The 110,765-nt window shown below is 67.0% G+C and carries 110 protein-coding genes, 1 tRNA gene, 1 other RNA gene, 3 pseudogenes and 1 riboswitch (2 of these 116 cut by a window edge); of the genes and pseudogenes, 55 read left to right on the top strand and 60 right to left on the bottom strand.

Annotated elements, in window-relative coordinates; translation table 11 throughout:
• Both ppc and FB478_RS18090 read right to left on the bottom strand, forming a co-directional pair.
• A protein-coding gene (gene ppc / locus FB478_RS18095) for a phosphoenolpyruvate carboxylase (protein WP_144601233.1) crosses the window boundary here: on the bottom strand, window positions 1-2,702 show its 5' portion. Its footprint begins 106 nt before the window's first position; only the first 2,702 of its 2,808 coding nucleotides appear in the window; the start codon lies at window positions 2,700-2,702; its stop codon lies beyond the left edge, outside the window.
• A gap of 79 nt (window positions 2,703-2,781) precedes the next feature.
• Entirely contained in the window at window positions 2,782-3,354 is a 573-nt protein-coding gene (locus tag FB478_RS18090) for a hypothetical protein (protein ID WP_056392157.1), read from the bottom strand.
• Window positions 3,355-3,486: 132 nt separating this feature from the next.
• Here FB478_RS18090 and FB478_RS18085 point away from each other — a divergent pair, with 132 nt between their 5' ends.
• Window positions 3,487-4,359, top strand: a complete 873-nt coding sequence (locus FB478_RS18085) for a DUF1684 domain-containing protein (RefSeq protein ID WP_144601232.1) — start codon at window positions 3,487-3,489, stop codon at window positions 4,357-4,359.
• Here FB478_RS18085 and FB478_RS18080 read toward each other — a convergent pair.
• Together FB478_RS18080 and FB478_RS18075 are read right to left on the bottom strand one after the other, a co-directional pair.
• Window positions 4,356-5,561 (bottom strand): acyl-CoA dehydrogenase family protein, encoded by a 1,206-nt coding sequence (locus FB478_RS18080; protein ID WP_056392159.1) that lies wholly within the window; start codon window positions 5,559-5,561, stop codon window positions 4,356-4,358. The genes FB478_RS18085 and FB478_RS18080 overlap by 4 nt on opposite strands.
• Entirely contained in the window at window positions 5,558-6,352 is a 795-nt protein-coding gene (locus FB478_RS18075; protein ID WP_018770832.1) for an SDR family NAD(P)-dependent oxidoreductase, read from the bottom strand. Before FB478_RS18075 ends, FB478_RS18080 begins: the two co-directional genes overlap by 4 nt.
• Window positions 6,353-6,476: 124 nt before the next feature.
• Between FB478_RS18075 and FB478_RS18070 the strand changes: the two genes are divergently transcribed.
• Window positions 6,477-7,796 (top strand): glycoside hydrolase family 76 protein, encoded by a 1,320-nt coding sequence (locus tag FB478_RS18070; RefSeq protein ID WP_144601231.1) that lies wholly within the window; start codon window positions 6,477-6,479, stop codon window positions 7,794-7,796.
• Here FB478_RS18070 and FB478_RS18065 read toward each other — a convergent pair.
• Window positions 7,793-9,433 carry a glycoside hydrolase family 32 protein gene (locus tag FB478_RS18065; RefSeq protein WP_144601230.1) on the bottom strand — a complete coding sequence of 547 codons (1,641 nt, stop codon included), beginning with the start codon at window positions 9,431-9,433 and terminating at the stop codon, window positions 7,793-7,795. The genes FB478_RS18070 and FB478_RS18065 overlap by 4 nt on opposite strands.
• A gap of 125 nt (window positions 9,434-9,558) precedes the next feature.
• Window positions 9,559-10,167 (bottom strand): YdeI family protein, encoded by a 609-nt coding sequence (locus tag FB478_RS18060; protein ID WP_056392165.1) that lies wholly within the window; start codon window positions 10,165-10,167, stop codon window positions 9,559-9,561.
• A gap of 125 nt (window positions 10,168-10,292) precedes the next feature.
• Between FB478_RS18060 and FB478_RS18055 the strand changes: the two genes are divergently transcribed.
• From FB478_RS18055 to FB478_RS18025, 7 genes are all read left to right on the top strand, one after another.
• The gene (locus FB478_RS18055) at window positions 10,293-11,051 is read left to right on the top strand and encodes a hypothetical protein (RefSeq protein ID WP_056392167.1); all 759 of its coding nucleotides are present in this window, start codon (window positions 10,293-10,295) and stop codon (window positions 11,049-11,051) included.
• Between the two features lie 9 nt (window positions 11,052-11,060).
• A complete protein-coding gene (locus FB478_RS18050) occupies window positions 11,061-11,600 on the top strand; it encodes an NUDIX hydrolase family protein (protein ID WP_018770827.1) in 540 nt (179 codons plus the stop codon).
• A gap of 88 nt (window positions 11,601-11,688) precedes the next feature.
• Entirely contained in the window at window positions 11,689-12,684 is a 996-nt protein-coding gene (locus FB478_RS18045; protein ID WP_018770826.1) for a DUF6707 family protein, read from the top strand.
• Window positions 12,685-12,756: 72 nt separating this feature from the next.
• On the top strand, window positions 12,757-13,485 hold the full coding sequence (locus FB478_RS18040; RefSeq protein ID WP_056392168.1) for an SRPBCC domain-containing protein: 729 nt from the start codon (window positions 12,757-12,759) through the stop codon (window positions 13,483-13,485).
• A 51-nt stretch (window positions 13,486-13,536) separates the two neighbouring features.
• Window positions 13,537-14,832 carry a tRNA guanosine(34) transglycosylase Tgt gene (tgt, locus tag FB478_RS18035; protein WP_056392170.1) on the top strand — a complete coding sequence of 432 codons (1,296 nt, stop codon included), beginning with the start codon at window positions 13,537-13,539 and terminating at the stop codon, window positions 14,830-14,832.
• A gap of 22 nt (window positions 14,833-14,854) precedes the next feature.
• Window positions 14,855-15,604 (top strand): dienelactone hydrolase family protein, encoded by a 750-nt coding sequence (locus tag FB478_RS18030; RefSeq protein ID WP_056392172.1) that lies wholly within the window; start codon window positions 14,855-14,857, stop codon window positions 15,602-15,604.
• 167 nt (window positions 15,605-15,771) lie between these two features.
• A complete protein-coding gene (locus tag FB478_RS18025) occupies window positions 15,772-16,710 on the top strand; it encodes a type IV toxin-antitoxin system AbiEi family antitoxin domain-containing protein (RefSeq protein ID WP_056392174.1) in 939 nt (312 codons plus the stop codon).
• Window positions 16,711-16,833: 123 nt separating this feature from the next.
• Here the strand turns inward: FB478_RS18025 and FB478_RS18020 are convergent, their stop codons facing one another.
• The gene (locus FB478_RS18020; RefSeq protein WP_018770821.1) at window positions 16,834-17,595 is read right to left on the bottom strand and encodes a queuosine precursor transporter; all 762 of its coding nucleotides are present in this window, start codon (window positions 17,593-17,595) and stop codon (window positions 16,834-16,836) included.
• Window positions 17,596-17,791: 196 nt separating this feature from the next.
• Between FB478_RS18020 and FB478_RS18015 the strand changes: the two genes are divergently transcribed.
• From FB478_RS18015 to FB478_RS18000, 4 genes are all read left to right on the top strand, one after another.
• A complete protein-coding gene (locus tag FB478_RS18015) occupies window positions 17,792-18,448 on the top strand; it encodes a TetR/AcrR family transcriptional regulator (protein WP_018770820.1) in 657 nt (218 codons plus the stop codon).
• Between the two features lie 22 nt (window positions 18,449-18,470).
• Window positions 18,471-19,382, top strand: coding sequence for a TIGR01777 family oxidoreductase (locus tag FB478_RS18010; RefSeq protein WP_144601229.1), 912 nt, complete (start codon window positions 18,471-18,473; stop codon window positions 19,380-19,382).
• Window positions 19,379-19,789, top strand: coding sequence for a hypothetical protein (locus FB478_RS18005; protein ID WP_144601228.1), 411 nt, complete (start codon window positions 19,379-19,381; stop codon window positions 19,787-19,789). The genes FB478_RS18010 and FB478_RS18005 overlap by 4 nt, the downstream gene beginning before the upstream one ends.
• A gap of 71 nt (window positions 19,790-19,860) precedes the next feature.
• The gene (locus FB478_RS18000; RefSeq protein WP_144601227.1) at window positions 19,861-20,718 is read left to right on the top strand and encodes a hydroxymethylpyrimidine/phosphomethylpyrimidine kinase; all 858 of its coding nucleotides are present in this window, start codon (window positions 19,861-19,863) and stop codon (window positions 20,716-20,718) included.
• Window positions 20,719-20,811: 93 nt separating this feature from the next.
• Here FB478_RS18000 and FB478_RS17995 read toward each other — a convergent pair whose 3' ends face one another.
• Together FB478_RS17995 and FB478_RS17990 are read right to left on the bottom strand one after the other, a co-directional pair.
• Window positions 20,812-22,560 carry a pyruvate dehydrogenase gene (locus tag FB478_RS17995; RefSeq protein WP_144601226.1) on the bottom strand — a complete coding sequence of 583 codons (1,749 nt, stop codon included), beginning with the start codon at window positions 22,558-22,560 and terminating at the stop codon, window positions 20,812-20,814.
• A gap of 189 nt (window positions 22,561-22,749) precedes the next feature.
• A complete protein-coding gene (locus tag FB478_RS17990) occupies window positions 22,750-24,141 on the bottom strand; it encodes an MFS transporter (protein ID WP_144601225.1) in 1,392 nt (463 codons plus the stop codon).
• Between the two features lie 231 nt (window positions 24,142-24,372).
• Between FB478_RS17990 and FB478_RS17985 the strand changes: the two genes are divergently transcribed.
• From FB478_RS17985 to FB478_RS17975, 3 genes are read left to right on the top strand one after another with little or no spacing between them, the layout of a single operon-like run.
• The gene (locus FB478_RS17985) at window positions 24,373-25,044 is read left to right on the top strand and encodes a response regulator transcription factor (RefSeq protein ID WP_026266003.1); all 672 of its coding nucleotides are present in this window, start codon (window positions 24,373-24,375) and stop codon (window positions 25,042-25,044) included.
• Window positions 25,041-26,492 (top strand): HAMP domain-containing sensor histidine kinase, encoded by a 1,452-nt coding sequence (locus FB478_RS17980; protein WP_144601224.1) that lies wholly within the window; start codon window positions 25,041-25,043, stop codon window positions 26,490-26,492. The genes FB478_RS17985 and FB478_RS17980 overlap by 4 nt, the downstream gene beginning before the upstream one ends.
• Window positions 26,476-27,498 (top strand): TAXI family TRAP transporter solute-binding subunit, encoded by a 1,023-nt coding sequence (locus tag FB478_RS17975; protein WP_144601223.1) that lies wholly within the window; start codon window positions 26,476-26,478, stop codon window positions 27,496-27,498. The genes FB478_RS17980 and FB478_RS17975 overlap by 17 nt, the downstream gene beginning before the upstream one ends.
• Window positions 27,499-27,639: 141 nt before the next feature.
• Here FB478_RS17975 and FB478_RS17970 read toward each other — a convergent pair whose 3' ends face one another.
• Window positions 27,640-29,151, bottom strand: a complete 1,512-nt coding sequence (locus FB478_RS17970; RefSeq protein WP_056392189.1) for a helix-turn-helix transcriptional regulator — start codon at window positions 29,149-29,151, stop codon at window positions 27,640-27,642.
• 37 nt (window positions 29,152-29,188) lie between these two features.
• Between FB478_RS17970 and FB478_RS21430 the strand changes: the two genes are divergently transcribed.
• From FB478_RS21430 to aceB, 3 genes are all read left to right on the top strand, one after another.
• Window positions 29,189-29,317 (top strand): hypothetical protein, encoded by a 129-nt coding sequence (locus FB478_RS21430; RefSeq protein ID WP_261377443.1) that lies wholly within the window; start codon window positions 29,189-29,191, stop codon window positions 29,315-29,317.
• The gene (aceA, locus tag FB478_RS17965) at window positions 29,301-30,617 is read left to right on the top strand and encodes an isocitrate lyase (RefSeq protein ID WP_018770809.1); all 1,317 of its coding nucleotides are present in this window, start codon (window positions 29,301-29,303) and stop codon (window positions 30,615-30,617) included. Before FB478_RS21430 ends, aceA begins: the two co-directional genes overlap by 17 nt.
• 217 nt (window positions 30,618-30,834) lie before the next feature.
• Window positions 30,835-32,487 (top strand): malate synthase A, encoded by a 1,653-nt coding sequence (gene aceB, locus FB478_RS17960; RefSeq protein ID WP_144601222.1) that lies wholly within the window; start codon window positions 30,835-30,837, stop codon window positions 32,485-32,487.
• Window positions 32,488-32,693: 206 nt separating this feature from the next.
• Here aceB and FB478_RS17955 read toward each other — a convergent pair whose 3' ends face one another.
• Window positions 32,694-33,887: a CynX/NimT family MFS transporter gene (locus FB478_RS17955; protein ID WP_018771875.1), complete on the bottom strand. Its 1,194-nt coding sequence runs from the start codon at window positions 33,885-33,887 to the stop codon at window positions 32,694-32,696.
• 130 nt (window positions 33,888-34,017) lie between these two features.
• On the opposite strand from FB478_RS17955, the gene FB478_RS17950 reads away from it, so the two are divergent.
• Window positions 34,018-34,977: a D-2-hydroxyacid dehydrogenase family protein gene (locus FB478_RS17950; protein WP_134165161.1), complete on the top strand. Its 960-nt coding sequence runs from the start codon at window positions 34,018-34,020 to the stop codon at window positions 34,975-34,977.
• A 14-nt stretch (window positions 34,978-34,991) separates the two neighbouring features.
• A complete protein-coding gene (locus tag FB478_RS17945) occupies window positions 34,992-35,525 on the top strand; it encodes a GNAT family N-acetyltransferase (RefSeq protein ID WP_144601221.1) in 534 nt (177 codons plus the stop codon).
• 31 nt (window positions 35,526-35,556) lie between these two features.
• Here FB478_RS17945 and FB478_RS17940 read toward each other — a convergent pair whose 3' ends face one another.
• Window positions 35,557-37,725, bottom strand: coding sequence for a glycogen debranching N-terminal domain-containing protein (locus FB478_RS17940; RefSeq protein WP_056392194.1), 2,169 nt, complete (start codon window positions 37,723-37,725; stop codon window positions 35,557-35,559).
• Window positions 37,726-37,782: 57 nt separating this feature from the next.
• On the bottom strand, window positions 37,783-38,844 hold the full coding sequence (locus tag FB478_RS17935; protein ID WP_144601220.1) for a glycosyltransferase family 4 protein: 1,062 nt from the start codon (window positions 38,842-38,844) through the stop codon (window positions 37,783-37,785).
• A gap of 213 nt (window positions 38,845-39,057) precedes the next feature.
• Here FB478_RS17935 and FB478_RS17930 point away from each other — a divergent pair, with 213 nt between their 5' ends.
• Both FB478_RS17930 and FB478_RS17925 read left to right on the top strand, forming a co-directional pair.
• Complete coding sequence (locus tag FB478_RS17930; protein WP_144601219.1) at window positions 39,058-39,756, top strand: DsbA family oxidoreductase; 699 nt, start codon at window positions 39,058-39,060, stop codon at window positions 39,754-39,756.
• Between the two features lie 35 nt (window positions 39,757-39,791).
• The gene (locus tag FB478_RS17925; protein WP_134165163.1) at window positions 39,792-40,478 is read left to right on the top strand and encodes a TetR/AcrR family transcriptional regulator; all 687 of its coding nucleotides are present in this window, start codon (window positions 39,792-39,794) and stop codon (window positions 40,476-40,478) included.
• An 18-nt stretch (window positions 40,479-40,496) separates the two neighbouring features.
• Here the strand turns inward: FB478_RS17925 and FB478_RS17920 are convergent, their stop codons facing one another.
• On the bottom strand, window positions 40,497-41,159 hold the full coding sequence (locus FB478_RS17920) for a LytR C-terminal domain-containing protein (protein ID WP_056392200.1): 663 nt from the start codon (window positions 41,157-41,159) through the stop codon (window positions 40,497-40,499).
• Window positions 41,152-41,451, bottom strand: coding sequence for a type II toxin-antitoxin system VapB family antitoxin (locus FB478_RS17915; RefSeq protein ID WP_026266165.1), 300 nt, complete (start codon window positions 41,449-41,451; stop codon window positions 41,152-41,154). Before FB478_RS17915 ends, FB478_RS17920 begins: the two co-directional genes overlap by 8 nt.
• A 148-nt stretch (window positions 41,452-41,599) precedes the next feature.
• On the opposite strand from FB478_RS17915, the gene FB478_RS17910 reads away from it, so the two are divergent.
• Window positions 41,600-42,529, top strand: coding sequence for a hypothetical protein (locus tag FB478_RS17910; RefSeq protein ID WP_018771866.1), 930 nt, complete (start codon window positions 41,600-41,602; stop codon window positions 42,527-42,529).
• A gap of 94 nt (window positions 42,530-42,623) precedes the next feature.
• Window positions 42,624-44,249: a stealth conserved region 3 domain-containing protein gene (locus tag FB478_RS17905; RefSeq protein ID WP_018771865.1), complete on the top strand. Its 1,626-nt coding sequence runs from the start codon at window positions 42,624-42,626 to the stop codon at window positions 44,247-44,249.
• Window positions 44,250-44,266: 17 nt separating this feature from the next.
• Here the strand turns inward: FB478_RS17905 and FB478_RS17900 are convergent, their stop codons facing one another.
• Both FB478_RS17900 and FB478_RS17895 read right to left on the bottom strand, forming a co-directional pair.
• Complete coding sequence (locus tag FB478_RS17900) at window positions 44,267-45,196, bottom strand: phosphodiesterase (protein WP_018771864.1); 930 nt, start codon at window positions 45,194-45,196, stop codon at window positions 44,267-44,269.
• 159 nt (window positions 45,197-45,355) lie between these two features.
• Window positions 45,356-45,868, bottom strand: coding sequence for a glutathione peroxidase (locus FB478_RS17895; RefSeq protein WP_018771863.1), 513 nt, complete (start codon window positions 45,866-45,868; stop codon window positions 45,356-45,358).
• A gap of 320 nt (window positions 45,869-46,188) precedes the next feature.
• Between FB478_RS17895 and FB478_RS21425 the strand changes: the two genes are divergently transcribed.
• Complete coding sequence (locus FB478_RS21425) at window positions 46,189-46,653, top strand: hypothetical protein (RefSeq protein WP_261377447.1); 465 nt, start codon at window positions 46,189-46,191, stop codon at window positions 46,651-46,653.
• A gap of 74 nt (window positions 46,654-46,727) precedes the next feature.
• Here the strand turns inward: FB478_RS21425 and FB478_RS21420 are convergent.
• Window positions 46,728-47,081: pseudogene (locus FB478_RS21420) on the bottom strand (M23 family metallopeptidase); the annotation flags it as partial.
• Window positions 47,082-47,684: 603 nt separating this feature from the next.
• Between FB478_RS21420 and FB478_RS17885 the strand changes: the two are divergent.
• A pseudogene (locus FB478_RS17885) lies at window positions 47,685-48,619 on the top strand (oxygenase MpaB family protein).
• Window positions 48,620-48,700: 81 nt separating this feature from the next.
• Here FB478_RS17885 and FB478_RS17880 read toward each other — a convergent pair.
• A tRNA-Ser gene (locus tag FB478_RS17880) sits at window positions 48,701-48,785 on the bottom strand.
• A 391-nt stretch (window positions 48,786-49,176) separates the two neighbouring features.
• Between FB478_RS17880 and ffs the strand changes: the two genes are divergently transcribed.
• The 3 genes from ffs to recR all read left to right on the top strand — a co-directional run bounded on the left by ffs (window position 49,177) and on the right by recR (window position 53,430).
• An RNA gene (gene ffs / locus FB478_RS17875) (signal recognition particle sRNA small type) lies at window positions 49,177-49,273 on the top strand.
• A 21-nt stretch (window positions 49,274-49,294) separates the two neighbouring features.
• The gene (locus tag FB478_RS17870; RefSeq protein ID WP_144601254.1) at window positions 49,295-52,738 is read left to right on the top strand and encodes a DNA polymerase III subunit gamma and tau; all 3,444 of its coding nucleotides are present in this window, start codon (window positions 49,295-49,297) and stop codon (window positions 52,736-52,738) included.
• A 92-nt stretch (window positions 52,739-52,830) separates the two neighbouring features.
• On the top strand, window positions 52,831-53,430 hold the full coding sequence (recR, locus tag FB478_RS17865; RefSeq protein ID WP_144601218.1) for a recombination mediator RecR: 600 nt from the start codon (window positions 52,831-52,833) through the stop codon (window positions 53,428-53,430).
• Window positions 53,431-53,463: 33 nt separating this feature from the next.
• Here recR and FB478_RS17860 read toward each other — a convergent pair whose 3' ends face one another.
• Window positions 53,464-54,582, bottom strand: coding sequence for a hypothetical protein (locus FB478_RS17860; RefSeq protein WP_261377441.1), 1,119 nt, complete (start codon window positions 54,580-54,582; stop codon window positions 53,464-53,466).
• A gap of 258 nt (window positions 54,583-54,840) precedes the next feature.
• On the opposite strand from FB478_RS17860, the gene FB478_RS17855 reads away from it, so the two are divergent.
• On the top strand, window positions 54,841-56,199 hold the full coding sequence (locus FB478_RS17855) for an aspartate kinase (protein ID WP_018771857.1): 1,359 nt from the start codon (window positions 54,841-54,843) through the stop codon (window positions 56,197-56,199).
• Window positions 56,200-56,283: 84 nt separating this feature from the next.
• On the opposite strand, the gene FB478_RS17850 is transcribed toward FB478_RS17855, so the two are convergent.
• Both FB478_RS17850 and FB478_RS17845 read right to left on the bottom strand, forming a co-directional pair.
• Window positions 56,284-56,499, bottom strand: coding sequence for a hypothetical protein (locus tag FB478_RS17850; RefSeq protein WP_018771856.1), 216 nt, complete (start codon window positions 56,497-56,499; stop codon window positions 56,284-56,286).
• A 118-nt stretch (window positions 56,500-56,617) separates the two neighbouring features.
• Window positions 56,618-56,860, bottom strand: a complete 243-nt coding sequence (locus FB478_RS17845) for a hypothetical protein (RefSeq protein ID WP_018771855.1) — start codon at window positions 56,858-56,860, stop codon at window positions 56,618-56,620.
• A 77-nt stretch (window positions 56,861-56,937) separates the two neighbouring features.
• On the opposite strand from FB478_RS17845, the gene FB478_RS17840 reads away from it, so the two are divergent.
• The 4 genes from FB478_RS17840 (at window position 56,938) to FB478_RS17825 (ending at window position 59,307) form a co-directional block, all read left to right on the top strand.
• Window positions 56,938-57,426: a MarR family winged helix-turn-helix transcriptional regulator gene (locus tag FB478_RS17840; RefSeq protein ID WP_018771854.1), complete on the top strand. Its 489-nt coding sequence runs from the start codon at window positions 56,938-56,940 to the stop codon at window positions 57,424-57,426.
• A 78-nt stretch (window positions 57,427-57,504) separates the two neighbouring features.
• Window positions 57,505-58,068 (top strand): SSI family serine proteinase inhibitor, encoded by a 564-nt coding sequence (locus FB478_RS17835; RefSeq protein ID WP_144601217.1) that lies wholly within the window; start codon window positions 57,505-57,507, stop codon window positions 58,066-58,068.
• Complete coding sequence (locus tag FB478_RS17830; protein ID WP_144601216.1) at window positions 58,046-58,978, top strand: 3-methyladenine DNA glycosylase; 933 nt, start codon at window positions 58,046-58,048, stop codon at window positions 58,976-58,978. The genes FB478_RS17835 and FB478_RS17830 overlap by 23 nt, the downstream gene beginning before the upstream one ends.
• Window positions 58,975-59,307, top strand: coding sequence for a serine protease inhibitor (locus tag FB478_RS17825; protein WP_144601215.1), 333 nt, complete (start codon window positions 58,975-58,977; stop codon window positions 59,305-59,307). The genes FB478_RS17830 and FB478_RS17825 overlap by 4 nt, the downstream gene beginning before the upstream one ends.
• A gap of 92 nt (window positions 59,308-59,399) precedes the next feature.
• On the opposite strand, the gene FB478_RS17820 is transcribed toward FB478_RS17825, so the two are convergent.
• A complete protein-coding gene (locus FB478_RS17820) occupies window positions 59,400-62,441 on the bottom strand; it encodes a S8 family serine peptidase (protein ID WP_261377446.1) in 3,042 nt (1,013 codons plus the stop codon).
• A 351-nt stretch (window positions 62,442-62,792) separates the two neighbouring features.
• Window positions 62,793-62,978: a hypothetical protein gene (locus FB478_RS17815; protein WP_018771849.1), complete on the bottom strand. Its 186-nt coding sequence runs from the start codon at window positions 62,976-62,978 to the stop codon at window positions 62,793-62,795.
• 269 nt (window positions 62,979-63,247) lie between these two features.
• On the opposite strand from FB478_RS17815, the gene purS reads away from it, so the two are divergent.
• The 3 genes from purS to purL are packed head-to-tail and all read left to right on the top strand — an operon-like array spanning window position 63,248 to window position 66,580.
• Complete coding sequence (purS, locus tag FB478_RS17810; RefSeq protein WP_015935902.1) at window positions 63,248-63,499, top strand: phosphoribosylformylglycinamidine synthase subunit PurS; 252 nt, start codon at window positions 63,248-63,250, stop codon at window positions 63,497-63,499.
• Window position 63,500: 1 nt separating this feature from the next.
• On the top strand, window positions 63,501-64,274 hold the full coding sequence (purQ, locus tag FB478_RS17805) for a phosphoribosylformylglycinamidine synthase subunit PurQ (protein ID WP_018771848.1): 774 nt from the start codon (window positions 63,501-63,503) through the stop codon (window positions 64,272-64,274).
• The gene (gene purL, locus FB478_RS17800; protein ID WP_144601213.1) at window positions 64,271-66,580 is read left to right on the top strand and encodes a phosphoribosylformylglycinamidine synthase subunit PurL; all 2,310 of its coding nucleotides are present in this window, start codon (window positions 64,271-64,273) and stop codon (window positions 66,578-66,580) included. Before purQ ends, purL begins: the two co-directional genes overlap by 4 nt.
• A 74-nt stretch (window positions 66,581-66,654) precedes the next feature.
• On the opposite strand, the gene FB478_RS17795 is transcribed toward purL, so the two are convergent.
• The 4 genes from FB478_RS17795 to FB478_RS17780 are packed head-to-tail and all read right to left on the bottom strand — an operon-like array spanning window position 66,655 to window position 68,228.
• A complete protein-coding gene (locus FB478_RS17795; RefSeq protein ID WP_056392212.1) occupies window positions 66,655-66,948 on the bottom strand; it encodes a DUF503 domain-containing protein in 294 nt (97 codons plus the stop codon).
• 14 nt (window positions 66,949-66,962) lie between these two features.
• The gene (locus tag FB478_RS17790) at window positions 66,963-67,283 is read right to left on the bottom strand and encodes a putative quinol monooxygenase (RefSeq protein ID WP_018771845.1); all 321 of its coding nucleotides are present in this window, start codon (window positions 67,281-67,283) and stop codon (window positions 66,963-66,965) included.
• The gene (locus FB478_RS17785) at window positions 67,280-67,822 is read right to left on the bottom strand and encodes a DUF1990 family protein (RefSeq protein WP_144601212.1); all 543 of its coding nucleotides are present in this window, start codon (window positions 67,820-67,822) and stop codon (window positions 67,280-67,282) included. Before FB478_RS17785 ends, FB478_RS17790 begins: the two co-directional genes overlap by 4 nt.
• Entirely contained in the window at window positions 67,815-68,228 is a 414-nt protein-coding gene (locus tag FB478_RS17780; RefSeq protein WP_144601211.1) for an MmcQ/YjbR family DNA-binding protein, read from the bottom strand. Before FB478_RS17780 ends, FB478_RS17785 begins: the two co-directional genes overlap by 8 nt.
• A gap of 45 nt (window positions 68,229-68,273) precedes the next feature.
• On the opposite strand from FB478_RS17780, the gene FB478_RS17775 reads away from it, so the two are divergent.
• Complete coding sequence (locus FB478_RS17775; RefSeq protein ID WP_144601210.1) at window positions 68,274-69,302, top strand: isopenicillin N synthase family oxygenase; 1,029 nt, start codon at window positions 68,274-68,276, stop codon at window positions 69,300-69,302.
• Here FB478_RS17775 and FB478_RS17770 read toward each other — a convergent pair.
• The 6 genes from FB478_RS17770 to FB478_RS17745 form a co-directional block, all read right to left on the bottom strand.
• The gene (locus FB478_RS17770) at window positions 69,299-69,724 is read right to left on the bottom strand and encodes a CoA-binding protein (RefSeq protein ID WP_018771841.1); all 426 of its coding nucleotides are present in this window, start codon (window positions 69,722-69,724) and stop codon (window positions 69,299-69,301) included. The genes FB478_RS17775 and FB478_RS17770 overlap by 4 nt on opposite strands.
• Before the next feature lie 37 nt (window positions 69,725-69,761).
• Complete coding sequence (locus tag FB478_RS17765) at window positions 69,762-70,733, bottom strand: hypothetical protein (RefSeq protein WP_144601209.1); 972 nt, start codon at window positions 70,731-70,733, stop codon at window positions 69,762-69,764.
• Entirely contained in the window at window positions 70,730-71,281 is a 552-nt protein-coding gene (locus FB478_RS17760; protein ID WP_056392220.1) for an RNA polymerase sigma factor, read from the bottom strand. Before FB478_RS17760 ends, FB478_RS17765 begins: the two co-directional genes overlap by 4 nt.
• Window positions 71,282-71,575: 294 nt before the next feature.
• The gene (locus FB478_RS17755) at window positions 71,576-71,947 is read right to left on the bottom strand and encodes a YegP family protein (RefSeq protein WP_018771838.1); all 372 of its coding nucleotides are present in this window, start codon (window positions 71,945-71,947) and stop codon (window positions 71,576-71,578) included.
• A 188-nt stretch (window positions 71,948-72,135) separates the two neighbouring features.
• Window positions 72,136-73,425, bottom strand: coding sequence for an adenylosuccinate synthase (locus FB478_RS17750; protein ID WP_026266160.1), 1,290 nt, complete (start codon window positions 73,423-73,425; stop codon window positions 72,136-72,138).
• 240 nt (window positions 73,426-73,665) lie between these two features.
• Window positions 73,666-74,751, bottom strand: coding sequence for a M14 family zinc carboxypeptidase (locus FB478_RS17745; protein ID WP_144601208.1), 1,086 nt, complete (start codon window positions 74,749-74,751; stop codon window positions 73,666-73,668).
• 184 nt (window positions 74,752-74,935) lie between these two features.
• A riboswitch (SAM riboswitch) is annotated at window positions 74,936-75,039 on the top strand.
• 13 nt (window positions 75,040-75,052) lie between these two features.
• Here FB478_RS17745 and FB478_RS17740 point away from each other — a divergent pair.
• Together FB478_RS17740 and FB478_RS17735 are read left to right on the top strand one after the other, a co-directional pair.
• Window positions 75,053-76,261, top strand: coding sequence for a cobalamin-independent methionine synthase II family protein (locus FB478_RS17740; protein WP_144601207.1), 1,209 nt, complete (start codon window positions 75,053-75,055; stop codon window positions 76,259-76,261).
• A gap of 201 nt (window positions 76,262-76,462) precedes the next feature.
• Window positions 76,463-77,092, top strand: a complete 630-nt coding sequence (locus FB478_RS17735; RefSeq protein WP_056392231.1) for a uracil-DNA glycosylase — start codon at window positions 76,463-76,465, stop codon at window positions 77,090-77,092.
• 12 nt (window positions 77,093-77,104) lie between these two features.
• Here FB478_RS17735 and FB478_RS21180 read toward each other — a convergent pair whose 3' ends face one another.
• From FB478_RS21180 to FB478_RS17720, 4 genes are all read right to left on the bottom strand, one after another.
• Window positions 77,105-77,245: a hypothetical protein gene (locus FB478_RS21180; protein WP_166673119.1), complete on the bottom strand. Its 141-nt coding sequence runs from the start codon at window positions 77,243-77,245 to the stop codon at window positions 77,105-77,107.
• A gap of 195 nt (window positions 77,246-77,440) precedes the next feature.
• Window positions 77,441-77,863: a DUF3151 domain-containing protein gene (locus FB478_RS17730; RefSeq protein ID WP_018772228.1), complete on the bottom strand. Its 423-nt coding sequence runs from the start codon at window positions 77,861-77,863 to the stop codon at window positions 77,441-77,443.
• A complete protein-coding gene (gene fbaA, locus FB478_RS17725) occupies window positions 77,864-78,883 on the bottom strand; it encodes a class II fructose-bisphosphate aldolase (RefSeq protein ID WP_018772229.1) in 1,020 nt (339 codons plus the stop codon).
• Between the two features lie 122 nt (window positions 78,884-79,005).
• Complete coding sequence (locus tag FB478_RS17720) at window positions 79,006-79,680, bottom strand: TrmH family RNA methyltransferase (RefSeq protein ID WP_018772230.1); 675 nt, start codon at window positions 79,678-79,680, stop codon at window positions 79,006-79,008.
• Between the two features lie 40 nt (window positions 79,681-79,720).
• Here FB478_RS17720 and FB478_RS17715 point away from each other — a divergent pair, with 40 nt between their 5' ends.
• Window positions 79,721-80,563: an HAD-IIA family hydrolase gene (locus FB478_RS17715; RefSeq protein WP_018772231.1), complete on the top strand. Its 843-nt coding sequence runs from the start codon at window positions 79,721-79,723 to the stop codon at window positions 80,561-80,563.
• 2 nt (window positions 80,564-80,565) lie between these two features.
• Here FB478_RS17715 and FB478_RS17710 read toward each other — a convergent pair whose 3' ends face one another.
• The 5 genes and pseudogenes from FB478_RS17710 to FB478_RS17695 all read right to left on the bottom strand — a co-directional run.
• Window positions 80,566-81,606, bottom strand: a complete 1,041-nt coding sequence (locus tag FB478_RS17710) for a thioesterase domain-containing protein (protein ID WP_056392232.1) — start codon at window positions 81,604-81,606, stop codon at window positions 80,566-80,568.
• 69 nt (window positions 81,607-81,675) lie between these two features.
• Window positions 81,676-82,296, bottom strand: a complete 621-nt coding sequence (locus tag FB478_RS17705; protein ID WP_026266219.1) for a hypothetical protein — start codon at window positions 82,294-82,296, stop codon at window positions 81,676-81,678.
• 82 nt (window positions 82,297-82,378) lie between these two features.
• Window positions 82,379-83,152: a GAF and ANTAR domain-containing protein gene (locus FB478_RS17700; RefSeq protein ID WP_056392235.1), complete on the bottom strand. Its 774-nt coding sequence runs from the start codon at window positions 83,150-83,152 to the stop codon at window positions 82,379-82,381.
• A 110-nt stretch (window positions 83,153-83,262) separates the two neighbouring features.
• Window positions 83,263-83,847, bottom strand: coding sequence for an orotate phosphoribosyltransferase (pyrE, locus tag FB478_RS21250; protein ID WP_196804802.1), 585 nt, complete (start codon window positions 83,845-83,847; stop codon window positions 83,263-83,265).
• A gap of 48 nt (window positions 83,848-83,895) precedes the next feature.
• A pseudogene (locus FB478_RS17695) lies at window positions 83,896-85,155 on the bottom strand (FAD-dependent oxidoreductase); the annotation flags it as partial.
• A 75-nt stretch (window positions 85,156-85,230) separates the two neighbouring features.
• Between FB478_RS17695 and nadE the strand changes: the two are divergent.
• Window positions 85,231-86,085 (top strand): ammonia-dependent NAD(+) synthetase, encoded by an 855-nt coding sequence (gene nadE / locus FB478_RS17690; protein ID WP_018772237.1) that lies wholly within the window; start codon window positions 85,231-85,233, stop codon window positions 86,083-86,085.
• Window positions 86,086-86,199: 114 nt separating this feature from the next.
• On the opposite strand, the gene FB478_RS17685 is transcribed toward nadE, so the two are convergent.
• On the bottom strand, window positions 86,200-86,994 hold the full coding sequence (locus tag FB478_RS17685) for an IclR family transcriptional regulator (RefSeq protein ID WP_018771679.1): 795 nt from the start codon (window positions 86,992-86,994) through the stop codon (window positions 86,200-86,202).
• Between the two features lie 165 nt (window positions 86,995-87,159).
• On the opposite strand from FB478_RS17685, the gene FB478_RS17680 reads away from it, so the two are divergent.
• From FB478_RS17680 to FB478_RS17665, 4 genes are read left to right on the top strand one after another with little or no spacing between them, the layout of a single operon-like run.
• On the top strand, window positions 87,160-87,876 hold the full coding sequence (locus tag FB478_RS17680) for a CoA transferase subunit A (RefSeq protein ID WP_018771680.1): 717 nt from the start codon (window positions 87,160-87,162) through the stop codon (window positions 87,874-87,876).
• Between the two features lie 46 nt (window positions 87,877-87,922).
• Complete coding sequence (locus FB478_RS17675; protein ID WP_235509820.1) at window positions 87,923-89,380, top strand: short-chain fatty acid transporter; 1,458 nt, start codon at window positions 87,923-87,925, stop codon at window positions 89,378-89,380.
• 32 nt (window positions 89,381-89,412) lie between these two features.
• Entirely contained in the window at window positions 89,413-90,102 is a 690-nt protein-coding gene (locus FB478_RS17670) for a CoA transferase subunit B (protein WP_018771682.1), read from the top strand.
• Window positions 90,099-91,292, top strand: a complete 1,194-nt coding sequence (locus tag FB478_RS17665; RefSeq protein ID WP_144601206.1) for an acetyl-CoA acetyltransferase — start codon at window positions 90,099-90,101, stop codon at window positions 91,290-91,292. The genes FB478_RS17670 and FB478_RS17665 overlap by 4 nt, the downstream gene beginning before the upstream one ends.
• 54 nt (window positions 91,293-91,346) lie before the next feature.
• Here the strand turns inward: FB478_RS17665 and FB478_RS17660 are convergent, their stop codons facing one another.
• Entirely contained in the window at window positions 91,347-91,925 is a 579-nt protein-coding gene (locus tag FB478_RS17660) for a heme-binding protein (RefSeq protein ID WP_056392243.1), read from the bottom strand.
• Window positions 91,926-92,122: 197 nt separating this feature from the next.
• Here FB478_RS17660 and FB478_RS17655 point away from each other — a divergent pair, with 197 nt between their 5' ends.
• From FB478_RS17655 to FB478_RS17635, 5 genes are all read left to right on the top strand, one after another.
• Window positions 92,123-93,352: a sensor histidine kinase gene (locus tag FB478_RS17655; RefSeq protein WP_186447832.1), complete on the top strand. Its 1,230-nt coding sequence runs from the start codon at window positions 92,123-92,125 to the stop codon at window positions 93,350-93,352.
• Window positions 93,349-93,975, top strand: a complete 627-nt coding sequence (locus FB478_RS17650; protein ID WP_056392244.1) for a response regulator transcription factor — start codon at window positions 93,349-93,351, stop codon at window positions 93,973-93,975. The genes FB478_RS17655 and FB478_RS17650 overlap by 4 nt, the downstream gene beginning before the upstream one ends.
• A gap of 132 nt (window positions 93,976-94,107) precedes the next feature.
• Window positions 94,108-94,311: a cold-shock protein gene (locus tag FB478_RS17645; RefSeq protein ID WP_009357211.1), complete on the top strand. Its 204-nt coding sequence runs from the start codon at window positions 94,108-94,110 to the stop codon at window positions 94,309-94,311.
• Between the two features lie 149 nt (window positions 94,312-94,460).
• The gene (locus FB478_RS17640; protein ID WP_018771687.1) at window positions 94,461-94,790 is read left to right on the top strand and encodes a hypothetical protein; all 330 of its coding nucleotides are present in this window, start codon (window positions 94,461-94,463) and stop codon (window positions 94,788-94,790) included.
• 55 nt (window positions 94,791-94,845) lie between these two features.
• A complete protein-coding gene (locus FB478_RS17635) occupies window positions 94,846-95,628 on the top strand; it encodes a MerR family transcriptional regulator (protein ID WP_056392246.1) in 783 nt (260 codons plus the stop codon).
• Between the two features lie 19 nt (window positions 95,629-95,647).
• Here FB478_RS17635 and FB478_RS17630 read toward each other — a convergent pair whose 3' ends face one another.
• Genes FB478_RS17630 through FB478_RS17615 form a run of 4 tightly spaced genes read right to left on the bottom strand, consistent with a single transcriptional unit; the run spans window position 95,648 to window position 99,301 of the window.
• The gene (locus FB478_RS17630) at window positions 95,648-96,331 is read right to left on the bottom strand and encodes a DedA family protein (RefSeq protein ID WP_056392248.1); all 684 of its coding nucleotides are present in this window, start codon (window positions 96,329-96,331) and stop codon (window positions 95,648-95,650) included.
• Between the two features lie 27 nt (window positions 96,332-96,358).
• Window positions 96,359-97,135, bottom strand: coding sequence for an enoyl-CoA hydratase (locus tag FB478_RS17625; RefSeq protein WP_056392250.1), 777 nt, complete (start codon window positions 97,133-97,135; stop codon window positions 96,359-96,361).
• Window positions 97,132-98,148, bottom strand: a complete 1,017-nt coding sequence (gene mmsB / locus FB478_RS17620) for a 3-hydroxyisobutyrate dehydrogenase (RefSeq protein ID WP_056392252.1) — start codon at window positions 98,146-98,148, stop codon at window positions 97,132-97,134. The genes FB478_RS17625 and mmsB overlap by 4 nt, the downstream gene beginning before the upstream one ends.
• Entirely contained in the window at window positions 98,141-99,301 is a 1,161-nt protein-coding gene (locus tag FB478_RS17615; RefSeq protein WP_056392254.1) for an enoyl-CoA hydratase/isomerase family protein, read from the bottom strand. Before FB478_RS17615 ends, mmsB begins: the two co-directional genes overlap by 8 nt.
• Window positions 99,302-99,462: 161 nt before the next feature.
• Between FB478_RS17615 and FB478_RS17610 the strand changes: the two genes are divergently transcribed.
• Both FB478_RS17610 and FB478_RS17605 read left to right on the top strand, forming a co-directional pair.
• Window positions 99,463-100,269, top strand: coding sequence for an exodeoxyribonuclease III (locus tag FB478_RS17610; RefSeq protein ID WP_026266132.1), 807 nt, complete (start codon window positions 99,463-99,465; stop codon window positions 100,267-100,269).
• A 34-nt stretch (window positions 100,270-100,303) separates the two neighbouring features.
• On the top strand, window positions 100,304-101,194 hold the full coding sequence (locus FB478_RS17605; RefSeq protein WP_018771694.1) for a hypothetical protein: 891 nt from the start codon (window positions 100,304-100,306) through the stop codon (window positions 101,192-101,194).
• A 4-nt stretch (window positions 101,195-101,198) separates the two neighbouring features.
• On the opposite strand, the gene FB478_RS17600 is transcribed toward FB478_RS17605, so the two are convergent.
• The 5 genes from FB478_RS17600 to FB478_RS17580 form a co-directional block, all read right to left on the bottom strand.
• The gene (locus FB478_RS17600) at window positions 101,199-102,251 is read right to left on the bottom strand and encodes a LacI family DNA-binding transcriptional regulator (RefSeq protein WP_018771695.1); all 1,053 of its coding nucleotides are present in this window, start codon (window positions 102,249-102,251) and stop codon (window positions 101,199-101,201) included.
• A gap of 125 nt (window positions 102,252-102,376) precedes the next feature.
• Window positions 102,377-102,625 carry a hypothetical protein gene (locus FB478_RS17595; RefSeq protein ID WP_026266133.1) on the bottom strand — a complete coding sequence of 83 codons (249 nt, stop codon included), beginning with the start codon at window positions 102,623-102,625 and terminating at the stop codon, window positions 102,377-102,379.
• Window positions 102,622-103,521, bottom strand: coding sequence for a carbohydrate ABC transporter permease (locus tag FB478_RS17590; protein WP_018771697.1), 900 nt, complete (start codon window positions 103,519-103,521; stop codon window positions 102,622-102,624). Before FB478_RS17590 ends, FB478_RS17595 begins: the two co-directional genes overlap by 4 nt.
• The gene (locus FB478_RS17585) at window positions 103,518-104,555 is read right to left on the bottom strand and encodes a carbohydrate ABC transporter permease (RefSeq protein WP_026266134.1); all 1,038 of its coding nucleotides are present in this window, start codon (window positions 104,553-104,555) and stop codon (window positions 103,518-103,520) included. Before FB478_RS17585 ends, FB478_RS17590 begins: the two co-directional genes overlap by 4 nt.
• A 7-nt stretch (window positions 104,556-104,562) precedes the next feature.
• Window positions 104,563-105,855, bottom strand: a complete 1,293-nt coding sequence (locus FB478_RS17580; RefSeq protein WP_018771699.1) for an ABC transporter substrate-binding protein — start codon at window positions 105,853-105,855, stop codon at window positions 104,563-104,565.
• Window positions 105,856-105,995: 140 nt separating this feature from the next.
• Between FB478_RS17580 and FB478_RS17575 the strand changes: the two genes are divergently transcribed.
• On the top strand, window positions 105,996-107,798 hold the full coding sequence (locus FB478_RS17575) for a glycoside hydrolase family 13 protein (protein ID WP_261377439.1): 1,803 nt from the start codon (window positions 105,996-105,998) through the stop codon (window positions 107,796-107,798).
• A gap of 85 nt (window positions 107,799-107,883) precedes the next feature.
• On the opposite strand, the gene FB478_RS17570 is transcribed toward FB478_RS17575, so the two are convergent.
• The 6 genes from FB478_RS17570 to FB478_RS17545 all read right to left on the bottom strand — a co-directional run.
• On the bottom strand, window positions 107,884-108,495 hold the full coding sequence (locus FB478_RS17570; RefSeq protein WP_144601205.1) for a hypothetical protein: 612 nt from the start codon (window positions 108,493-108,495) through the stop codon (window positions 107,884-107,886).
• A complete protein-coding gene (locus tag FB478_RS17565; RefSeq protein ID WP_018771702.1) occupies window positions 108,492-109,130 on the bottom strand; it encodes a hypothetical protein in 639 nt (212 codons plus the stop codon). The genes FB478_RS17570 and FB478_RS17565 overlap by 4 nt, the downstream gene beginning before the upstream one ends.
• A complete protein-coding gene (locus FB478_RS17560) occupies window positions 109,127-109,507 on the bottom strand; it encodes a hypothetical protein (protein ID WP_018771703.1) in 381 nt (126 codons plus the stop codon). Before FB478_RS17560 ends, FB478_RS17565 begins: the two co-directional genes overlap by 4 nt.
• Window positions 109,504-109,695 (bottom strand): membrane protein, encoded by a 192-nt coding sequence (locus FB478_RS17555; RefSeq protein ID WP_018771704.1) that lies wholly within the window; start codon window positions 109,693-109,695, stop codon window positions 109,504-109,506. Before FB478_RS17555 ends, FB478_RS17560 begins: the two co-directional genes overlap by 4 nt.
• Window positions 109,692-110,141: an Asp23/Gls24 family envelope stress response protein gene (locus tag FB478_RS17550; RefSeq protein WP_026266136.1), complete on the bottom strand. Its 450-nt coding sequence runs from the start codon at window positions 110,139-110,141 to the stop codon at window positions 109,692-109,694. Before FB478_RS17550 ends, FB478_RS17555 begins: the two co-directional genes overlap by 4 nt.
• 198 nt (window positions 110,142-110,339) lie before the next feature.
• Window positions 110,340-110,765, bottom strand: the 3' portion of a protein-coding gene (locus tag FB478_RS17545; RefSeq protein WP_018771706.1) for a glycoside hydrolase family 68 protein. The gene runs 1,170 nt beyond the window's last position; only the last 426 of its 1,596 coding nucleotides appear in the window; its start codon lies beyond the right edge, outside the window — the gene reads right to left on this strand; the stop codon is at window positions 110,340-110,342.

The following is a 110,765-nucleotide window of genomic DNA, read 5'->3' as shown; positions in this document are numbered from 1 at the left end:
ATGCGGCGCAGGAGTTCCACCTGCAGGTAGCTGATGGGGTCCAGGTACTGGTCGCGGATTTCCAGCGAGCGCTTCAGCGTGGGCTGCGCGTCCAGGAGCAGGTTCTCGCCGGTCAGCTTCCGGACCTCGGCAACGGTGAGCTCATACTCGTCCCGGATGCTCCGGAACAGGTGGTGCAGCTCCTCCGGGACCAGGGTGGCCACGTAGTAGCCGGCGATGTCCATGTCCGTTTTGGCGAGCGTCATTTCCACGTTGGACAGCACCGAGCGGAAGAAGTGCCAGTGGTCCATCATCTCCACCAGCTGGGCGGAATGTCCGGCCTCGCGGGCGGCCTTGAGCCCGGAACCGACGCCGAACCAGCCGGGCACGATCTGCCGCGACTGGGTCCAGCCGAACACCCAGGGGATGGCGCGCAGGCCGCCCAGCCCGGCGCCGGAGTCCGGGCGCTTGGAGGGGCGGGAGCCGATGTTGAGGGAACCCAGCTGTTCCACCGGAGTGGAGGCCATGAAGTAGGCGGGCAGGTCCGGGTGGTCGATCAGCTTGCGGTAGCGGTCGAAGGCGGCATCCGAGATGGCCTCCATGACGTGCCCGTAACGCTCCCGCTGGTCCTCCGAGGTCCGCGGATCGCGGTGCAGGGCCGAACCCTGCAGCACCGCGGCCAGGGACAGCTCCAGGTTTTCCCGGGCGAGTTCCGGCAGGGAGTACTTGTCGGAGATGACTTCGCCCTGCTCGGTGAACTTGATTTCGCCTTCCAGGACGCCGTTCGGCTGGGCAAGGATGGCGTCGTAGGTGGGCCCGCCGCCGCGGCCCACGGAGCCGCCGCGGCCGTGGAACAGGCGGACGCGCACCCCGTGCTTGGCGGCCACGTCGCGCAGTTTGCGCTGGGTCTTGTGGATCTCCCACTGGCTGGTCATCACGCCGGATTCCTTGTTGGAGTCCGAGTAGCCCAGCATCACTTCCTGGATGTCCCCGCGCAGCCGCACCAGTTCGCGGTAGGAGGGGTCGGACAGCAGCTGGTCCACGATCTCGGCCGAGGCGCGCAGCTCCTCGACGGTCTCCAGCAGCGGCGCGAAGCCGAGCTTGGCGTAGGGCTTGTCGCCAAAAAGGTTCACCAGGCCGGCTTCGCGGGCCAGCACGGCGGCGGCCAGGACGTCGTCGGCGCCGCGGGTCATGGAGATGATGTAGGTCTCGATGACGTCCGGGCCGTACATGCGCAGGGCCCGGCGGATCTCGCGGAAGACGTCATAGGTTCCGTCCGCGGCGCCGTCGAGCTTGATCGGGTGGCCGGACAGCGGGCGGCGGGAGGCCAGCTCGGAGCCCAGGACCTCGAAGCGTTCCTCGCGGCTCAGTTCGGCGTAGCGGAGCCCCGGGCCGCCGATCCGGTCCATCAGCTGCCCCACGGCGTCGTGGTGGTGGTCCGCGTGTTCGCGGATGTCCAGGGTGGCCAGGTGCAGGCCGAAGGAGGCGATGGCGCGGCGGACGCGGGCCAGGGACCCGTCCGCGGCCAGGGCGGCGGAATGGTTGCGCAGCGACAGTTCCAGCAGCTGCAGGTCTGCCATGAGTTCATCGGTTGCGTTGTAGTCGCGGCCGTGCTCGTGGTTGGAGTTTGCGGCCACCCGCTTGCCGGTGTTGATGAGCTTGGCCTTGATGCAGGTGAGTTTCAGCCGGTACGGCTCCTGGGCGTTCAGCTCCAGGACCCGCTTGTCCAGGCCGGGCAGCTTCTTCAGGTCCTCATCGATGGACTTCAGCAATGCCTCGTCCGCGCCTGCCAGTGCCGTGGAGTTGGACAGGATGGAAATCAGCTCATCGATCATGCCGATGCTGATCCGGATGGCGCTCTGGTTCTGGATCTGCAGGATTTCGCGGGTCACGGCGGCGGTGACATTCGGGTTGCCGTCGCGGTCGCCGCCGATCCAGGAGCCGAACCGGATGGGGGCGTCCTTGGACGCCAGGGTGACGCCGTGTTCGCCCAGGAGCTCGGAGAGCTCGGACAGCATCTCCGGCATGGCATCGGTGAGGATGCCGCCCAGGTAGTAGATGGCGTTCCGGGCCTCATCCACAGGGGTGGGCCGAACCTGGCGCAGCTCGTCGGTCTGCCACATCTGGTCAATGATCTCGGCCAGCTTCCGGTCCTGCCGGCGGCGTGCGGTGGACCCTTCGGCGGTGGGCTGGGCCAGGACGTCGGAGAGCTTGCGGATCTTGTCCAGGACGGAGCGGCGGGAGGCCTCGGTGGGGTGCGCCGTGAAAATGGGGCGCACGTCCAGCCCGTTGACCACTTCCTGCAGCACCCCGGGGCCGGCCTGGGTGGCGATCTCCGCCACGGTCTTGGCCAGCCAGCCGTCCTTCTCGGCCCGGGTCCGCAGGCCGCGAACGCGGTGGACCTGCTCGGCGGCGTTGGCCAGGTGGAAGTAGAACGCGAAGGCGCGCACCAGGTCGGTTGCCTGCTCGATGGGCAGGGATCCGAGCAGTTCACGGACCTGGGCAACGACGTCGTGCGCGCTCCAGGGGCCGGTGGCATGTGCACCGCCGCGGGCTGCTTCCTTGGATTCCTTGGTCAGGAGCCGGACCTGCTCCACCAGGTCCAGGAGTTCGGGTCCGTGCTGGCGGACCAGCGATTCCCCCAGAAGGGTGGAAACGCGGCGGACGTCCGCGCGCAGTTCGGAGGCGAGATCTGTTTCGGGCGCTGTTGCAGTGTGTGCCATTGAAGCAATCTTTCGAGGGTTATGGACTTGGCTCGTACACTGCGCTGGATACTGTGAGCCACGTTACTAGCTAAAGATGCTACCCCCGGTGCGGTGCAGCAGTGGAATCCGTCTCAAAGATGTCGCGGTACCCCACATGGCGCTTCACGGCGTCCAGTTCCACGCGGAGCTGCTCCACCTCGCTGCGCCAGGCGGCATCGTCAGCCTTACGACGGCGGGCCCTCCCCGCCTGAACGGCGGCGGCCGCCAGCCCCACCGGCACCGAAACGGCCAGGGCCCAGCCGGCGGCTGCGAAGAAGTCCAGGGCCACAGGCAGCGCAGCGCGGAAGTCGATGAAGTCGTTGACCCCGCCGGCCATGCCCGCCAGGGCCCCATCAAGCGGCTCCAGGAACCGGCCCACCACCGGGGTCCCGGAAAGCGGCGGCGGAACGAGCTTGGCTTGCGCGTCCCCGCCCCAGCGCCCGTCCGCCAGGTGGTTCAGGACGTAGATGCCGGCGCCAACATTGGCTGCCATGAAGACGACGACGGCGGCGAGCGCGGCGAGGTCGGCCCGCCTGCGTCGCCATGCCAGCACCATGGCGCCGGCAACCATGGCCGCCAGCCAGGTAAGCGCCGCCAGCCACTCCCGATTCACTCCGGCAAGGATGTCCACCCCTCCATTCAACCCCGGCGGACCACCGTGCAGCTGGAATCCGGGATGCCCAGCGGGTTGCCGGCGTCCGTCCGGCGGAATGAACCGTCCATGCCTGCGGTTGTAGCGGGGGCAACGCAACCGGAAGGAACCATGGCCACCACCCCAGCCACCCCCGCTAACGCCCCCGCCGCCATTCCCGCCGCCAAGGTCGAGCGCTGGCAGCGCTTCCGCACCAACCGGGACAAAGCCCTGGCAGCGCCGCACGGCTGGCTCACCCTCACCTCGTTCCAGTGGCTCGAAGACGCCCCCGCCGCCGTCGACCTGGCCCCGGGCCTGTGGTCCACGGACCCCGGAGGCACCGCGGCGTTCCTCACCGCTGCTCCGCCGGACGGGCTCACGCTGGTGGGGACGGGGGAAAAGGTGGACGGCACGGTGTCCGCCGTCCTGGCGGACGAGGAGTCGCTGATGTGGGTGCAGTTCGGCGGCCCCAATGGGGACCAGGTGGTGGTGGAACTGGCCATGCGCGGCGGGCGGTACGCCATCCGCACCCGGGACTCTGCATCTCCGGCCTTCACCGGGTTTGACGGCGTCCCCACCTACCCGTACAACCCGGACTGGGAGGTGGCGGGCCGGTTTGAGCCCTACCCGGCCCCGGTGGACGTGCCGATCAGCACCGCGAACCCCCTGGTGGACGGCGTGCACCGCAGCGTGGGGGAAGTGGTGTTCAGGCTGCCCGGCAGCAACCATGAGTTCCGGCTCCAGGCGGAGGAAGAGAAGCTCGGCGCCCTGACCGTCACGTTCCATGACGAGACCAACGGCGACACCACTGACGAATGGCGGAAACTCTCCATGCCCAGGCCCCGGCACGATGCCTCGGGCAGGGCGACCGTGGTGCTGGACTTCAACCGGGCCATCAACTACCCCAGCGCCTTCACGCCCTACGGCACCTGCCCCATGCCGGTGAGGAACAACAGCCTGGACATCCGGGTGGAGGCAGGCGAGAAGCAGCCGTACCTTGCCTAGGAGATGGCGGAGATCCCGGTGATGGCCCGGCCCACGATCAGGGTGTTCACCTCGAACGATCCCTCGTAGGTGTAGATGGCCTCGGCGTCGGCGAAGATCTTGGCCATCCGGTAATCGGTGACGATGCCGTTTCCGCCCAGGATGGAACGGCCCAGCGCCACGGTTTCCCGCATCCTGGCACTCAGGTAGGACTTGGCCAGCGCCACCTGCGGCATGTCGGCAGCACCCTGGTCCTGCAGCCTGGCGATTCCGGCCATCATGGCCATGCTGGCCACGGCGTTGCCCAGCATGGTCACCAGCTGCTGCTGGATCAGCTGGAAGTGTGCCAGCGGGCGGCCGAACTGCTCGCGTTCCACGGCGTACTGCCGGGCGACGTCGAACGCCGCCAGCTGCTGGCCCACCGTCTGCCAGGCCACCATGATCCGCGAGCTGCGCAGCAGTTCCTTGGTGTCCTCGAAGCTGTTGATCCCGCTGAAGCGGTCCGCCTCCGGTACCCGGACGTCCCGGAACACGATGTCCGCGTTCTGGACAGTGCGCAGCGCGATCTTGTTCTCGATCCTGCTCCGGCTGACCCCCGGCAGGGTGGCGTCCACGACGAAGCCCCGCACGGAACCGTCCCCCTCGTCCCGTGCCCACACCAGCATGTAGTCGCAGAATGTCCCGTTGCCGATCCACCGCTTGGCGCCGTTGAGCACCCAGGTGTCGCCGCCGTCGTCCGGTTCCCCGGTGCTGGACGATATCCGCCGTGCCCGCGTCTCCATGCCGCCCGCCACGTCGGACCCGTGCAGGGGTTCGGTGAGGGCGAAGGCGCCCGTGGTGCGCAGCTCCGAGGCGTCAGCCAGCAGCCGCTGCTTCTGGTCCTCGCTGCCGAAGGTGTGCAGGGACTCAACGAAGAGATCGTGGTGGACCAGGAAGAAGGTGGCGATGGAGGTGTCCACCCGGGTCATCTCCGCAATGACCAGCCCGGCGAACAGGTGGCTGTAGCCGCGGTGGGCGGGCGTGCTCAGTTCCAGCGCAGCCAGCTTGGGCAGGATGTGGGCGGGGAACTCGGCCTTGTTCCACCAGTCCCCGGCGTACGGCGCCACCTCGGCGGCCAGAAAGTCCCGCAGCTCGGCCAGCTTGTTCCTCTCGGCCTGGCCCAGCAGGGATTCGACGGCGAAGAAGTCCGCCGCGGGCAGCTGTGACACGTCAGGCGCGCTCATTTCGGCCCCATCCGGATGGCACCGTCAAGGCGGATGGTTTCGCCGTTCAGCATGGCGTTGTCCACGATGTGCGCCACCAGGTTGGCGTACTCCGCCGGCTTGCCCAGCCGGGACGGGTGCGGAACCTGGGCGCCCAGCGAGTCCTGGGCCTCCCGGGGCAGGCCGGCCATCATGGGGGTCTCGAAGATTCCCGGCGCAATGGTGACCACGCGGACCAGCGAGCGCGCCAGCTCCCGCGCGATGGGCAGCGTCATGGCGGCCACCGCCCCCTTGGACGCGGAATATGCAGGCTGGCCGATCTGCCCTTCAAAGGCCGCCACGGAGGCGGTGTTGATGATGACGCCGCGCTCCGGGCCGCCCAGCGCGGTGACGGCGGGCTCGGTGGCCACCATCGCCTCGGCCGCCAGCCGCAGGACGTTGAAGGTGCCGATCAGGTTCACCTGGATGACACGGCTGAACGTTTCCAGCGGCAGCACGCCGTCGCGTCCCAGGACCTTTCCGGGGGTGGCGATCCCGGCGCAGTTCACCACGATCCGGAGCGGCCCCATCCCTGCGGCGGTCCCGACGGCGGCCCGCACGTCCGCCTCGCTGGTCACGTCAGCGGGGGCGAAGACGGCGGACTGGCCGGCTTCGGCCCGGCCGTTGAGTTCGTCCGCGGCTGCCTGCCCGTTGGAGGACGGGAGGTCAACGAGCACTACGGAGGCCCCGCCGTCGAACAACCTCCGCGCCGTGGCAGCTCCCAGCCCGGAGGCACCGCCTGTCACCAGTGCGACGCAGCCCTTGATGTCCATACATCCTCCTTGATGCGTGTCCCCATGCCGCGGCGCGGCCTCGAGCAACAGTTAATGAATGTTAACTGAAATGCGCCACCGCCGCACGCGCCCGGGCTGCGTGTGCCCCGTTAGGGTGGACGGCATGACCTCCAGCAGCACCTCCTTGACCGCCTGGCAGGACAGGGCGAACCACGCGGCCCGGTCGGTGACCGCGCTGTTCGGCCGGAAACTGCTGTTGCTGCCCGGAACCCACCTGGGCGCCGTGCTGTGGCAGGGCAAGCACCCGGCGGGGCAGGACCAGCCTGCGGCGGAGCAGGACCAGCCTGCGGCAGGGCAGGGACAGGAGCCCGGCGGCCGGCGGCTGGGACGGTGGCTCGCGGCGCTCCGGCGCGTCCGGCCGGCCGCGGGCCTGGTCCTCCCGTGGCACTACTGGTGGCAGGCCCATTACGTGGACTGCCTGGTGGATACCGGCCGGCGGGAGCTGGGCGGCGGAGCCACCCCCGCGGCCCGGTTCAACGGCCCGGACCGGCCCAGCGCCGGACGCCTGGCCTCGCGCCTGGTCACCGGCATCAGGCTGCGCAACGCCCTGACCTTCGTGAACAGCTACTACGACGACATGGCGTGGCTGGCGCTGGCAACGCTGAGGCTGGACGGGCTGGCTGAGGAGACACGGCGCCCCGGCCGCCGCCGCAACGCCACGGTCCGCGCATCGCTGACGCTGCAGTTCGACGCCGCATGCACCGATGACCTGGGCGGCGGCACGTTCTGGAGCAAGAAGCGGGACTTCAAGAACACCCCTGCCACGGCCCCCGTGGCGTTGTTCTACGCCCGCACCGGGCAGCGCGGCAAGGCGCAGGCGCTGCTGGACTGGCTGGACGCCACCCTCTTCGACCTGGACCAGGGCCTGTACCTGGACGGTGTGCGCCCGGACCCCGCCGGCGGCGTGGTGGTGGAACGCGCCGTGTACACCTACAACCAGGGTCCCGTGCTGGGGGCCTTCCTGGAACTGGGCGGCGACGCCAACCTCGCCCGGGCGGCAGCCCTGGTGGACGCGGTAAACATGAAGCTCACGGCCGTGGACAGCCCAGTGCTCCGGTGCGAAGGAACGGGCGACGGCGGCCTCTTCACCGGGATCCTCTGCCGCTACCTGGCGCTCGCGGCAGCCGACACCCGGCTGCCCGCAGCCACCCGTGCCACGGCTGCCCGGCTGGTGACGGACACCGCGGAGGCGTTCTGGTCCGGCCGGCGCTCCGTCGGCGCCGGGGAGGCCAGGGCACGGCTTGAAGGCACCAGCATCTTCTCCATCCATGCCGCCCACCCGGCCGCTGAGGCGTATCCCCCGGGCGCCGCCGTCGAGCTTTCCACGCAGCTGCAGGCGTGGATGACGCTGGAGGCTGCCGCGGCCGTTGCCGCGGCAGTCACCGCGGCAAGTCCCGACGGCAGCGCGCCAACCGCTGGCTAACGGATGCCGGCCAGGGGCGTGACGGTGCCGGCCCCAAGCAGCACCCCGCCGTCGGCCGCCAGGCGGGCCTCCCTGGGGCCCGCGGGCGGAAACACCAGGGAGGTCAGGGACTGCCCGCCGACGAAGACCTCGATCGATGAGCGGTCCACGTATGCCGTGAGGTGCACCGTGTCCCCCGTGGGCCGGACCTGGACGGAACGCGGCTGCCGGTACTCGGTGTCGGCTGCCGGGTCGGCGGCCTTCCGTTGGCCGCCTGCCACCGTGTCACCGTCGCGGGCCACATAGGCCCGCCCGGCAGTGAAGTCGTAGCCAATGGTGGCGTAGGTGCTCCCGCCGCTTTGCAGGAGCAGCCGGGCTTCACCGGTCCCGTTCCCGGGTTTCTCCAGTTCGACGTCGACCTTGAAGGCGCCGCCCTCGGGAACCGGCAGCGGCTGCCCGTCCCCGATGCTGCCGGCCTGCAGGTGCGCCGGGTCCCCCTCCAGCGACCGGAGCCCGGCGGTGGGCGATGACGCCAGCACCGGGCGGCCGCCCTCGGAGGTGAGGCTGATGTCCCGCACCACCGAGGCGGCCCCCTGCCAGTCCTTTGTGGGCAGCTGCCGGGCGTAGGCCCAGTTGTTCATCCAGCCGATGGCGTGCCGGGAGGCCTTCCGCCGGCCGTCGTCCAGGCGCGGATCCTCCCAGGTGACGGCCGCGTAGAAGTCCGGGCCGCCGTCGAGCCACTGATGGCTGCCCTCGGGGGTGAAGGCCTTGCCGTCAAAGCCGCCGGTCCAGTAGGCCAGCCCCGTGCTGCGGCCCTCGGCGGAGCCGTTGGCGCTCGCCGCCAGGACCCAGGTGCGCTTGGCGGGGTCGCCGTCGATATCCAACTGGAAGAAGTCCGGGCACTCCAGGATGCCCAGCCCGTCCTTCTGGAAACCCGACACATAGGTCCATTGCAACAGGTCCTTCGAGGTGTAGAAGCCGATCTTGGAACCCTCGGCAAGCAGCATCAGCCACTGGTTGTTGGCGTCGTCCCGGACGATGCGCGGATCCCGCCAGTGCTCGGCGCCGGGGTTCTCCATCACGGGGTTTTGCCCGTAGCTTTGGAAGCTGTAGCCCTTGTCCGTGGAGTAGAACAGGGACTGGCGCTGGACGCCGTCGTGCTGCTGGGTGAGGACGGCGACCACCGCCCCCTTGCCGAACCCGGCCGTCCCCTCGGTGTCCACCACCGCGGATCCGGTCTCGATGTCGCCCAGGCCATTGCGGAACTTCTGGATGGCCACGCCCTCGTTCTTCCAGTGCACCAGGTCCGTGCTGGTGGCGTGGAACCACTCGGTGCCGTTTCCGTCCGGGTAGTCAGCGTTGTAGAGGTAGTAATAGTGCCAGACGCCGTCCAGCAGGAAGGGCCGCTGGGGATCGTTCATCCAGCGCTGGTCCGGGCTGAGGTGGTAGGCGGGGCGGTAGCCGGGATCTGCAGCCGGAGAAGATTCCGTGGGTGCGGCCGTGGGCTGCCCGGCCGGCCGGCTGTCGTCACGCTGGGCATTTCCCACGAGCACCAGCGAACCGGCCAGGGCCAGTGCTGCAACCGCGGCCACCACGGACCACAGGAGGGGCCGCCGCCGAAGGGCTGCAAACGCGGTTCTGAAAAAGGTGGATGGCATGTCGTGTCAATCCGTCGCTGAACGCACAAGTGCCGTCCCCCGGGTTCGGGGAACGGCACCAGCGCAAGTGAACCGTCAATTTTACCGGCCCGGCGCCCGGGAACCGAATCCCGGAGCGTCATGAACTATTGCCGGTCCTGGCCGGCAGGGCGCTTCTTCTGCGGAAACGGGGTTTCGCCCCGGGCCAGCATCTCCACGAACCCCGCGATCCGGCGTTCCCGGGTGGCTGCCTGCTTGGCCGAATTGGTCCTGTACACCAGGGCGAACAGGTTGGTTTTAGTGAGGACGTCGAACATCGCCTGGGCCTCGGGGTTCGCGGCAATCGCGGCAGCCAGGTCTGCCGGAACCTTCACGTCGGCCTGCCCGCCGTACGCTGCGTCCCAGCGGCCGTCCGCCTTGGCCGCCTCCACCGCCGCCCTGCCGGCGTCGGTCATTTTCCCCTCCTCTTCCAGGCGCGCAACGTGCCCCACGTTCCGGGCGGACCAGACGCTCCGCGGACGCCGCGGCGTCATCCGCTGGAAGGAGCTTTCATCATCCCGGCGCCGCAGCTGCCCGTCGATCCAGCCAAAGCAGAGTGCCTCGTCCAGCGCCGCCGGGTAGTCCAGGCCGGTTACCGTGCCGCCCTTCTTGTGCAGGACCAGCCACACTCCCGGGCTGGTCCTGTGGTTTTCTTCCAGCCATGCACGCCAGGCGGCAGCGTCAGGTACCAGCAGTTCCTCGAGGTCATCGGCCATGGCCCCATTCTGCCCGGAGAATCCCAGGCCACAAGCCCTGTGTGCGCCGGCGCTTCCGGTGGCATCATGGCCATACAGCAGCCGTCACCCACGGCCGCCCGTCAACCAGCATCAAGGACAATGCCATGCTCCGAGTCCGTCCCGTCCACTTCACGTCCCGCATCGAGCCCTGGAAGCAGTTCCTCACCGCCCTGGGAATGGTCCAGACAGAGGACGACGGCGGGTGGCAGGTCTTCGACTCCGCGTCAGGCCGCCTGGCTTTGCACGGCGCCGAGGCAGGGGCCGGCCAGGACGGCCGCACCGTGTTTGGGGTGGAAGTGGGCGACGTGGCGGAGTTCGCCCGCCGCACCAACCTGTCCGCCCAGGAGGGCGGACCGCAGGCGGACGGAACGCAAGAGGAACCAACGCAGCCGGCCGAACTCGTCGCAACGGACCACGGTGAGGCCTGCCGGGTCACCGCGCCGGACGGATTCAGCTTCCTGGCGGACAAGGCCGTCCACGGCGCCCAGTGCGCCGATGCCGATCCCGCACTGGCCGTCGCCGGCGTCTGGTACACCCCGGACCCGGAGTCAGCCATCCGCACCCTGCTGCACGCCGGCGCGCGTCCCCGGCCGGTGCCGGACAACGACGAAACCGCCGATTTCACGGCCAAGAACGGCGGCGTCCTCCTGGTGCGCCCGGCGTCGGGGCCCCCGCGCTCAGGCCTGGGCTTCGAATACGACGGCGGGCTGGAACCGTTGCGGGAGCGCCTCGCCGGTGCCGGTTTCCCGGCCAGTCTGACCGAGGAAGCCTTTGGGAGCACCCTTCACGTGGCCAATCCGGACGTGGGCAGCCCCAACGCGCCCGCCACGCTCTGGATCTCCCAGCACCGCCCCATGGGGTAGAACTTAACCATGAACGTGCGCACACCTGACCCGAATCCCGGCTGGCTCTCTGAAGAAGACCTCTTTGAGGCCCGCGGGCGGCTGCCCATGGTGTACGTGGAGGCCGTGCCGGTCAGGCTGGATCCGCTGGGGTACGTCAACGAGGTGGGCACGCTGCTGCAGGCCGACGCCGACGGGACAATGGTGCGGTCCCTGGTCTCCGGCCGGGTCATCTACCGCGAAACCATCCGCGCCGCCCTGCTGCGGCACATGGAGAAGGACCTGGGCCCCCTGGCGTTTCCGCAGCTGCCGCTCAGCCCCGTGCCGTTCACGGTGGCCGAATACTTCCCGGCACCGTCCCAGACGGGGTTCACCGACGAGCGGCAACACGCCGTGTCCCTGGCCTACATCATCCCGGTCACGGGCGAGTGCGAACCCCGCCAGGACGCCCTGGAACTGACATGGATGACCCCCGAGGAAGTCCTCAGCCCTGGCGTCCAGATGGAGTTCGCGGGCGGCCGCGGCGGCCTCATCCGGCAGGCCCTGGCGTTCGCAGGTGTGGGCTTCTGACATCCGCGCCGGGACCTGGGGGTCCCCGGTTTTAGGCGCCCGCCTTTGTAGACTGTAGGGCGGACCGCAAGAGAACTTAAGGACTCCCATGACCGAATCACCAGCCGCCAGGCACCACCGTGAACAGCAGGCTGGATCTCTGACCACCGGCACCCACATCCTCCTTCCGGACGGCCACCGCACCGCCGAAATCGACCAGGTGGAGCTTGAGCGGGACGATTTCGGCTCCCCGGCACTGGTGCTGGCAAGCCTCTCCGGCGGCGGGACGCTGCGGGTCGCCATAGGTGCCACCGTCACCGTTGTGGACGGAACGCACGACGACGTCACCCAGCTGCCGCTGCCGGCTGACCTCCCGGAAGCCACACCGCCGGTGGAAACCGCCGGGACCGGGCCCATCACCGTGGCGCCCGCCGTCGTCGTACCTCCCCTGCCGCCGGTACCGCCCGCGGCGACCGGACCCAGCGAGGAGGAACTCGCCCTCATCCCGGCTCCGGCCGGCACCCCTGAGTCCGTGGTGGAAGCCGCCGCCGAGGCCCACCCGGATGCCGAGGGCGTCCTGCTCCTGGCCGACCGGCTCTCCAAGGGCGTCAACTTCAAGTCCGGAAGCTGCCTGAAGGACCTTACCGACCTGGCGCACGAATTGTTCATCACGCTCAAGGATGCCGACGGGGCTCTGGCCGTGGCTGACCTCCTCACCGTGCTGCCCTATGACGGGAACCCCGGCCGGTGGACCTCGGTGGAGGCCTCCCTCGCCCTGGCCAGCTACATCTGCCGGCAGGACGGCCAGGACGAACGCGCCGAGGTCTATGAGAAGCTGATCCGCACCCCGGAAAACCAGGAAACGGATGCGTTCAAGGCACGCATGGCCGCCAAGGTGCGGCAGCGCTCACTCAACGAACCCAACCTGTACGACAAGGAAATCTTCCGCTCCATCGACAACTCCAACCACGATGCCGAGCGTGAATGGCGGTTGCTGCGGCTGGAAAGCCTGCTGTTCCTGCGGGCCCACGGCGGCTCGGAAACCATCGGGATGCCCGAGCTGGAACGCCGGATCAGCAATGAGCTGGAGGCTGTCCGGTCCTGACCGCAGGACCGGCTTCGGGGCGGGGGAAATTACCCCTACCCGGGGCGTAGCCGGAGTTGTACATTCGGGGCTATGACCAACAATCTCAGCGTAGTGATCAACGCCGACGCGCCGCAGGTCTGGACCATGCTGCGTGAACCGTCCAAGGTAGCCCAGTGGCACGGCTGGCAGGCCGAGGACCTGGAGTCCGAGATCAAGGAGATCTACTTTTCCAGCGACGTGGAGGAATCCGCGGACCATACCAGCCTCACCGTCCACGGCGGGGACACGTTCGAGCTTCACCCGGTGGCCGGCGGAACCCGGGTCAGCGTCACCCGCGGGGCCATGGATCACGACTCCGAGTGGGCTGCCTGGGACGAGGACATCACCCAGGGCTGGCTGACCTTCCTGCAGCAGCTCCGCTTTGCCCTGGAACGCCACCCGCACGGCAAGCGGCACACCCTGTTCCTGCACCTGACAGAGGGGAAGGGCTCCGCGATCGAGAAGCTGGGGCTGGCCGACCTCCCTGCCCCGGGCGAGCCGTACCAGGTCACCTTGGATACCGGAGAGGAAATCAGCGGCAAGGTCTGGTACCGGACCAGCCACCAGGTGGGACTCACCGTGCACGGCTACGCAGAGCATGGCGAGGGGCTGCTGGTGGTGGCCGACCATCCCGCCATCAAGGACGTCCGGGCAGAGGGTGAAGGGTCGCTGGTCATCGCCTCCACCTACGACCTGGGCGCCGGCAAGGTTGACGCCATCCGGTCCGCCTGGGATTCGTGGCGCTCCAGGAACTACCCGGACTCGGAACCGGTCAGCTGACGGCGCCGGCTGGTTTATTGAGGCAGCGGCAATTGCTGGCACACTGGTACCGTGCCTGCCGATCCCGCCTTTGCCCTGCCTGATACCCGGTCACAGTTTTCCTTCACGGTGGGCACCCGCCTGGCGGAGACCTGTCCGCCGGCTGCCGCCCGGACGGCTGAAAACGGCGGGGAGTTCCTGGGCCGCACCGGCACCATCACCACGCCGCACGGTGAAATCCAGACGCCGGCGTTCATCGCCGTCGGGACCAAAGCCACGGTAAAGTCCGTACTGCCGGAATCCATGGCAGACCTGGGCGCCCAGGCGCTGCTGGCCAACGCCTACCACCTGTACCTGCAGCCGGGGCCGGACATCCTGGACGCGGCCGGCGGCCTGGGGGCCTTCATGAACTGGCCGGGCCCCACCTTCACGGACTCCGGCGGATTCCAGGTGATGAGCCTGGGCTCCGGGTTCAAGAAGGTCATCGACATGAAGACTGTGGCCGCCGCGGGCGCGCCCGGACCGGACGATGCCGTGGCCCCCGGCAAGGAACGCCTGGCCCATATCGACGACGATGGCGTCTGGTTCAAGAGCCACCTCAACGGGGACCGCCACCGGTTCTCCCCCGAGATCTCCATGCAGGTCCAGCACCAGATCGGGGCGGACATCATGTTCGCGTTCGACGAGCTCACCACCCTGCAGAACTCACGTGGCTACCAGGAGGAGTCGCTGGAGCGCACGCGCCTATGGGCGGAGCGGTGCCTCGAGGAGCACTTCCGCCTCACGGAGGCCCGGGCCGGCAAGCCCTACCAGGCCCTGTTCGGCGTGATCCAGGGCGCCCAGTACGAGGACCTTCGCCGGAAGGCCTGCCGGGACCTGGGTGCCATGCCGTTCGACGGGTTCGGGATCGGCGGGGCGTTGGAGAAGGAGAACCTGGGCACCATCGTGCGGTGGTGCAACGAGGAACTGCCGGAGGACAAGCCACGCCACCTGCTGGGGATCTCCGAGCCGGATGACATTTTCACGGCCATCGAAAACGGTGCCGACACCTTCGACTGCGTCTCCCCCACCCGGGTGGCCCGGAATTCCGCGTTCTACACCCCGGACGGCCGGTTCAATCTCTCGGGCGCCAAGTACAAGCGCGATTTCGGGCCGCTGCAGGAAGGCTGCGACTGCTACGCCTGCGCCAACTACTCGCGGGCGTACATCCACCACCTGTTCAAGGCCAAGGAGATGCTGTCCGCCACCCTGATCTCCATCCACAACGAGCGGTTCGTGGTGAAGATGGTGGATGACGCCCGGCTGGCCATCGAGTCCGGCACCTTCTTCGATTTCAAGGCGGAAACCCTGGGCCGGTATTACTCCTAGGCACGTCCGCTAGGCTGGCCGGATGCTCATTGATATCCCTGCCGCGGAAGGTACTGCAGAGGCCTTGGTGGCCCGCCCGTCCACCGGAACCGGTCCTTTTCCCGGCGTCATCCTTTACATGGACGCCTTCGGCCTGCGCCCCCGCATCCAGGAGATGGCCCAGCGCATCGCCGACTGGGGCTACGTGGTGCTGGCCCCCAACGTTTTCTACCGGGACGGAACGGCCGCCGAACTCGCCCCCGCCACGGACATGACCACCCAGCAAGGCCGGGAAGCGGCGGGCAGGGCCGCCTTCCCGCGGATTGGCCGCCTGACTCCTGACAAGGCGCTGCCGGACATCGACGCGTGGATTTCGGCGCTGGCGGCACTGGACGGCGTCACCCCCGGCCCCATCGGCACCGTGGGCTACTGCATGGGCGCCCGGCTGGCTGTGCGCACCGCCACCTCCCACCCTGAAGTGGTGGCTGCCTGCGGCGGCTTCCACGCCGGCGGACTGGCCACTGACGAGCCGGACAGCCCGCACCTTGGGCTCGGGAAGGCGCGGGCCCGGTTCGTGTTCGGCCACGCGGACCATGACCGGAGCATGGCTCCCGACGCCGTCGCCCGGCTGGGCAAGGCGCTCCAGGCTGCGGGGCTCGAGGCGTCCAACGTCGTCTATGAAGGGGCGCCCCACGGGTACACGATGGCGGACACGTCGGCCTTCCACCCTGATGCCACCGAACGCCATTTCCGTGAGCTGCGTGCCCTCCTGGACGGGACACTGAAGGGCTGACCCGGCCGGCCGCCGTCGAACTCGCCGGAAAGCTGCCGGATCGCCGGAACGTTGCGGCGAGCCGGACGGGTTCCGGCGATCCCGGGAGGCAGGACGGGCCTGGCAGGTTTTCCACATGACGACGGCGGCGCCTTCCTGAGCTGTCGCAGCGGCAGGATCCTGTCGGGATGACACCCCAGCCGCCAGTCCGCCTCCCCTCCCTTCCGAGCACCGGCAACCTGTGGCGGACGGGGCAGTTGCACGAGAGAGGCCTCAATTCCCGGGCCATCAAGGCATTGGTCCTCCACGGGAAGCTGGTACGTCTTCGCCACGGCTGCTACATCCGCGCTGAGCTGTGGGAGAAGCAGACAAGTCCCGTCCGCAGCAAGCAGTTGATTCGCGCCCACGCGCACGGGACGCTGACCAGGTCTGCGGGCGGCTATGTGTACAGCCATACCTCTGCCGCCCGGCTGCACGGTCTGCACTTGTGGGCAGTCGATGACACGATCCACCTTCTGCTGCCGGGGAACCCTTCCAGCGAGCGGCTCGGCAAGGATGTCCGGGGCCATACCCGGCCGTGGACAGCGTCGGAGGTGGTAACCCTCGGCGGCCTCAGAGCGACCTCGCTGGAGCGGACGGTAGTGGATTGCGCCATGATGCTGGGTTACCGGCAGGCCCTGGTGCTCACCGATCACGCCCTCCGGCTTGGGGCCGACAAAACCCTCCTGGAAAGCATGGCCGAGGGCCTGGAGGGACGCCGCGGGGTCCGGACCCTCCGGCGCGCCCTTACCCACGCAGATCCACGTTCGGAGTCAGCTGGTGAAACACTAACCCGCGAACTCCTGACGCGGCTGAAACTTCCCCTGCCGGAGCCTCAAGTGTTGGTGGCAACACGTGCTGGCCGGTACCGGCTGGATTTCGCCTGGAAGGATAAGAAGGTGGCACTCGAATTCGACGGGAAAACGAAGTACTTCGACTATGGGCCAACGGCTGAGGTGCTGTTTCAGGAGCGGCAGCGGGAGAAGGCCCTCACCGAGAATGGCTGGACCTTCCTTCGCCTGACATGGGCCGACCTTTTCCGTGAACATGAGTTCAAAGCCCGTGTCCTTGCTGCGCTCCGGCCCTAGCCACGCCGGCCGGAGCGCCAAATCGCCGGAACGGGACCAGGCCGCCGGTAATTTCCGGCGATCCGGCAGCTTTCCGGCGATCCCACGCGATCAGCAGTTGGAACGTACGACGCCGGGCGGCAGCTATGCGGCGTTTGTCACCGCTTCCGCGGCGTGGCCCGCGACGCCGTAACTGGGCTCGCGACGCTTGACCCAGTTGATGACCAGCGAGGTCACGGGGACGAAGAGGAACTCCACCACGGTCTTGTAGACGAAACCCACCAGCACGTAGTTCACGAAGCTGCCGGGGTCGGCGATGCCGATGACGGGTGCGGCGATGCTGCAGAAGATCAGCGTGTCCACAAACTCCCCGGCGCCCGAGGATCCCATGAGCCGCGCCCATAGGGACTTCTCCCCGGTGCGGGCCTTCATCCGGACCAGGATCCAGGAATTGATGGTCTGCCCCGCCAGGAATGCCAGCAGGGAGGCCAGGACGATTTGTGGCACGGGGCCAAGCGCCCCTTCCAGGGCGGACTGCTTGGCGGCACCGTACTCGTCGTCGAATCCGGGCAGCGCAATGACTACCCAGTAGCAGAGGGAAGCGAAGACGGACAGCGCAAATGTGGTGAAAATGGCTTTGCGGGCCACCTTGAAGCCGTAGACCTCACTGATCACGTCGCCGAGGATGTAAGCCAGCGGGAAGAGGAAGAAGCCGCCGTCGGTGACGATGGGGCCGAATGCCACCCCCTTGGACGCTCCGATGTTTGACAGGATCAGCACCACTGCCATGGCTGCCAGCATGATCCCGAAGTAGGGCGAACCGATGTCCGCGAATCTGGCGGCGGGACCTGCGGCAGTGGGTTGGACGGTTTGGGGCAGGGCACTGTGGCCGGGGGCGGAGGTCATCGAGGGATCCGTTCAGGAGTGGTTGGCCGGCCTGCCGTACTGGGCGGCCGGTTGTATTAGCACTCGTGCCATTCTCGCACCGGGCCGCGTGGCAAAGCTCCCCAAGGAGAAGGGTTGATTAGCCCGGACATTTTTTGAACATGTTCAACTCTTGTGGCACACTGCTTTTGGACATGTTCAAAGAATGGGGATGCCGATGGCAGCGAAGAGCGAACAGACCAGGCAGCTGGTGGCGGACACGGCGCTGCGCATGTTCCGAGATATCGGGTTCGAGAAGACCACCATGCGCGCCATCGCCGCCGGGGCAGGCGTCTCCGTCGGCAACGCCTATTACTACTTCGCGTCCAAGGATGACCTGGTCCACGAGCTGTACATCCAGGTGCAGGCAGAGCACGCGGCGCGGGCCTCGGAAGCGTTGGACGGGACCGCTTCCCTGACTGAGCGCCTGAAGGCCACGCTGCATGCCGGCCTTGACGTCATGGCCCCCTACCACCGGTTCGGTGCGGACTTCGTTGCCACCGCAATCCGGCCAACATCACCGGTGAACCCCTTCTCAGCACGGTCCACGCCTGCGCGCGAGGCCTCCCTGGACATCTTCAGGCGCACTGTGGATGGGGCCCGGCCCGGCGTACCGAAGAAACTGCGGACCGATCTGCCGGAGCTGCTGTGGCTCTGCTACATGGGCATCACCCTCTTCTGGGTCTATGACGCCTCGGAGAGCCAGCGGCGGACCAGGAGGCTGGTGGACGGCGCGGCCCCACTCATTGCCCGCGGTCTCGCTCTGGCCCGCATCCCGGGAGTCAGCAAGGTGTTGGACGACGTCCTGGACCTGGGCCGCAGCATCCGCGATTAGAGAAGAAGCATTGGGGGAAAAGATGGGCTGCACAAAGACAGTTGTGGTGGCGGGGGCTTCCGGCTTCATCGGCACGTACCTTCGCCGGCGCTTCCAGGAAGACGGATGGACCGTGCGCACCATTGGACGCAAGGGAACGGGCAGCGCCGCAGCCGGATGGGATGACGACGCCGGCATGGTGCGGGTGCTCAACGGCGCCGGGCTGGTGGTGAACCTCGCCGGACGGTCCGTCTCCTGCCGCTACAACCGGCGGAACAAGGCGATCATCATGGACTCGCGCGTGGCCACCACCCAGGCGCTCGGGCGTGCCATCGCACAATGCCCGGAGCCGCCGTCGACCTGGTTGAATGCCAGCACCGGCACCATCTACCGCGATGCCAGGGACCGCCCCCAGCCTGAAACCGACGGCGAGCTTGGCTCCGGGTTCTCCGTGGACGTGGCCAAAGCGTGGGAGGCCGCCCTCGCGGCGGCCACCACGCCGGCCACCCGGAAGATCCCGCTGCGGATCGCCATCGTGCTGGGCCGCGGCGGCGGCGCGCTGGCGCCGTTCGCCAACCTGGCGCGGCTGGGCCTGGGCGGCCACATGGGCGACGGCAGGCAGAAGTTCAGCTGGATCCACGTGGAGGACCTGTACCGCAGCATCCGCTTCCTGCATATGCGGACCGACGTCACCGGACCCGTTAATGTGGCGTCGCCGGACGTGGTGAGCAACCGGGAAATGATGCGCCTGGTGCGGCGCGCCTACGGCGCCCGCTTCGGGCTCCCCACCCCTGCGTGGCTCCTCCGTGCAGGGGCCGTCCTGATCCGCACCGAAACCGAGCTTGTGCTCAAAAGCAGGTGGGTCCAGCCGCAGAAACTCCTCGACGCGGGCTTCGTCTACAGCCAGCCGGAGCTGGGCCGGGCACTGCTGCAGATCGCCAAGGGCCGGGAATGAGCCGCCCGCTCCGCGTCACCTTCGGTCCTGGCGCGTTCCTTCCCGGCGCGGGCCTTACGGTCCTGGTCTTCGGGTTCCCCCTGGGCTTCCCCGGCTATCTCTACGGAACGCTCGCCGCACTGCTTCTGGGAATGCCCCTGGCGCTGGCTGCCGGGATTTGCATGCGGACCGTCCGCAACCAGCTGCTGCACGTCCTGGCCGTCGGCGTGGCAGGGCTGGCAACCGGGATGCTTACGCTCATGTTCATCACAGGCAGCCACTGGTCCGCGATGCGGGGCATGGTCCTGTGGACGGGGTGCTGCGCGGCGCTGGGGCGGGCAGCTGTGTCCGGCCTCGTCACAATCCATGACGCGCCCGCGCGGGAACACGTGGCTGCGCAGAAGCCCGGCCCACCGCTGGAACCCTGACCATACGGCGTCCCGGCGCCCTGTCCGGTGACACATGGAAAGCGTCCGACGGCGGGTGGCAGGATGGGTGCATGACTTCCGCTACCCCTGACGCAACGCTGTCCGCCGCCGGCCCCGCCGTCGTCCTCACTATCGCCGGCTCCGAAGCCACCGGCGGCGCCGGCGCGCAGGCGGACCTGAAGACCTTCCAGGAACTGGGCGTCTTCGGCATCGCCAACCTGACCTGCATCGTGTCCTTCGACCCCAAGGACAGCTGGAACCACCGCTTCGTGCCGGTGGACCAACAGGTGATTGCCGACCAACTGGAGGCGACGACGGCGGCGTACGGTCCGGCGTCGGGCGCCCCTTCCGCCCTGGACACCGTGAAGATCGGCATGCTGGGCAGCCCCGCGACCATCAGCACGGTGGCGTCTGCCCTGCAGGAGAACAGCTTCGCCAACGTTGTCCTGGACCCGGTGCTGATCTGCAAGGGCCAGGAGCCCGGGCACGCGCTGGACACGGACCGGGCCCTGAAGGCGCAGATCCTGCCGCTGGCAACGTTCGTCACGCCCAACCACTTCGAGGCGGAGTCCCTGTCCGGCCTGGAAATCACCGACATCGAGTCGTTGAAGGCCGCCGCCGTCCGCATCCACGAACTCAGCGGCGCGGCAGTTCTTGCCAAGGGCGGGGTTCGGCTGGACGGCCCGGACGCCGTCGACGTCTTCTACGACGGCGAAACCCTGGAAGTCCTCACCGCCCCGAAGGTGGGCGAAGTTGCCGTCTCCGGTGCCGGCTGCTCACTCGCCGCGGCCGTGACCGCGGAGCTGGCCAAGGGCGCCAGCCCGCTGGAGGCTGCACGGACCGCAAAGGACTTCGTCACCGCCGGCATCCGCAACCGTGTTGCCTCCGGCGCCCCGTTCGACGCCCTCTGGCAGGGCGGCGCCCGGTAGAACCGATCTCCCCGCGCCGGGTTCGCCGGAAACCCTCGAGATCGCCGGGAATTTGCGGCGAACCCGGCAGTTCCCGGCGAGCTCGACGTGTGGCTAGCGCCGGGGGATGTTGCGCAGGTTGCTGCGGGCCATGCTCACGGCCTCGCCCGCCCCTCGGTTCAGGACCACCTTGGACATGGCCGTAGCGAACCCGATCACCTGGGAACCGGAAATCTTCGGCGGGATGGACAGCGCCTTGGGATCGGTGATCAGCTCCACCAGTGACGGGCCCGGTTGGGCGAAGGCCTCCCGGTACGCCGACTCGATCTGCGCAGGATCGGTCACCCGCACGGCATGGAAGCCCAGGGCTTTGGCCACGGCCGCATAGTTGGCGTCCGGCACGTCCACGCCGAAGTCGGGCAGCCCGTCCACCAGCATCTCCAGCTTGACCATGCCCAGGGTGGAGTTGTTGAACAGCACCACGTTGACTGGCAGCTTGTACGCGGCCGCGGTGATCAGCTCGCCCAGCAGCATGGACAGCCCGCCGTCACCCGAAACCGAGATGACCTGGCGGCCCGGGTTGGCCAGCTGGGCCCCGATGGCATGCGGGAGGGCGTTGGCCATGGAGCCGTGGAGGAAGGACCCGATCAGCCGGCGGGTGCCCAGCGGGTTGATGTAGCGCGCGGTCCAGACGTTGCACATGCCGGTATCGGCCGTGAAAATGGCGTCCTCCGCCGCCACCTGGTCCAGCAGCGAGGCCGCGTACTCCGGGTGGATGGGCTGCTTCTTCTCCACTTTGCGGGTGTAGGCGCCCACCGCCTTGTTCATCAGCCGGTCGTGCTTCTTGAGCATCTGGTCCAGGAACCGGCGGCTCTTCTTCGCCTTCACCAGCGGCAGCAGTGCGCGCAGGGTGGGGAGCACGTCGCCGTGGACGGCGATGTCCACGTCCGTCCGGCGGCCCAGCCGGTGCGCCGCCCGGTCCACCTGCGCGGTCCTGGTGTCGGGCAGGAACTGGTCATACGGGAAATCCGTGCCGAGGAGGATCAGCAGGTCCGCGTCCTCGATCCCCTCCGCCGCGGCACCGTAGCCCAGCAAACCGGTCATGCCGATATCGAACGGGTTGTTGTACTGGACAAAGTCCTTGCCGCGGAGCGAGTGCCCCACCGGCGCCTTCGCCAGCTCCGCGAGCGCCATCAGCTCGCTGTGGGCGCCTTCCACGCCGGCACCGGCGAAAATGGCCACCTTCCCGGCGTCGTTGATGGCGTCCGCCAGCGACTGGACGCTTGCCGGGTCCGGGACCAGGCTGGCCGGCCGGAACGTGGCGGGAAGCGGCGTGGGTGCCGTGGCTTCCAGGCCGGCGATGTCACCTGGAAGGGTCACGACGGCGACTCCGCCGAGTCCCAGCGCGTGCTGGATGGCGCTGTGCATCACGCGGGGCGCCTGCTCCGCGGTGCTGACCAGCTCCGAGTACACCGAGCACTCGTTGAACAGCCGGTCCGGGTGGGTTTCCTGGAAGAAGCTGCTGCCTATCTGCTTGCTGGGAATGTGCGAGGCGATGGCCAGCACCGGTGCGCCGGACCGGTTGGCGTCGTAGAGGCCGTTGATCAGGTGCAGGTTCCCGGGGCCGCAGGATCCGGCACAGACCGCCAGCTTGCCGGTGAGTTGCGCCTCTGCAGCCGCGGCAAAGGCGGCCGCTTCCTCATGGCGGACGTGGATCCAGTCAATGCCGCCCTTCGCGGCGCCACCCGTCTGGCGGACGGCGTCCACGATCGGGTTGAGGCTGTCACCCACAATCCCGTAGATCCGCTGCACGCCGGCAGCCTGGAGTTGTTCGATGAGCTGGGTGGCAAGTTCCTTGGCCATGGGTGCAGACTCCCGCGTTTGTGGTGGTGGCTGACATGGCCCAATATAGTCCGCCCGCCTGGGCGGACAGTTGGTGGGCGGCACCGAGCCGGCCCCTGGCGGCCGGACACGGAGGAGGCGTACGACGGCGGCCTGGCAGCCGCCGTCGTACGCCTCCTTGGGGAGCTGGCCCCCGGGTGCCGCTAAAGGCTACCGTCCGGCACCCACGCGCTCTTCGCCGTCGGCCGCGTTGGATGCCCATGCGTGGCCCTGTTCGGCGTCAAGGTGCGTGGCCTTCTTGTTCTTCAGGGCGAAGATGTAGACCACCAGCGAGATGGCGATCGCCACCGTGACGTACGTGAAGAAGAGGTCCTCCCGTCCGGACTTCTGGAAGGCGGCGCCGATCAACGGCACGGTTCCGCCGAAGAGGGAGTTGGCGATCGCGTAGCCCAGGCCCACCCCCAGGGCGCGGATGGAGGCCGGGAAAAGCTCGGCCTTCACCAGGGCGTTGATGGAGGTGTAACCGCCCACGATCAACAGGCCGCCCATCATCAGCAGGAACGCGGTGAACGGATCCTTGGTGCCGGCGAGCGTGGACAGCAGCGGCCAGGTGAACAGCACACCGGTGATGCCGAACCAGAGCAGCAGGGGCTTGCGGCCCACCTTGTCCGAGATGATGCCGTAGACGGGCTGCAGCAGCATGAAGATGAACAGGGCCCAGAAGTTGATCACGGAGGTGTCGGTCTTGGCGATGCCGGACGTATCGTTCATGAACTTCAGGATGAAGTTGGTGTAGGTGTAGAAGGCCACGGTGCCGCCAAGGGTGATGCCAATGCAGACCAGCAGCGGCTTCCAGTAGCCGGTGAACAGCAGCTTCATGGTGCCCGGCTGGGCCTGGCCGGCCACGGCGGGAGTCTTTGCGGCGTTGATCTGTTCGGCGGAGACGGTCTCCTCCATGGAGCGGCGCAGCCACAGGACGATAAGGGCCGCCACGCCGCCGATGGCAAAGGGGATCCGCCAGCCCCACTCGTTCAGGTCGCCCTTGGGCATGGCGTTCTGCAGGATCACCAGGACCAGCAGGGCCAGCATCTGGCCACCGATCAGGGTGACGTACTGGAAGCTGGAGAAGAATCCGCGCCGCTTAGTGGTGGCCGCCTCTGACATGTAGGTGGCGCTGGTGCCGTATTCACCGCCCACCGAGAAGCCCTGGATCACCCTGATGAGCACCAGCAGGATCATGGCCCACAGGCCGATCACGTCCTGCGTCGGCAGCACCGCGATCGCGAATGAACCGGCGGACATCATGGTGACGCTGAGCGTGAGCGCCGCCTTGCGGCCCTTGCGGTCCGCGTACCGGCCGAAGAACCAGGCGCCGATGGGGCGCATGAGGAACGACGTCGAGAACACGGCCATCGCTTCGAGGCCGGCCTGGAGCTCGTCCTTGGAGTTGAAGAAGTGGGCCTGGAAGTAGGCGGCGAAGACGGTGTAGACGTAGAGGTCGTACCATTCCACAAGGTTGCCGGCGGAGCCCTTCAGGATATTGCCCACGGCCCGTCGGGTCTGGGCTGCCTCCGATGGGGGTGCGGTCTGTTGGGTGCTCATCGGCGAGTTCCTCCTTGTAGTGACGGCGGCCTCCGGCAGCGGAGGGCCTCATCCACGGTATGGGTGATCCACCGCACAACCAACGTCGTGGGGCATTTCCTAACACTTCCTTAGGATTCGGCGCCCGGCTCCGCTGTTCTCCCCGCTGCAGCCGGGCAAATCGGGCCGGCACGCGGTAATCTCACCAAGCGGGGGTGAACCGGACCCCGCACTACAGCAAGGAAGATGGCCATGGACGTGCTGATCGTCGAGGACGACGACGCCATGGCCGGTGCCCTGACCGCCGCCGTCGAAAGCGCCGGCCATCACCCGCAGCGGCTGTCCCGGGGTGCGGACGCGCTGCTCTCGCACCGGAACTTCCAGGTGATCCTCCTGGACCTGGGGCTTCCGGACATGGACGGGCTGGAGGTGCTGCGCAAGCTGCGGCAGGTCACCGACGTGCCCATCCTGATCCTGACCGCCCGCGACGACGAACGCAGCGTGGTGCTCGGGCTCCGCTCCGGCGCCGACGACTACCTGGTCAAGCCCGTGAAGCTGGTGGAGCTGCTGGCCCGGATTGAAGCCGTGACGCGGCGGGCGGGACGGAGCCGCGGGACACCACAGGAGGACGTTATTGTCCTGGACGACCTTGCCATCGACCTCAACCGGCGCACCGCATCCAAGGGAGGTGACCCGCTCCCCCTCACTGCCACGGAATTCGAACTCCTCGCATTGCTGGCACGGCATGCCGGCTCTGTGGTCACGCGTGAGCAGATCCTGGACGCCCTGTGGGGCGATGCGTTCCTGGCCTCTTCCCGGTCCCTGGACGTGCACCTCACCGGGCTGCGGGCAAAACTGCAGAAACCCGGTTTCATCATCAATGTCCGCGGGGTGGGCTACCGGGTGGAGGCGGCCGGCGCATGAGGCTCCGGGTGCTGGGCGTCCTCAGCGTGCTCTGCCTGGTGGTGGTCTTCCTGATTTCGGGGACCATCCTGGGGTCTGCCTCCCGCGAGCTGACGCAGGAACTCCAGATCAACCGGGCGGCGTCCCTGAACCGGCTGGCGCAGGTCGCTTTTGATGCCGCAGGCGACGGCGACACCGTGCGGCTGCAGCGGGAGATGGACACCTATTCCGGGCTTTACGGGGAAGGAATCGTAGTACGGGTCCAGCAGGACATCCTGGCGTCCGGCGGCCTGGATGCAGGGCGGTCCGACGTGCAGGATGCCCTGTCCCTTGCCCGGCTGAACGTGAGCAACACATCCCTGGAACCGCTGGAGCCCTTCGGTTCCAGTTCCCGCGTCATCTTCAGGCCCTTCGGCAGTGCCAGCCAGGTCCTGGGCGCCGTGGTCCTTGACGTCCGCGCCGGCACGGCGCAGCAAAAGCTCCGGGAGCGGTGGCTCGCGGTGGGTATCGCTGCGCTTGCCTTGGCCGCCGTGCTGTTGGTGGGCGCCGCGCGGGTCACCGGCTGGGTGCTGCGGCCCGTCCTGCGGCTGGACTCAGCGGTACACGAGCTGGAGCGGACCGGGCGGGCGGGGCGCCTCCCGGACGACGGACCGCCCGAACTGCGGGAACTGAGCCGGTCCTTCACGGCGATGGCACGGACCGTGAGCGCCAGCATGGCGGCCCAGCGGCAGCTGATCTCGGACGCGTCCCACCAGCTGCGGAACCCGGTGGGGGCACTCCGGCTGCGGCTGGACCTGCTCCAGCTCGAGCTGAAGACCGCCCGCGAGCACGACGCCGCCGAGCGGGCCCTGGCGGAGCTTGAGCGGGTGGAGGAGATCCTGGACGGGGTCCTGAAGCTCGCCGCCGCGGAGCACAGGGCATCCGAAGGGTACCTGCGGGCGTCCGGCACTCCCGCAGACCATGCGGCCGCCCAGCCCGTGGACCCGTTTCCCATCCTCCAGGGGGAGCTGGAGCGGGCAGCACCGCTGGCGGAGCAGGCCGGTTGCCGGCTGGTCCTTGCCGCGGCGCCGCAGCCGGCGGCACTGGTTGCCTGCCACCCGGCAGAACTGGCGCAGATGGCCGGCGAACTGCTCAACAACGCCATCAAGTACGCCCCGGGCGCCACCGTCACCGCTGCCGTGCGGACGGAAAAGGACGCGGTGGTGGTGGAGATTTCCGACGACGGGCCGGGGCTTTCGGAGTCCGAGCGCGCCTCGGCTGCCACCAGGTTTTGGCGGTCTCCGAGGCACTCTTCGGTTCCGGGGACCGGACTGGGCATGACCATTGTGGGCGAGCTTGCCGCCGCGAACGGGGCCCGGCTGGTGCTGGCCGAAGCGGCCCCCCACGGTCTCGCGGCCCGGATCCGGTTCCCCACCCCATCGGCGGCCCAGCTGGCAGTTGGGTCCGGCAGGGATGGTGCCCGTGCGTGAACCTGGCGCCCCGGGCGATGCTGCCTCCCACCCGCGGCGGCGTTCCGTGCTCAAGTCAGCCCTCGCCGTCGGACTCTCCGCATGCCTGCCGCCTGCGCTCAGTGCCTGCACCGGCGGGGACCGGCCGGAGAGCCTCATTGTGGCGGGCGGCGAACCGGGCGGTTTCTACCTTGAGTTCGCAACCCTGCTGGCCGCTGCCCTGGAACGCCACGGATTGGCGCAGCACGCCAGGGCCGTGACCACCGGGGGAAGCCTGGACAACATCGCGGAACTGCGGGCCGGACGGGCAGCGTTTGCTGTGGCCCTGGCGGATGCTGCGAACCAGGAGCCGGGCGCTGACGCCGCCGGGATCGCCGCGGTCGGCAAAGTGTATGAAAACTATGTCCACTGCGTGGTGCGGAAGGACAGCGGCATCCGGGAAATTTCCGGGTTGGCAGGACGCCGGGTCGCCGTGGGCCAGCCCGGCTCCGGCACGTCGCTGACCACGCCCCGGTTGTTCGAAGCGGCGGGGCTGGGTACCTCGGCAGGTGCCGCTGCGCCGCCAGCCGGAAGCGCCGCCGTCGAAAACCTTGGCCTGAATGACGGCATCGCCGCCCTCAAGGCAGGGGCCGTCGACGCCCTGTTCTGGTCCGGTGGCGTTCCCACTGCCGCCATCGCCGCGGCACAGCAGGAGGTGGCCCTGGGCCTTCTGGACCTGTCCGGCCTGCTGCCGGAACTGCGGCGGCGGTACGGCGGCATCTACGACCGCGTGCTCATCCCGGAGGGCAGCTATCCCGGCGTGCCGGCGGTGTGGACGGTGGGCGCTCCCAACCTGCTCCTGTGCCGCCGGGACCTGGACAATGCCACCGTGGAGCGGACGGTGCAGCTGCTGGTGCACTCGGCCGCCGAGCTGATCCCGCAGTCCAGCCTGGGCGTGCAGTTCCTCAGCGCCGAAAGCCTCATCAACACCGCCGGCGTCCCCCTGCACCCGGCCGCGGCGGACGCGTACCGGGCGCTGCACGGCTAACCAAAACGCCCGCTCACATTTGGCAGCACTTACGGCGACGCCCGCTCACGTTTGGCAGCACTTACGCCGACGCCCGCTCACTTTGGCCAAGAAAGTGAGCGGGCGTTCAGCGACAAGCTGCCAGAAGTGATGGGGCGTTGTTCAGCTCCCCGAGTGGGCCTGCAGGAAGCTGTACACCTCGGTTTCGTCCACGCCCGGGAAGGCTCCCGGAGGCATGGCGGCGAGCAGGTGCGAGTGCGCCCGCGCTGAGGGCCACGCGTTGCCGGCCCACTGCGTGGCCAGTTCGGCTGGTGGCCGCTTGCAGCAGGTGGGATCCGGGCAGTTGGATGTGGCCCGCGCAGTGGTCTCCCGGCCGCGGAACCACTTCACGTGCTGGTACGGGACCCCGATGCTCAGGGAGAACTCCCCGGCGGCCGAGCGCTCGGTACGGGCGGTGCACCAGTAGGTCCCGGACGGCGTATCAGTGTACTGGCTGTACGCGCTGAACTTGTCCGGCACGTCGAACACCGCACGTGACGTCCAGGCCTTGCACGACGGCTGGCCCTCAATGGCGCCGGTATGGTCCTGGGGGAAGTTCACGCCGTCGTTCTCATACGCCTTGTAGATGATGCCGCTCTGGTGTGTCTTCTGGAAATGCGTGGTGATGCCCAGGTGCTTGGTGGCCAGGTTGGTGAACCGGTGCGCGGCGGTCTCGTAGGATACAGCGAACGCGTCCCGGATGTCCTCGACGGCGATTTCCTTGGCCGCCTTGGCTTTTTGCAGAAATTCCACGGTGGCCTGCTCGGGCAGGAGCAGGGCGGCGGCGAAATAGTTGGTGGCCACCCGCTGGGCCAGGAAGTCGCCGTAGTTCCGGGGCGTTTCGTGGCCCAGGACGTAGTGGCCAAGAGCCTGGAGCAGCACGGAGCGGGGGTCGTGGTCCTGCCGCTGGCTCTGGGTCAGGTAAATTCTGCGGTTCTTCAAATCCGTCACTGAGCGGGTGGAATGCGGCAAATCACCCACGTGGTGCAGGGTGAAACCGAGGTGCGCGGCGATATCTGCGATGACGTGCTGGCTCAGCGGACCGGTGGTGTAGCCCACCTCCTTGAGGACCTTCTGGGCCTCGGCTTCGTACTCCGGAAAGTAGTTCCCACGTTCCCGCATCATGGCCCGCAGTTCCCCGTTGGCGCGGCGGGCTTCCTCGGGGGTGGCCACCTGCTCGTTCATCTTCCGTTCGAGCTCATGCAGCAGCCCCACCTGGGCCTCCAGCACATCCAGCGGCAGCCTTGAGCTGATGCGGATTTTCGGCAGGTCCAGGGATTCGTAGAGCGGACCGCGCTGGTACCGTTCCAGCTCGATTTCCAGGGCGGCGCGGCGGCTGGGCGGCTCGGCCCCCAGCAGCTGGTCGATGGTGACATTGAGCGCCCCCGCGAGGTGCTGGAGCAGGGTCAGCTTGGGTTCACGCTTGCCGTTTTCGATCAAACTGAGCTGGCTGGGAGCGGTGCCGACGGCGGCGCTCAGGTCATCGAGCGTGAGCCGGGCTTGTTTGCGCAGATGGCGGACGCGGCGACCCAGGGCAATGACGTCCAGTTCCGGGGCGGCGGTGGACGACGGCTGGGAAACGTCCCTGTTCCAGCTTGAAGGTGACATTTCTGAAGAATACGTGAAGAACTGCATTTCTTTCCACCCTTTTTCTCTAGAAAGGCGGCTGGAAGTGCTGAAAAGTAGTGGCTACGGAAAGAAACACCGCACCGGAAAAGCCGGCGGGAACCTCAACGGCGCGGTTCCCACCTACCCCATCCGGAGCTCAATCAAGGAGATCAACGATGACCGCAGCATTTGAGCCCACCCAGCAGACGCCCGAACAGCAGGCCGCCGCCCTGGAGCTCGAGTGGGCCGCCAACCCCCGCTGGGAAGGTGTGACCCGGGACTACTCAGCCTCCGACGTCGTCCGTCTCCGCGGCCGCGTCTCCGAAGAGCACACACTGGCCCGCCGCGGTTCGGAGAAGCTGTGGAAGCAGCTCACCGAGGAGCACAAGACCGGCGGATACACCAACGCCCTCGGTGCCCTGACGGGCAACCAGGCCGTGCAGCAGGTCAAGGCAGGCCTGCGCGCCATCTACCTCTCCGGCTGGCAGGTGGCGGCCGACGCCAACAACTCCGGCCACACCTACCCGGACCAGTCCCTCTACCCGGCCAACTCCGTTCCCACGGTGGTCCGCCGCATCAACAACGCCCTGCTCCGGGCGGACCAGATCGAGTTCTCCGAGGGCATCCAGACGGTCGAGGACTGGATGGTGCCGATCGTCGCCGACGCCGAGGCCGGCTTCGGCGGCCCGCTGAACGCCTACGAACTCATGAAATCCATGATCCAGGCCGGCGCGGCCGGCGTTCACTGGGAGGACCAGCTCGCCTCGGAGAAGAAGTGCGGCCACCTCGGCGGCAAGGTGCTGATCCCCACCCAGCAGCACGTCCGCACCCTGAACGCCGCCCGCCTGGCAGCCGACGTCGCCGGCACCCCCACGGTCGTCATTGCCCGCACCGACGCCGAGGCAGCCACCCTGATCACCTCCGACGTCGACGAACGCGACCAGGAATTCATCACCGGCGAGCGCACCGCCGAGGGCTTCTACAAGGTCCGCAACGGGATCGAACCCTGCATTGCCCGCGCCAAGGCCTACGCCCCGTACTCCGACCTCATCTGGATGGAGACCGGCACGCCGGACCTGGAGCTGGCCCGCAAGTTCGCCGAATCCGTCAAGGCCGAGTTCCCGGACCAGATGCTCTCCTACAACTGCTCGCCGTCCTTCAACTGGCGCAAGCACCTGGACGATGCCACCATCGCCAAGTTCCAGCGCGAACTCGGCGCCATGGGCTTCACCTTCCAGTTCATCACCCTGGCCGGCTTCCACGCCCTGAACTACTCGATGTTCGACCTCGCCCACGGCTACGCCCGTGAAGGCATGAGCGCCTACGTCGAGCTCCAGGAAAAGGAATTCGCCTCCGAATCCCGCGGCTACACCGCCACCAAGCACCAGCGCGAAGTCGGCACCGGCTACTTCGACACCATCTCCACGGCGCTCAACCCCAACGCCTCCACCCTCGCCCTGGTCGGATCGACCGAAGAGGGCCAGTTCCACTAACGCTTACGACGGCGGCGCTTCCGTCCGGCCTTCGGACCGGCATCGCTCTGCCTGCTATTCCCCACGTCCGGTCTTGGGCTCGTAGAACTCGCCGAGGCCGGACGCAGGGCCCCTTTTACGCAGGCTGCCGCGACACCGGCTCCTCGGCCTCGTGCCTCAGTCGCCACCCTGCTGCTACCCGCCGTCGAACTTCCCTTTCGTCTTTAAGGAGACTGAGATGAACAGCTTTACTGACAGCTTCACGATCAATGGCATTACCTTGACCGCCCAGCCCATTTGCCGGCAGGACGAGGTGCTGACTCCGGACGCCCTCTCGTTCGTTGCCAAGCTGCACCGGGCCACCGCTGAGCGGCGGCAGGAGCTGCTGCAGGCACGGCGGGCACGGCGGGCCGACATTGCCGCCGGGGCGGACCCCCGCTTCCTGCGGGAGACCGAGGAGATCCGGAATGATCCGTCCTGGCGGGTGGCTCCCCCGGCACCCGGGCTGGAGGACCGCCGTGTGGAGATCACCGGCCCGGTGGACAAGAAGATGACCATCAACGCCCTGAACTCGGGCGCGAAGGTGTGGCTCGCGGACATGGAGGACGCCTCCACCCCCACCTGGCGGAACGTCATCAAGGGCCAGCTGAACCTCACCGACGCCCTGGAACGCCGGATCGACTTCACCAGCGAAGAAGGCAAGGAATACAAGCTCCGCCCCGCCGGTGACCTGCCCACCATCGTGGTCCGCCCCCGCGGCTGGCACCTGCCGGAAAAGCACATGCTCATCGACGGCCAGCCCATCGCCGGCGGCATCGTGGACTTCGGCCTGTTCTTCTTCCACAACGCCCGCCGTCTCCTGGCCCAGGGCAAGGGCCCGTACTTCTACCTGCCCAAGATCGAGAACCACCTCGAAGCCCGGCTCTGGAACGACATCTTCATCCTGGCCCAGGACCTGCTCGGCATCCCGCAGGGCACCATCCGCGCCACGGTGCTCATCGAAACCATCACCGCGGCCTTCGAAATGGAGGAAATCCTCTACGAACTGCGCGACCACGCCTCGGGCCTGAACGCCGGCCGCTGGGACTACATCTTCTCCCTGATCAAGAACTTCCGCACCCGCGGCCCCCGCTTCGTCCTCCCGGACCGCGGCCAGGTCACCATGACGCAGCCGTTCATGCGCGCCTACACCGAACAGCTGGTCAGGGCCTGCCACAAGCGCGGCGCCATGGCCATCGGCGGCATGGCCGCGGCCGTTCCCAACCGCAAGGACCCGGAAGCCAACGCCAACGCACTCGAAAAGGTCCGTGCGGACAAGACCCGCGAGGCCAACGACGGCTTCGACGGTTCCTGGGTAGCCCACCCGGACCTGGTGCCCGTCTGCCGCGAAGTGTTCGACGGCGTCCTCGGCAACAAGCCCAACCAGCTGGACCGGCTCCGCGAGGACGTCACCCCCGATGACCGCGCCCTGATTAATGTGGCCGCCACCACCGGCACCATCACCGAACAGGGCATCCGGAACAACATCGAAGTGGGCATCCGCTACATCGAGTCCTGGCTGCGCGGCAACGGCGCGGTGGCCATCCACAACCTGATGGAGGACGCCGCCACCGCCGAGATCTCCCGGTCCCAGCTCTGGCAGTGGATCTACGCCCGGGCCATCACGGACCACGGCGAGATCATCAGCCACGAATGGGTGGAGGAACTCCTGGACGAGGAATTCGCCCGGCTGGAGCGCTTCGACGGCGACCGCTTCGAGGACGCCCGGGACATCTTCGAAGAAGTAACGCTGGCCCGTGAGTTCCCGTCCTTCCTCACCCTCCCCGCCTACGCCCGCTACCTCACCGAGGCCCGCGAAAAGGCCACCGTCGAGGAGCTGGCCGCAGCCTAGCCAGGGACCAGCACCACACACTTCCGTCCGCCGGGCCGGCACGCCCTCCGCAACAGGCCCCCCGAAATCCGGGGCGCCGGCCCGGCGACGGAGCAACCGCCACACCCCCGCTCACTTGGTGCGGGAAAACCAAGACGCCCGCTCACTTTCCCTAAGAAAGTGGGCGGGCGTTTGAGCGGCGGAACGTTCGACGGCGGACGCCCGCCTCAGCGCCCTTTCGGCACCTTCCGCACAGACAGGGTAGTGCTGACGAAGAAGGCCAGTACCGACACCAGGATGACCAGCAGTGCGGGAGTCCATGATCCCGAGCTGTCGTGGACGAAGCCCACCAGCGGCGGGGCCACTGCGGCGAGGCAGTAGCCCAGGCCCTGGACGGTGGCGGACATCCGGCCGGCGGAAGCCTGGTCGCGTGCCAGCTTGATGATGGCGATGAAGATCAGGGTAATGCCGCCGCCCTGCGCAATGCCGCCGGACGTGGACCACAGCCACCAGAGCTCAGGCAGCAAAAGCAGCCCGAGGGGAACCGCCAGCCACAACGTACCCAGGGTGACCGCCACCGCCGTCGTACTCATGTATTTGGCCGCGAAGGGCACGCCGAGGCCGCCCACGATGGCCAGGATCTGGAAGATCGAGGACGCGGCGCCCGCCTCGGACGTGGACATGGCGAGCTCGTCGTGGAGGTAGCTGGGCAACCATGCCGTGACGCCGTAGTAGGAGAACGCCTGGCCGCCGAAGCCGGCTGTGAGGCCGAAGGTGGTCCAGCCCGAACCGGCCGCCCGGGGCAGCGGCGCGTCCCCGCCGTCGTCCCCCGATACCAGGAACGCCGTCCGCGGTCCCACGGCCAGGACCCACACCACCACCGCGGCGACTGCCAGGACGGCGACGGCGGCCAGGGCCAGCCTCCACCCCGTCACGGCCGCCAGCGGGGCCATGGCCACCGAGGTCAGGAAGGACCCGATATTCAGGGCGGCGGTGTAGATTCCCATCGCTGTCCCCTGCCGGCGCGGCGCAAAATCACGGCGGATGATCAGCGGCACCGCGATGTTCCCCACGGTGATGGCCAACCCGATGACCACCGTGCCGGCCACCACCAGCACCGGGCCCCCGGCGGAGCGCACCAGCACGCCCGCCAGTACGCCCAGGATGGTCAGCGTGACCGCGAACTCGGCCCCGAATTTCCGGGCGGCCAGGGACGCCAGCGGAGCCGCGAGCGAGAAGCAGAGCACCGGAATGCTGGTGAGCAGTCCCAGCAGGACCGGCGAAAAGTGCAGTTCCGCCTGCATGGGGTCCACCAGGGGCGCGACGGCGACGAAGGGGCCGCGGAGGTTCAGCGCCAGCAGGCCGATGCAGGCCAGCAGGACCCAGCTCTTCGGGACGCGGGAGAGGACGTGGCCGCTCACAGGGGCAAAATCGGGAATGGGCGTGGATTCATCACTCCCATTGCTATCATGCCCGGCGTGACGGGAGTTTCAGGCACCCTGCCATACGATGAACGTGACCCAAGGACGTAGGACACCGCGAAGGACAGCCATGACGCACCGCCTTGCCATCCTCGACGACTACCAGGACGTGGCCCACGGCTTCGCCGACTTCGCGGCCCTGGAGGCGAAGGGTGTCACCGTGACGTCCTACCGGGAGCCCTTCACATCCCCGGATGCGCTGGTGTCGGCGCTGGCAGACACCACCATGGTCATCGCGATGCGCGAACGGACGGCCTTCCCCCGTGAGGTGTTCGAAAAACTGCCGGCGCTTGAGCTGCTGGTCACCACCGGGATGGCGAACGCCTCCATCGACCTGGCGGCAGCTGCTGAACACGGGGTGACGGTGTGCGGTACGCCGGGTTCGCCCTCCGCTGCGCCGGAACTGACCTGGGCCCTGCTGCTGGCTATCGCCCGGCACCTGCCGGCGGAGGAAAACTCGCTCCGGGCGGGTACCTGGCAGTCGACGGTGGGGGTGGAGCTCGCCGGCAAAACCCTGGGCATCGTGGGTTTGGGGAAGATCGGCCGGCGGGTGGCCGCCTATGGGCAGGCGTTCGGCATGGACGTGGTGGCCTGGAGCCAGAACCTCACGGCTGAGGACGCCGCACAGGCCGGCGCCCGGCTGGTGTCCAAGGAGGAGCTCTTCACGGCAGCCGACGTCGCCACCCTCCACCTGCGGCTCTCCCCGCGGTCCGAGAACACCGTGGGCGAGGCCGAGCTGCGGCTGCTGGGCCCGGACGGCATCCTGGTGAACACCGCCCGCGGCCCGCTGGTTGACCAGGACGCGCTGGTCACGGCGCTGAACCAGGGGTGGATCCGCGGCGCCGCCCTGGACGTCTTCGACCAGGAGCCCCTTCAGGCCGGCCATCCGCTCCTGGCCGCGCCGAACACCGTGCTCTCCCCCCACCTGGGCTACGTCACCCAGGAAAGCTACCGGCTGTTCTACGGCGGCGCCCTTGAGGACATCACCGCCTGGCTCGCCGGCGCCCCCATCCGGACCCTCACCGCCTGACCTGGAAGAAACGCATGACCCACACCATCCGCAGGGCAACAACGGACGACGCCGGCCCGCTCGCCGCCCTGGCTTCCGTCACCTTTCCGCTGGCCTGCCCGCCGTCGTCGTCACCTGCCGACATCGCCGCGCACCTGGCCAACACGCTCAGCGAGGAACACTTCAAGGGATACCTCGCGGACCCGGACACCACCATCCTGGTCATCGACGCGGACGGCCGGCTCAACGGCTACAGCCTGCTGGTGGACCGGCCAGCCGCGGATCCGGATGTGGCGTCCGTCCTGACCCTGCTGCCGTCCGTGGAAATCAGCAAATGCTACGTCCACCCGGACTACCACGGACTGGGCGCCGCCGCCGAACTCATGCATGCCAGCCTGGCGGCTGCTGCAGGGACCGGCGGCGCCGGGGCATGGCTGGGTGTCAACAGCCAGAATGCCCGCGCCATCCGCTTCTATGAAAAGTCCGGCTTCCGGAGGGTGGGTACCAAATCCTTCCGGCTGGGCAGCACAGTGGAGCATGATTTCGTGCTGGAGCGCGCACTGCCGTAGCGGTCCAGGTCCTTGATTGGCAGCGCCGCTGTCAGTGCAGCCTGCTGGCGTTCGCGCCGGCGCCCACCCTTTCCACCGGGTAGGCCAGCGGCGGACGCGGTTCGTCCAGGAGTTTCAGCCCCGGCGGGAGACCGTCGATGGTGCCGGTGGATCCGGCGGCGCTGATGGTCACCCGGCTGCTGTCCAGCAGGACGTTTTCCGCCCGGAACGAGCCCACGGACTCCGGCAGGATCGGTGCGAGGTGCACCACCCCGCGGGTGAAGACGGGGTCGAACCGGAGCAGGATCCGGGCGAGCTGCACCGGCGCGGCCGCAGCCCAGGCTTGCGGTGAGCAAGCGGTGGGATACGGAACGGGGCCGGGAAATTCGCCGCGGTCAAAGCCGCAGAACAGTTCCGGCAGCCGGCCGTCAAAGTGCTCGGCAGCGTCGAGGATGCCCAAGGCCACCCGCCTGGCTTCGTCCACGAATCCGTAGCGCATCAGCCCGGTGGCCACCAGCGCGGTATCGTGTGGCCACACCGAGCCGTTGTGGTAGCTGACGGGGTTGTAGGCGCCCATGTCCGACGCCAGCGTGCGGATGCCCCAGCCCGTGAACATTTGCGGGGACATCAGGTTCTCCATGACGGACGTGGCTTTGTCCTCGTCCACCACCCCCGTCCATAGGCAATGGCCAATGTTGGAGGTCAGCGCATCAACATGCCGCTTGTCCTTGTCCAGTGCCACCGCGAAGTACCCCTTGTCCGGCAGCCAGAACTTCTTGTTGAACTCCTCCTTGAAAGCTGCCGCCTTTCCGGCCCAATGCTGTTCCAGCCCCGAATCGCCGCTCCAGTGGGCCAGCAAGGACCTGCCCAGGTAGGCGGAGTACACATAAGCCTGGACCTCGCAGAGGGCGATCGGCGCCTCCGCGATGGTCCCGTCCGCGAAGTTGATCCCGTCCCAGGAGTCCTTCCAGCCCTGGTTCACCAGGCCATGGTCGTTGGGCCGAAGGTATTCCACAAAGCCGTCGCCGTCGCGGTCGCCGTACTTTTCGATCCATTCCAGGGCCCGGTCCGCGTGCGCCAGCAAGGGCTGGATCGCATCCCGGGAGAGCCCCCACCGGCTCAACTCGCCCAGGGTGGAGACGAACAGGGGGGTTGCGTCGACGGTGCCGTAATACGCGGTGCCGCCCAACGACAGGCCGGCGGTGACACCAAGCCTGACCTCGTGCGGTATGCGGCCGGGTTCCTCCTCTGAGTCCGGGTCAACCTTCTTCCCCTGGATCCCGGCCAGGGTCTGCAGCGTGCCCAGCGCAAGGTTCGGGTTGACCATCAGGCTCATGTAGGAAGTCAGCAGCGAATCCCGTCCGAACAACGCCATGAACCAGGGCGCACCTGCGGCTACGGCCGCGCGGTCGGGGTGATGGGCGTCGAAGATCCGCAGGGCACCAAGATCGCTCTGGCTCCGGTTGAGCACGTTCTGGAAGCTTGCGTCCTCGACGCTGATCCGCGGGACGTTCTCTTCCCAGGCCAGATGCCGCCGCACACCTTCCCGGTGGTGCGGAAGCTGCCCTTCCTTGAAGGGCTTTTCCGGCGCCTCCCCGTTCACCAGCGGCACCACAATCACGCTGGTGGCCCATTTGCCCCGGGCAGGGACGGTGATGTGAAAACGCAACCCGTCTGTGTCCACCTCTGCACCCCGTGCCCCGATGGCGGAGCCCCGCTGCTGGCCATGCCGTGATGCCTCGATGATGAGCTTTCCATCCACCACGGTGCGCGTTGTATCGTCCGGGCCGGTGGTCCGCCCGCCCTTAACGTCGAAGAGATCGGCCTGATCCGCATCCACGAGGAGTTCGATGTCGCACTCAACAGGCTCCGCCGCGTAATTCTCCAGGCTGATGTCATCCTGCAGGCCGGGCCCGATGTGGCGGACCTGACGGACCACCAACGGGCTGTCGAACCTGCCCCCGGGCCACGCGGCACGGCCAACGAACGTGGCCTCGAACGGATGCGGCCGCTGGGCAGACAGCGGCTCCCGCATCGAGCCGTTGATACGCAGCACCCAGCGGGAGATGATCCGGGTGTCCTGGAAGAACGCGCCGTTCGTGCCGGCGTCTGGGCTGATGTCACCGGTTCCGGCCGATATGCAAAACGAAGAACCCTCCAGGACGGTGACGGCGCCGACGTCCGACCCGGAGGCCTCGTTGTCTTCGTTCCAGGCGGTCATGAAGGACTCCCTTCTCAGGCGATTTGCTGCCGGGGAGCCGGAAGGCCGCCCGCCCCCTTAACGATTTTGGTGCACGGGCGCGGCATCCGGAACCCCTCCGGGCAATCTGCCCGCCAGCAGTTCATCAAAGAGCCTCAGGTGCTGCGCCACCATCCGTTGGGCATTGAACCTCTCCTCCACTGATGCCCGGCACCGTTCCCTGCTCAAGCCGGCTGCTGCCTCAACGAAGCCGGGCAAATCCTCTGTCTGCCCCAGGAAGCCCGTCCGGCCATGCTCCACGATCTCGGGCGCTGAACCGATGCGCGTCCCGACGACGGGAGTGCCCGTGGCCAGCGCCTCGATCATCACCAGGCCGAACGGTTCGGACCACTGAATGGGGTTGAGGAAGGCCGTGGCCTCGCCCATCAGGCGGTACTTGACGGCATCGTCCACTTCCCCCACGAAATCCTCGTTTGGGCCCAGCATGGGCTCGATGACCTCCCGGAAGTAGCGGACCTCGTCCTTCTCCCGCATCTTGACCGCTATCTTCAGGTGCATGCCCACCCTGCGGGCGATCGTGATGGCCTCAAGCAGCCCCTTGTCATGGCATGCGCGCCCCACGAAGCACAGGTAACCGCCGCGGCCGCTTCCCACCGGGACAGTGGAAACGTCCATGCCGTGATGGATCACCTGGGTGACGGGAACCTCGGGAGCGTGTGAAGCCTGGTCGCGGGAGATCGCCACGATTGCCACATCCGGCGCCATGGCCCGGTACAGGTCCTCTGCCTGCTTGTGGAGCGGGCCGTGGATGGTGGTGACCACCGGAACCTTGGCCGGACGGTGGGCGTAGAGCGGGCCGGCGAGCGTATGGTCGTGGATGATATCCACGTCCTGCAGCCCCTTGTAGGCCCGGATCACGTGGCTGAGTTCGGACATGGTTGAGCCAAGCTCGTCCCGGGACGCCGGCCGCATGCCCGGCACCAGCGGCACGGGGCACGTGCTTTCGGAAGGGGCGGCGAGCAGGACCTGGTGTCCGGCGGCCGCGAAGCCACGCGCCAGGGTGTCCACCACCCTTTCGATGCCGCCGTAAGTCAACGGAGGGATGGGAATCCAGGGTCCCGCAATCAGTCCAATTCGCATGTCTGGCCTCCAAGGAAGGGGCCCGAGCTCCCCAGCCGCCAGGCGCATCAACCCGCGGGACCGTTGGGGTCCCGTGGTGTTCTCATTTTGTTTGGCGTCTGCTTCACCTAACTCCGACTATTGCCCAGGATTGCCCCGGCCACAAGAGCGGATGTGTGCCATCTCATAAGGCGCCGGCGGAATGGCCGCAGGCGCGACCCGGTTGTGCAAGGCATGAAGATTGAGATCTGGTCTGACGTTGCCTGCCCGTGGTGTTTCATCGGGAAGCGCCGGTTCGAGGCGGCCCTGGCAGCATTCCCCCACCGTGACGCCGTTGAGGTGGTGTGGCGGAGCTACCAGCTGGATCCCACCCTGCCGGAACACTACGACGGGACCGAGCTGGAGTACCTGAGCAGCCGCAAGGGCATGCCGTCACGGCAGGTCGCGCAGATGTTTGAGCACGTGGCGGAGCAGGCAAAAGGCGAAGGCCTGGACTACCGCTTCGACAAAGTGGTGGTGGCCAACAGCTTCACCGCGCACCGCCTGATCCACCTTGCAGCGGCGCACGGCCGGCAGGATGCGGCCAAGGAGCGCCTCCTGAGCGACCACTTCGAGCACGGCAAGGACATCGGCAGCCGGGACTACCTGTCCTCCCTCGGCAACGATCTTGGCCTGCCGTCCGATGAGGTGGAGGAGCTCTTCACCACGGACAAGTACACGGACGAGGTCCGGTTCGACGTCCAGGAGGCACAGGGCCTGGGCATCAGCGGCGTTCCGTTCTTCGTGATCGACCGCAAGTTCGGGCTGTCCGGAGCCCAGCCGGCGGAGACGTTCACCGCCGCCCTCACCCAGGCCTGGCAGGCTGCCAACCCGCTGGTCCTGGTCAACTCCTCCGACGGCGGCGCCTGCGGCCCCGACGGCTGCGCGGTGTAGCGCCTTTTACTGACACATCGCGGTAAAGTGTCTGCATGCCCAGGATTTCAGCGGCCAGCAATGCCGAACAACGCGCGGACACCCAGCGGCGCATCCTCACCGCTTTTGGCGAACTCCTCTTCACCCATGGCCTCCCGGGGTTGACCATGACAGACGTGGCCAGGCATGCCGGGGTGGGCCGCACGGCCGTCTACAACTACTACGCAGACATCGAAGAACTCCTGATCTCCTACGCCCTGGATGAGACCGAGAAGTTCCTTTCCGACCTGCGTGAATCGCTGGCCCGGCTGGAGAACCCCGTGGAACGGCTGGCCCTGTACGTCCGCGCCCAGGTGGTTGACCTCAGCCGCCGCCACCTCCCGCCCGGACCTGCCATGGGGGCGGTGCTGTCGCCGTCGTCCTTTGCCAAGCTCTCGGACCATGTAGGCGAGCTGAGCGTCCTGTTGCAGGACATCCTGCGCGACGGCATGGAGCAGGGGTACCTGCCGGTGGCGGACGTGGGCCAGCAGTCCCAGCTGATCCTGGGGACCCTGTCCTCCAGTGCGGCCAGGGGCAGCGACGAGCCGGCCGAGCTGGAAGCCCGCGTGGCCAGGACGGTGCGCTTCATCCAGTTGGGTGCGGGTGCGCGGTTCGACGACGACGGGCGGCCCATCCGGGTGGCGCAGCTTCCGCCAGCGGCGCAGCTTCCGGCAGTGGCGCAGCTTCCCGCAGTGGCCGGCTAAGGACCGGCTGGCTGGAGGTCAGGCCGCGGGGGTGACAGGCAGTCTGTTGGTGTCCGCTATGCGCCGGCTTTCCCGGGGGCAGCTGAGCTTTCCCGGCGTCTGGTCCACCAGATCCGGCGGGACCAGTGCCTTGTAGTCCTGCGCCAGGATCACGTCCACGCTGGCGTCGGTCCTGCCGTCCTGGAAGTAGTCCGACCCCGGCACGTTGCGCTGCACGGTGAATGCCGCCGACTGTCCGCCCGCACCTGACACCACGGCCGCCACACCCCGGTAGCCGGCGTTGGTATTCGAGACGTTCCCCACCACGAACTTCCGCGCCAGGAACTCGTCCGCCACCGAGCGCGCCAGCCCGGCCCTGGTGGTGGAGTTGTAGACGTTGAGGTTGATCTTGTCGTTGGGTACGTAGTCGAACATGGAGGCCGGGCAGGAGGAAACCGGTGCCGGGGCGGGCTCGGCGGCGGGGATCTTCAACCGGCCGTTGATGATGGCCATGGCAATGATGATGCCTGCGGCGATCAGGCCTGCCAGGAGGACCAGCACCACCCCGTGCAGCACGCGGCGGCGGACCCGGGCGGTCTCATCGGCATCCGCGGCCGCTTCCATGGCGGCGCGCAGCTCAGGGCCGGAAACAACATGGTGGCCATGAAGGACACTCGGGTCCTTCGGCCGCCCCCTAGCCATCGAGCACCAGGACCCGGGCGTGGATCGCGGTGCGCTGGTGCAGGGCGGTCCGGACCGCGCGGTGCAGGCCGTCCTCGAGGTAGAGGGTCCCCTTGTACTGCACTACGTGCGGGAACAGGTCGCCGAAAAATGTGGAATCCTCCGCCAGCAGCGCTTCCAGGTCAAGGGTGCGCTTGGTGGTGACCAGTTCGTCCAGCCGGACCGGTCGCGGCGGCAGCGACGCCCACTGCTTGGGGGTGCTGTAACCATGGTCGGGGTAAGGGCGGCCCTCGCCCACAGCTTTGAATATCACCATGCCACAGTAGGCACCGCGCTGCCCCAGCGAAAGTGGCAGGGCGGACCGGCGCCAGGTTGTAGCCAAACAGTGACCATATGCCCTGCGCCCCGGCCGCTGGGCGGACACACAGCGGCAGCGCCTGCCGTGCTGACAGAATGGAACCATGACAGTATCCGAGTCCCCTGCCGCGCCCGTGCCCGGAATCCGCCAGCCGTCCGCGCCGCCGCTGGCGCTCCTGCTTGACGTGGACGGCCCCGTGGCCAGCCCGCTGACGCGGGACGTCAAACCGGACATCATCCTGGACCTGGTGGCGCTGGCCGCAGCCGGCATCCCCGTCATTTTCAACACCGGCCGTTCCGACGCCTTCATCCGCGAGCAGGTCATGGAACCGATGATCGCCGCCGGCATTCCAGCCGGAACTGTCATCCATGCCGTCTGCGAAAAGGGTGCGGTCTGGTTCAGCTACACCTCTGCCGGTCCCGGCCCCATCCACGTGGACCGGGAGCTTGCCGTTCCGGCGGCGTACGGCGACGACATCCGCCGGCTGGTGGCGGAGGACTATGCAGCCCACATGTTCTTCGACGAAACCAAGCGCGCCATGGTGTCCGTGGAGCAGCACATCGATGTGCCCAGCGCGGACTACCTGGCCGAGCAGAAGCTCTTCGACGCCGAGGCCATGGCGCTCATGGGGCGCCACGGGCTGGGCGTTGTCCGCCTGGACCACCACGCACCGAACTCCGACGACGAGGTGGACTACCGCGTGGACCCCACCATCATTTCCACGGACATCGAGTCGGTGCGGCTGGGGAAGGATCTTGGCGCCAGCCGGGCGGTGGAGCTGCTGGCGGCCCAGGGCATCACGCCGCAGGCGTGGCGGACGGTGGGCGATTCCCGCACCGACTACGCCATGGCGGACTGGCTGCACCATAACGACCACCCGGTGAAGCACGTGGATGTGCGGCCGGCGGACGGTGTGCCGGCCAAGCCCTATCCGGTGCTGACCGCAGCGGACCTCGGGCTGGAGGAAACAGTGATCCACGACGACGCCGGCGGGGCCTTCCTGCGCAGCTGGCGTGAGGCGCTGGACGCCTGAGCCCCTGCCGGGCCGCCGTCGAAACGTCGCCAAGGGGCTTCAACCGGGCCCCGAAACCTTCCGTTACTCCAGCAGGACTATCATGCAGTTAAGAATGCCCACTTCCACCAGCTCGGAGACAACCATTACAGAAGCACCGGTCCAGGACGAGGTCTACTACGGCGGCCAGGCGTCCGTGGAGGAACAATTTCACGCCGAGATCACGTCTCCGGCGGCAGAGCAGCGGCTCAGGCACCGCCCCGATGTCATCCGGCACAAGGGCCGTTTTGCCCTGATCAATGACACCAGGACTCCGTACCAGGCCATGGTGGAGGACCTGCTGTTCCTCCGCAATGTCCTGGCGAACGCGGGCCTCAACTATCTGCTGGTCCGTGGCAACAACGACCGCCCTGTCCTGGCCCTGGACTGGAAGGACCGGAAGAAGCTCCGGGCCGCCCTGGTGGAGGCGTGCCGGGACGAGCCCTTCTATTCCATGACCGTGGACGCCAAGAAGAAGACGTCTGTCCTGGTGGCCGACGGGGAGCTCTCGCCCAACCGGCAGGGCCGCATCTTCCGCCTGTACCGGCCCCGGGTGGAGCCGGTGGGCGGCTTCGAGTTCGGCGCCTCTGCCGGGGTGCAGATCGAACTCTGGTCCTTCGAGGGCGAGGAACTCATCCTTCCCATCGAAAACTCGCTGACCCGCAGGACCCTGCTGCGCCAGGACGCCGTCCGCGGCACCGTGGAACGCTACGGCCATACCTGGCCCACCATCGAGAACATGTTCGCCGACCACGCAAGCGACATCAGCTTCGACATCGACCTCGTCTTCTCCTGGGTGGACGGAAGCTCCCCGGAATACATTGCTGCCCGCCGCGCGCAGCAGCAGGGCGTCGTCCTGGGCGAAGGTGACGACCACGAGGCCCGGTTCCGGCAGATCAATGAACTCAAGTACGCGCTGCGGTCCGTGTACATGTTCGCGCCGTGGATCCGCCGCATCTTCATCGCCACCGACTCCCCCGCGCCTGCCTGGCTGGCAGAGCACCCGTCGGTCACCATAGTCCGCAGCGAGGAGTTCTTCGCTGACCCCTCCGTGCTGCCCACCCACAACTCCCAGGCCGTGGAGTGCCAGCTGCACCACATCGAGGGGTTGTCCGAGCACTTCCTCTACTCCAATGACGACATGTTCTTTGGCCGCCCCGTGGGCCCTGACATGTTCTTCACGCCCGGCGGCATCACCAAGTTCATCGAGGCGGAAACCAGGATCGGCCTGGGTGAGAACGCCGCTGAGCGCAGCGGGTTTGAGAATGCCGCCAGGGTGAACCGCAAGCTCCTGTGGAACCGGTTCGGCCGGATCACCACCCGCCACCTGGAGCACACCGCCGCGCCGCTGCGGCGCAGCGTGGTGGCCCAGATGGAGGAGGAGTTCCCCGCGGAGTTCAGCAAGACGGCAGCCAGCCGCTTCCGCGCTGCGGACAACATCTCCGTGACCAACTCGTTCTACCACTACTACGCACTGCTCACCGGCCGGGCCGTTACACAGACAGCCGCCAAGGTCCGCTACGTTGACACCACCATGCGCTCAGGGCTGAAATACCTGCCCAAGCTGCTGGCCAAGCGGAACATGGACTTCTTCTGCCTGAACGACGGGAGCTTCCCGGAGATCAGCGCGGACGAGCGCGCCGAAGTGGTCACGGACTTCCTGGAAAGGTACTTCCCCATCAAGGCGCCCTGGGAGAAGTAGCCCGGTCCAGGCTGTAGTCACCGCCTGGTGGACGCTCCGAGCTTGGCGTTGCCGCGCTGCTTGGTGGTCTCCGGGATCCGGATCCCCGCAGCCTCCAGCCGCCGGGCCGTTTCCTCGGGTGACACGTACTCGCCCACCGTTGGTGAAGCGCCCAGCGGGACCACGGAGTGCACGATGGTGTGCTCGTAGACGTGCACCAGGTTGAAGGCCTGGCCGCCGTCCTGCCCGCGCGTGCCTCCTACCGGGACGTTCAGGTCCTGGGTGTAGCAGGAGGCGGAAGCGACCGAGACGGGGACGCCGGCGAAGCTGGCCGTAGTGGAGTAGTGCAGGTGGCCGGCCAGGATGGTGCGGACGTCCGAGTTGCGGACCACTGCCTCCAGCGAGGCCTGGTCGCGCAGTTCCACAAGCACGGAAAGGTCAAGCACGGACGGGACCGGAGGGTGGTGGAGGGCCAGGATGGTGCCGTCCGGGGCAGGGGTTTCCAGCTGCCGGGCCAGCCAGTCCAGCTGGGCGCCGCTCAGTTCGCCGTGGTGGAAGCCCGGCACAGTGGTGTCCAGCGTGATGACGCGCAGCCCATTGATGAAGTAGCTGTGGTCCACCGGCTCGTCGCTGCCGGGCTGGTCGAGCAGGCCCTTGCGGAAGTTGGCCCGGTCATCGTGGTTTCCCATGGCCCAGATGACCTGGGCGCCGAGCTCCTTGCAGGCAGGGTCCACAATGGCCCGCAGTTTCACGTAGGCCCGGGGATCGCCTTTGTCAGCGAGGTCGCCGGTGAAGATGACGGCTTCCGGCCTTGCGCCGGATGCTTTGACTTCGTCGAAGAGCTGGATGAGCCTGGCTTCGCTGTCGACAGTTCCGTAGAGGGGGTCTGGACCTCCCAACAGGTGGGGATCGCTCAGGTGGAGTAGGAAGTGGCGTGGCCGGGGGTGTTCGGCCTCGATGTGCTCCATTGCTACCTCTATGGTCGGTGGGAAGCCGTTCTTCCCTTGTACCCTTCAGTAATATTTATCCAATCAGACATTTGGCAAACTTGGGGTAAATCGCCGGAGCTGATGTGGAAAAAGTTGGAAGAACTGCGCTTTTGCAGACCCGGTTCGGCCAGACCGCGTTTATCCGAGCTCCTGCTCGACCGCGTCGATGACCTCGGCCGAGTCCGGTTCAACGGTGGGGGCAAAGCGGGCCACCACCTCGCCGTCGCGGTTAACCAGGAACTTCTCGAAATTCCACTTCACCAGCCCCGGCAGCAGCCCCGTTTTGAACTTGGTGAGCTCGGTGTAGAGCGGGTGCTGATTCCTGCCCCGGACATCGGCCTTGGCGGTGAGCGGGAACGTGACCCCGAAATTGCGTTCGCAGAACTCCGCGATGTCGCGGTCGGTTCCGGGCTCCTGCCCTGCGAACTGGTTGCACGGAACGCCCAGGACCTCGAATCCGCGGTCCCGGAACTTCTCGTAAAGGGCCTCCAATCCGGCGTACTGGGGGGTGAAGCCGCAGTTGGAGGCCACGTTGACCACCAACACCACTTTTCCCTTGAACTGGCTGAAGTCCGTCCGGGTGCCGTCGTTGAGGACCAGCGGGATGGGATACAGCGGCGCATGCCGTCGGGTCTGCGGAAGGTTGCTCATATGGTCAGTTCGTTGCCGAGGTCCCACCGTACGGGTCCAAAGTGAAGATTTCCTAGGCCGCCGGGGTGGTGGCCGTCGCGCTTGGCGTCATGGTTGACGAGGTGGTTGCCGTGGGCTCGGGTTCTGCCGGCGGAGGCGCCAGGGTTGGGGTTGGCGTGGGGCTCGGGGTCGGGGTCGGGGTCGGGGTTGGGGTCGGTTCGAGGGTTGTCTGCGCCGGGCTCGGGGTTGGGGTCGGTTCGAGGGTTGTCTGCGCCGGGCTCGGGGTTGGGGTCGGTTCGAGGGTTGTCTGCGCCGGGGTTGGGGTAGCGGCCGCTGGAGCGGTGGGCGATGGTTCAGTCGGCGTCGGAGTTGGACCAGGGTCACTGGGCGACGGCGACGGCGACGGCGTCGGGCTGGGTGAGGCCGTCGGAGTTGACGTTGAAGTTGCCGGGTCAGTCGGCGACGGCGTCGGGCTGGGCGAGGCAGTTGGATCACTCGGCGAGGCCGTCGGAGTTGCCGGGTCGGTCGGTGACGGCGACGGGCCGGGCGCGGGGTCCGTGGGCGACGGCGACGCGGCACTCCCCGAAGGTTCAGCGGGTGGCGGGGCCGTCGACGTCAATTGCGCGTCAGGGGGCGCAAGCACTACACCCGTCGCCTCCGAGGGCGCAGGTGCCGGTGCAAGCGGCAGGAGTGGCGGGAAGGGTGAAACCTGCAGCCCGGCAGCGGGGATTTCTCCGCCCGGATCCACCCGGAGGGGGATGGTCCAGCTGATCCTGCCGGCAGACAGCCCCTGGCCGGGCGCATAGGAGACCATGTCGGCAGGAAGGGCCCAGTTCATAGTGCGGAGCTGCAGGAAGCTCCATCTGAGGGGGTTTGTATACCGCCCGTTCAGGATGGCCTCGAAATGCAGGTGGCAGCCCGTGGACCATCCGGTGGTACCAACGCGCGCGATGACTTGGCCTGCCTGCACTGTATCGCCCGTATGGACGCCGATGGACTCAAGGTGGTTGTAGGTGGTGATGAGGCCGTCGCCATGATCGATCTCCACACGGTTGCCGCCGCCCCAGGGATGCCATCCGGCCGCGCGTACAACACCGGCGTCGGCTGCGTGGACGGGCATGCCGCAGGCCGCTGCATAATCCTGGCCCAGGTGGAAATCACCAGCAGTCCCGCTGATCGGGCTGACCCGGAAGCCGAACGGCGAACTCGGCTCGAGGAGCTGAAGCGGGGCCATCAAAAAGCCGGCTCCGGGCCTGCCCGTGCCCGCCGGCCCTACTGTCAGGGCCGCCGGGGCATCTGCGCCCGTACTTCCTATCGCCGTATGTGGGAAGGCCAGGGTGACCAGAGGACTGGACAGGATGGCCGGCGGAAGGGCGCCGGCGCCGACCTGGTCCGACGCCGGCGGACCGGGTTCCCTTCGCGCTTCCCCGATGCTGTTCCCGCCGGATGTTCCGCCGGGGACTGCAGCACCCTCGGTCCCGGTGCCCGCAACTGATCCCGTCCACTGCACGAACCCTGCCGGGCCGGCAGAAAGGTTGACGGCATAAGCGGACGCCGCCAGCACCCCCGCCGCGGCGACGGCGCGTGCAACGGGGGGAAAGCTACGCTGGGCCGGCTTTCTGGTGCCGGGCGCTGGATTCTTGCCCAAGTGACTGACTCCACGTCGTGGCCTGCCGCCCGTTGTCTCGACGGTATGTCCCATGGGACCACAGCCCCGCAGGGGTGGAAACCCCATGGGCGCACATTGCGGGTTTTTTGCGGGCGTTAGGGGGTTGGGAGTTTCCGCTGCTCAGGAGGCTGGTCGCGGTGCCCCTGCAGAAATGGGCAACAATGTCTCATGCGCAATGTCCTTCGTACATGGCAGGACGAAATCAAGAAGACCTTTCAGGGAAGGCTGATGCACCACCGGACTGGTCGCTGCGGCTGGCGGAAGGCGACGACGCCGGCTACCACCTGCCCGGCTCGGCCGTCTGGGCAGTTCATGGCTCCATGACGCCGATCGTTGGCGGGATCCGGACACTGCTCATGCAGTCGCTGCACCCCGGTGCCCTGGCGGGAGTGCACGAACACTCCAACTTCCGGGAAGACCCCTTGCGCCGGCTGGCCAACACCATCCGGTGGATCTTCACGGTGACATACGGCTCAACGGCGGCCGCCGAGGAGGCAACACGGCGTGTCCGCCGGCTCCATGAGCCGGTCCAGGGCACCTACAAGGACAACGACGGCGGCACACGCACCTACAGTGCCAACGACTCCGGGCTGGCCGGCTGGATCCATATCGCCTTCACGGATGGCTTCCTGGCAGCCCATAAGATCTGGGGCGGACCCATTCCGGGCGGCCCGGACGCCTACGTCCGGGAGTGGGCCCAGGCCGGGCGGCTGATGGGAGTGGACAACCCGCCGCTGACCGAGGCGGAGATGCGCGGCCAGCTGGACCAGTGGTACACGCAGGGCGTCCTGCGCGCGGACGACAGGGTGAAGGAAACGGTTCAGTTCATCCGCAACGCTCCGCTGCATCCCCTGCTGAAGCCCGGTTACCGGATCCTGTTTGCGGCCGCCGTCTACAGCTTGGAACCCCGGTACCGCCAGATGCTCGGGCTTTCCGTTCCTCGGCTGGGCCCCTTCCCCCTGCCCGTGAGGCTGGGCACAAAGGTGGTGCTCGGCGTCGTCCATCTTGCCCTGGGCGGGCTTCGCCGGCGGATGGGTCCCAGCGAACTGGCTGCGCGGCAGCGCCTGAGGCGGCTGGGCGAGCCTTTGGCGGACATGGCCTAGGGGGGTCCACGACCAGGAGCCCATGACGGCGGAAACGCAAGAACCCGGCCCCGGAATCACCGGGGCCGGGTTCTTAACCGGCGGAGAATGGGGGATTTGAACCCCCGAGGGCGTTAACCCAACACGCGTTCCAGGCGTGCGCCATAGGCCGCTAGGCGAATTCTCCAACTGCTTCTGAATCAAAAGCAGGTATTAGATTACCTGAACTTTTCCGCATCGCCCAATTGGGCTGTTCGGAGCAGGTTTTCCGCGCTCCCCTGCCCGTGCCCGGAGACGCCTGCGCATCGCCCTTAAGCTGGAAATGGACGCCCCCAACGCGCCCATTCCCCGATGCACCGTTGAGCTGCCGGGTCCGTCCCGTTCAGCCAGGCCACGCAGCTCACAACCTTGAGATTGCCCCAATCGGTGTACATACCAATGATCGCGGTTGCCGGTGGGATAAGCAATGAAGACCGCCGTCTGAATAGCTTCCGGCACTGTGTTGTTCCCCAGAAGCGGGCTCCGGGAAGCAGGCGACGGCCGATTCGAGTCGAGCCGGATGTTCGGGTAAAGTAGCTCGCGGCCCCTCATGTGGCGTCATCCTGTTGAACTCCCCCAGGACCGGAAGGTAGCAAGGGTAGACGGGCTCTGGCGGGTGCATGGGGGGTCTTTACTATTCCCCCACAGGGCGGCATGATGTCGGCCCGGATTGGTAGGGTTTTCTCTGTGACAGTTACTACCGCCCTGTACCGCAGATACCGTCCCGACTCGTTCGCTGACGTTATCGGGCAGGAGCATGTCACCGAGCCGTTGATGACGGCTTTGCGGAAAAACCGGGTCAACCACGCCTACCTCTTTTCCGGCCCCAGGGGCTGCGGCAAGACCACGTCCGCCCGCATCCTGGCACGCTGCCTCAACTGCGCCCAGGGCCCTACGGACACCCCCTGCGGAACCTGCCCCAGCTGCGTCGAGCTGGCCCGCGGCGGTTCCGGTTCCCTTGACGTCATCGAGATTGACGCGGCGAGCCACGGCGGTGTTGACGACGCGCGGGACCTCCGCGAGCGCGCCACCTACGCCCCGGTGCGGGACCGCTACAAGATCTTCATCATCGACGAAGCCCACATGGTCACCTCCGCCGGGTTCAACGCCCTGCTGAAGATCGTCGAAGAGCCGCCGGAACACATCAAGTTCATCTTTGCCACCACGGAGCCGGACAAGGTCATCGGAACCATCCGCTCCCGGACCCACCACTACCCTTTCCGGTTGGTGCCGCCCGAGCCGCTGATGGCTTACCTTGAGCTCCTGTGCCGCCAGGAAAACGTTCCCGTCGCCCCCGGCGTCCTGTCACTGGTCATCCGCGCCGGCGGCGGCTCCGTCCGTGATTCGCTCTCCGTCCTGGACCAGCTCATGGCAGGCGCCGGACCCAATGGACTGGACTATGAGCTCGCCGTTGCACTGCTGGGCTACACCCATGCCTCGCTGCTGGACGACGTCGTGGAGGCCGTGGCCGCCTCCGACGCCGCCACAGTCTTCCGCGCCGTGGACCGGGTCATCCAGACCGGGCACGATCCCCGCCGGTTCGTGGAGGACCTGCTGGAGCGCTTCCGGGACCTGATCATTGTCCAGGCCATGCCCGAAAGTGCACACTCCATCCTTCGGGGAATGCCCGCGGACCAGATCGCCCGCCTGCAGAACCAGGCCCACAACCTTGGCGCCGCGGAACTCTCGCGGGCCGCGGATGTCACCAACACGGCCCTGACCGAAATGACCGGAGCCACGTCCCCGCGGCTGCACCTGGAACTGCTGTGTGCCCGGATCCTGCTGCCCAGCTCGGAACAGAATGAGCGCGGCATTGCGGCCCGCATTGACCGGGTGGAGCGGCGGCTCAACTACACAGGGAACGACGTCACCGCTCCGGCGGCCCAGGCTGCTCCCGCAACGGCAGTGCCGGCAGCCGCACCTGCCGCCGCCACCCCGGGCACCTCCTCGCCCGACCCCCTGCACCCAGCGGTGGCGGCCGTCCCTTCCGTTCAGGCGGCACCACAGCCACAGGCCCAAGCCGTCCCCACGCCATCCGAACCCACCCGGCCCGGCGCTGCCGGGTCCACTCCGGCCCAGGCCGCGCCCGCCCGGCCTGGCACTGACGCGCCCCGGAGCCCGCTGACACCGCCGCGGGTAAGCACCAATGACTGGCCTGTCGAGGACCCGGCGCGCCTCGGGACACCGGAGCGCCCCGCCGCCGCACGCACCGGCCAGGCAGCGCCCCAAAGTAACGCAGCGCCCCAAAGCAATGCCGCGCCCCAAAGCAATGCCGTGCCGTCCAGCAGCGCAGCACCGCAAGCCAATGCCGCGCCGCCAAGCAACGCAGCAACGCCAGCCATTGCCGCATCCCGGTCTCCGGAGGACCGGCAGGCTTCCGCCCAGGCAGCGGTGCCGTCGCCGCACCAGGAGGCGCCCGCCAGGCCCGCCCCTGCGGCTCCCGCGGCCATGGATGACGTGGAGGTCCTCCGCAGGGCGTGGCCGGATGTCCTGCAGGCACTGTCCAAAATCAAGCGCAGCACCTGGGCACTCGTTGAGCCCAACGCGCAGGTCAGCGCCTTCGACGGCAGCGTTGTGACCTTGTCCTTCACCACGCCGGGACTCGCGGGCGCCTTTGGGAGGGCGGACCACTCGGACAACCTGCGCCAGGCCATCCACAAGACCGTCGGCATCGACTGCCAGATCAACGCGGTTTCCGGCGGCACCAGCCAAACGAGCTCTGAGCCAAACCCAAAAGTGCCGTCCAGCCCGGTGGTTCCGGCCACTTCAGCTGACGTTGCCTGGGGGCTTGCTCCTGCCCCCGCGCAGCCTGTCCCGCCGGCGCAGGCTCCCACAGCCGCCCCACCCGCGGCTCCGGCGGGCGGAAGCCCTGAGAGCCCCGCCGCTGCCCGGAACCCGGTGCCTGCCCAGGGTCCCGCTGCTGGCAGAAGCTCCGGGAGCACAGCTGTTGCCGCAAGCCCGGAAGCCGTACCGGAGGGGACTCCCGCTGTGGCCGGCTCTCCAGGCGCAGGTCCGGTGACCGACGCCGGCGTGCGCGGCCACGGGGACGCACAGCCCTCCCGTCCCGGCGCCCAGGGCCCGGGAACAGCAGCCGGCGCCTCAGGCCCGGACACCGGCCAATCCCCCTACCCGTCGGCAGGTGGCGACTACTCCTACTCCGACGACGACTGGGGCCCGCCGCGGGATGAGGACGCTCCCCCGCTGGATGAGGAACCCCCGATGGACTGGGTGCCCGCCACGCCGTCCGGCAACCGGGCAACGCCACCACCCCCCGAGGTGGGCGGCAGCCAGGAACCGTCAGGCTCCCGCGGTGATGCCGCTGCGCGCCCCCGGGGGGCAGCAACCAGTGGTTCCACCCCGGACACCGTTGCCCAGCCCGGCAGCACAGATGCGGGTCCGGCCCACGATCCCTGGACGCGGGCTGTGGAACAGGCCCCCGGCGTCTGGGTTGTCGGAGACAAGAGCAACGTGGGTGCCAACCCCGCACCCGGCTCTGTACCTGACAACATCGGGACACAGGCCGACGTTCCGCATTACGCCCCTGCAACAGCCCAGGTACCGCCCTCCATCCCCGTTTCACCCGCGGCCGCGGCCCCTGCCCCTGCCCCTGCCCCTGTCGCAGCAGCGGGATGGGGTTCGGGCACGAGTACGGGTTCCATCGCAGGTTCCGCCCCGGGGGCAGTCTCCGGCCCCGGTCGCGGCGCGCCCGCCGCGGGATCCTACCCGGCGCAGTCCCCCGCCTCCGCTCCCGCGCCGGAATTCGCCATGGCCTCGGCGGCAGCCGCCCCGGTGGCCAAGGCAGCGGTTGCGCCCTCCCGTCCCCAGCCGGCGGCGGCTGCACCCGTGGCCGGACGGACTGAAACGCGGCAAAGCCTCTACCAGCGGCTGTCCAACAGTCCAGAGGCTGAGGCAGGACGGGCGAAGGCACCGGCCAGGGCCGCGTCCGCACCCAGCTCCTATGTCCAGGACGTGCCCAGCGCCGACGATGAAACCATCGAGGAGTCCGGCGTCTTCGGCCGGGCTGCCGTGGAACGCATCCTGGGCGGAAAATTGATCGAGGAGCGGTCGCTGGACGGAAGCCCGGTCACGCCACGCTATTGACGGCCGGCAAGGTCGACCGCCGGCGGGCAGCCCCGCAGCCATGACCAACTGAGTGTTCCACCCGCCATCCACACCAAACTAAAGAGGGAAACGTGTACGAAGGTGCTGTCCAGGAGCTGATCGACGAGCTCGGACGCCTTCCGGGGGTGGGCCCCAAGTCCGCACAGCGGCTGGCGTTCCACATCCTTGAAGCCGACCCCCAGGATATGAAGCGGCTGGTGGAAGCAATCACCACCGTCAAGGAGCGGGTCAAGTTTTGTGCGGTCTGTGGCAATGTCACGGAGCAGGAACTGTGCAACATCTGCCGCGACCCGCGCCGTGATCCCGCGATCATCTGCGTGGTGGAGGAATCCAAGGATGTCCTGGCCGTGGAGCGCACCCGTTCGTTCCGCGGCAGGTACCACGTGCTGGGCGGTGCCATCAATCCCATCGCCGGCGTGGGACCCGAACAGCTGCGGATCCGCGAGCTGCTCACACGGTTGAACGACGGCGAAATCCAGGAAGTGATTATCGCCACCGATCCCAACCTTGAGGGCGAGGCAACGGCTACTTACCTGGCCCGCATGCTTAAGACGATCGGCATAGCCGTCACCCGTCTTGCCTCCGGCCTGCCCGTGGGCGGTGACTTGGAGTATGCGGACGAAGTCACCCTGGGCCGGGCCTTCGAGGGCCGGCGCAACGCCCTGGGCTGAGCGCAGGCGCCCGGTTTTTCCGAAGCACGCCCTTCAGGCCGGATCACCCGGTGCCCCGTCGCGGCGCCGCGCTGCGCGGTAACCTCCCGCCGCGACGGCGGCGGCTATCGCCGCCTGGCCAAGGAGCCCCATCCCGGGCATGGGCGCCCGGGGCTCGTCCCGGCTGCGCGGTTGCCCCTGCACGCATGGCACTTGCATCCCGTCCGCAGCTTCCTGAATCGCTGCGGGCACCCATCCCAGGACCTGGCCGGCGCGGTCTGCCTCCGCGCCAGCCATCAGGAACAGGACGGGCGGGCTCAGCGCCGGGAGCCACATCAGACGCTCGGTGTGGTAAACTTCGCTGATGCCGGCCTCGATCTCGGAGCATCGGAAGGCCACGTGGGTTCCGTCGCGCGCCCGTTCGACATTCAGCGCCACCGTGACACGTTCCTCCGCCCGGACCAGGGGCAACAATCCGATGGCTGCGGCCGGGGCCCCTGCCACAAAGGCCAAGGCCAGCAACCCGCCGGCGGCATTCGCCAGGCGCGGACGTCCAGCCCATGCGGAGAGCCCAGCGCCCATGGCACCAAACACCCCGCACTCCACCAGGACGACGCCCGCAGAAACGGCCGCCACTGCCCCCGAAGCGTCCGCGATCCAGGCCTGCACCAGCAGTACACCGAGAACAACAGCTGCCAGCACCAGTCCCCGCAAAGCCGTGGCCAGCAGTACCGCCAACAGGGCAAAACCTCCGGTACGCCCCCTCATGCCGCGGAACCTGACCTCCGCGCGCACGCCCCAGGCAACAGCGGGCAAAGTGGCGGTCGCCGGCATCAGGGCTGACGCCAGCGAGTAGACCAGCAGGGGAAAGACCTCCGGACCGGCCCCGCCGCCCAGGGGCGCCAGCAGGACCACGGAGCCGGCAGCAGCCCACGTGCACAGGACCGCGGCCGCCACCGTAAACCAGAACCGGATGGTTGTCAGGCTGACCAGCCAGTCGGCCAGTCCCTTGACCAGGCTTGTCCTTGCGAAGCCCGGGCGTGGAGACCCGGAACGGCCGGTATCCAGGCCCTCGTTGGCGCTTTCCCCGCCGCGCTTATCCGCGTCCGGGCCGATCGGCTCAAAAAACGGCTCCTGGGGCATTCCTGCAGTTGGCTGCGGGTCGTCGGCCACTACGGATCCTCCATATCTCCAAAGGACCCCCGCCCCTGTGCCTGCCAAGGTCCGGGCTACGGCCCGTGAAGCCGGGTAACTGGTCCAATCGTGGTCCACCACCCCGGGCCTGTCCATAGGAACCGTCGTGGCCGGTATGTGGTCACAATTTATCGCCGCTCCGGGCGCGGCGATAAACTGTCGGAGGAAAGTCGCGCCGTCCCGGCGTCAGGCTGCCTGGTTTCCCAGAACTCCAATTGATCCAATGAAGGTACGCGCATGAGTACGCCCACTGCCGAAGTGCACAACGCAACCCAGCCCCAGGTGGCCCCCGCCGCCGGCGCGGTGACGAAACAGCTCATCGTGCAGAAATTCGGCGGGTCCTCCGTTGCGGACGCCGACGGGATCAAGCGCGTGGCAAAGCGCGTCGTGGATGCCCAGGAAGCCGGCAACGAGGTAGTCGTAGTCGTCTCAGCCATGGGTGACACCACTGATGAACTCCTGGACCTCGCTGCCCAGGTGACCGACTCCGCCCCCGCCCGCGAAATGGACATGCTCCTCTCGGCCGGTGAACGCATCTCCATGGCCCTGCTGGCCATGGCCATCAACAAGCTCGGCGCCTCCGCCCAGTCCTTTACCGGATCGCAGGCAGGCATGATCACCGACGGAATCCACGGCAAGGCCCGGATTATCGACGTCGACCCGCACCGCATCCGCACCGCCCTGGACAAGGGCCACATCGCCATCGTGGCAGGCTTCCAGGGCATGAGCCGGGCCACGAACGAAATCACCACGTTGGGCCGCGGCGGCTCCGACACGACGGCGGTGGCTCTGGCGGCTGCCCTCGAAGCGGATGTCTGCGAGATCTACACCGACGTGGACGGAATCTTCACCGCCGATCCGCGCGTGGTCCCGTCGGCACAGAAGATCGACACCATTTCCAGCGAGGAGATGCTGGAGCTCGCCGCCTCGGGTGCCAAGATCCTCCACCTGCGCTGCGTGGAATACGCCCGCCGGTTCGGCGTCCCCCTGCACGTCCGTTCCTCATTCAGCCAGCATGAAGGCACCTGGGTCATCCCCAGCGCCGACGACAAGATCACCACTCAAGAGGGAGTTGCCTTGGAGCAGCCAATCATCTCCGGCGTTGCGCATGACCGTTCCGAAGCGAAGGTCACCGTGGTCGGCGTCCCCGACATCCCCGGCAAGGCCGCCGCAATCTTCCAGGTCATCGCCGACGCACACTCCAACATCGACATGATCGTCCAGAACGTGTCCACCCATGGCACGGGCAAGACCGACATCTCCTTCACCCTGCCCATCGTTGAAGGCGCGGACGCCCTGGCCGCACTTCACGCTGCCCAGGACCAGATCGGTTTTGAGGCCATTGAATACAACGAGCAGATTGGCAAGCTCTCCTTGATCGGTGCCGGCATGCGCTCCCACCCGGGCGTCTCCGCCACCTTCTTCAAGGCGCTGTCCGACGCCGGCATCAACATCAACATGATCTCCACCTCGGAAATCCGCATTTCCGTGGTGACCCACGCCGACCTGCTGGATGAGGCTGTCCGCGTGATCCACAAGGCGTTTGGGCTTGACACTGAAAGCGAAGCGACGGTTTACGGCGGCACCGGCCGCTAAGGACTCAACGAAAAAGCCGGACTGCCTCTCCTCCCACGGGAAAGGCAGCCCGGCTTTTTGGTCTTACCGTGCGCCTGGACAGGTTTAGCTTTCGCGTTCCAGGTCTTCGCGGCGCACCGCGTAGTGGTGGCCGGTTGAATCGGTCTCGACCACGAAGTGCGAGAGTTCCTCTTCGGAGGCCTGTTCGAACTCATCATGCTTGTGCACTACAGGCGCATCGGCATCCAGCCGGGTGGCGGGACCAAAGACAAAGCGCAGCCTGTCAGTCAGGCTCATGAAACCGCTGAGGACATGTGCCACTGTTTTCCACCCCCTTCCCGGACCTCGGGCGAAAGTGCAGCAGGCTCCGGCAGGAGCCAGTGCCCTTATTTTAGACCCGGGGCAGGAAAAAGGCGCCTGTTCGCGGCGGAACGGGCTGCTAGCGCAGGGACCGGTCTTCGGGGTTCCGTGGCACCACGTAAGTGCTGCCGTCCGGCCTGGTGATGGTTTCCCACTGCTGGGTTTCCGCCTGGCGCTGGACCAGCAGCCGGCGGTTTTCTTCGGTCATGTCGTGCGCCAGCGCGGTGCGGCTGGCGGGACCGAAAACCGCCCGCAGCTTGCCTGTGGCGCGCATGAAGCGCTGGGAAGCATTGCCCTTGCCTGCGGACTTGTCCCTGCCCATGAAGAGGCTTCCTTCCACTCACTGTTCACCTCCAACAAATGTACACTAATGATTAGTGCACTAACAATGGAGGACGTATGACCGCCGCAGCAGAAGCGCAAACGGAAGAACACTCTGCAGAAGGGCCATCCGGGGTGCAGGAGGACGACCTGCTGCTGGAGCACCAGCTCTGCTTCGCCCTCACGGTGGCTGCCCGCAGTGTGGTGGGGGCCTATAAACCCGTGCTCGAGAAGCTCAACCTCACCCATCCGCAATACCTGGTGATGCTCTGCCTGTGGGAAGACAGCCCGCGGACAGTAAGGAACATCAGCGAGGCCCTTGCCCAGGAGCCGGCCACCATTTCCCCGCTCCTCCGGCGGCTGGAGGCAGCGGACCTGCTCACGCGGCACCGGGCGGACGGAAACGAGCGCGCCCTCGCCGTCGAACTCACGGCCAAGGGTGCCGCCCTGCGGCAGCAGGCGCTCAAGGTACCGGGGACCATGATGGAGCGGCTCGGGCTGACCCGGGAGCAGGTGACGGAACTGCACGCGTCCATGATGGGCCTGATCGCTGCAACGTCCCGTTAAGTGCCGGCAGGACCCGTCCAGGGCACGTCGGCAGGGCGTCAAGCGACTAGAATAACCAGACCAAGGAGAGGAAGCCTGATGCGTAGTTTCCGCATACTCGCAACGGTCCTGGCATTTGGCGCCGGGCTAATCACCGGTTGCAGCGGCACTCCTGACAATGGCACGTCCGCCTCACCTGCGCCCTCCACCTCCGCAGCCGGAAGCTCATCCGCCGGCTCCCCTACTCCTTCCCCGGACACCGAAACGTCGGTACCGGCTCCCGCCCCCACCACGTCCCGGCCAAGTGCCGGCCCGGGGCAGGGAAACGCTGAACTCGCCATCACGGTGGTGCCGTCCCAGGGCGCGGATGAACTCGACTACACCCTGGTTTGTTCCGCCGGCACCCCTGCCGCGGAAAGCAGCCACCCCAACGCTGCCGCGGCCTGCGCAGCGCTGAAAGCCAACCCGGCCATCCTGTCCCCGGCGGCCCCGGGAACTTCCCAACCCTGTACCCAGCAGTACGGCGGCCCCCAGAAGGCAACCGTGACGGGCATGGTTGACGGTGTTGCCGTGGACTCCTCCTTTGCCCGGACCAACGGATGCGAAATCAGTGCGTGGGACGCTGCCAAGGACGTGCTGGGTGCCGCCGGTGGAGCCTCTTAAGCTCCTGGCGGCAGACAACGCCCAGGCGAGGGAAGAAGCCCACCTGCAGCGCGTGAGCCGCTACGCCGATCCCTACCTGGCCCGACGGTCCGCTGGCCAAAAACACCCGGTGGAGGACTTTCTCTTCACCTATTACACGCAGAAGCCGGGCCAGCTGAAGCGCTGGCACCCCGGCGCCGGAGCGGTCCTTACGGGCGCACAGGCAGCCACGCGGCTGGGGTGGAAGCATTACAGGATGCTCGACGACGGCGAGCTCGCCTCCCTGGGGCTGGCCGCGGGAAGCACCGCGGCCACCTTAGATCGGCGCGCCTTCCTGGCCGACCGCAAGGATGCCGTGGCCTTTGCCGGCATCATCCTCCGGGGGACGACGGCCAGGCCGGCACAGTTCGGCTGTTTCGGCCTCCACGAGTGGGCCATGGTGTACCGCCAGGACAAATTCGACCTCCGGCATGAGTATCTGCAGCTGCGGCTGGGAGCGGCCGGCACCGACCGGGTGGTGGAGGAGAACAGGATCCGCTGCACCCATTTCGATGCGTTCCGCTTCTATACCCCCGACGCCATCCCGCTCAACGAACACTCCCCCAGCCGGGACACGCAGCGCCACATGGAACAGCCGGGCTGCCTGCACGCCAACATGGACCTTTACAAGTGGGCGTACAAGCTGCTGCCTGCGCTGTCCAGTGAACTGGTCATGGACTGCTTTGAACTGTCCTGGCGGATCCGGGCCATGGATATGCAGGCTTCCCCGTACGATCTGGCTGGCTGGGGCTATCCGGCCATCCCCATCGAGACGCCGCAGGGCAAGGCCGCCTATGTCGAGCACCAGCGTGCCTTCGCCACGGAAGCGGGGGCCCTGCGGGAACGGCTCGCCGCGGAAATCGGGGCCGTGTCGGACGGAGCGCCGCATTGATCGACCTGATCATCCGAATCCGCGAGGCCCCCGATGCGCCGGAGCATGTGTTCCGGCTGGTAGCCACGGATGGCGCCCCCGCAGCCGGGACCACCCTGCCCCGACCTGGAGCAGCCCTCGCCGCCGTGGAGCGGTTCGGTGAAGGCATCTTCTTCCCCAAACCTGGTCCTCCCAAGCTGTGCACCCAGCAGTACGGCGGCCCGCAGGTTGCCACGGTCACCGGAACTTTCCATGGGCGCCACGTCAACTCGACCTTTACCCGCACCGACGGCTGCGAGATCGCCCGCTGGAAGGCCATGGCACCTTTACTGGGCGGCACAGCCACTTAGCCTTCCGCTGCCTGGCCTTCCCGCCGGCAGGAACGTAAAAAGGTCCCGGGCGGCCTGATAGCCGCCCGGGACCTCCCCCCATGCCTTCCGGATCAGGTTGCGGGTACCGCCTGGGCCAGGTCGAGCCGGGGAGCGCCGGCCGGGGCGGGGGCAGCGCCCTGTCCCACCTGCACGTTCACCCAGGTTTTGATGCCGTTGCTGCCAAGGCTCAGCCGGGAGAGGTAGGAGCCCTCCTGGAGTCCGGTCCAGCTCAGGGTCGCCGAGGTGGCGGTTCCGTTCGGCGCCACGATGGGGTTTGGGTTCACCGTGAGGTTGCCCGCGTCACCGGCGAAGGTCACAGCCTGGACGGACGCGGTGGCCGGCCCATTGTCCGGCGTGGCGTAAAGGTTGGCCACCACATAGTAGGTGCCCGCCCGCGGCGACTCCAGGTCCAGGAATTCACTGGCCGAGGCAGTGGCCACCTGGGTGGCCGTCAACCCGCCCGACGCGCTCGGTGCGTAGACCACCATGTCCCAGTCGACGTCGTTCGACTGTGCCTGGATGCCCAGCCGCGCAAACGAGGCACCGGCCGGCACCTTCACCTGGAGCAGGGCGTTGTGCGCGTCATTCGTGGCCGCGTACCCGCCCGGGGTCTTGGTGATGGCGGTCTGGCTCAGTGGTGCCAGGCCCTCCACGCCGACGGCGATGGGGTTGTCGGAGCCGGATACGAGCTCCATCGTGCCGCTGCCGGTGCCCGTGGCCGAGCTGAAGGAGAACGACGGGGCAATCTGGGCATCAACAGGACGGATGGCAATAGGGGACGTAACCGTCCGCGGGCCCTTCCAAGTGAGGCTTCCAGTGCTGAACTTGCCAACCGGTCCGCTGACGTTCCGGATGGTGACGGTAACTTCACGGGTCTGGCCGGCCCTGGCGAAGTTCAGTGCCTTGGGTTCGACGTTGACGTTGAAGCCCGGCATGTTCGCCTCGGGGTGGTACATGCCCGGGACCAGGGCGGTCAGCTTGCGCTTCACCTGGACTTCGCCCACCAGGCTGCCCAGCGCGATGGAGGGCAGGTTGAGGTCGCGGGCGGCAATGCTGCCGGCCTGCGGCGCTCCGGTGTCAACGCCCTGCCCGTTCAGGAAGCCGAGCCAGTCCTGGGTCCCGGAGTCGTAGACCAGCCCGGGATCAAGGACGCGGGTGGAATCGATGTGGCCGGCGCCGCCCTGGAAGGGGTCGGTGTTGGGCGAACCGTCGGCATTGACCAGAGGGTAGGCGGTGGTCATCATGGCGGACTTAACCATTGCCGGGGTCCACTTCGGCTGCTTGCCCAGGACCAGGGCACCGAAACCGGCGATGTGCGGTGCGGCCATGGAGGTGCCGGACATGAACCCGAACTGGTCGCCGTCGTTACCGATCGTGGAGACACCGGCCAGGACGTTGACGCCCGGGGCGGAGATGTCCGGCTTGAGCAGGTCGCCGCCGGATGCCAGGGTGGGCCCGCGGGACGAGAAGCCCGCGATTTGGGGTGCCGCGGCTGGTGGCAGACCGGTCAGGTCGCCCTTGACCAGGCTGACGGTCAGCGCCGGATTGGCTTCCAGCTTGGACTTCAGCTCCAGGCTCTTGGGGGCATTGACGTGGACAGTTGGAACAACGTGGTTGTCTGCGTCCTCCGAGCTGCTGGTGAGGTTCACCAGGATCATGCCCACGCCGCCCTTGTCCAGGACCTCCTGGCTCTTGGCGGTGCGGTCCACCACGCCGCGGTCGCAGACCACAACCTTGCCGGCCACCTTGGAGCCGTCAAGGGTCCCCGGGCCGCAGAGGTTCGGGTTTGCCGCACCCGCGGCCGCGGCGGCCGCGGCAAGGACAACGGGCTTGTCCGCCACTTCCGACTTCATAATGGACGCTCCGCGGTACAGGGAGCCGTCGGACACCTTGACCGTTCCCAGCAGGTCGCTGGGGAAGGTGGAAGCAGCCACGGTGGTCAGCCACGGTGAGGCATGGTTCACGGTGGAGGCCGCAGGGCCGGAGTTGCCGGCCGAAGCCGAAACGAAGACACCTGCGGAAGCCGCGTTCAGGAACGCCAGCGCCACGGGATCGGTGGTGCTGTTGTTATTGCCCGATATGGAGTAGTTCAGGACATCGACGCCGTCCTTGATGGCTGCGTCCACGGCCTCGACCGACGCCGAGGAGTAGCAGCCGCCCGTGTCCGGGTTGGTGTCCTCCCAGCAGACTTTGTACACCGAGACTTTGGCTGCGGGGGCCACTCCCGAGCTCTTGCCGAAGCTGGTTCCATCGATCACCTGCTCGACATTGGCATTGCCCGCCGCCGTGGTGGCGGTGTGGGTGCCGTGGCTGCCAACGTCCACCGGGGAAATCTGCTCTTCCGGGGCACGGTTTCCCGGCGCCACGTACTGCAGGAAGGAATCGGCGAAGTATCGGGCGCCGATGACCTTGGTATTGCAGAGCGAGCCGTCAAACCCGGCCCCGGTGCCCTCGCCTTTTTGGCATTCCCCTTCGAAGGTGGTGCCGTCCGCTTTGAGCATGGCAATCCTGCCATCGCCGGTGCGGTACGGGACGCCCACCTGCGGGTCACCCTGCAGTGGCTTCACGGGTTCGCCCTGCAGGAAGGGGTTGTCCGGTGCGTACCCCGAGTCGATGACACCCACCACAACGCCCTTGCCGGCGTTTGCCTGGCCGCCGAACTGTTGGGCCCATGCGCCGTCTGGGCCGGTGAGCTTGAGGAAGTCGGTGGTGGTGTAGTCAGGCTTGTTTTCGACATCGGGTGAAACCACCAGGACGCGGTTGTCCTTGGACAAGGCTGCCGCCTGCGTTGCGGTCAGCTCGGCAGTGAACCCGTTCAGTGCTGCGGTGTACTGCTTTGCGGGGCTCACACCCTGCGCCGCTGCGACTTCACGCTGCTGGTTGCGAAGGTGGGCGTCGTAGGCCTTGTAGTTGGGGCTGCCGGCGTCGAGCTTCCTGCCCTGCTGGGGCTTGGTGGCTCCCAGTCCGGCAACTCCCCCTTCGTACGCCGCGGCAGCCGGGCCGGCCAGCACCACGATGTACCGGCCGTCATTGAATTGGCTGTCCTTCGCAGTGGAGGAGGCATTTTCCGTACCTTGGCCGCCGGGTGCCGCCGACGCGGGACCCACGGCCATGGAGCTAAGGAGAAGGGGCAACCCGACGGCCAGTGCGGCCGCTTTCCGGAGGCCCCCAGCCCGCGAGGGGCTCTTTCCAGTTGATTTCACGTGCAACCCTTTCACGATGTACCGCCCAGCCTTGGTGGGCAGCCCGAACGACTGGAACTGCAGAGGGAATTACAGGTTTTGTAATTTGCTGAGACCAGACTGTTCACAGAGTACAGACTGAGAGCACGATATGACATAGGGCACATTCGAGAATTTTCCGCTTGTCATACGGGGTGGGGCGTTGGCCCGCAGGACCCGGAAACAGGCATGGAAAAGGGCGCCCCGAAGGACGCCCTGGCGAACGAGAGACCGCCGGCGAAACTACTGGCGGGGAGTGCGCACCACGTCACTGATCCATTGCCTGGTTTTTTCATCCACAGGACCGGCTACCCGCGTCTCCCGGGCCAGGCGGTCCGCCTTCACTTTTTGAAACACCATCCTGCCCAGGCCGGCGAACACGGCCGCGGCAACCATCGGCAACAGCACGGACTTCGAATTTTCTCCCATTCAGCAACTCTAGTGAACGCCCTCCGGCAACTCCATAACCCCGCCCAGGGGCGTCCCTGTCCCCGGTTCATTCCCCGCCGCCCGGCTGCCCAGGAGGCCGGATGCAAAGGGGTGCGCCCGGCCCGGTAGAATGGTAAGGCAAGCTCGCGGAGCGCCCGACCTCATGGTGAACCAACGCAGGTGACCAACAGTCCCCCCAACCCCGGTACGGCGTGAGACGGCACCACTCCGCTGCGCCCTTACCCAAGCTCACGCACAGGAGTTGCCGGATGCCCCGGATCGTTGTTGACGTCATGCCCAAGCCCGAGATTCTGGACCCGCAGGGGAAGGCGATCGTCGGCGCTCTCCCCCGGCTGGGCTTCACCAGCTTCAGCTCTGTCCGCCAGGGCAAGCGTTTCGAACTGACGGTCGACGGCGAGGTGACCGAGGAAATCCTGGCCCAGGCCCGCGACGCCGCCGAGACCCTCCTGTCCAACCCCGTGATCGAAGATGTCGTCAACGTCGAGGTCGTCGAGGCCTGACATGACTGAACTCCCCCTGATCGGCGAAGCCGTCGCAGTCGCGGCGGAGCCGCGCCTCGCCGGCGCCCGCATCGGCGTCGTTACCTTCCCCGGCACCCTTGATGACCGCGACGCCGCCCGCGCCGTGCGCCTTGCGGGCGGCACCGCCGTCGAACTTTGGCATGGCGACAGCCAGCTCGGCGACGTGGATGCCGTGGTCATCCCCGGCGGCTTCTCTTACGGCGACTACCTGCGTGCCGGCGCCATTGCCCGCTTTGCGCCGTTGATGTCCAAGATCATCGACGCCGCCAACTCCGATGCCAAGCTGCCGGTCCTCGGCATCTGCAACGGCTTCCAGATCCTCACCGAGTCGCACCTGCTGCCCGGATCGATGATCAAGAACGACCACCTGAAGTTCCTCTGCCGCGACCAGGTGCTGCGTGTCGAGAACAGCAACACTGCGTGGACCCTGGACTACCAGGCGGGCCAGGAGATCACCATCCCGCTCAAGAACCAGGATGGCCAGTACATCGCGGACGAGAAGACCCTGGACGCCCTTGAGGCTGAGGGCCGCGTTGTCTTCCGCTATGTGGGCTTCAACCCGAACGGCTCCCGCCGCGACATCGCCGGCATCTCCAATGCCGCCGGCAACGTGGTGGGCCTCATGCCGCACCCCGAACACGCCGTGGAGCCGGGCTTCGGGCCCGAATCGCTGGACGGCATCGGCGGTTCCGACACCGACGGCCTGGGCTTCTTCACCTCCGTCCTGAACAAGATTGTGGGAGGCGACAAGTGACCACGGAAACCACCAAGAAGTTCAACATCGACACCGTCGAGAACGCCGCGAAAACTCCGGACACGGAACTTCCCTGGGCCGAACTTGGCCTGAAGCGGAACGAGTTCGACGAGATCGTCAAGGTCCTGGGCCGCCGCCCCACCGGCGCGGAACTGGCCATGTACTCCGTCATGTGGAGCGAGCACTGCTCCTACAAGTCCTCCAAGAACCACCTGCGCCAATTCGGCCAGAAGGTCACCGAGGAAATGAAGAAGGACATGCTGGTGGGCATCGGCGAAAACGCCGGCGTGACCAACCTGGGGGACGGCTGGGCCGTGACCTTCAAGATTGAATCGCACAACTCGCCGTCGTTTGTTGAGCCCTACCAGGGCGCGGCCACCGGCATCGGCGGCATTGTCCGCGACATCATCTCCATGGGCGCCCGCCCCGTGGCCGTCATGGACCCGCTGCGCTTCGGCGCCATCGACCACCCGGACACCGCCCGCGTCATGCACGGTGCCGTTGCGGGCATCGGCGGGTACGGCAACTCCCTGGGCCTGCCGAACATCGGCGGCGAAATGGTGTTCGACTCCGTGTACCAGGGCAACCCGCTGGTCAACGCCCTGGCAGTCGGCGTCATGCGGCACGAGGACATCCGCCTGGCCAACGCCTCCGGCAAGGGCAACAAGGTGGTCCTGTTCGGTGCCCGCACCGGCGGCGACGGCATCGGCGGCGCCTCGGTGCTGGCCTCCGAGTCCTTCGACGACACCAAGCCCTCCAAGCGCCCCGCCGTCCAGGTGGGCGACCCGTTCGCCGAGAAGGTCCTCATCGAGTGCTGCCTGGAGCTGTTCAAGGGCTCACTCGTGGAAGGCATCCAGGACCTCGGCGCTGCCGGCATCTCCTGCGCCACGTCGGAACTTGCTTCCAACGGCGACGGCGGCATGCAGGTTGAGCTGACCTCCGTCCTGCTGCGCGACCCCACGCTGACCCCGGGCGAGATCCTGATGTCCGAGTCCCAGGAACGCATGATGGCCGTTGTCACCCCGGAGAACGTGGAAGCGTTCGAGGCCGTGATGGACAAGTGGGCCGTGGAGTACTCCTGGCTGGGCGAGGTGACCGATACCGGCCGCCTGATCATCACCTGGGAAGGCGAGGTGATTGTCGACGTCGACCCCCGCACCGTGGCGCACGACGGCCCGGTTTATGACCGCCCGTATGCCCGTCCAGAGTGGCAGGATGCCGTGCAGGCGGACACCTTCACCGGTTCCGTGCAGGACGCCGGCCGCCCGGCCGCCCCCGCTGAGCTGGCCAAGGCCGTCACCGAACTGGTGGCGTCGCCGAACATGTGCTCCAAGTCCTGGATCACCAACCAGTACGACCGCTACGTGGGCGGCAACACCTCCATGGCGTTCCCCGACGACGCCGGCGTGGTGCGCGTGGACGAGGAAACCGGCCTGGGCGTTGCCCTGGCCACCGACGCCAACGGCCGCTACACCTACCTGGACCCGTACCACGGCGCGCAGCTGGCACTGGCCGAGGCCTACCGCAACGTAGCCACCGCAGGCGCCGTCCCCATGGCCGTCAGCGACTGCCTGAACTTCGGCTCCCCCGAGGACCCGGATGTGATGTGGCAGCTTGCCGAGGCCATCCGCGGCCTGTCCGACGCCTGCATGGTGCTGGGCATCCCTGTCACCGGCGGCAACGTCTCGCTCTACAACCAGACCGGCACCACGCCCATCCACCCCTCCCCGGTGGTGGCAGTCCTGGGCAAGCTCGACGACGTTGCGCGCCGCACGCCGTCGGGCTGGCGTGAGGATGGCCAGGCGATCTACCTGCTGGGCACCACGGGCGCCGAGCTGGACGGTTCCGAATGGGCCAACATGCGCGGGCACCTGGGCGGACAGCCGCCGAAGGTGGACCTCGAGGCCGAGCGCGCGCTGGGCGAGATCCTGATCAACGCGTCCCGCGACGGCATGATCGACTCCGCCCACGACCTCTCCGAAGGCGGCCTCGCGGCTGCCCTGGTGGAGTCCTCGCTGCGCTACGGCGTGGGTGCCCGGATCGCGCTGCAGGACGTCATGGACCGGGACGGCGTGGACCTGTTCACGGCCCTGTTCTCCGAGTCCCAGGGCCGTGCCGTTGTGGGCGTCCCCCGCTCCGAGGAAGTCCGCTTCACGGACATGTGCACCGCCCGCGGCTTCACCCACACCCGCATCGGCGTGGTGGACGCGGCCAGCGGCAAGCTGGAGATCAACGGCGTGGAGGGCCTGCCCCTGGCCGCGCTCCGCGAAGCCCACGAAGGGACCCTGCCGAAGTACTTCGGCTAGGCCCCACAGAACGCGGACGGACACTCAAGCCCATAGAGAGGGCTTTGGGTGTCCGTCCGCATTTAAGGACCGGTTCAGTCCTCGCTGTGCAGCTCCCGCTGCCGTGCACTGAGCAGCTCGAACTCCGGCCGGGCTGCCACAAAACGTTCGACGGCGGCCAGCACCTCCACGAGATGGGCCCGGTCAGCTGCCACCAGGCCAACGCCGACCTGCGAGCGCCGGTACTGGGCATGGTCCCCGACTTCGGCGACGGACACCTCGAAGCGGCGTATGAGCTCGGCAAGGAGCGGCCTGACGACGGAGCGCTTTTCCTTCAGGCTCTGCACGTCCCCAAGGAGGATGTCGAACTCGATCCAGCCGATCCACATGGCCGCCCCTGTCTTTACTCGATAGTGAGCTCACCCATCAGGTCCCAGCCTTCGCCGTCCAGCTGGCGGCTGATGATCCTGGGTGTTTCGGCGAGTGCCTGGGGCATGTCGGCCATGGCCTTCTTGAAGTGCCCGCTGTTGACATGGTCTCCCGCGGCGTCGTCCTTGAACGCTTCCACCAGGACGAACTCGTTGGGATCGTCCACACTGCGGGACCAGTCGAACCACAGGTTGCCCGGCTCCTCCCGGGTAGCCCGGGTGAAGTCTGCCACCAGATCGAGCCAGCGCCCGGACCAGTCGGGCTTGACCTTGAACTTGACGACGATAAAGATCACTGGGATGTTCCTTCCGCGGCGAGGGTGCGTGCCCCTTCAATGTACCGGGAAGTAACGTAGCGCTGTGCCGCGCGGGTGACCAGGCCACCGGCGGCGTAGAACCAGTTGGCAGGCCTGCTGAAAGCACGGATCCGCAGCCACACCTCTCCGTGGCTGTTGATCTCCACCTCGAAGGATTCCTCGCCACGGGCGGGGTGGCCGGGCAGCGTCCCGTAGCCAAACCCGGCGGATTGGGGAACACCGTCCGGTGCCGGCTCCCGCGCCCACACCACCTGGCAGGGCGCGGGCAGGCGGAAGGGCCCGACGCCGAAACCGCTCACCACGTGTGCCCCGGGCACCGCCCTTGGCGAGTCTGCCCGCACCGTGAGGCCAGCCCTCCGCTGCAGTTCCCAGCCCAGGATGCCGTCCGCCACGCGCCGGTAGACGCCAAGGCCGGTACCCAGGCGGTCTTCCTCAAGGACGCGGTCGTACCCCACTGGCGCGACGCCGCGCTCCGTGCCGCCAATTCCCGGATAGCCGAGTCTTCCCGCGTCAATCATCGCCGCCTGCCCTTTCGAGGCGTGCCCACCCCAGTTGATCCTGCTGCTTCCGGCTCAAGCCTGAGACCACAAGGTCGTAGGAGTCCTCCACCATGTCCCGGATCATCCCGTCCGGCAGCGACCCGTCGATGCGCACACCATTCCAGTGGGTCTTGTTCATGTGCCACGCCCCGGTGATTGCCGGGTGTACCGCGCGCAGCTGCACGGCCAGGGCCGGCTCGCACTTCAAGTTCACGTAGAAATCGCGTTCGTCCATGGACGACAGGGCAAACAGTTTAGCCTCGTGCCGCGCTCCCCCGGCAGCCCCGGCACGGACCTTGAAGACCGAAGTCTCCGGTCCGAACGGATAATCCTCATAGGCTCCGGGAAACGAAAGGCAGATCTTCCGCAGCGCACTTGGGTCCATAAGGGAAGCCTATAAAGCAGACCTGCGCGGTGCTAGTCTGCGAACATGTCACGCGACCAGGGAGCCATACCTGTTCTGGACCTGCGTGCCGCCCGGCGGGCCGACGGCACATTCAGCCCGGAGTTCATCGACCAGCTGCGGCACGCCACCCACGACATCGGGTTCTTCCAGGTCACCGGTTATGGTGGCCGCCCGGGACAGGCCGAAGAGCTCCTGGACACTATTCAGCGCTTCTTCGACCTGCCCCTTGAGGAGCGGATGAAGCTGGACAACCGCCTCTCCCCCCACTTCCGTGGCTACACGCGCATGGGCACCGAGGTGACCCAGGGCCGGGCCGACGCTCGGGAGCAGATCGACTATTCACCGGAGCGCGAGCCGGTGCGGGACTACCCGGACAGCCAGCCTTACTGGCTGCTGCAGGGTCCCAATCTCTGGCCCGATGAAACATTCCCCGAGCTGAAGCCTGCTGCCATGGAGTGGGCGGAGCTGATGTCCGGCGTGGGCATGGAACTGTTAAGGGCGATCGCCGTTTCGCTCCAGCTGCCGGAGGACTACTTCGACGGGCCCTTCCGGGATTCACCGGCATGGATGGGCAAGCTGGTCCACTACGTGGGCGGCGTGGTGGAAGCGGCCGGGGACCAGGGCGTTGGCTCGCACGCGGACTACGGCTTCGTAACCCTCCTGCTGCAGGACAACGTGGGCGGCCTGGAAGTGCTGCCGCCCGGAACCACCCAGTGGCTGCCTGTGGAGCCCCTGCCGGGGGCACTGGTGGTGAACCTTGGCGAGATGCTCGAAGTAGCCACGGAGGGATACCTGGCGGCGACCATCCACCGCGTCCAGGCACCGCCACCGGGCGTCGACCGGTACTCGGTGCCGTTCTTCTGGTCGCCGCGGCTCGACGCGGTCATCGAGCCCGTCCCCCTGGCACCCGAGCTAAAGGCGGCTGCCCGGGGTATCACGGACGATCCGGACAACCCGCTCCTGGCATCGTTCGGCCTCAACATGCTCAAGGGCCGGATGCGGGCACACCCGGACGTGACCGAACGGCACTATCCGGAGTTGATAAAGCGCTAAAGGTTGTACTTCCAGGCAAGCTGCGCCGGACACAGATTCATCACCACGTCCAGCCCCGCCGCCTTGGCACGTTCCGCCGCTGCCTCGTCGATGACCCCCAGCTGCAGCCACACGGCTTTCGCCCCGGCGGCAATGGCCTGGTCCACCACGCTGCCCACCTTCTGCGAGTTCACAAAGCAGTCCACGACGTCGATGGGCTGCTTATCCGCCGGGATGTCGCCGAGGGTGCGATAGCCGGGTTCGCCGTGGACAGTGTCGCCGTTCAGGTTGACGGGGATGATCTCCATGCCGAGCCGGTCGCGGATCATCAGCGAGACGTCGTAGGCGGAGCGCCACTCATTGGTGGTGAGTCCGACGATGGCCCACCGGCCCTTGGTTCGCAGAAGGCGTTCGATGACTGCGGGATCGTTCGTGTGGCCCATGGGATCAGCCTACGCTGCCCGTCCTGTCATGCTTCAGCTACTTCAGCTGGGTGGCGGCCTTGGGGCCTGTGCCCTGCGACTCTGAACCCTCTGCGCCCTGTGTCCCTGGTTCCTGCGTCCCTGGGTTTTGTGGCTGGCCTTGGCCCGGCACCCGGCCGCTGGTGGCAGCGGAACCGGCCGCCTTCTGCGCCGTCCCGGCCGGGTCCACGCCGCCTGCCACAGTAGCCGGTGCCGGCGCCCCGGCCTTGCCCGGTCCGGCCGCAGCCGGATCCGCCGGGGTTCCCGCCGGCACAGCCCGTCCGCTGCCATCCATGCCGCCGACGGCTCCACCCACTGCAGCAGCCCCGGGTTCGGCCGCGCAGTTCCCTGGACCTGTGCCGGCGTCGTGCTTGACGGGGCCGCCACACGCCGGCGTGCGGGTGCGGCCGAACAGTCCGGCAGGATCGAGCAGGAAGCGGGACGCACGGTGTGACGCGTCCGCAGCCCCAGCCGGTGCGGCAGTTGCGCCGGACTGGGTGACTTCCCCTTCCGCGCCCACGTCTGGCCCGCCGTCGGTGGAGGAGACGGCCGACGCGGCGTCGGTCGTATGGTTCCACGGCATCCATTCCGTCAGCACGTGCTCAATGGGGCTGTCTCCGGGAGCGCTGGAGCTGGCGGCTACTCCGCCAACGCCCAGCCCCATTCCCGCCACGAGGACCAGGCCCAGCGCGGTGGGGCGGTGCCGACGGCGGCGGCGCGCCAGTTCATCGCCCGGCGGGTCGTCAACCCATTGCTCACCATCCGGCTGCTCAACCCGCTGCTCACCCTCGAGTTTCCCGGAAGCGGCGTCTTCTGCCGGACCGTCTGCTGCCAGCAGCGCGGCAAGCTCGCCGGTGGGCGCGGGTACGGGCAGTGAGGCCAGGGCGCCCAGTGCGACCAGGGTGTCACGGAGTTCCGCATCCTGGGCTGCACCGGCGTCCTGGAGCATGTCGTCGACGAGGGCGATGAGATTATCCGAAGCGGACGTCATGGCGTGAAATACTCCTTCACTGCCGCAAGTTCCCGAAGTTTCAGCAGCGCGCGCCGCTGGAGCTGTTTCACGGCACCGGCGCTCTTATCGATGGTTTCCGCGGTCTGTTCCACTGTCAGGCCACCCACCAGGCGAAGCGACAGCACGTCCCGCTGGTCCTGCGGCAGCCCGTCCAGCAGCCCGAGGACTTCCCGGGGTGAGATGCGCTCCAGCGCCAGCTTTTCCGCTGAGCTGTCCTGGCGCTGGTCAAGCTCTGGCTCGAACGGCAGTTTGAGCGGGCTTCGGCTTTGGCGGCGGTGGTCGTCCACCATCCGCGCATGGGCAACGGAGAAAATGAAGGTACGCAGCCCCGCATCCCCTCCGCGGACACTGTCGAGCCTGGGCAGGACGGAAAGAAACACTTCCTGCATGGCGGCCTCCGGATCCTCGACTCCCCGGGCGGTGAGATAGCCCAGTACCTGCGACGCGTACGTCTTGTAGACGAGGCTGAAGGCAGCGGTCCCGGGAGTTGGCTGGTCCGGAGCCTCGTCTGTCTGTGCATCGGTCACTGACGTAGTGCTTTCCGTCAAAGAGGGAGTTGGCAAGGTGAACGCTCAGTACATCCGGAACGCTGCCCCTACTTTACCCTTCAGTAACAACCGCTGCCGGAAGCGCCACGGCGCCGGGTAAGCGGGCCGTTGCGGGCTCCCGGCACCTGAAGCCGGCTGGGCGGAAAACAAAAGAGCCGGTCTGGAACGTGATGGGGGACAGGTTCCAGACCGGCACTTCATAGGGGTAATCGCTACGCACCCCCAAAGGGTTACGCGCTTTCAAAAACTTTTTTGGCAGCCGTTCCGCGGCTGTCAGCGGGCAGCTGCCCTGGTCCACCGGGGCGGCGTCGCCTGCCTGCGCGATGCCTTGGCCAGCGCGAAAAAGTGCAGCCTGGCGGGCAGGCGCTCGTCGCTACAGACAGGTACGACGGCGGAGGGCAGCTCCGCGGGAACGGCGGCGGCTGCCGCTACGGGCACGGTTGCGGGACGGGATACGGCCCCGGCGGGACAGAGGTCGGTGACCAGGCCGGTGCCGGCGCACTCACGCACGGCAGCGATCCCTGCCGCCAGGGCCTGCTTGTCCTGGTACGGCCCGGAGACAGCCACCACTGCGCCATCCGGGGCCAGGAGCCGGAACCGGAACAACGAATCAGCGTCAATGAATGCTTCAAATTTTCCGGCCATGACGATCCTTCCTTGGGCACCAGGGGGTACTACCGAGTCTTGCCGGTACGCGTGCAGCCTCACAAGACCGTGCGCGTTAAGCCTGTGTAAATTGCTTTTCCACCCGGGGCCGAACGTCCCGGGACGCACAAGCGGCAGGCCACCCGCAAAGGTGGCCTGCCGCCGTCGTCATGCTGCCCTGGGGAGTGTCAGTCGTTGATGAGGTCGTTCACCACGATGGTCTGGTCCCGGTCCGGGCCCACGCCGATGGCGGAGAACCGGGTTCCGGAGAGCTTCTCAAGGGCCAGCACGTAATTCCGGGCGTTCTCCGGCAGGTCCGCCAGGGTGCGTGCCCCGGTGATGTCCTCGGTCCAGCCGTCGAAGTACTCGAAGATGGGCTTGGCGTGGTGGAACTCGGTCTGCGTCATGGGCATTTCATCGTGCCGGACGCCGTCCACGTCGTAGGCCACGCACACGGGAATCTGTTCGATGCCGGTGAGCACGTCCAGCTTGGTGACGAAGTAGTCCGTGAAGCCGTTGACGCGGGAGGCATGCCGGGCCAGGACGGCGTCGTACCAGCCGCAGCGGCGCGGGCGTCCGGTGTTGACGCCGAATTCCCCGCCGGTCTTCTGCAGGTACATGCCCATCTCGTCGAAGAGTTCCGTGGGGAACGGGCCGGCGCCAACGCGGGTGGTGTAGGCCTTGATGATGCCGATGGAGCGCGAGATGCGGGTGGGCCCGATGCCGGAGCCAACCGACGCGCCGCCGGCGGTGGGGTTGGAGGAGGTCACGAACGGGTAGGTGCCGTGGTCCACGTCCAGGAACGTAGCCTGGCCGCCTTCCATCAGGACCACCTTGCCCTCGTCCAGCGCGGTGTTCAGGACCAGGGTGCTGTCGATGACCAGCGGACGGAGCCGCTCGGCGAAGGACAGGAAGTAGTCCACGATCTCGTCCACGACAACGCTGCGGCGGTTGTAGACCTTGACCAGGAGTTCGTTCTTCTGGCGCAGCGAGCCTTCCACCTTCTGGCGGAGGATGGATTCGTCAAAGACGTCCTGGACGCGGATGCCCAGCCGGGCCACCTTGTCCATGTAGGCGGGGCCGATGCCGCGGCCGGTGGTGCCGATGGCGCGGCTGCCCAGGAAGCGTTCGGTCACTTTGTCCAGGACCTGGTGGTACGGGGCCACCAGGTGGGCGTTGGCGGAAACCCGCAGCTTCGAGGTGTCCGCACCGCGGGCCTGGAGCCCATCGATTTCCTGGAAGAGGGCTTCGAGGTTCACCACGCAGCCGTTGCCGATGATGGGAACAGCGTTGGGGCTGAGAATGCCTGCCGGCAGCAGCTTGAGTTCGTACTTTTCACCGCCTACGACGACGGTGTGCCCGGCATTGTTGCCGCCATTGGGCTTGACGACGTAGTCAACACGGCCGCCCAAAAGGTCGGTGGCCTTGCCTTTTCCTTCGTCGCCCCACTGGGCTCCTACGATCACAATTGCTGGCATGGGATCCTCCCCCATTCGTTCGGGCTGCCCGGGTCCAGCCATCTGGTGGCGGGCCCATGCAGCGCCGTTCATGAGAATGCCCCGAACATACCGGCCTTCGCACAGCCGCAGCACGGCACAGCGAAGCAAGAGTTCCGGGGCTCTTACCACCCAAGTTTAGCCGATGGGGCACTTTGTCCACTGTTGTGGCCCGCCGCGGCCCTTTCGCGCAAATATGGGCCGCGGCGGGCGCCGGGCCTCCTACTCGTCCTCGGCCTCCCCCGAGGGCCGGGACGTCTGCTCGGCGAGCGTGTCCCAGAAGGAGGTGTCGGCGTCGGCAATGGATCCATCCGCGATGGCCGCGGCGGTGGAGGCCAGCGTGGTGACCGTCTGCTTGATCAGGTAACCATTGCTCCGCTGCCCCAGCGCGTAACCATCCAGGTAGTGGTCCGACATGCCGCGCATCTCGAAAAGCAGGGTGGCAATGCCGTATTCCACGGAGATGCCGTTGCGGCTGATGGTCTCGGCGCTCCCGCCCTGGTACCTGCCCAGGTGGCCCCAGCCGGTGGAGTCAACGTTGTTGAAGACAACGGCGCCGAGCCGCTTTGATTTCTCGACGACGGCGGGGTCGGCGTTCGGGGTGGTGGGGTACAGGATGGAGCCGGAAACCAGCTTGCCGTCGCGCTCGGCGCGGGTGCCCTGGTGGTGCAGGTCGATCATGTAGTCAATGCGGTACTGGCGCATCACGTTGTTGTGCAGCGCCTGGGTCTCCGGCTGGACCTTGGCCACATGGTCCCGGTTCAGGTCCACGCCTTCCGCGTTGTAGCGGGTGAGGTGGCGGTCCCCCTTGGCAAGGTAGTCGTCCAGGGAGAAGTTGACATCCCCCATGGCACCGTCCGCGTTGAGCATGGGCACGATGAGGATGTTCACGCCGTCCAGGATGCCTGCCGACTTGCCCGTGCCCAGGTGCTTGACGAACTCGAGGGCACCCTCGGTGGTGAGCTGTTCATTGCCGTGCTGCTGGGTCAAATACAGGATGGTGGGCTTGGCCGGGTCCGATATGTACTTGACCAGGTGGATGTCGCGGCCTTTGACGGTCTGGCCGATGACCTCCAGCTCCATGGCGGGCTGGCGCGCATCCTGGTCCTTCAGGAACGAGACCATCTGGTCGTAGGTGGCCAGCTTCGACGTGGTGATCTGGCCGTTGCCGTCGTAGGAAGGCCCTTCGCCTACGGCGCCGGCCAAGGGCGCCGGACCTGCTGCGACGGCGAGCGCGAGGGCTCCGCTAACGGCAAGGGTCCTGAGGGATTTCGTCACAGTTACCTCTTTCGAGTGCTCGGGTGGCATCCGCCGCTCCGTCGCAGCGGAGGCATGTGACATTCACACAACCAAGCTTAACGAAACCTGTCAATATGCTGGACAAACGCTGTAAGTACGTTCCGGTCCTGCCGCCGGCGGCCGGCCGGACATGCCCACGACATAAAGCGGTGCGGATTTGCGCGGCTCCACGCGCGTCGATTTATCTGAGAGTGGACCATCCGGAGCGGCCGAGAGACCTGGCTCAATGACGCCGCAGCAACCACGTCCCGGCAGACTCCTGCCGGCCGAAGGTGCTACTGCCAGGACCGATGGAAAGGAAGATTCCAGCATGTCCCAGAACACCGACCATATCCGCGTGACCCACGCCGGTTCATTGCCCCGCACCCCTGAACTCATTGCGGCCAACGCCGCCAAGGAAGCCGACGGCATCACGCCGGAATTCCTGGAACTCCTCGAAGCCTCCGTAGTGGACGTGGTGCAGCGCCAGAAGGACCTTGGCATCGACATCCCCAACGACGGCGAGTACGGGCACACCATGTCCAGCTCGGTGGATTACGGGGCGTGGTGGAATTACTCCTTCGCCCGGCTCGGGGGCCTTGAGCCAACCACCGTGGACCGCTGGGCCGAGTCCGGCGTCCGCCGCTCGTCCCCCGGCAACGTTGTCCTGACCTCGTTCCCGGACCGGCGCGACCGGCAGGCCTTCAACGAGGCCTACAGCGATCCCGCATCCGGCATCCTCACCCACCGCAAGAGCGTTGCCCAGCCCAAGATCGCCGGACCGCTGACCTACACGGGCCAGGACCTGGTGGCCTCGGACATCCGGAACCTGAAGACCGGGCTCGCCGCCGCAGGCCTCACGGATGGCTTCGTGGCCTCCCTCTCCCCCGGCTCATGCGCGCGGGTAGCCAACGACTACTACAAGAACGACGAGGAACTCGTCTACGCCTGCGCTGATGCCATGCGGGAGGAATACAAGGCCATCATCGAGGCCGGCCTTACGGTGCAGCTCGATGATCCGTCCCTGGCCGAAAGCTGGGACCAGATCAATCCCGAGCCATCCCTGGACGATTACCTGAAGTTCATCCAGCTGCGCGTCGAAGCGACCAACTGGGCGCTGCGCGGCCTGCCGCAGGAACAGATCCGGCTGCACGTGTGCTGGGGATCCTGGCACGGCCCACACACCACGGACATCCCGTTCGCCGACATCATCGGCTCTGTGCTTCAGGTCAACGCCGGCGCCTATTCCTTTGAAGCGGCAAACGTCCGCCACGAACACGAATGGCGGGTGTGGGAGGACACAAAGCTCCCCGAGGGCAGGGTGATCATCCCGGGCGTTGTTTCGCATGCCACCAATGTGGTGGAGCACCCGGACCTGGTGGCGGACCGGATCGTCCGCTTTGCGGACCTCGTGGGCCGCGGGAACGTCATTGCCTCCACCGACTGTGGCCTGGGCGGCAGGGTGCACCCGCAGATCGCCTTCGCCAAGCTGGAGGCACTGGGTGAGGGTGCCCGCCGCGCCTCGAAGCGCCTCTTCTAGCCGCTCCCGCACCGACGCGCCGGCTGTGCCTTCCATCACCGGAAGGGGCGGCCGGCGTTTCGCTTGCCTGGGCTTGCTAAACTGGAGTAGGCCGACCAGGAGTTGGTCCACCCCAATCAACCGCCACTGATGTGCCGTGCCGCCGTGCGCCCATGTCCGTGGCGGCAGCAACGCCAATCCCCGCAGGAGATCCAGCACTTCATGACAGCCCTGGCACCCGAAACATTCCACGAACAGCTCATGAGCCGCCGCTACGAACCCAGCGTTGCCGCCGTCAACGAACTGTGTGATTCCCTGCAGGAGGCCAAGCCCGGAACCGTGGTGCCCTACGTGGACCCCATGCACGACGTGGAGGAATGCCGCATCATCAGCCTGTTCTCCAACATCGGCGAGGTGGATCCGTCCGGGTTCATCACCCCCGGCGACCAGGACGCTGTTACCCGCATGCTGGGGATCCAGTGGAAGCTTGGCCTGCGCCCGGAGTTCGTCATGCCGTGGAACGTCCGCCCTTGGCACGTCCCGGGCGAACCCAACGGCAAGTTCACTCCGGACCAGATCCAGTCAGGCCTGAAGCCCCTGCTGAAGTTCCTGGCCCTGGTCCCCCGCGCCTCGGTGATCGTGGCGCATGGCACCGAAGCCAACCGCCTGGCCAACCTGCTGTTGAAGACCGAGGTGCCCCTCCTCTGGCGCCGCGGCCTGAAGACCTACAAGGTCCGCTCGCTGAGCGGCCGCGCCTTCGCCGGTTCCCCGGCCCGCCAGGAGGAGTACCTGGAGGACATGCGCACTGCCTATGCAGACGCCATGGCCCGCACGGGTATTGCCAAACCTTAAGTCCTGCGCCGCTCAGCCTGTGGCATCGGACTCGGTAAACGAAATTCCCGGTGCCGATTCGTCTTCGGCTTCAACCCAGGTGGTGAAGTCGGCGTACGACATCCACGAGTAGTAGTCACAGAACCTGAGACGCGCTTTCTCCTGCTTTCCCACGCTTCGCGCAGCTCCTCCTTTCTTCCCCTGGCCCTTCGATTCTTTTAACCGAAATGAGGGACGGCGCATTCCAGGCCGGATACGACGGCGGGCGGTCACCTTCTCATTGAAAGGTGACCGCCCGCCGTCGTTCCCAGCCCGAACCCCTCCCTGGCACTCTGCACCAGGAAACAGTGCGGGCGTGGGCCCAGGGAGTTATTCGCCCTCGATGGCTGCCTTTGCCGTGGGGTCGGAATCGTTCAGGAACTTCTCGATCCGCTCCGGCTCTTCAGCCTCGCCGATGGCCGACGAGGCCCGGCCCAGGGAGTAGAGGGCCCGCAGGAACCCGCGGTTTGGCTCATGCTCCCAGGGGATGGGCCCCACGCCGCGCCAGCCGTTGCGGCGCAGCGCATCCAGTCCGCGGTGGTAACCCACCCGGGCATAGGCGTAGGAGTCGATGGTGCGGCCTTCCGTCCACGCCTCCTCAGCCAGGACGGCCCACAGGAGCGAGGACGTTGGGTGCTTCGCCACCAGGTCCAGGGCCTCCTGGCCGGCCTCAAGCTGCGCGTTCACCTCGGTTTCGGCAGGCAGGAGAGTGGGCTCCGGCCCCATCAGGTTCCGGCGGAACTCGTCCGACATCTAGAAGGTCTTTCCGGCCGAACCGAGCTGCTTGGTGGCTTCCACCACGCGGGCCGCCAGGCCGGCTTCGGCGGAGGCGCCCCAGACGCGGGGGTCGTAGGTCTTCTTGTTGCCCACTTCGCCGTCCACCTTCAGGACGCCGTCGTAGTTCTTGAACATGTGGTCAGCAACCGGACGCGTGTAGGCGTACTGGGTGTCGGTGTCGATGTTCATCTTGATCACGCCGTAGGAGACGGCGTCGGCGATTTCCTGGTCGGAGGAGCCGGAGCCGCCGTGGAACACGAGGTCGAACGGGTTGTCCTTGCCGATCTTCGCGCCCACCTGGGCCTGGATGTCCTTGAGGATCTCCGGGCGGAGCTTGACGCCGCCGGGCTTGTAGACGCCGTGGACGTTGCCGAAGGTCAGGGCCGTGATGTAGCGGCCGTTTTCACCGGAGCCCAGGGCATCGATGGTGGCCAGGGCGTCCTCAACGGTGGTGTACAGCTTGTCGTTGATGGCGTTTTCGACGCCGTCCTCCTCGCCGCCAACGGTGCCAATCTCCACTTCGAGGATCATCTTGGCGGCAGCAGTGCGGCCGAGCAGTTCGCGGGCGATGCGCAGGTTTTCCTGGAGGGTCTCGGCGGAGCCGTCCCACATGTGGGAGTTGAACAGCGGGTTCCGGCCGGCCTTGACCTCAGCCTCGGAAGCAGCCAGCAGGGGCAGGACGAAACCGTCCAGCTTGTCCTTGGGGCAGTGGTCAGTGTGCAGGGCGACGTTGACGCCGTAGTTCTTGGCTACTTCGCGGGCGAAGGCTGCGAAGCCCAGGGAACCGGCAACCATGTCCTTGGTGGATGCGCCGGACCAGTAGGCCGCACCGCCGGTGGAAACCTGGACGATGCCGTCGGACTCCGCCTCGGCGAAGCCGCGGAGCGCTGCGTTGAGCGTCTGCGAGGACGTGACGTTCACGGCCGGGTATGCGAAGCCGCCCGCCTTCGCGCGGTCGATCATTTCGGAGTAGATCTCTGGGGTTGCAATGGGCATGCTGGCTCCTCTGCTGAGTTTCGTCTGTGGGTGGAAGACCCTCAAGTAGACCGCTTACGGCTAGGCACCATCCTAGCCATTCCCGGACCACGAGGGTGTTTCGGGTCACCGCTCAGTAACACTCAGACGTGCTGGTTGAACACGTGCCGCCGGATCCAGGCGTGCATGGCGATGGCGGCTGCCGAGGCGGCGTTGATGGACCGGGTGGAGCCGAACTGCTCGATGGACAGGGTGGCGGCGGCGGCCTGGTGGACTTCGGGGGTCAGGCCCGGGCCCTCCTGTCCGAAGACCAGCACGCAGTCGCGCGGCAGCTCGTATGTCTCCAGGGGAACCGAGTCCGGGAAGATATCGATGCCGATGATCGCCAGCCCCTCCCCCTGCGCCCACTGGACGAAGTCCTCGACCGTGGGGTGGTGGCGGACGTGCTGGTAGCGGTCGGTGACCATGGCGCCGCGGCGGTTCCATCGCCGCCGGCCGATGATGTGCACCTCTTTGGCGAGGAAGGCGTTGGCGGTGCGCACCACCGTGCCGATGTTCAGGTCGTGCTGCCAGTTCTCGATGGCCACGTGGAAGTTGTGCCGCCGGGAATCGAGCTCCGCCACGATCGCTTCGTGCTTCCAGTAGCGGTACTTGTCCAGGACGTTGCGGCGGTCCCCGTCGGCAAGGAGGTCAGGGTCCCAGTGGTCGCCTTCGGGCAGTTCGCCTTCCCAGGGCCCGACGCCGACCTCCGCCTTTGCGGGCTCGGCCTCCCCGGGCTCGTGGCGGGGTTCGTCTGGCAGGCCGGGCGTTTGGTTCACCCCTCAACACTAGACTGGAGCACTGGAGCATTCATCACCGGTGGAGGTAAACGTGGCAGAAGAAGACCAGGTAGCAGCAAACCCCGCGGTTTACCGCAGCGGCCAGGAGATCGAGTGCTGGCTGACGGACATGGACGGCGTCCTGGTCCACGAGAACCAGCCGATCCCCGGCGCCGCGGAACTGATCCAGCGGTGGGTGGATACGTCCAAGCGCTTCCTGGTGCTGACCAACAACTCCATCTTCACCCCGCGCGACCTTGCCGCCCGCCTGCGTTCCTCCGGCCTGGAAATTCCGGAGGAAAACATCTGGACTTCGGCGCTGGCCACGGCGCAGTTCCTCAAGGACCAGGTGCGGGGCTCAGAGTCCGGCAACCGCGCCTACACGATCGGTGAGGCGGGGCTCACGACGGCGCTGCATGAGGCCGGCTTCATCCTCACCGACCAGAACCCGGACTTTGTGGTGCTTGGCGAGACGCGCACGTACTCTTTCGAAGCCATCACCATGGCCATCCGGCTGATCCTTGCAGGTGCCCGGTTCATCGCCACCAACCCGGATGCCACCGGCCCCTCCAAGGACGGCCCCATGCCCGCCACCGGTGCCATCGCGGCCCTGATCACCAAGGCCACCGGCCGCGAGCCGTACATTGTGGGCAAGCCGAATCCCATGATGTTCCGCTCCGCGATGAACCAGATCGATGCACACTCCGAGACCACCGCCATGATCGGTGACCGGATGGATACGGACATCATCGCCGGCATGGAAGCGGGCCTGCACACCGTCTTGGTCCTCAGCGGCATCACGCACAAGGATGACATTGCCGCGTATCCGTTCCGCCCCAACCAGGTGCTGAACTCCGTGGCGGACCTGAAGAACCAGATCTAGGACTAGAAGATGCTCACCCGGGAGCCGCCCCGGGGCAGCGGGAAGAACCCGTCCAGCAGTTCCGTCACCAGGGGCCGGTAGACCTGCGGATTCCAGCCGGGGCTGGCGTGGGCGGGTGCCGCGCCGGTGGTCTGCAGGTTGCTTGAGACCATGTTGTCCTTGAAGACCACGGCCCAGGTTTCCGCCGCGGTTTCGTAGTCGACCGTCCTGTCCTTGGGGTTCCCGATATAGGCCATCTTGGCCGTGCCCAGCTTCCCGGCGAACTGGCTTCCCTCGAAGTGGTAGATATACGCGGACTCGGTCTGGATCAGGACGCTGGAAGGTGCGATCGGGGACAGCTGCTCCAGGGTCTGGTCCAGGACCTGCCGCCAGCTCCGTTCGTCCTTGTGGATGATCCGTTCACCCAGCTCATACCCACCGCGCAGCGTGGACGGGAACCTGACGCCGCGCTCGTAAAGGAACACCACGCCGTCGAACCAGCTTTGGTCCAGCACGTCGTGCGCACTGAAGGGACTGGAGTCCAGGAGGATGAACTGCACCTGGACTCCCTGCAGGGCAAGGAGTCGGGCAGCCACCTGGGTGGCCAGCATCCCGCCGAAGCTGTGCCCGTAGAAGAAGAGCTTGGTGATCTTCTCTTCGGCAATGTAGTCGGTGATCGCGTTGACCACCTCCGTGATGTTCAGCCCCAGGTTGGAATATCCGACGGCGGCGAGCCGGGCGCGCTTGTTCAGCGCCCCGCGCAGGGTGTTGAGGATCCACTGTGCCTCTTCCCAGCTGGTCTTGTACCCCGGGAACAGGAACCAGCTGGCATCCGGGTAATAGGCGTCCGCGAAGTCGTCCGCAACGCTGAGGATTCTGGTGGTCCGGCGCTGCGACTGGACCTCGCGGGTCACCAGCATGTCGGCAGCCAGCAGCCCGGACGCCCCTGCACCCGCCAGGAACGTGCGCCGCGAAAAGCGCTTCAGCGCAGCCGCCTCCGCCAGCAGCCGGGCGTGGGAAACCCCGCGCCCGCCCTGCGGACTTACCTCCCCCTCATACGGCACACTCCTACCGTAAACCCACCCAAACGTACCGCCGCAACGGGCGGGGGTAACCGTTCGGTGACGCTGGGGTCAGCAGGCGGCCTGGCCCTCCGCGGCGGGGATTGGGGACGTGGGTTCCTGCCGGCGGCGATGGATCTCCAGGCCGATGTCGTTGTAGCGGCCCAGCAGGTCGGCACTGTCCTGGGTGTTTGGATTGTCGAGCAGCGCGAAGAGCGCGTCACTGGCCGCAAGGAGCTCCTCGTTGGAGTATTCCGTAAGGGGCGGCCCGTACAACTCCTCGATCCACATGACAGGAAGGTGTGGATACTCCCCGGCGAAGCGGCCTCCGGGGAACAGCTCACGGACGTCGCCGTCCAGGGGAAGTGGCTGCTCGCCGGATGGCCGGTTCAAGGAAGCATTGTGGGCAGCGGGTACCAGCTGCAGGGAAACGCCTGCACCACAGGCTCCCGGCAGCGCGTTGGCATCCAGCGCATTCAGGTCGCTGCGCAGGCCGGCCAGCGCGGTTGACTCCACCAGGTCCGCCATTGAGAGGTCAACGCAAATATGGCAGCGGATGCCCATTCGCCGGACACGGCGGATGATGTGGACCAGGTGGGGGCGGGAACCGCTGTCAAGGCTCCCCCGGACTTCAATCCGGACGATGTCTGCAGGGACATCAAAATTAACAACTGCGTCTAATGCTCGGTCCATAGGTACTCCAAAAGAGGTCTATGGCCGACGGCTCAACCTCCGCAAGCCTAACCTCCGCGGGAGCCCCTGCACAACCCAACCCTTAGGAACGGGCCGCGCGGATTACCTTTCCCGGCTCCTCATAGTGCGTCCGGGCACCGGCTCCGCCCACTGAGTCCACCAGGGACTTGGCGATGTCCCGCAGCTTGGTGTTGCTGTTGCTGGATGCCTCGGTGAGGATTTCGACGGCAGCCGCCTGGCTGCAGCGGTTCTGGGCCATGACAATGCCCACGGCGATGTCGATGATGGTGCGGGACTCCAGCGTGGCCCGGAGGTTCGACGCGCTGTCCGCATGCAGGGAGAACCGGACGGCAAGGCGCAGGGCCTGCGAAATTTCACGGGTGAAGTCCCGGGCCCTTGCCGTGGCCCGTCCTTCGAACTTCCGGGGAACATCGGAATAGAGGTTCAGGGCCGCCTTGGCCTCGCCCTGCAGGGTGAACGGGAGGGAAAGCACCGAACGCAGGCCATGGGCGGCAACGGCCGTTGCGTAATCGGGACCCCACCGGTTCTCCTCCAGCAGATCGGGAACGTGGACTTCGCGTTCCTCCTCCGCAGCAGTCAGGCAGGGGCCCTGAGACAAGGAGTACTGGATTTCGTCCACTTCCCGCGCCGAATCGCTGCTCCACCCGATGGTGGCCGCCTTGCGGTCACGGAGCAGGGTGATGCCACACAGGGCGTCGTCACCGTCGCCTGCCATCTGGTGGGCGGAGAAACGGGCCAGTTCGTTGAGGAAGTCCTCAAAATCAGCGCTTTCCAGGATGAGGTTCTGGACCTGGTCGGTTGCGCTCAAAGGCTGTTCTGGGGGGAGCAAATGCATGATCTCCAAGCAACTGAAAAGTGTTAAAGGACATCATAAAGCAGCGCCAACAGCCCGGCCAACGGCCAGCATACTTGTTCCCAGGCGATTTCCCGGGTCCGCAGCAGGACCTAGGACAGCCCCAGCTCGTCCTTGCTGAACGCAAACAGGTATGGAACGCCGGTCTCGGCTTCGATTTTTTCCTTGGCACCGGTGTCACGGTCCACGATCACTGCCACCGCAACCACGTTGCCGCCGGCCTTCCGGACGCCTTCCACTGCCGTCAGCGCGGAACCGCCCGTGGTGGAGGTGTCCTCCAGGACCAGCACCTTGCGGCCTTCAACGGAGGGGCCCTCCACCTGGCGGCCCATGCCGTAGGACTTCTGGGCCTTGCGGACCACGAAAGCATCCACGGCACGGCCGGCATCAGCGGCAGCGTGCATCACTGCAGTGCCCACCGGGTCAGCACCCATGGTGAGGCCGCCGGCGCACTCAAAGTCGATCCCGGCGTCGTCCGCCAGGGCGAGCATGACCTGGCCCACCAGCTTGGAGGCCTCGTGGTGCAGGGTGATGCGGCGGAGGTCGATGTAGTAGTCAGCCTCGGCCCCACTCGAGAGGATCACCTTGCCGCGGACCACGGCGAGTTCCTTGATGAGTTCGAGCAGGCGGGCGCGGGCAGCTGCGGTGTCTACCGCAGTGTCAGAGGGCGAAGTCATGGGCTCAAGTTTAGTGGGTGGGCGGACGGTGAGTGGGCGGGCAAAGCCTGGCGCGTGCTCGGGGCGGGGCCCGAAGGCGATGACGCGCGGCAGGACACGCCTGACCACGGGGTTGTGGCGCAGCATGAAGAAGACCATCCGCGTGATGGAGAACGTAGTCCGGGCACCATCGCCGGCCAGGGTCGCCCCGGACAATCTCCCGGCGAAGAGCGGAACAAAAACCACCCTGTGCAGGATGCGCTGCACGCTTTGGACCACCACTGTAGGCATGCGCCGGCGGCGCTGGATTGCCGCGAGGGTCCTGGCCCGCACGTGGCCCCGCCGCAGGTCCGGGGCCAACCGTTCGGCGGCCGCCACTGCATCCTGGATGGCCAGGTTGATGCCTACGCCGCCGGCCGGTGACATCGCGTGGGCTGCATCCCCGATGCACAGGAATCCGTCGGTGTACCAGCGCTGCAGGCGGTTCAGCTTAACGTCCAGCCAGTGAAGGTCGTCCAGGCTGCGAATGGAGTCGACGCGGTCGGCGAGATCCGGACGAAGTGCCGCCACGCGCTGCCGGAACCGTTCCACGCCGCCGGCCCTGATCCCGGCATCCGAGCCCTTGGGGGCGAGGTACCCCAGCTGGTAGTAGTCGGTGCGGTTCAGGGCAATCATGGCGTCCCCGTCACCCAGCGACGGCACCACACCCGCCACTTCGCCCTGCTCGGAAGCGTGGCGCGGGAGCCTGAACCACCAGGTGTCGAACGGCACCGGGTACTCCCTGGTGCGCATTCCCGCCGCCTCCCGCAGCACTGAATGGCGCCCGTCCGCGGCCACCACCACATCTGCATGCAGCACGTGTTCCGCCCCCGGCCCGGCCCCGCCCGTGGCCCTGTAGCGCACTCCGGTGACGCGGCCGCCGTTGAACTCCAGGCCGGTGGCCTCGCTCTCCATAAGCAGGCTGAACGTCGGTTCCGCAGCGGCCGCCGAGGCGAGGAAATCCAGGAAGTCCCACTGCGGCATCATGGCCACGTAGTTGTACGGGGGCTTCAAAGAGTCGAAGGCCGCCAGGGTGACCAGGCCGGCGCCGGGGACCGGAACAGCCACGTTGTTCAGCCTGCTTTGGGGCAGGCTGCGGAATCCCGCGCCCAGGCCAAGTTCGTCGATCAGGCGGATGGTGGAGGCATGCACCGTGTCGCCGCGGAAGTCGCGCAGGAAGTCGCGGTGCTTCTCCAGGACGGTCACCTGCACTCCGGCCCGGGCCAGCAGCAGTCCCAGCATCATTCCCGCGGGGCCTCCGCCCACCACGGCACACCCTGTCCGCTCCATGCAGTTACGCTACGCCGCGCAGGGGCCGCCCGGAACAGTTGAGGGTTGTTGACAGTGCTGGCTAGGCTGGACAACATGCGCGAACTCCAGGCCAAAATCATTGAAGAAATGGGCGTTCAGCCCCGGATCGATCCCGCGGGGGAGGTACGCAAACGCGTCACGTTCCTCAAGGAATACCTGAAGGCAACCCACACCAAGGGCTTTGTCCTGGGCATTTCCGGTGGCCTGGATTCATCCCTGGCGGGCAAGCTTGCGCAACTGGCGGTGGATGAGCTTGAGGCCGAAGGCGTGGAAGCCAATTTCGTGGCCGTCCGCCTTCCCTACGGAGTGCAGCACGACGAGGAAGATGCCCAGGCAGCCCTGGACTTCATCAAGGCCAAGACGGAATGGACGTTCAACATCTCCGCCGCCGTGGACGGTTTTGAAGACGAGTTCGAAAAGACCGTGGGCTCGGAGATCTCCGATTTCCACAAGGGCAACACCAAGGCCCGCACCCGGATGATCGCCCAGTATGCGCTGGCGGGCGAGCACAACTACCTGGTGGTTGGCACCGACCACGGCGCCGAGTCCGTCACCGGCTTCTTCACCAAGTACGGCGACGGCGGCGCGGACATCCTGCCCCTGTTCGGCCTCAACAAGCGGCAGAACCGCGCCCTGCTGGCTGAACTTGGAGCGCCGGCGCGCGTCTGGGAGAAGGTACCCACCGCCGACCTGCTCGATGACCGGCCAGGCCGAACCGATGAGGACGAACTGGGCCTCAGCTACGACCAGATCGACGACTACCTCGAAGGCCGCGAGGTTCCGGACGCCGTTGCCGATTCCATCGAACAGAAGTACCTCCGGACCCGCCACAAGCGCACCGTGCCGGTCACCATCTTTGACACGTGGTGGAAGGACCAGGGCCCCGAGGAGCCCCGCGTGGGCCTCTAGGCAGCCTCGCCGGACTTCCCCACCTTTGGGGAGCACGTCTTCGGGGAGAACGACGGCGGGCGGCACCGGAAGGTGCCGCCCGCCGTCGTCGTTCGCGGCCAGAGCCGGGGAGGCTCAGCGGGGCCGCCGCCCGGCGTCGCCGCCCACGCCAAGCTGCTGCGTAATCCGGTGCGCCTCCGCCATCAGGAGGCCGCCGAGTTCCTCCTGCCGTTCCGGCTTGAAGCGTGGTTCGATGCCCGTCAACGACAATGCCCAAGCCGGTTTCCCGGAGCGGTCAAACACCGCCGCACCCATCCCCCAGCTTCCCTCCAGGACCAGGCCGGGGTTCACCGAATAGCCGGCCAGCCGGGTGCGGGCCAGGTTCTTCCGCACCAGTTCGGGAGTATGGTTCCCGGCGAACTCGCCCGCGTGTTCGCTCCAGCGCCCCAGCATTTCCTCCTGCTCGCTTTCCGGCAGGAAGGCCATGATGGCCGTCCCGGCCGACGCGACGCCAAGGGGGAACCGGACACCCTCGTGCAGGACGAAGGAGCGGACCGGGAAGCTGCCTTCCTCACGCAGCAGGCAGACCGTCCCGGCGCCGCGGCGGATGGAGAAGAAGGCGCTCTCGCCCGTGGCCTGCGCCAGCCGGCGGAGGCTGGGCCGGGCGATGTCCTCCAGGGGAAACCGCGCCGAAGCCACCGAGCCCATCAGGAGGATCTCGGGGCCCAGCACCCAGTTCCCCGTCACGGGATCATGGTCCAGCAGGCCTTCCGCGGCCAGGGACGTCAGGAGCCTGTGGACCGTGGGACGGGTAAGGCCGGATTCCCGCACGAGGTCCACCAGGGGCATTCCCTCCGAGCTCCTGCCCACCAGCCGCAGCAGGCCGGCGATCCGCGTTACCACCTGCGCGCCCTGCACCTGCATGGCCATAAACCCTCCTAATGTCCACAATATGGATACACGCCATCGTACTGTCCACACTGTAAATAGGCCACGCCGTGGTCCTTGACAGGCGCAATAATGCGCCCGTAGTCTCCAGACTCAGATCCCCGGCATCCACTTAGTGGACACCACCGTGCTCAACGAGGAGACGACATGAAGAAACTCCAGGCTTCCGCCGCCAGCGCCCTGGAAGGGGCCCTGCAGGACGGCATCACCCTCGCCGTAGGAGGATTTGGCCTGAGCGGCATTCCGGCCGACCTGATCGAAGCTGTGCGTGATTCCGGCGTCCGGGACCTCACCGTGGTGTCCAACAACATGGGCGTGGACGGCAAGGGGCTGGGCATCCTGATCGAGGCGGGCCAGGTCCGCAAGGTCATCGCGTCCTACGTCGGCGAGAACAAGCTGTTTGCCGAGCAGTACCTTGCCGGCAGGCTGGAGGTGGAATTCACTCCGCAGGGCACCCTGGCCGAGCGGCTTCGCGCCGGCGGCGCCGGCATCCCTGCCTTCTACACCAAAACCGGCGTGGGCACCCTGGTTGCCGAAGGCAAACCGCACGAGGTGTTCGACGGCGAAACGTACGTCCAGGAGCGGGCCATCCGGGCCGATGTCGCGCTTGTCCATGCCCACACCGCTGACACGGACGGCAACCTCATCTACCGCTACACGGCCCGGAACTTCAACCCCGTAGTGGCCACAGCCGGCACACTGACCATCGCCGAGGCGGAAGTGATCGTGGAGCCCGGCCGGCTGGACCCGAACCACGTTGCGACCCCCGGCGTCTTCGTCCAGCGGCTGGTGCAGGCGTCGGACCGGGTCAAGGACATCGAGCAGCGGACCGTCCGGCAGCGCGCCGGCCTCGTCTCCGCCTGACCGGCCTCCGACGCCGGCCACCCCAACAACGGAAGAACATCACTCAATGGAGAGAAACACCGCCATGGCCACCAGCCAGCTCGACCAACCGGACGTCCGCCAGAAGGGCTTGGCCCTGATGGCTGAAAAGCTGGCCGGATGGACGCAGAAGTGGTTCCCGGACGCTTACATCTTCGCCCTGGCAGGCGTGCTGCTGGTGGCCATCGCAGCACTCGCCATCGGCGCCTCTCCCAAGGCAGTGGTGGACTCCTTCGGAAACGGCTTCTGGGACCTCACCGCCTTCACTTTGCAGATGGCCATGGTGGTGCTGACCGGCTACGTGGTGGCCACCTCGCCGCCCGTGGCCCGGTTGATTGACCGACTGGCGCAGGTGCCAAACTCCGCGCGCGCCGCCGTCAGCTTCGTTGCCGTGATGTCCATGTCGGTGTCGTTCGTGAACTGGGGTTTGAGCCTGATCTTCGGCGGCCTCCTGGCGCGTGCCGTGGCCCGCCGGGCGGATCTGCACGTCGATTACCGGGCGCTCGGGGCAGCGGCCTTCATGGGGCTGGGCGCCGTCTGGGCGTTGGGCATGTCCTCCTCCGCGGCCCAGCTCCAGGCCACAAAGGCCTCCATTCCCCCGGCGCTGCTGAAGATCACCGGCGTCCTGGACTTCGGCACCACCATCTTCACCTGGCAGTCCCTGCTGACCCTGGTCATCCTGATGCTGCTGACCACCGTCATTGCCCACTTCTCCGCCCCCACGGGCGGCGCCGTCAAAACCGCGGCAGACCTCGGCGTCGACCTTGATGACCAGCCCGAACCGCCGGCCGAAAAGTCGCGCCCCGGCGAGTGGCTCGAATACAGCAGGGTCCTCCCCGTCCTGGCCGGGGTTCTGACGCTGGGGTGGCTGGTGTCCCAACTCCTGACCCTGCCCATCCTCAGCGTGGTCAGTTCACTGAACGGCTACCTGCTGGTCTTCCTGATGCTGGGGCTTGTGCTGCACGGAACCCCGCGCAAATTCCTCCAGTCCGTGACCAAGGCCGTGCCCGCAACCGCAGGCATTTTGGTCCAGTTCCCGCTCTATGCCGCGATGGCGGCCATCCTGACCAAGGCCACCGGCGCGGGCGGCCTCTCGGTCTCGGAGCATCTGGCCCATTTCTTCACCAGCATCGGCGGCAACGGGGCGTTCGCGGTCATCATCGCCATCTACACGGCACTCCTTGGCATGTTCGTTCCGTCCGGCGGCGGAAAGTGGCTGGTGGAGGCACCGTACGTCATGCAGTCCGCCACCGACGTGAACATGAACCTCGGCTGGACCGTGCAGATCTACAACATGGCCGAGGCCCTGCCCAACCTCATCAACCCGTTCTTCATGCTGCCGCTGCTGGCCGTCTTGGGCCTGCGCGCCCGGGACCTGGTGGGCTTCACGTTCCAGCAGTTCCTGTTCCACCTGCCGGTGGTCCTGCTGCTCGCCTGGCTGCTGGGAATGACGTTCGAGTTCGTGCCGCCGGTAATACCCAACTGAATTACAGCCAAGACGACCAAAGGAGAAAACCCATGGGATGGACCAGGGATGAAATGGCTGCGATTGCGGCCGAGGAACTGAACGACGGCGACTACGTAAACCTGGGGATCGGCATCCCCACGCTGGTGGCGAACAACCTGCCTGAGGGCGTGCGGGTGGTGCTGCAGAGCGAGAACGGGCTGCTGGGCATGGGCCCGTTCCCGTACGAGGGCGAGGAGGACGCCGACCTCATCAACGCCGGCAAGCAGACCGTCACGGTCCTGCCGGGCGGCAGCATCTTCGACTCCGCCACCTCGTTCGGCATGATCCGGGGCGGGCACGTCAAGGTGGCCATCCTGGGCGCCATGCAGGTCTCCGGCAACGGCGACCTGGCCAACTGGACCATCCCCGGGAAGATGGTCAAAGGCATGGGCGGTGCCATGGATCTGGTGGCAGGAACACCGCGCGTGGTGGTCCTCACCGAACACAACGCCAAGGACGGCACCGCCAAAATCGTCCGCGAATGCACGCTGCCGCTGACCGGGCTCAGCTGCGTGGACCGGATCATCAGCGACCTCGCCGTCTTCGACCTTCACAAAAAGGACGACGGCGGGCGGCAGCTCACGCTGACCAGGCTGGCACCGGGGGTCACCGTGGAGGACATCCGGGAAATGACCGAAGCCGGCTTTGAGGTCGCCCACTCCCTCGATCCAGCCACCACCTTGGAAGGAGCCTCGGCATGAGCCTCAAAAAGCAGTTCGGCAAGGATGTCCTGATCACCGGCTGGGGTCACAGCAGGTTCGGGAAGCTCACCGACGACACCCTGGAATCCCTCATCGTCCAGGTGGCCACGGACGCCATCAGCAGCGCAGGGATTGAGCCGGCCCGGATCGATGAAATCTACGTGGGACAGTTCAACTCCGGCATGATACCGCTGGCGTTTCCATCCTCCCTGGCGCTGCAGGTGTCACCGGACCTGGCCAACGTCCCGTCCACCCGCGTGGAGAACGCGTGCGCCTCGGGCTCGGCTGCCTTCCAGCAGGGCACCAAGGCACTGCTCGCCGGAACCGCCAAAACGGTCCTGGTGATCGGCGCCGAAAAGATGACCCACGCGGGAGCTGATGTGGTGGGCGCCGGGCTGCTGGGCGCCGACTACGACATGGCCGGCAGGCCCTCCACCACCGGGTTCACCGGACTCTTCGCGGAAGTGGCCAGGCACTACGCCAAACGCTACGACGCTGACGGGAAGCTGGGCGACGTCCTGGGTACCATCGCGGCCAAGAACCACCGCAACGGCGTGGACAACCCGTACGCCCAGCTCCGCAAGGACCTCGGCGAGGAGTTCTGCCAAACCGTCTCGGACAAGAACCCCATGGTGGCCGATCCCCTGCGCCGGACCGACTGTTCCCCCGTGTCCGACGGTGCCGCCGCCGTCGTGCTGTCCACTTCGCCAACCGGAGGCCTCACGGCACCGGTACGGCTCGCCGGCTTTGGCCAGGCCAACGACTTCTTCCCCGCGGCGCGCAGGGACCCGACGGCGTTCGAAGCCACGCGGGTGTCCTGGCAGCGTGCCCTGGCGATGGCCGGCGTCGGGATTGAGGACCTGGACCTGGCCGAAGTCCATGACTGCTTCACCATCGCTGAGCTGCTCATGTACGAGGCCATGGGCCTGACCGAACCCGGCCAGGGCGCCCGGGCGCTCCAGGAAGGCTTGGTCTACAAGGACGGGAAACTTCCCATCAACATCTCAGGAGGCCTCAAGTCCAAAGGCCACCCTGTGGGTGCCACCGGCGTGTCCCAGCACGTCCTGGCGGCCATGCAGCTCACGGGCACCGCGGGCGACATGCAGCTCCCGGCTCCGCGCCGGGCAGCCGTGCAGAACATGGGCGGCGTGGGCATCGCCAATTACGTCAGCATCCTGGAGGCCGTGTAGCTGTACGGGACCGGTCCGCCGTCGTGGGCTGCTTTCACGACGGCGGACCGCAGCCTATTTCGCAGTGCCTGCGATGGACTCGGCGCCGGCAGTGGCGCACGCTTCGTCAAGGGCACCATCGGGCGCCCCGCCCACACCGATGCCGGCCACGGAAACGCCGTTGACCTTCAGCGGGACTCCGCCTGCCAGGAACAGGGTGCCCGGCAAGTCTGCGATCGAGGGGCCATTGCCATTGATGCGCTTGGCCAGCTCGCTGGTGGGGGTGCCGAAAGCTGCTGCGGTGTAGGCCTTTTCCTTGGCGGCCTCAATGGTGTGCGCCGCGGCATTGTCTCCCCGCAGCAGTGCCTGGACGGTGCCGAAGCGGTCAACGAGCGCCACCGTGACGAACGGCAGTTTGTCCGCCTGGCACTTGGCGAGTGCCGCGACGACGGCCTGGGCGGAGGCTGTGGCGGAGATACGGTTCTGCTGAACCACAGTCTCCGGCGCCGGCTGCACGTCAACGGCGGGCACGACGGCGGGCGCTTCAGTGCCGCTGACGCGGCCAGTGCCGGCGTTGGCGGCTGCCGTGGCTCCGGCCGTGACCAGGATTGCTGCGGCTGCGGCGGCTGTGAGTGCCTTGTGGGATTTCTTCATGGTGCGTTCCTTGGGTTGGTAGGTGTGCTGTTGCCGGTTTCCATCCTTCTCGGCAGCGGTTGGCGTGGCATCGGGCCTTCGGCTGCCCCTTGCTGGCCCGAAAGGCCAGCCGTATCAGCCAAAAGGCTGAGGAACCCGGCAGGCGTGGAGCCCTAGCATGGAAGGCAGTGCTTCCCACCACGAGATCCGGATCCCGCATGCCTGCCAAAGATTCCACCCCGGCCACCGGCCTGGCGGCCGCCGTTGCCGCCGGGGGCGCCGGGGGCGCGTCCCGTCCGGTGCCGCCCACCCCCAAGGGCCGCCTGGGCAGCATTGAGGCCGCCGTCCATCTGGGCTTCGCGGTGCTCCTGGTGGCATCGGTGGTGCGCTATGTCATGCGGCATTCCCCTTCCGACAACGTCCTGGTCCTGGGACTCGCCGCCGCCGCCTGCCTGCTGTACGCCGTCGTGGCCCTGCTCTCGCTGCGGGACCGGCACAGCGCGCCGTGGATGGTCGCGTTGGTGGCTGTCTGGGCGGTCCTGGTGGTGGCAGCACCGAGCTTCGCCTGGTGTTCCTTCGCCCTCTTCTTCCTGTGCAGGAGTGCCCTGCGCGGTGCTGCGTCCTACGTCCTGGCGGGCGGCATCACCCTGGCAACCGCGGCCGGCCTGTTCCGGCTGGGCAACGGTACGGACCTTGCCATGCTGTTGGGGCCTGTGGCCGTAGGCGTCATGCTGACGCTCATCTATGACCGGATACAGCACGACGCCGAGGAGCAGCGCCGCCTGCATGCGGAGGTCACCCAGGCCCAAGGCCAGCTGGCGGCCAGTGAACGCCGTGCCGGCACCATCGCCGAACGGGAGCGGGTGTCCCGGGAAATCCACGACACCGTCACCCAGGGGCTCGCCAGCAGCCTGCTCCTGCTCGAAGCCGCGGGGCGTGGTTGGCCAAGTGGCGCCGCGCAGCAGGATCTCCACCAGGCCACCAGCCTGCTCCGCACCAACCTGGCGGAAACCCGGAGCCTGGTCCACGAGCTTGCTTCCCCCGGGCTGGAATCAACGCCGCTGCCGGAGGCGCTGCTGCTGGCTGCCCGGCAATACCTGCCGGAAGCCACCCTTGTGGTGACAGGAGCCCCCAGGCAAGTCTCACCGGACATCCGGCACGCACTGCTGCGGGTGGTGCAGAGTGCGGCCTCCAACACCGCGCTGCACGCTGCGGCTTCAGTCGCTGCCCTGACGGTGGGCTTCCTGCCGGACGCCGTCACCCTGGACATCTACGACGACGGCGCCGGTTTTGATCCGGCGGCGGCAGCTCCGCCGTCGACGGCCGGAGGTTACGGCCTGCGGGCCATGCGGCAGCGGGTGGAGCAGCTGGGTGGCATATTCTCGATCCAAAGTGCCCCTGGCGAGGGGACCATCGTGGCGGCGCAATTGCCGTTGGAGGGCGCATGAGCAGCATCACGGTCCTGCTGGTGGACGACCACCTTGTGGTCAGGAGCGGGCTGCGCGCGTTGCTGGGAACCCAGCCTGACCTGGCGGTTGTGGCGGAGGCATCCTCGGGAGAGGAAGCGTTGCAGCTGGTGCATGCGCACCTCCCGGCTGTGGTGGTGATGGACCTTGCCATGGGCCCTGGCATGGATGGAATCGAGGCCATCAGGCGGATCCGGGATCTCAACAGCGGGCAGGCAATCCTGGTTTTCACCACCTACGACTCGGATGCCGATATTGTCCGCGCAGTCGATTCCGGCGCCATGGGCTACCTGTTGAAGGACGCCGCCCCGGAGGAAATCTTTGCCGCCATCCGCGGCGCGGTTCAGGGCAGGAGCGTGATGAGCCCGCCGGTGGCCTCGCGGTTGTTCCAGCAGCTGCGCAACCCCGAAGAAGTCCTCACCCCCCGGGAGGCAGAATTGCTCAGTTTGCTCACTGAAGGCCTCAGTAACCGGGAACTCGGGCGGCGGCTTTTCATCTCCGAGGCCACCGTCAAAACCCACCTGGCGCACATCTACGCAAAGCTCGGAGTGGATACGCGGGCGGCCGCTATTGCCACCGCGATACGCCGTGAGGGCATGCGGTAACCGCGGTTTATGGCCCTTACCCTTGCACCCGGGCCCTGTGCCCCGTACGTTTGGGACTGCGGGGACTAACTCCCGCGCACTCCGGGATGATTCCCCGGGGAGAGAATCAGAGTCACATGAAGGAATGCAGCCATGGCAACAGGCACAGTTAAATGGTTCAACGCCGAAAAGGGTTTTGGCTTCATTGCCCCCGATGACGGGTCCGCTGACGTTTTCGCCCACTACTCGGCAATCGCAACCAGCGGCTACCGCTCACTGGACGAGAACCAGAAGGTCGAATTCGATGTGACCCAAGGCCCCAAGGGCCCGCAGGCAGAGAACATCCGCCCGCTCTAAGTCTTCGGCGGCCACCGGCACCTGCCGGGACCCCATCCAGCGGCCCCTCCAGCTCAGGTTGGAGGGGCCGCTGCTTTTATGTGGGGGTTTTGTGGGGCACGTGTTCCCGGGGCCAGTCCTCCGGTTTCCCCTTTTGGGATAATTGATCCATGACCGGACAGGACCAGGACAGGGACAAGGATCCGTGGGAGGAGTTTGACGCTCTGGGGCCCGCTGCACCGGACCGCGTGCCGGGCCAGCCCGGCGGGGAGCCCTACGGTTTCGGCTTCCGCACCGGGGTACGCAGCGCCCGGGTGGCGGTCGGCTTTGCCGTTTACGCCCTGGCGCTGGGAACCATCCTGGCCCTGACCGGGTGCATTGTGTTCATCAGCCGGCAGCAGTGGCTGCTGGCGGGCCTCATGCTGGTGATCGAGGCAGTGTTTGTTTTCGCTTTCACGCGGCTGGTGGCCCAGGCCAGGCGCCGCCGGCAGGCGCGGTGACAATTTCAAACCTTGACCTTGACCTTGACGCAGCGTCAAACCCTAGGCTCGGAGCATGGAAGACATCCCCGACACTGGCACGGACTGGTCCATCCAGGACGTAGCCAGGATGGCCGGCACCACCAGCCGCACGCTGCGCCACTACGATGACATCGGCCTGCTGAAGCCCAGCAGGGTGGGCAGCAACGGTTACCGCTATTACGACGGCGCCGCCCTCCTCCAACTGCAGCGCATTCTCCTGCTGCGGGAGCTGGGCCTGGGCCTGCCGGCCATCGCGGAGGTCTTCCACCAGCAGGCTGACCCGGTCACCGCGCTCACCCGTCATCTTGAGTGGCTCGGACAGGAGCAGCAGCGGCTGGCACGGCAAATGCAATCCGTGCGGCGAACCATTGAAACAGTAAGGGCAGGAGGCCAACTGATGGCAGAGGACATGTTCGACGGCTTCGACCACACCCAGTACAAGGATGAGGTGGAGGAACGGTGGGGCAAGGAGGCCTACGCAAAATCCGACGCGTGGTGGCGCGGCATGGCTTCGGACGAAAAGCAGGAGTGGATGTCCAAGGTGGAAACCCTTGGCAACGACTGGAAGGCTGCCGCCCGCTCCGGCGTTGCTGCGGACGGTCCCGAGGCCCGGGAACTGGCAACGCGGCACGTCGACTGGCTGAGGTCCATCCCCGGGACTCCGGCCGCCGGAAACAGCGGGAATATCAAGGGATACGTCCTGGGGCTGGCGGACATGTACGTGGAAGACCCGCGCTTCGCCGCCAATTACGGCGGAGTTGAGGGGGCGGGCTTCGTTCGGGCGGCCCTTCGCAGTTTTGCGGAGAAGTATCTGTAGGGCAGAGGCGGAAGGCAGCCTAGCGGCCGGTATTGGCGCGGCCGGCGCCCGCCCGATCAGCCTTGGCGCGCCGGGCCCGCCGGACCACCAGCAGCACCACGGCAATGGCCAATCCGGCGTAGACGGCATAGTTCAGGAAGCGTGAGTACTCCTCGATCAGCCTGTATTGGGTGCCAAGCAGGTAGCCCAGGCCGATGAGGGCGCCGTTCCACAGCCCGCTGCCGGCCAGGGTGAACAGGGTAAAGGTGGCAAAGGGCATGGCCGCCGCCCCCGCCGGAAGGGAGATGAGGCTGCGGACGCCGGGCAACAGGCGGCCGAAGAAGATGGATGACCTGCCGTGGCGGCGGAACCATCCTGCCGCGTGTTCGAAGTCTTCGCGGTCCACCAAGGGCAGTTTGGACAACCACCGGATGGACCGCTCCAGCCCCAGCTTGGCGCCGAGCCAGTAGAGAAACAGCGCCCCCAGATAAGCGCCAAGGGTGCTGGTGGCAAAAACGAGGAAAAGGTTCAGGGAGCCCTGCTTGGCCAGATATCCCGCCAGGGGGAGGATCACCTCACTGGGGATGGGAGGCACCACGGTTTCGGCGAGCGTAAAGCCCCCCACGCCCCACTCCCCCAAAGTGTCGATGGCCCTCGCCGCAAACCCGACGATTCCGGTGAGTCCCTCAGTGGGGCTGGCTGCACCGGTCAAGATTGTCCACATACGCCCGTCCCGTCCCCTGCGCCCGGGTTACCGGTGCTTGAATTCCGGCTGGCGCTTCTCGGCGAACGCCGCCATGCCTTCCTTTTGGTCCTCCGTGGCGAACAGGGAGTGGAAGAGCCGCCGTTCGAACAACACCCCCTGGGCCAGCCCGGTTTCAAAGGCGGCATTGACAGCTTCCTTGGCAGCCATCGCCGCGGGCTTGGACTTGGCGGCAATCACCCCGGCCACCTTGAGTGCCTCGGACACGACGTCCGCCGCCGGAACCACACGGGACACCAGCCCGCACCGGTCGGCTTCCTCCGCCTCGATGAACCTGCCGGTGAGGATCATGTCCATGGCCTTCGCCTTGCCCACGGCCCGGGTGAGCCGCTGCGAGCCGCCCATGCCGGGGAGTACGGCGAGGTTGATTTCCGGTTGGCCGAATCTGGCGTTGTCCCCGGCGATGATGAGGTCGCACATCATGGCCAGTTCGCAGCCGCCGCCCAGGGCAAACCCGGACACCGCAGCGATGGTGGGAATCCGCAGCCGGGCAAAGTCCTCCCAGCCCCGGAACCAGTCGGCGGCATACATGTCCATGTAGCCCTGGTCCGCCATTTCCTTGATGTCGGCTCCGGCCGCGAACGCTTTGCCCGAGCCGGTGATCACCACGGCACCCACACCGGGATCGGAATCCATGGCGGCAACGGCGGCCACCAACTCCTCCATGGTGGCCTTGTTCAGCGCGTTCAACGCCGACGGCCTGTTGAGGGTTACCAGCCCTACCCTGCCCTGCTGCTCCACCAGGATGTTGGCGTACTCCGTCATTCGGGGCTCCCGTCGTCGTGTGCTGTTGTGGTCCCTGGCCGGCCCGGCATTTCCGTGCCGGTGTTCTCCCCCGCCGCCGGCTCTTGCTGCCTCGCTGCATGCTGCCCGGAGGCGTCGCGGATGTCGGTGATGATGGCCGAGAAGTCGCGGCCCGCGCCGCCTTCCGCGGCAAACCTATCGTAGATCCGGGCGGCGAGCGCTCCCATCTGTCCCGCCACCCCTGTGCTGTCCAGGGCGTTGACGGCGAGGTTGAGGTCCTTGGCCATGAGCGCTGCGGCAAAGCCCGGCTGGTAGTCCCTGTTGGCGGGGCTGGTGGGAACCGGTCCGGGCACCGGACAATTGGTGGTCAGCGCCCAGCACTGGCCGGACGCGGCGGAAGCGACGTCGAACAAGGCCTGGTGGGTCAGGCCCAGCTTTTCGCCGAGCACGAAGGCCTCGCTGACCGCAATCATCGAGACGCCCAGGATGAGGTTGTTGCAGATCTTGGCCGCCTGGCCGGCTCCGTGTCCGCCGCAGTGCACCACCCGCTTGCCCATGACCTCCAGGAGCGGCCGCACCGCCTCAAAGTCAGCCCCGTCGCCGCCGGCCATGAAGGTCAGGGTGCCTGCTTCGGCCCCCACCACGCCACCGGAAACGGGGGCGTCAACGGAGCGGTGGCCTGCTTCGATGGCCAGGCGGGCGGCGTCCCTGGCCTCGTCGACGTTGATGGTGGAACAGTCCAGGAACATCGTCCCGGCCGGCGCCGCTGCCAGCAGCCCGGGTCCGTCTGCACCGCCCACGTAGGCGTCCAGGACGTGGCGGCCGCTGGGGAACATGGTGAGGACAACGTCGGCACCGGCCAGCGCCTCCACGGCGCTCCCTGCCACCGGAATACCCTGTGCACGGGCCGACTGCAGGGCTTCAGGGACCACGTCGAAACCAGCAACCCGGTAACCGGCGCGGACCAGGTTCAGGGCCATGGGACGCCCCATGTGTCCAAGGCCCAGGAAGGCCACACCGCTCTTGTCAGGCATGGTCCGTCTCCTTCATCTGCAGGTCGGGGTTGGAGTGCGGTTCAAGCCGGGGGTGCAGCTCAGGCGGGACATGGAGGTCCAGTTCCCCGCCGTCCAGGGGCTGGAAGAACCCCTCCACCTGGGCGGGAAGCACCTCGGCCAGCGTGGCAGGTTTCCACTGCGGGTTCCTGTCCTTGTCCACTACCTGGGCGCGGATTCCTTCGCGGAAGTCCGGTGCGGCCAGGAAGCGGATCCCGGCCCGGTACTCCTGGGCCAGGGCCTCATCCAGGGTCAGGCCGGCCGCGCGGCGCAGCGACGCCAAGGTGACCGTGACCGAGGTGGGTGACTTGGCTTCGATCGTGGCGGCGGCTTCCGCGGCATCGTCGCGTCCGGGCCCGGTCCACGCCCGGAGGCGCCGGACAATCTCTCCAGCATCGTCCGGGGCGTAGCAGGAGTCGATCCATTCCCGCTGCCCGGCCAGCATGGAGGCAGGGGGCTGCCCGGCATAACGGGCGACGGCGTCTTCCGGGCTTTCCTTCTCCAGCGCAGCCACGAGGCGCGGCAGCGCGTTCGACGGAACGTAGTGGTCGGCAAGGCCCAGGAACAGGGCATCCCCGGCTGCCAGGTGTGCTCCCGTAAGCGCCGCGTGGGTTCCCGCCTCGCCTGGTGCGTGTGAAAGCAGGAAGGTCCCGCCGACGTCGGGCGCGAAGCCAATGGTGGTCTCCGGCATCCCCATCCTGGTCCGCTCGGTGACCACCCGGACGTCCCCGTGCGCGGAGATGCCCACCCCGCCGCCCAGGACCAGGCCGTCCATGAGGGCGACGTACGGCTTGGGGTACCGGGCAATCAGCGAGTTCAGGCGGTACTCGGTCTGCCAGAAGTGGGCCGTCCCGTTCCCGCCGTGCAGCATGTCCCGGTATATGGCCACGATGTCCCCGCCCGCGCACAGGCCCCGCTCCCCGGCGCCCTGGACCAGGACGGTGGCCACGCCGTCGTCCCCTGCCCATGCGGTGAGCTGTCGCAGGAGCAGCTCCACCATTCCCGCGGTAAGTGCGTTGACGGCCCGGGGCCGGTTGAGGGTGATCACGCCCAGCCGGCCGCGGCGCTCAAAGAGTACGTCCGCGCTTCCGTCCCCTGCCGCGTTGTCCGTTGTGCTGTCCTTGGCTGCGGTCATCGGCTGGGTGCTCCTTCGCATGGTGGCCGGATGAGTGATCCAGGTCATTCTGTTGCGAATATACCCGCCCCTTCACGCCCGGAACCAACCACGGCCGATCGCGGCCGCGGGGACGGCCAAGGCTTTACCCGCCCTGCGGCTGCCAAGGTAAGTTAGGAACCGTGAAGATAGCTACCTGGAATGTGAATTCGCTCCGTGCCCGCGCCGACCGTGTTGAAGCCTGGCTCCAGCGCAGCGACTGCGACGTCCTGGCCATCCAGGAGACCAAGTGCAAGGACGATAACTTCCCCTGGGAGCTCTTTGAACGGATGGGCTACGAGGTGGCCCACTTCGGGGTGAACCAGTGGAACGGCGTAGCCATCGCCTCCCGGGTGGGGCTTGAAGACGTGGAGCGGACGTTCCTGGACCAGCCCTCGTTCGGCAAGGCGGGCAAAGATCCCGTGCAGGAAGCCCGCGCCATGGCTGCCACCTGCGGCGGCATCCGGGTCTGGAGCCTCTACGTCCCCAACGGCCGTTCGCTGGACGACGAGCACATGCCGTACAAGCTCAAGTGGCTGGAAAGCCTCAAGACGCACGCCCAGGCCCTGGTCACGGACAACCCCCAGGCACAGGTGGCCCTGATGGGTGACTGGAACATCGCGCCCTTCGATGACGACGTCTGGGACATCGACCTGTTCATCCGGAACCGCGCAACGCACGTCAGCCCGCCAGAACGGGAGGCGTTCCACGCGTTCGAAGCTGCCGGCTACGCCGATGTGGTGCGCCCCTACACGCCGGGCCCCGGCGTCTACACCTACTGGGACTACACCCAGCTGCGGTTCCCCAAGAAGGAGGGCATGCGGATCGACTTCATCCTGGCCTCCCCCGCCTTGGCCGCGCGCGTCACCGGGGCCTCGATCGACCGCGAGGAACGCAAGGGCAAGGGCGCTTCGGACCACGCTCCCGTGCTGGTGGAACTGGCGGACTGATGACTGCATCCTGGACCCATTCAAGGAGACCGTAATGACGGGAAACCTCTATCGGGGCCAGGCCGGCCTGCCATTTTCCTCAACCCTGCGCGTCTACGAACCCCTGGAAGCCTTTCCGGAGGACCAGCGTCCGGCCATCAAGGCCGCGGGGGCCCGGGCGGTCCCGCGTGCCGCCGTCGAAAACGCTGAACTGCTGGCCTCGCTGGGCCGCATCACCCGCTCCGGCGGGGACCCCTTCCCCACGGGGCGCACGGACCTGGTGCGCGTCACCACCGTGCCGGCCCCGGAGGGTGGAGCGCCCGACGACGGTGCTGACGCCGACGCCGAACCCGTCCTCCTGTACTGCCCCAGCCAGCTTGTCCTGCGCGCCGGCCTGGCGGCCAACGCCTTGATGGAGGGAATCCATGGCCCCCTGGCCGAGCTGCTGATCCCGGAGGAGCAGCGTGACCGGCACCAGGAACGGATCGACCAGGTGAAGGCCCGGGACGGATCCATCCGGGTACATACGCGGGCGTCCACCTGGGGAATCCCGTTCAGCTGGTTCTCGCTGTTCATGGAGTCGGACCGCAAGGATGTGGTGGAGGCCGCTGGGCGCATCCTCACCGTTCGGGTCTGGGCGCCCATCACCGATGCCCTGGAACGGGCCCGCTACGCGGTGGCCAACCTGGCCCTCGCCGCCCCGGACCTGGACATGCTTGACGACCTGGCGCAGCTGACGGAGTGGCTTGAGCTGTTCCACGTCAACTCCATGGTGGAACTGGACTACGGCGCCGTGGCAGACAAGGTCTACCCGGACGAATCCCCCATGGATATCAGGCTGGGCATCGAGTGCCTGGCGGAGGGTGACATGACCGGGGCTGCGGCCGCCTACCGCAGGCTCGCGTCCCGCTGGATCCCCATCCGGCAGCTGGCCCGCGCGTCCTGACGCGTCAGTTCCTGGGGGGCGCTGTGGTGCGCCGGATGATGAGTTCATGGGGCGCGACGGCTGAGTGGACGGATCCGATCTCGCCGTCCAGTTCGTCCAGGAGCATCTTGGTGGCCAGCTCGGCCTGCTCGTCGGGGCGCTGCCCAACCGTGGTCAGGCCCATGGCATCGGCGAAATCATGGTTGTCGATGCCCACCACCGACAGTTCGCCGGGGACGTTGACGCCCAGGCGGTTGGCCTCGAAGATGACTCCCATGGCCATCTCGTCCGAGGCGCAGAAAATTGCCGTGGGCTTCTGTCCGGGACGGGACCACAGGCGGCGGAAGGCTTCCTGTCCGCTGCGGACCGTGAAGTCCCCCCATTCGTCCCATTCCGGCCGGGTGGGCAGGCCGGCCGCGGCCATCACGTCCTTGAAGGCCAGGATACGCACCCGGGGGACGTCGAAGTTCAGGTCGGTTTCGTCGTCGCCATGCAGCAGGGCAATATCCCGGTGGCCCAGGTCGATCAGGTGCCGGACCGCTGTTGAGGCGGCGGCGTAGTCGTCGATGCCGATGTAGGGGCATTCCTCCACGTGGCCACCCACCACTACCAGCGGAATGTCGATCTTCTGCAGGTGCTCGATCTCTTCGTGGCTGAGCGCCATACATAGAACCAGCAGGGCGTCGATCTGCTTGTAGACCATGGTCTTGCTGAAGAGCCGCTCACGGTTGCTGCCGTGGCCGCCGAGGTTGAACAGGGAGAGGTTGTAGTGCCGGGCATGCAGCTCGCGGTCCGCGCCCTCAATTGCTTTGGAGAAGAACCAGCGGCTGACGAACGGGGCCAGGACACCGATGGTCTTGGTCCGGCCCGTGGCCAGGCCGGAGGCGGAGGACGATGCAACGTAGCCCAGGTTTCCGGCCACCTCCAGGATTTTTTCCCGGGTGGCCGGCGAGACCCGGGGCAGGCCGCGTACAGCCCGGGAGACAGTTGCTGTTGAGACTCCGGCGGCTGCCGCCACGTCCTCGATGCTGACGCCGTTATGGCCGCCCCGCTGGGACCTTTCCGTTGTCCGTGCCACCGTGTCCCCTCTTTAACTCCTTTTCGGCGTAGGGCCGAAAGGCCCTGCGTTACGCCCGCCCTGTATTTTCGCATTCCACGGCGAGGCATTGATAACTATGGCGGGGAACCGACGCATGGGCTCCCTTACCTGCGGGCCGGCAGCTTTCGGCGCAGGCGAACCATTCCATACAGCGCCAGCAGTGTTGCCAGCAGGCCCAGGGCCCAGCCGAGGGCCGGTTGGGCTGTGACTTCCATCCACACGGTTACCACCAGGAGGACAAGGGCCCAAAATGCGAGGAAGCCGATAATGATGTCGAAGTCTTCGCCCGAACGGACCATACGGCTGCGGTTTCCCGCCCCCGGAGTGCGGGGGCGGGAACCGTTGGGCGTCACTTGACCGCACCAGCCGTAAGGCCGGCGACGATCTTGCGCTGGAACACCAGCACCAGGATCACCAGCGGGATGGTGACGATGGTGCCCGCGGCCATGATGGCCGTGTACGGGATCTGGTTGGGCTGTGCACCGGCGAAGTTGGCAATGGCCACCGTCACCGGCTGGGTTGCGTCGCTGGACAGCTGGCTGGCGATCAGGAACTCATTCCACGAGGAAATGAAGGCCAGGATCGCCGTGGTGAAGATTGCCGGCGCCGCCAGGGGCATGATGACCTTGCGGAAGGCCTGTCCCTGGGTACAGCCGTCAACGCGCGCCGATTCTTCCAACTCCCAGGGCATTTCCCGGAAGAACGAGGTCATGGTGTAGACCGTCAGCGGGAGCACGAAGGAGATGTTCGGGATGATCAGCGCCTGGTACGTGCCCATCCAGCCAATGTTGGTGAACAGCTGGAAGAGCGGGGTGATCAGGGCAACACCGGGGAACATGGAAGCTCCCAGGATGAAGCCGAGCACCAGGAACTTGCCCCGGAAGTTCAACCGGGCCAGCGCGTAGGCGGCGAACACGCCGATGAGCAGGGACACGAGCGTCACCACGCCACCAATGAACACACTGTTGAGCAGCGCCTGGCCGAACCTGTTGCCGAATGACGTATCAAAGGCGGTCCTGAAGTTGTCCAGGGTCACGTGCGTGGGAAGGATCGACGTGTCGTAGGTAAACCCGACCTCGCGGAAGGCGGTCACCACCATCCAGTAGGCCGGCGCCAGGCACCAGAGCAGCACGATGGCCGCGCTGATGTAAGTCCTGCCCTGCGCCCACTTTTCCCGGTTTTGCGCAGCCTTGCGGCCCTTGTCCTGCCTTGCCCGCAGCGCCGAGGCGTCTGCCGTTGCCGTGGTCATTTCTTCCCCTTTCCTGTGGCGCCGCTCTGTTCAACGACGTTTGCCCCGAGGAAGCGGACAAAGATGAAGGCCACAAGGAAGATGATGATGAAGGTGATGGTGGACAGTGCGGCTGCCGAGTTGAAGCCTTGCCTGATCTGGTTAATGACCAGGATGGACAAGGTGGTGGTGTTGTTGGCGCCGCCGGTGAGGATGTAGGGCAGGTCAAACATGCGCAGTGCATCCAGGGTACGGAACAGGATCGCCACCATGAGCGCCGGCTTAACCAGCGGCAGGGTGATCAGCCGGAACCGCTGCCATGCAGTGGTTCCATCCACCTTGGCGGCCTCATACACTTCAGCCGGGATCATCTGCAGGCCTGCCAGGATCAGCAAAGCCATGAACGGCGTGGTCTTCCAGACGTCAGCGATGACCACAGCCCACTTAGCCGGCCACTCGCTGCCCGTCCACAGGATGGTGGTGTTGAACAGCTTGTTGGCGATGCCCTCGAACGCGAAGATGAAGAACCAGAGCTTGGCCGTCACGGCGGTGGGGATGGCCCACGGCACCAGGACAGCTGCGCGGACCAGGCTGCGGCCGCGGAATTCGCGGGCCATGATCATGGCCATCCAGAAACCAAGCACCGTTTCGAACGCGACCGTGACGACGGTGAAGAAAAATGTTGTGGCGGTGGCGGACCAGAACTGGCCGCCCAGGGTGCCAGGCGGGCAGGCGACTGTTCCGCCTGTCGGCGCCGAACACTGCTGCGCGAGCCAGTTCACATAGTTCTGGATGCCTGCCGGGCCACCCGCGGTGAACAGGCCGGTGGCTGGGTCAAGGCCGGCGTCCTTCTGGAAGGACATGACGATGGCGCTGATGATGGGGTAAACAATGACAATGCCCAAGGCAATGATGGTGGGAGCGAGCAGCCAGGATGCCCAGCGTCCTTGGCTGGCGATCCTGTTGTCCTCCCCCACACCCTTGGGCGCGTGATGGACGGGGGTACCGCCCGACGCCGGTGCTTTGACCGGCGTCGGGCCTAGTTCGGTTGCCATGGCAGAACTACGATCCCGCACCGGCGGATTCGATGGACTTCTGCATGTCAGAAAGTGCGGTTTCCACGGGCTTTTCTCCCTTAATTGCGGAGTATGCGTTGTCTTGGATTGCCTTTGTCACGGCCGGGTAGAACGGCGTCACGGGACGCGGCACGGCGTTCTCGATGGACGTCTTCAGGACCGGCAGGTAGGGCAGCTTGGCTACAAGTTCCTGGTCGGTGTACAGCGATCCAAGGACCGGAGCCAGCGAGCCCTGCGTAGCGTAGAACTTCTCGCTCTCGGCCGAGGTCAGGAACTTCACGAAGTCCAGTGCAGTGGCCTTGTGCTTGGAGTACACGCTGATTGCGGTGTTGTGGCCACCCAGTGATGATGCACCGGGGCCGCTCTTGCCCGGAAGGGCAGCCATGCCGAACTTGTCCTTCACAGCCGACGAGCCTTCAGTGCTCATGAGGCTGTAAACGTAGGGCCAGTTGCGCAGGAACAGGAGCTTGCCGCTCTGGAACGCCTGGCGGCTGTCCTCTTCCTTATAGGTGATTGCTTCCTTGGGGATGTTGCCGTCCGCGTAGGCCTTGGCGAGGTTCCCCAGGCCGGCCTTGGCTTCAGCGGTGTTCAGGCTGGGCTTGCCGTCCTTGTCCAGGACTGAGCCGCCGGCGGAGTTGATGGCTTCGGCCGCGTTGACCGTGAGGCCTTCATACTTGCTGAACTGTCCCGCGTAGCAGCCGATGTTGTTCTGCTTGGCGATGGAGCACATGCCCATCATCTCGTCCCAGGTCTTGGGCGGATTGGGTACCAGGTCCTTGCGGTAGAAGAGGATGCCGCCGTCGGAAGTGCGCGGTGCAGCGTAAAGAGTGCCCTTGTACGTGGCACTGTTCACGGTGGCCGGAAGCATGGCACTCGTGTCAACCGCCATCTTGTCCTTCAGCGGCTGCAGCCAGCCCTTGGCGGCAAACTCTGCCGTCCAGACGACGTCCACGTCGGTGACGTCGTAGTCGGACTGCTTGGCCTGGAAGTGCTGGACGAGGTCGTCGTGCTGCTGGTCTGCCTGGTCGGTCTGTTCCTTGAAGGTGACCTGCTCATCCTTGTGGGCCGCATTCCACTTATCGATGAGGGGACGGATCACATTGTTGTTGTCCTTGCCCTGGACGAAGGTGATCGGGCCGCGGGCATCGAGGTTGGCGTCAGCGTCACTGCCTCCACCGCCGCCCGTGGTACCCCCTCCACCTCCGCCGCCGCAGGCGGACAACGTAAGGGCCAGGATGCCGGCAGTGGCCGCCGGAAGCAGGAATCTCGGGGTTTTCATTAGCTTGAAGCTCCTCGCTGAGTGACAAGTAAGTCGACAGTGCGCTTGCTAGGTGAGGTTGATGTGGTGACCATCACACTAGTAAGGTGACTGTCGGGAATGCAAGCGTTTACATCAAAAAGTTATCAGAGGGGAACCAAATGCCCGACCCAACCGTTCCGGCGCCCCGCCAAATGCCCTCCTGGTGGACAGACGCCGTTGTCTACCAGATCTATCCCCGGTCGTTTGCCGACGGCAACGGCGACGGGATGGGCGACCTTCGCGGTGTCCTGGACCGGCTCCCTTATCTTGAAGGGCTGGGAGTGGACGCCATCTGGCTGTCCCCGTTCTACAAGTCGCCGCAGGCCGACGGCGGTTATGACGTAGCGGACTACCGGCAAGTGGACCCGCTTTTCGGGTCGCTGGCCGACTTCGACGCCATGTTGCAGGAAGCTCACCGCCGCGGACTGAAGGTGATCGTGGACCTGGTTCCCAACCACACCTCCGATGAGCATGCGTGGTTTCGGGAAGCGCTGGCGGCGGAGCCGGGAAGCCCGGAAAGGGACCGGTACATCTTTCGGGACGGCAAGGATGAGGTGCCGGGGTCCGGGGATGGCGGACGGGCGCCCAACAACTGGAAGTCCGTCTTCGGCGGCCCGGCCTGGAGCCGCGTGGCCGAAGCCGACGGGTCACCCGGACAGTGGTACCTGCACCTCTTCGACGCCAAGCAGCCGGACCTGAACTGGGAGAACCCGGAAGTGCAGGAGGAAATGCGTTCGGTGCTGCGTTTCTGGCTGGACCGCGGCGCGGACGGCTTCCGGGTGGATGTTGCACACGGCCTGGTAAAGGAAGCGGGTCTTCCGGACTGGGATGGGGTGGCGGCGATGGTGGAAGGAACCTCCGCTCCGCGCCTGGAAAGCCACCTGCCGGGCGACGCCCCGCATGCCCACACCGATGCCGAGGAACCGCACCGGGCCGTCTCCCCGATGTACCCGCCGTCGCCGTTCTTCGACCAGGACGGGGTCCATGCCATCTACCGGGACTGGAACCGGGTCCTGGCCGAATACGGCGGTGACCGGATGATGGTGGCCGAGGCCTGGGTGGAACCTGCCGAGCGCCTGGCACGGTATGTCCGGCCCGATGAGATGCAGCAGGCCTTCAACTTCGATTTCCTGTTGGCCGGCTGGGACGCCGAACGCATGGCCGACGCCATCGACGCATCCCTGGCAGCGGCAGCATCCGTGGGTGCTCCGTGCACGTGGGTCCTCAGCAACCACGACACCGTGCGGCACAGCACCCGGTTTGGGCTCAAAGATCCCACTACTTTCCCCAAGGGCATCGGCGCCGCGGACGAACAGCCCGACGCAGCCCTGGGACTTGCCCGGGCCCGGGCCGCCTCACTGGTCGCGCTGGCGCTTCCGGGCTCGGCATACCTCTACCAGGGCGAGGAGCTGGGCCTCCCGGAGCACACCGCCCTTCCCGACTCGGCCAGGCAGGACCCTACCTTCTTCCGGACCGACGGTGTCGAGATCGGCCGGGACGGCTGCCGCGTCCCGCTGCCGTGGGCAGGGGATCAACCCGGCTTCGGTTTCTCCGGAGCACTGTCAGGGGAAGCTCCCGAGCCCTGGCTCCCCCAGCCGGAAAGCTTCGGCCCCCTGGCCGCCGATCAGCAGGACGGCGAGGAGGGCTCAACGCTGGAGCTTTACCGTGCCGCCCTTGCATTCAGGTCAGCCCGGCACCTGGGCAGCGGCAGCGTGGAGTGGACGGACGAACACGCACCGGACAGTGGACTGTTGGCGTTCCGGAACGGGGAGGTGGTGGTCCTGTCCAACATGGGCTTCGCCTCGGCCCCCGTGCCCGAAGGCTATGCCGTAGTGCTCTCCAGCGGTCCCGAACCGGCCGACGACTGGACCGGGATGACAGAGGTTCCTGTGGACTGCACCGTGTACCTGCAACGGATATAGCTGCAAAGGATGAAGCGGGGCAGGTGCCGCTGCGCAACTGGCGCAGCGGCACCGCGGGCGCGGCAGCCTACGGTTGGCAATGGGATCAGCGGACCCGCTCGGCCCGGCTGAAGCGGGTCCGCGCGCCCGCCCCGATGTGGATAAGGACAGGAATTTCCTTGCCCACCACAGCTTCCATCGCGTCAAGCAGCCCGGCGACCTCCACTGCCAGCAGGTGCGGTGCCACGCCCTGGCGCGGCAGGAGACGCACCTTCAACGCGGGAGAGCCCTTGACGTCGTAGGTGGTGACGGTGGCACCGGCCAGGTCCGGCCGTCCCTCGAGGGCGTGCCTCAGCGCTTGTTCCGCCACCCCGCCGCCGATCCGGACGTCGCCGGGCGTGTCGCCGGGATCGTATTCGGCGGCCAGAAGGTTTGACCGGCCCTTTCCTTGCTGGGCAATCCAGGCAACCATGAGGCCCATCAATGCCAGCAGCGCCAGTGCCACCACAATCCACAGCCAGCTTTCCGGCCGGCCGGGGAACCGGGTGGCGTCAAAGAGCCGGTTGATGCCGCTCCACACCCCGGCGGACCAGGATTGCCACCAGGAGGCAACCGGAGGAACGGCCGCCAGGAGCAACAGCAGGACGCCCGCCCCCAGGAGGATCAGGCCCAGCAGGGTGAGCAGGATGCGGTTGAGCAGCGCCGGTGTGCTGTTCACGCTCCGATCACCCCCGAAGGAGTGACATTGACGCGGGGAACAGGCGCCGGTTCCAGCTGCATCTGGTCCAGCTCGTCGCGGACGGCTTCAAGCACCCTGTCCGGGTCCACAGGTACACCGGAGGTGGGCCGCACGTTCACCAGAACCTGCCGCTGGGAGACAATCACCATGACCTGTTCAGGCGTGACGTTGGCGGCCAGCCGTGCCCGGCGGGCGAGGGAGGAGGCGATGACTTCGTCGTCCACCACCACCGCCGGAAGCCCTTCCTCCCGTCCGCCGGCCAGCAGATGGCGGGCGCGCTTTCCCGGGAGGATGCCGCTGAGGAGGAAGATCAGCCCCACCATGGCGAGCACGCCGCCGATCGCGGCAAGCAGCAGCGGCGAGGTTCCGGCGGGAAGATCCACGATGCGCTGCGCCGCCACCTGGGGCTCAATCAGCCACGCGGGCTGGCCCACGGCGTGCACTCCCGATTCGAGGACGCCGTAAGCGGCCAGCACCAGCACAAGGGCGGCGGCAACAACCGACACCACCGCCCGCGGGGAATGGGTCTCGCGGTACACCACCCTGCGCATGTCCGGTCCGTTGTTTCTGCGCGGTCCGCTGTTCACCGGGCGGTTTTCCACGCTGCTGCTCACCGTACCCGCCCTTCTGTACTGATCCTTGCCCCGCTGATCCGGATGTCCACGCGGCTCAGCCGGGAACCGCTCAATTCCGAGACCGTTGCCAGGATGCTTTCCTTGGCCCTGACGGCGCGGTCCCAGATGGACCCGCCGAGTGCGTCCACCCGTGCAGGGTTGGCCACCACGGACTGCAACGGCGGGACGCCGATAGGGGTGACGAGGGACAAAGCCAACAGGCCGTCGTCGTCCGTCCAGTCCGCCCGCACGTCCTGGGCGTCGACGCCCAACGCCTGGGCCGCAGCAGCCTTGGCGAGGCTGGTCAAGGCCTGGGTGCTGATCCGGTTATGGCCGCTGAGCGCCTGCCCACGCACAACGGGCGCGGGCGAGCTCATGAGGACGAGCGCCGGCCGGTGATGGCATCGAACACCCCGCGCAGGTCCAGCTTCCCTTCGGCGGCACGGCCCAGGAGCGCTCCGATTGCCATGAAGAGCAGGGAGACGAGGAAACCCCACAGTCCGAACTGCAGGGACATGAACGCCACGAAGGCGCCGATGGCGGTGCCTGCAATCGTGAGGCTCACAGCAGCGCCTCCCGTTCGGGAGCAGACGGCGCGGTTGTTTTGACCGGCGGCGGAACGTAGACATCCGCGATCTCGACGTTCACCTCGATGACCTGCAGCCCTACCAGTTCCTCAACTGCGCGGTACACGGCGGCGCGGACATTATTGGCCAATGCATGCAGCGGTGTGCCGTAGCTTGCCACCAGGGTGATATCAACAGCTACCTGCGTTTCGCCCACTTCCGCGTGGACGCCCGCAGCGTGGTCAGAACTTCCGACGGCGTCGCGGATCGCGCCCAAGGCACGGGACGGGCCCGAACCCAGGGAGTAGACCCCGGGAACCGCCCGCGCGGCGATTCCCGCCACCTTTGCCACGGCAGTCTCGGAAATTATCGTCCGGCCCGGCCCCGGAGCCGGGCTTCCGGAAGGACGGTTTGGCACCACGGGTTGTGGGTTCTGGTATTCCATCAGGCACTCCCCCTTCTGTTGTTCCCACCCTATCCCCAGGGTGCGGCACATGCGCTGGAAACTCTGCGGCCCGCCGACCGGCCTGGACTTAAAGGACCCAGGCGGGAACGCCCCCAAGGACATTCCCGCCTGAGCGGTGCCGCCTGTGTCAGCGGCGGTGCGGCAGAAGCCGCGGTCTATTCAGGTTTGCAGGCTGTCCTACTTGTAGAGGCCTTCGCCGCCGACCCTGACGTTGGTGGGCAGGTAGCCGAACGGGCCGAGGCCGTTCTGGCCGAAGCTGCGGTCCACCTGGGTCACGCCGTTCCTGAAGTTGATCTTGACAGTGGGTGACAGCGATCCGCCACGCACGCCGTTGACGTTGTCGATGAACGACTGCACGAGTCCGCCAGGCTGCACGTAGTGCGAGTATGCCTGGAACTGGCGACCGTTCTGCTGCCCGGAGATGGTACCGCTTGGGTTGTTGGCCGGCAGGTTGAGGTCGGTGGGTGAACCGAGGGCCAGGCCGCTGTTGTTCACCGGCTGGTAGTCCGAGCGCACGCCGTCACCAACAAAGCCGTAGACGCCGTCGGGGCCGCGCATGCCGGCCGCGTAGGTGAACTGGTGGCTGATCGTGTACAGGTAGTA

This window comes from Arthrobacter sp. AG367, assembly GCF_007828995.1.
Taxonomy (GTDB): Bacteria; Actinomycetota; Actinomycetes; order Actinomycetales; family Micrococcaceae; genus Arthrobacter.
Note: the sequence above shows the minus strand (reverse complement) of the source record. Positions and strands in the feature narration are given on the sequence as shown.

Bases quoted from the DNA above. Each gene is read 5' to 3' on its own strand.
- FB478_RS18085 (WP_144601232.1), top strand. From the start codon at position 3,487: ATGGCCACCACCCCAGCCACCCCCGCTAACGCCCCCGCCGCCATTCCC.
- FB478_RS18080 (WP_056392159.1), bottom strand. From the start codon at position 5,561: ATGAGCGCGCCTGACGTGTCACAGCTGCCCGCGGCGGACTTCTTCGCC.
- FB478_RS18075 (WP_018770832.1), bottom strand. From the start codon at position 6,352: ATGGACATCAAGGGCTGCGTCGCACTGGTGACAGGCGGTGCCTCCGGG.
- FB478_RS18070 (WP_144601231.1), top strand. From the start codon at position 6,477: ATGACCTCCAGCAGCACCTCCTTGACCGCCTGGCAGGACAGGGCGAAC.
- FB478_RS18065 (WP_144601230.1), bottom strand. From the start codon at position 9,433: ATGCCATCCACCTTTTTCAGAACCGCGTTTGCAGCCCTTCGGCGGCGG.
- FB478_RS18060 (WP_056392165.1), bottom strand. From the start codon at position 10,167: ATGGCCGATGACCTCGAGGAACTGCTGGTACCTGACGCTGCCGCCTGG.
- FB478_RS18055 (WP_056392167.1), top strand. From the start codon at position 10,293: ATGCTCCGAGTCCGTCCCGTCCACTTCACGTCCCGCATCGAGCCCTGG.
- FB478_RS18050 (WP_018770827.1), top strand. From the start codon at position 11,061: ATGAACGTGCGCACACCTGACCCGAATCCCGGCTGGCTCTCTGAAGAA.
- FB478_RS18045 (WP_018770826.1), top strand. From the start codon at position 11,689: ATGACCGAATCACCAGCCGCCAGGCACCACCGTGAACAGCAGGCTGGA.
- FB478_RS18040 (WP_056392168.1), top strand. From the start codon at position 12,757: ATGACCAACAATCTCAGCGTAGTGATCAACGCCGACGCGCCGCAGGTC.
- FB478_RS18030 (WP_056392172.1), top strand. From the start codon at position 14,855: ATGCTCATTGATATCCCTGCCGCGGAAGGTACTGCAGAGGCCTTGGTG.
- FB478_RS18025 (WP_056392174.1), top strand. From the start codon at position 15,772: ATGACACCCCAGCCGCCAGTCCGCCTCCCCTCCCTTCCGAGCACCGGC.
- FB478_RS18020 (WP_018770821.1), bottom strand. From the start codon at position 17,595: ATGACCTCCGCCCCCGGCCACAGTGCCCTGCCCCAAACCGTCCAACCC.
- FB478_RS18015 (WP_018770820.1), top strand. From the start codon at position 17,792: ATGGCAGCGAAGAGCGAACAGACCAGGCAGCTGGTGGCGGACACGGCG.
- FB478_RS18010 (WP_144601229.1), top strand. From the start codon at position 18,471: ATGGGCTGCACAAAGACAGTTGTGGTGGCGGGGGCTTCCGGCTTCATC.
- FB478_RS18005 (WP_144601228.1), top strand. From the start codon at position 19,379: ATGAGCCGCCCGCTCCGCGTCACCTTCGGTCCTGGCGCGTTCCTTCCC.
- FB478_RS18000 (WP_144601227.1), top strand. From the start codon at position 19,861: ATGACTTCCGCTACCCCTGACGCAACGCTGTCCGCCGCCGGCCCCGCC.
- FB478_RS17995 (WP_144601226.1), bottom strand. From the start codon at position 22,560: ATGGCCAAGGAACTTGCCACCCAGCTCATCGAACAACTCCAGGCTGCC.
- FB478_RS17990 (WP_144601225.1), bottom strand. From the start codon at position 24,141: ATGAGCACCCAACAGACCGCACCCCCATCGGAGGCAGCCCAGACCCGA.
- FB478_RS17985 (WP_026266003.1), top strand. From the start codon at position 24,373: ATGGACGTGCTGATCGTCGAGGACGACGACGCCATGGCCGGTGCCCTG.
- FB478_RS17980 (WP_144601224.1), top strand. From the start codon at position 25,041: ATGAGGCTCCGGGTGCTGGGCGTCCTCAGCGTGCTCTGCCTGGTGGTG.
- FB478_RS17975 (WP_144601223.1), top strand. From the start codon at position 26,476: ATGGTGCCCGTGCGTGAACCTGGCGCCCCGGGCGATGCTGCCTCCCAC.
- FB478_RS17970 (WP_056392189.1), bottom strand. From the start codon at position 29,151: ATGCAGTTCTTCACGTATTCTTCAGAAATGTCACCTTCAAGCTGGAAC.
- aceA (WP_018770809.1), top strand. From the start codon at position 29,301: ATGACCGCAGCATTTGAGCCCACCCAGCAGACGCCCGAACAGCAGGCC.
- aceB (WP_144601222.1), top strand. From the start codon at position 30,835: ATGAACAGCTTTACTGACAGCTTCACGATCAATGGCATTACCTTGACC.
- FB478_RS17950 (WP_134165161.1), top strand. From the start codon at position 34,018: ATGACGCACCGCCTTGCCATCCTCGACGACTACCAGGACGTGGCCCAC.
- FB478_RS17945 (WP_144601221.1), top strand. From the start codon at position 34,992: ATGACCCACACCATCCGCAGGGCAACAACGGACGACGCCGGCCCGCTC.
- FB478_RS17940 (WP_056392194.1), bottom strand. From the start codon at position 37,725: ATGACCGCCTGGAACGAAGACAACGAGGCCTCCGGGTCGGACGTCGGC.
- FB478_RS17935 (WP_144601220.1), bottom strand. From the start codon at position 38,844: ATGCGAATTGGACTGATTGCGGGACCCTGGATTCCCATCCCTCCGTTG.
- FB478_RS17930 (WP_144601219.1), top strand. From the start codon at position 39,058: ATGAAGATTGAGATCTGGTCTGACGTTGCCTGCCCGTGGTGTTTCATC.
- FB478_RS17925 (WP_134165163.1), top strand. From the start codon at position 39,792: ATGCCCAGGATTTCAGCGGCCAGCAATGCCGAACAACGCGCGGACACC.
- FB478_RS17920 (WP_056392200.1), bottom strand. From the start codon at position 41,159: ATGGCTAGGGGGCGGCCGAAGGACCCGAGTGTCCTTCATGGCCACCAT.
- FB478_RS17910 (WP_018771866.1), top strand. From the start codon at position 41,600: ATGACAGTATCCGAGTCCCCTGCCGCGCCCGTGCCCGGAATCCGCCAG.
- FB478_RS17905 (WP_018771865.1), top strand. From the start codon at position 42,624: ATGCCCACTTCCACCAGCTCGGAGACAACCATTACAGAAGCACCGGTC.
- FB478_RS17900 (WP_018771864.1), bottom strand. From the start codon at position 45,196: ATGGAGCACATCGAGGCCGAACACCCCCGGCCACGCCACTTCCTACTC.
- FB478_RS17895 (WP_018771863.1), bottom strand. From the start codon at position 45,868: ATGAGCAACCTTCCGCAGACCCGACGGCATGCGCCGCTGTATCCCATC.
- FB478_RS17870 (WP_144601254.1), top strand. From the start codon at position 49,295: ATGTCGGCCCGGATTGGTAGGGTTTTCTCTGTGACAGTTACTACCGCC.
- FB478_RS17855 (WP_018771857.1), top strand. From the start codon at position 54,841: ATGAGTACGCCCACTGCCGAAGTGCACAACGCAACCCAGCCCCAGGTG.
- FB478_RS17845 (WP_018771855.1), bottom strand. From the start codon at position 56,860: ATGGGCAGGGACAAGTCCGCAGGCAAGGGCAATGCTTCCCAGCGCTTC.
- FB478_RS17840 (WP_018771854.1), top strand. From the start codon at position 56,938: ATGACCGCCGCAGCAGAAGCGCAAACGGAAGAACACTCTGCAGAAGGG.
- FB478_RS17835 (WP_144601217.1), top strand. From the start codon at position 57,505: ATGCGTAGTTTCCGCATACTCGCAACGGTCCTGGCATTTGGCGCCGGG.
- FB478_RS17820 (WP_261377446.1), bottom strand. From the start codon at position 62,441: ATGGCCGTGGGTCCCGCGTCGGCGGCACCCGGCGGCCAAGGTACGGAA.
- FB478_RS17815 (WP_018771849.1), bottom strand. From the start codon at position 62,978: ATGGGAGAAAATTCGAAGTCCGTGCTGTTGCCGATGGTTGCCGCGGCC.
- purS (WP_015935902.1), top strand. From the start codon at position 63,248: ATGCCCCGGATCGTTGTTGACGTCATGCCCAAGCCCGAGATTCTGGAC.
- purQ (WP_018771848.1), top strand. From the start codon at position 63,501: ATGACTGAACTCCCCCTGATCGGCGAAGCCGTCGCAGTCGCGGCGGAG.
- FB478_RS17795 (WP_056392212.1), bottom strand. From the start codon at position 66,948: ATGTGGATCGGCTGGATCGAGTTCGACATCCTCCTTGGGGACGTGCAG.
- FB478_RS17785 (WP_144601212.1), bottom strand. From the start codon at position 67,822: ATGATTGACGCGGGAAGACTCGGCTATCCGGGAATTGGCGGCACGGAG.
- FB478_RS17780 (WP_144601211.1), bottom strand. From the start codon at position 68,228: ATGGACCCAAGTGCGCTGCGGAAGATCTGCCTTTCGTTTCCCGGAGCC.
- FB478_RS17775 (WP_144601210.1), top strand. From the start codon at position 68,274: ATGTCACGCGACCAGGGAGCCATACCTGTTCTGGACCTGCGTGCCGCC.
- FB478_RS17770 (WP_018771841.1), bottom strand. From the start codon at position 69,724: ATGGGCCACACGAACGATCCCGCAGTCATCGAACGCCTTCTGCGAACC.
- FB478_RS17765 (WP_144601209.1), bottom strand. From the start codon at position 70,733: ATGACGTCCGCTTCGGATAATCTCATCGCCCTCGTCGACGACATGCTC.
- FB478_RS17755 (WP_018771838.1), bottom strand. From the start codon at position 71,947: ATGGCCGGAAAATTTGAAGCATTCATTGACGCTGATTCGTTGTTCCGG.
- FB478_RS17750 (WP_026266160.1), bottom strand. From the start codon at position 73,425: ATGCCAGCAATTGTGATCGTAGGAGCCCAGTGGGGCGACGAAGGAAAA.
- FB478_RS17745 (WP_144601208.1), bottom strand. From the start codon at position 74,751: ATGCCACCCGAGCACTCGAAAGAGGTAACTGTGACGAAATCCCTCAGG.
- FB478_RS17740 (WP_144601207.1), top strand. From the start codon at position 75,053: ATGTCCCAGAACACCGACCATATCCGCGTGACCCACGCCGGTTCATTG.
- FB478_RS17735 (WP_056392231.1), top strand. From the start codon at position 76,463: ATGACAGCCCTGGCACCCGAAACATTCCACGAACAGCTCATGAGCCGC.
- FB478_RS17730 (WP_018772228.1), bottom strand. From the start codon at position 77,863: ATGTCGGACGAGTTCCGCCGGAACCTGATGGGGCCGGAGCCCACTCTC.
- fbaA (WP_018772229.1), bottom strand. From the start codon at position 78,883: ATGCCCATTGCAACCCCAGAGATCTACTCCGAAATGATCGACCGCGCG.
- FB478_RS17705 (WP_026266219.1), bottom strand. From the start codon at position 82,296: ATGGACCGAGCATTAGACGCAGTTGTTAATTTTGATGTCCCTGCAGAC.
- FB478_RS17700 (WP_056392235.1), bottom strand. From the start codon at position 83,152: ATGCATTTGCTCCCCCCAGAACAGCCTTTGAGCGCAACCGACCAGGTC.
- pyrE (WP_196804802.1), bottom strand. From the start codon at position 83,847: ATGACTTCGCCCTCTGACACTGCGGTAGACACCGCAGCTGCCCGCGCC.
- nadE (WP_018772237.1), top strand. From the start codon at position 85,231: ATGCGCGAACTCCAGGCCAAAATCATTGAAGAAATGGGCGTTCAGCCC.
- FB478_RS17685 (WP_018771679.1), bottom strand. From the start codon at position 86,994: ATGGCCATGCAGGTGCAGGGCGCGCAGGTGGTAACGCGGATCGCCGGC.
- FB478_RS17680 (WP_018771680.1), top strand. From the start codon at position 87,160: ATGAAGAAACTCCAGGCTTCCGCCGCCAGCGCCCTGGAAGGGGCCCTG.
- FB478_RS17675 (WP_235509820.1), top strand. From the start codon at position 87,923: ATGGAGAGAAACACCGCCATGGCCACCAGCCAGCTCGACCAACCGGAC.
- FB478_RS17670 (WP_018771682.1), top strand. From the start codon at position 89,413: ATGGGATGGACCAGGGATGAAATGGCTGCGATTGCGGCCGAGGAACTG.
- FB478_RS17665 (WP_144601206.1), top strand. From the start codon at position 90,099: ATGAGCCTCAAAAAGCAGTTCGGCAAGGATGTCCTGATCACCGGCTGG.
- FB478_RS17660 (WP_056392243.1), bottom strand. From the start codon at position 91,925: ATGAAGAAATCCCACAAGGCACTCACAGCCGCCGCAGCCGCAGCAATC.
- FB478_RS17655 (WP_186447832.1), top strand. From the start codon at position 92,123: ATGCCTGCCAAAGATTCCACCCCGGCCACCGGCCTGGCGGCCGCCGTT.
- FB478_RS17650 (WP_056392244.1), top strand. From the start codon at position 93,349: ATGAGCAGCATCACGGTCCTGCTGGTGGACGACCACCTTGTGGTCAGG.
- FB478_RS17645 (WP_009357211.1), top strand. From the start codon at position 94,108: ATGGCAACAGGCACAGTTAAATGGTTCAACGCCGAAAAGGGTTTTGGC.
- FB478_RS17640 (WP_018771687.1), top strand. From the start codon at position 94,461: ATGACCGGACAGGACCAGGACAGGGACAAGGATCCGTGGGAGGAGTTT.
- FB478_RS17635 (WP_056392246.1), top strand. From the start codon at position 94,846: ATGGAAGACATCCCCGACACTGGCACGGACTGGTCCATCCAGGACGTA.
- FB478_RS17630 (WP_056392248.1), bottom strand. From the start codon at position 96,331: ATGTGGACAATCTTGACCGGTGCAGCCAGCCCCACTGAGGGACTCACC.
- FB478_RS17625 (WP_056392250.1), bottom strand. From the start codon at position 97,135: ATGACGGAGTACGCCAACATCCTGGTGGAGCAGCAGGGCAGGGTAGGG.
- mmsB (WP_056392252.1), bottom strand. From the start codon at position 98,148: ATGCCTGACAAGAGCGGTGTGGCCTTCCTGGGCCTTGGACACATGGGG.
- FB478_RS17615 (WP_056392254.1), bottom strand. From the start codon at position 99,301: ATGACCGCAGCCAAGGACAGCACAACGGACAACGCGGCAGGGGACGGA.
- FB478_RS17605 (WP_018771694.1), top strand. From the start codon at position 100,304: ATGACGGGAAACCTCTATCGGGGCCAGGCCGGCCTGCCATTTTCCTCA.
- FB478_RS17590 (WP_018771697.1), bottom strand. From the start codon at position 103,521: ATGACCACGGCAACGGCAGACGCCTCGGCGCTGCGGGCAAGGCAGGAC.
- FB478_RS17585 (WP_026266134.1), bottom strand. From the start codon at position 104,555: ATGGCAACCGAACTAGGCCCGACGCCGGTCAAAGCACCGGCGTCGGGC.
- FB478_RS17580 (WP_018771699.1), bottom strand. From the start codon at position 105,855: ATGAAAACCCCGAGATTCCTGCTTCCGGCGGCCACTGCCGGCATCCTG.
- FB478_RS17575 (WP_261377439.1), top strand. From the start codon at position 105,996: ATGCCCGACCCAACCGTTCCGGCGCCCCGCCAAATGCCCTCCTGGTGG.
- FB478_RS17560 (WP_018771703.1), bottom strand. From the start codon at position 109,507: ATGAGCTCGCCCGCGCCCGTTGTGCGTGGGCAGGCGCTCAGCGGCCAT.
- FB478_RS17550 (WP_026266136.1), bottom strand. From the start codon at position 110,141: ATGGAATACCAGAACCCACAACCCGTGGTGCCAAACCGTCCTTCCGGA.